The sequence below is a fragment of the Halosolutus sp. YCN4 genome (genome assembly GCF_059736495.1).
The window spans coordinates 56,660-145,237 of sequence record NZ_JCASSM010000008.1; the positions used below are offsets into that span (position 1 = coordinate 56,660).

At 59.7% G+C, this 88,578-nt stretch carries 100 protein-coding genes, 1 tRNA gene, 2 rRNA genes and 2 pseudogenes (1 of these 105 running past the window's edge); 63 read left to right on the forward strand and 42 right to left on the reverse strand.

Going from position 1 to position 88,578, the window contains the following annotated elements:
- The 5 genes from AC6I6X_RS21970 to AC6I6X_RS21990 form a co-directional block, all read right to left on the reverse strand.
- A protein-coding gene (locus tag AC6I6X_RS21970) for a DUF1214 domain-containing protein (protein WP_497932709.1) crosses the window boundary here: on the reverse strand, nucleotides 1-791 show its 5' portion. The gene continues 412 nt to the left of window position 1, outside the view; the window shows 791 of its 1,203 coding nt (coding positions 1-791); it begins with the start codon at nucleotides 789-791; its stop codon lies off the left edge, out of view.
- Nucleotides 792-1,041: 250 nt separating this feature from the next.
- Complete coding sequence (locus AC6I6X_RS21975) at nucleotides 1,042-2,904, reverse strand: DUF1254 domain-containing protein (RefSeq protein WP_497932710.1); 1,863 nt, start codon at nucleotides 2,902-2,904, stop codon at nucleotides 1,042-1,044.
- A 127-nt stretch (nucleotides 2,905-3,031) separates the two neighbouring features.
- A complete protein-coding gene (locus AC6I6X_RS21980) occupies nucleotides 3,032-4,609 on the reverse strand; it encodes a cryptochrome/photolyase family protein (RefSeq protein WP_497932711.1) in 1,578 nt (525 codons plus the stop codon).
- 486 nt (nucleotides 4,610-5,095) lie between these two features.
- On the reverse strand, nucleotides 5,096-5,338 hold the full coding sequence (locus AC6I6X_RS21985; protein ID WP_497932712.1) for a hypothetical protein: 243 nt from the start codon (nucleotides 5,336-5,338) through the stop codon (nucleotides 5,096-5,098).
- A 1,238-nt stretch (nucleotides 5,339-6,576) separates the two neighbouring features.
- Complete coding sequence (locus AC6I6X_RS21990) at nucleotides 6,577-7,335, reverse strand: Lrp/AsnC family transcriptional regulator (protein ID WP_497932713.1); 759 nt, start codon at nucleotides 7,333-7,335, stop codon at nucleotides 6,577-6,579.
- A 135-nt stretch (nucleotides 7,336-7,470) separates the two neighbouring features.
- Here AC6I6X_RS21990 and AC6I6X_RS21995 point away from each other — a divergent pair, with 135 nt between their 5' ends.
- Nucleotides 7,471-9,747: an amino acid permease gene (locus AC6I6X_RS21995; RefSeq protein ID WP_497932714.1), complete on the forward strand. Its 2,277-nt coding sequence runs from the start codon at nucleotides 7,471-7,473 to the stop codon at nucleotides 9,745-9,747.
- Nucleotides 9,748-9,776: 29 nt separating this feature from the next.
- On the opposite strand, the gene AC6I6X_RS22000 is transcribed toward AC6I6X_RS21995, so the two are convergent.
- Entirely contained in the window at nucleotides 9,777-10,217 is a 441-nt protein-coding gene (locus AC6I6X_RS22000) for a universal stress protein (protein ID WP_497932715.1), read from the reverse strand.
- A gap of 75 nt (nucleotides 10,218-10,292) precedes the next feature.
- A complete protein-coding gene (locus tag AC6I6X_RS22005) occupies nucleotides 10,293-10,640 on the reverse strand; it encodes a hypothetical protein (protein ID WP_497932716.1) in 348 nt (115 codons plus the stop codon).
- A gap of 296 nt (nucleotides 10,641-10,936) precedes the next feature.
- On the opposite strand from AC6I6X_RS22005, the gene AC6I6X_RS22010 reads away from it, so the two are divergent.
- Nucleotides 10,937-11,608, forward strand: a complete 672-nt coding sequence (locus tag AC6I6X_RS22010) for a potassium channel family protein (protein ID WP_497932717.1) — start codon at nucleotides 10,937-10,939, stop codon at nucleotides 11,606-11,608.
- A complete protein-coding gene (locus AC6I6X_RS22015) occupies nucleotides 11,605-13,152 on the forward strand; it encodes a TrkH family potassium uptake protein (protein WP_497932718.1) in 1,548 nt (515 codons plus the stop codon). Before AC6I6X_RS22010 ends, AC6I6X_RS22015 begins: the two co-directional genes overlap by 4 nt.
- 6 nt (nucleotides 13,153-13,158) lie before the next feature.
- Here AC6I6X_RS22015 and AC6I6X_RS22020 read toward each other — a convergent pair whose 3' ends face one another.
- The gene (locus AC6I6X_RS22020; protein WP_497932719.1) at nucleotides 13,159-14,697 is read right to left on the reverse strand and encodes a TrkH family potassium uptake protein; all 1,539 of its coding nucleotides are present in this window, start codon (nucleotides 14,695-14,697) and stop codon (nucleotides 13,159-13,161) included.
- A 178-nt stretch (nucleotides 14,698-14,875) separates the two neighbouring features.
- Between AC6I6X_RS22020 and AC6I6X_RS22025 the strand changes: the two genes are divergently transcribed.
- The 3 genes and pseudogenes from AC6I6X_RS22025 (at nucleotide 14,876) to AC6I6X_RS22035 (ending at nucleotide 16,210) form a co-directional block, all read left to right on the forward strand.
- Complete coding sequence (locus tag AC6I6X_RS22025; protein WP_497932720.1) at nucleotides 14,876-15,121, forward strand: hypothetical protein; 246 nt, start codon at nucleotides 14,876-14,878, stop codon at nucleotides 15,119-15,121.
- A 144-nt stretch (nucleotides 15,122-15,265) separates the two neighbouring features.
- A pseudogene (locus tag AC6I6X_RS22030) lies at nucleotides 15,266-15,435 on the forward strand (IS5/IS1182 family transposase); the annotation flags it as partial.
- A 181-nt stretch (nucleotides 15,436-15,616) separates the two neighbouring features.
- Nucleotides 15,617-16,210 (forward strand): hypothetical protein, encoded by a 594-nt coding sequence (locus AC6I6X_RS22035; protein WP_497932721.1) that lies wholly within the window; start codon nucleotides 15,617-15,619, stop codon nucleotides 16,208-16,210.
- Nucleotides 16,211-16,411: 201 nt separating this feature from the next.
- Here AC6I6X_RS22035 and AC6I6X_RS22040 read toward each other — a convergent pair whose 3' ends face one another.
- The 4 genes from AC6I6X_RS22040 to AC6I6X_RS22055 all read right to left on the reverse strand — a co-directional run bounded on the left by AC6I6X_RS22040 (nucleotide 16,412) and on the right by AC6I6X_RS22055 (nucleotide 19,202).
- Nucleotides 16,412-16,936, reverse strand: a complete 525-nt coding sequence (locus tag AC6I6X_RS22040; RefSeq protein ID WP_497932722.1) for a DUF6653 family protein — start codon at nucleotides 16,934-16,936, stop codon at nucleotides 16,412-16,414.
- Nucleotides 16,937-17,173: 237 nt separating this feature from the next.
- Nucleotides 17,174-17,515 (reverse strand): DUF7344 domain-containing protein, encoded by a 342-nt coding sequence (locus tag AC6I6X_RS22045; protein ID WP_497932723.1) that lies wholly within the window; start codon nucleotides 17,513-17,515, stop codon nucleotides 17,174-17,176.
- A gap of 82 nt (nucleotides 17,516-17,597) precedes the next feature.
- The gene (locus AC6I6X_RS22050) at nucleotides 17,598-18,275 is read right to left on the reverse strand and encodes a helix-turn-helix domain-containing protein (protein WP_497932724.1); all 678 of its coding nucleotides are present in this window, start codon (nucleotides 18,273-18,275) and stop codon (nucleotides 17,598-17,600) included.
- Nucleotides 18,276-18,545: 270 nt separating this feature from the next.
- Nucleotides 18,546-19,202 carry a TMEM175 family protein gene (locus tag AC6I6X_RS22055; RefSeq protein WP_497932725.1) on the reverse strand — a complete coding sequence of 219 codons (657 nt, stop codon included), beginning with the start codon at nucleotides 19,200-19,202 and terminating at the stop codon, nucleotides 18,546-18,548.
- 469 nt (nucleotides 19,203-19,671) lie between these two features.
- Between AC6I6X_RS22055 and AC6I6X_RS22060 the strand changes: the two genes are divergently transcribed.
- Nucleotides 19,672-19,863, forward strand: coding sequence for a hypothetical protein (locus AC6I6X_RS22060; protein WP_497932726.1), 192 nt, complete (start codon nucleotides 19,672-19,674; stop codon nucleotides 19,861-19,863).
- Here the strand turns inward: AC6I6X_RS22060 and AC6I6X_RS22065 are convergent.
- Nucleotides 19,836-20,723: a DUF4397 domain-containing protein gene (locus AC6I6X_RS22065; protein ID WP_497932727.1), complete on the reverse strand. Its 888-nt coding sequence runs from the start codon at nucleotides 20,721-20,723 to the stop codon at nucleotides 19,836-19,838. The genes AC6I6X_RS22060 and AC6I6X_RS22065 overlap by 28 nt on opposite strands.
- Before the next feature lie 141 nt (nucleotides 20,724-20,864).
- On the opposite strand from AC6I6X_RS22065, the gene AC6I6X_RS22070 reads away from it, so the two are divergent.
- Complete coding sequence (locus tag AC6I6X_RS22070) at nucleotides 20,865-21,140, forward strand: MBL fold metallo-hydrolase (protein ID WP_497932806.1); 276 nt, start codon at nucleotides 20,865-20,867, stop codon at nucleotides 21,138-21,140.
- An 826-nt stretch (nucleotides 21,141-21,966) separates the two neighbouring features.
- On the opposite strand, the gene AC6I6X_RS22075 is transcribed toward AC6I6X_RS22070, so the two are convergent.
- Together AC6I6X_RS22075 and AC6I6X_RS22080 are read right to left on the reverse strand one after the other, a co-directional pair.
- Complete coding sequence (locus tag AC6I6X_RS22075; RefSeq protein ID WP_497932728.1) at nucleotides 21,967-22,725, reverse strand: hypothetical protein; 759 nt, start codon at nucleotides 22,723-22,725, stop codon at nucleotides 21,967-21,969.
- 251 nt (nucleotides 22,726-22,976) lie between these two features.
- A complete protein-coding gene (locus tag AC6I6X_RS22080) occupies nucleotides 22,977-23,297 on the reverse strand; it encodes a hypothetical protein (RefSeq protein WP_497932729.1) in 321 nt (106 codons plus the stop codon).
- Nucleotides 23,298-23,395: 98 nt separating this feature from the next.
- Between AC6I6X_RS22080 and AC6I6X_RS22085 the strand changes: the two genes are divergently transcribed.
- Together AC6I6X_RS22085 and AC6I6X_RS22090 are read left to right on the forward strand one after the other, a co-directional pair.
- Entirely contained in the window at nucleotides 23,396-23,656 is a 261-nt protein-coding gene (locus AC6I6X_RS22085; protein ID WP_497932730.1) for a hypothetical protein, read from the forward strand.
- Nucleotides 23,657-23,959: 303 nt separating this feature from the next.
- Entirely contained in the window at nucleotides 23,960-24,211 is a 252-nt protein-coding gene (locus tag AC6I6X_RS22090) for a hypothetical protein (RefSeq protein ID WP_497932732.1), read from the forward strand.
- A 147-nt stretch (nucleotides 24,212-24,358) separates the two neighbouring features.
- On the opposite strand, the gene AC6I6X_RS22095 is transcribed toward AC6I6X_RS22090, so the two are convergent.
- Entirely contained in the window at nucleotides 24,359-25,471 is a 1,113-nt protein-coding gene (locus AC6I6X_RS22095; RefSeq protein WP_497932733.1) for a hypothetical protein, read from the reverse strand.
- 337 nt (nucleotides 25,472-25,808) lie between these two features.
- Between AC6I6X_RS22095 and AC6I6X_RS22100 the strand changes: the two genes are divergently transcribed.
- The 7 genes from AC6I6X_RS22100 to AC6I6X_RS22130 all read left to right on the forward strand — a co-directional run bounded on the left by AC6I6X_RS22100 (nucleotide 25,809) and on the right by AC6I6X_RS22130 (nucleotide 32,500).
- Nucleotides 25,809-26,318 carry a hypothetical protein gene (locus tag AC6I6X_RS22100; protein ID WP_497932734.1) on the forward strand — a complete coding sequence of 170 codons (510 nt, stop codon included), beginning with the start codon at nucleotides 25,809-25,811 and terminating at the stop codon, nucleotides 26,316-26,318.
- Nucleotides 26,319-26,675: 357 nt separating this feature from the next.
- Nucleotides 26,676-27,761: a PAS domain-containing sensor histidine kinase gene (locus tag AC6I6X_RS22105; RefSeq protein ID WP_497932735.1), complete on the forward strand. Its 1,086-nt coding sequence runs from the start codon at nucleotides 26,676-26,678 to the stop codon at nucleotides 27,759-27,761.
- Nucleotides 27,762-28,231: 470 nt separating this feature from the next.
- On the forward strand, nucleotides 28,232-28,468 hold the full coding sequence (locus tag AC6I6X_RS22110) for a hypothetical protein (RefSeq protein WP_497932736.1): 237 nt from the start codon (nucleotides 28,232-28,234) through the stop codon (nucleotides 28,466-28,468).
- A gap of 184 nt (nucleotides 28,469-28,652) precedes the next feature.
- Complete coding sequence (locus tag AC6I6X_RS22115; RefSeq protein WP_497932737.1) at nucleotides 28,653-29,159, forward strand: hypothetical protein; 507 nt, start codon at nucleotides 28,653-28,655, stop codon at nucleotides 29,157-29,159.
- Nucleotides 29,160-29,348: 189 nt separating this feature from the next.
- The gene (locus tag AC6I6X_RS22120; protein WP_497932738.1) at nucleotides 29,349-30,800 is read left to right on the forward strand and encodes a lamin tail domain-containing protein; all 1,452 of its coding nucleotides are present in this window, start codon (nucleotides 29,349-29,351) and stop codon (nucleotides 30,798-30,800) included.
- Nucleotides 30,801-30,805: 5 nt separating this feature from the next.
- On the forward strand, nucleotides 30,806-31,084 hold the full coding sequence (locus AC6I6X_RS22125) for a DUF3006 domain-containing protein (RefSeq protein WP_497932739.1): 279 nt from the start codon (nucleotides 30,806-30,808) through the stop codon (nucleotides 31,082-31,084).
- Between the two features lie 375 nt (nucleotides 31,085-31,459).
- Nucleotides 31,460-32,500: a matrixin family metalloprotease gene (locus AC6I6X_RS22130; RefSeq protein ID WP_497932807.1), complete on the forward strand. Its 1,041-nt coding sequence runs from the start codon at nucleotides 31,460-31,462 to the stop codon at nucleotides 32,498-32,500.
- 126 nt (nucleotides 32,501-32,626) lie between these two features.
- Here AC6I6X_RS22130 and AC6I6X_RS22135 read toward each other — a convergent pair whose 3' ends face one another.
- Nucleotides 32,627-32,809 carry a hypothetical protein gene (locus tag AC6I6X_RS22135; RefSeq protein WP_497932740.1) on the reverse strand — a complete coding sequence of 61 codons (183 nt, stop codon included), beginning with the start codon at nucleotides 32,807-32,809 and terminating at the stop codon, nucleotides 32,627-32,629.
- Between the two features lie 229 nt (nucleotides 32,810-33,038).
- Here AC6I6X_RS22135 and AC6I6X_RS22140 point away from each other — a divergent pair, with 229 nt between their 5' ends.
- Together AC6I6X_RS22140 and AC6I6X_RS22145 are read left to right on the forward strand one after the other, a co-directional pair.
- On the forward strand, nucleotides 33,039-33,371 hold the full coding sequence (locus tag AC6I6X_RS22140) for a hypothetical protein (protein WP_497932741.1): 333 nt from the start codon (nucleotides 33,039-33,041) through the stop codon (nucleotides 33,369-33,371).
- A gap of 90 nt (nucleotides 33,372-33,461) precedes the next feature.
- Nucleotides 33,462-33,929 (forward strand): hypothetical protein, encoded by a 468-nt coding sequence (locus AC6I6X_RS22145; protein ID WP_497932742.1) that lies wholly within the window; start codon nucleotides 33,462-33,464, stop codon nucleotides 33,927-33,929.
- A 234-nt stretch (nucleotides 33,930-34,163) separates the two neighbouring features.
- Here AC6I6X_RS22145 and AC6I6X_RS22150 read toward each other — a convergent pair whose 3' ends face one another.
- A complete protein-coding gene (locus AC6I6X_RS22150) occupies nucleotides 34,164-34,661 on the reverse strand; it encodes a hypothetical protein (protein WP_497932743.1) in 498 nt (165 codons plus the stop codon).
- 363 nt (nucleotides 34,662-35,024) lie between these two features.
- Here AC6I6X_RS22150 and AC6I6X_RS22155 point away from each other — a divergent pair, with 363 nt between their 5' ends.
- Nucleotides 35,025-35,810 carry a hypothetical protein gene (locus AC6I6X_RS22155; RefSeq protein ID WP_497932744.1) on the forward strand — a complete coding sequence of 262 codons (786 nt, stop codon included), beginning with the start codon at nucleotides 35,025-35,027 and terminating at the stop codon, nucleotides 35,808-35,810.
- Between the two features lie 556 nt (nucleotides 35,811-36,366).
- Here the strand turns inward: AC6I6X_RS22155 and AC6I6X_RS22160 are convergent.
- Nucleotides 36,367-36,648 carry a MarR family transcriptional regulator gene (locus AC6I6X_RS22160; RefSeq protein ID WP_497932745.1) on the reverse strand — a complete coding sequence of 94 codons (282 nt, stop codon included), beginning with the start codon at nucleotides 36,646-36,648 and terminating at the stop codon, nucleotides 36,367-36,369.
- A 185-nt stretch (nucleotides 36,649-36,833) separates the two neighbouring features.
- Here AC6I6X_RS22160 and AC6I6X_RS22165 point away from each other — a divergent pair, with 185 nt between their 5' ends.
- Genes AC6I6X_RS22165 through AC6I6X_RS22180 form a run of 4 tightly spaced genes read left to right on the forward strand, consistent with a single transcriptional unit; the run spans nucleotide 36,834 to nucleotide 38,307 of the window.
- The gene (locus AC6I6X_RS22165) at nucleotides 36,834-37,031 is read left to right on the forward strand and encodes a hypothetical protein (protein ID WP_497932746.1); all 198 of its coding nucleotides are present in this window, start codon (nucleotides 36,834-36,836) and stop codon (nucleotides 37,029-37,031) included.
- A gap of 1 nt (nucleotide 37,032) precedes the next feature.
- Nucleotides 37,033-37,512: a hypothetical protein gene (locus tag AC6I6X_RS22170; RefSeq protein WP_497932747.1), complete on the forward strand. Its 480-nt coding sequence runs from the start codon at nucleotides 37,033-37,035 to the stop codon at nucleotides 37,510-37,512.
- Nucleotides 37,509-38,111, forward strand: coding sequence for a hypothetical protein (locus AC6I6X_RS22175; RefSeq protein ID WP_497932748.1), 603 nt, complete (start codon nucleotides 37,509-37,511; stop codon nucleotides 38,109-38,111). The genes AC6I6X_RS22170 and AC6I6X_RS22175 overlap by 4 nt, the downstream gene beginning before the upstream one ends.
- Entirely contained in the window at nucleotides 38,104-38,307 is a 204-nt protein-coding gene (locus AC6I6X_RS22180) for a hypothetical protein (protein ID WP_497932749.1), read from the forward strand. Before AC6I6X_RS22175 ends, AC6I6X_RS22180 begins: the two co-directional genes overlap by 8 nt.
- A gap of 333 nt (nucleotides 38,308-38,640) precedes the next feature.
- Here AC6I6X_RS22180 and ddfA (AC6I6X_RS22185) read toward each other — a convergent pair whose 3' ends face one another.
- On the reverse strand, nucleotides 38,641-38,955 hold the full coding sequence (gene ddfA / locus AC6I6X_RS22185; protein ID WP_497932750.1) for a DdfA family disk-determining factor: 315 nt from the start codon (nucleotides 38,953-38,955) through the stop codon (nucleotides 38,641-38,643).
- Nucleotides 38,956-39,114: 159 nt separating this feature from the next.
- Between ddfA (AC6I6X_RS22185) and AC6I6X_RS22190 the strand changes: the two genes are divergently transcribed.
- Nucleotides 39,115-39,414: a DUF7344 domain-containing protein gene (locus tag AC6I6X_RS22190; protein WP_497932751.1), complete on the forward strand. Its 300-nt coding sequence runs from the start codon at nucleotides 39,115-39,117 to the stop codon at nucleotides 39,412-39,414.
- A gap of 282 nt (nucleotides 39,415-39,696) precedes the next feature.
- Here AC6I6X_RS22190 and AC6I6X_RS22195 read toward each other — a convergent pair whose 3' ends face one another.
- Nucleotides 39,697-40,287: an NAD(P)/FAD-dependent oxidoreductase gene (locus AC6I6X_RS22195; RefSeq protein WP_497932752.1), complete on the reverse strand. Its 591-nt coding sequence runs from the start codon at nucleotides 40,285-40,287 to the stop codon at nucleotides 39,697-39,699.
- Nucleotides 40,288-40,526: 239 nt separating this feature from the next.
- On the opposite strand from AC6I6X_RS22195, the gene AC6I6X_RS22200 reads away from it, so the two are divergent.
- Nucleotides 40,527-41,081 carry a DoxX family protein gene (locus AC6I6X_RS22200; RefSeq protein ID WP_497932753.1) on the forward strand — a complete coding sequence of 185 codons (555 nt, stop codon included), beginning with the start codon at nucleotides 40,527-40,529 and terminating at the stop codon, nucleotides 41,079-41,081.
- A 644-nt stretch (nucleotides 41,082-41,725) separates the two neighbouring features.
- On the opposite strand, the gene AC6I6X_RS22205 is transcribed toward AC6I6X_RS22200, so the two are convergent.
- The gene (locus tag AC6I6X_RS22205) at nucleotides 41,726-42,133 is read right to left on the reverse strand and encodes a hypothetical protein (RefSeq protein WP_497932754.1); all 408 of its coding nucleotides are present in this window, start codon (nucleotides 42,131-42,133) and stop codon (nucleotides 41,726-41,728) included.
- Between the two features lie 156 nt (nucleotides 42,134-42,289).
- On the opposite strand from AC6I6X_RS22205, the gene AC6I6X_RS22210 reads away from it, so the two are divergent.
- From AC6I6X_RS22210 to AC6I6X_RS22230, 5 genes are all read left to right on the forward strand, one after another.
- Nucleotides 42,290-42,949, forward strand: coding sequence for a helix-turn-helix domain-containing protein (locus tag AC6I6X_RS22210; protein WP_497932755.1), 660 nt, complete (start codon nucleotides 42,290-42,292; stop codon nucleotides 42,947-42,949).
- A 90-nt stretch (nucleotides 42,950-43,039) separates the two neighbouring features.
- A complete protein-coding gene (locus AC6I6X_RS22215) occupies nucleotides 43,040-43,429 on the forward strand; it encodes a DUF7344 domain-containing protein (RefSeq protein WP_497932756.1) in 390 nt (129 codons plus the stop codon).
- A 10-nt stretch (nucleotides 43,430-43,439) separates the two neighbouring features.
- On the forward strand, nucleotides 43,440-43,682 hold the full coding sequence (locus AC6I6X_RS22220) for a HalOD1 output domain-containing protein (protein ID WP_497932757.1): 243 nt from the start codon (nucleotides 43,440-43,442) through the stop codon (nucleotides 43,680-43,682).
- Nucleotides 43,683-43,893: 211 nt separating this feature from the next.
- Nucleotides 43,894-44,232, forward strand: a complete 339-nt coding sequence (locus AC6I6X_RS22225; RefSeq protein WP_497932758.1) for a DUF7344 domain-containing protein — start codon at nucleotides 43,894-43,896, stop codon at nucleotides 44,230-44,232.
- Between the two features lie 360 nt (nucleotides 44,233-44,592).
- Nucleotides 44,593-44,844 (forward strand): hypothetical protein, encoded by a 252-nt coding sequence (locus AC6I6X_RS22230; protein WP_497932759.1) that lies wholly within the window; start codon nucleotides 44,593-44,595, stop codon nucleotides 44,842-44,844.
- Nucleotides 44,845-45,017: 173 nt separating this feature from the next.
- On the opposite strand, the gene AC6I6X_RS22235 is transcribed toward AC6I6X_RS22230, so the two are convergent.
- Nucleotides 45,018-45,236, reverse strand: coding sequence for a HalOD1 output domain-containing protein (locus AC6I6X_RS22235; protein WP_497932760.1), 219 nt, complete (start codon nucleotides 45,234-45,236; stop codon nucleotides 45,018-45,020).
- A 235-nt stretch (nucleotides 45,237-45,471) separates the two neighbouring features.
- Here AC6I6X_RS22235 and AC6I6X_RS22240 point away from each other — a divergent pair, with 235 nt between their 5' ends.
- Complete coding sequence (locus AC6I6X_RS22240; protein WP_497932761.1) at nucleotides 45,472-46,542, forward strand: Cdc6/Cdc18 family protein; 1,071 nt, start codon at nucleotides 45,472-45,474, stop codon at nucleotides 46,540-46,542.
- On the opposite strand, the gene AC6I6X_RS22245 is transcribed toward AC6I6X_RS22240, so the two are convergent.
- A complete protein-coding gene (locus AC6I6X_RS22245; protein WP_497932762.1) occupies nucleotides 46,539-46,739 on the reverse strand; it encodes a CopG family ribbon-helix-helix protein in 201 nt (66 codons plus the stop codon). The genes AC6I6X_RS22240 and AC6I6X_RS22245 overlap by 4 nt on opposite strands.
- Nucleotides 46,740-46,870: 131 nt before the next feature.
- Between AC6I6X_RS22245 and AC6I6X_RS22250 the strand changes: the two genes are divergently transcribed.
- The 8 genes from AC6I6X_RS22250 (at nucleotide 46,871) to AC6I6X_RS22285 (ending at nucleotide 50,324) form a co-directional block, all read left to right on the forward strand.
- Nucleotides 46,871-47,038, forward strand: a complete 168-nt coding sequence (locus AC6I6X_RS22250; RefSeq protein ID WP_497932763.1) for a ribbon-helix-helix domain-containing protein — start codon at nucleotides 46,871-46,873, stop codon at nucleotides 47,036-47,038.
- 311 nt (nucleotides 47,039-47,349) lie between these two features.
- The gene (locus AC6I6X_RS22255) at nucleotides 47,350-47,646 is read left to right on the forward strand and encodes a hypothetical protein (RefSeq protein ID WP_497932764.1); all 297 of its coding nucleotides are present in this window, start codon (nucleotides 47,350-47,352) and stop codon (nucleotides 47,644-47,646) included.
- Nucleotides 47,643-48,386, forward strand: a complete 744-nt coding sequence (locus AC6I6X_RS22260; RefSeq protein ID WP_497932765.1) for a hypothetical protein — start codon at nucleotides 47,643-47,645, stop codon at nucleotides 48,384-48,386. Before AC6I6X_RS22255 ends, AC6I6X_RS22260 begins: the two co-directional genes overlap by 4 nt.
- Nucleotides 48,383-48,529 carry a hypothetical protein gene (locus AC6I6X_RS22265; RefSeq protein WP_497932766.1) on the forward strand — a complete coding sequence of 49 codons (147 nt, stop codon included), beginning with the start codon at nucleotides 48,383-48,385 and terminating at the stop codon, nucleotides 48,527-48,529. The genes AC6I6X_RS22260 and AC6I6X_RS22265 overlap by 4 nt, the downstream gene beginning before the upstream one ends.
- A 26-nt stretch (nucleotides 48,530-48,555) precedes the next feature.
- Entirely contained in the window at nucleotides 48,556-49,362 is an 807-nt protein-coding gene (locus tag AC6I6X_RS22270; protein ID WP_497932767.1) for a hypothetical protein, read from the forward strand.
- Nucleotides 49,355-49,867: a hypothetical protein gene (locus AC6I6X_RS22275; RefSeq protein WP_497932768.1), complete on the forward strand. Its 513-nt coding sequence runs from the start codon at nucleotides 49,355-49,357 to the stop codon at nucleotides 49,865-49,867. Before AC6I6X_RS22270 ends, AC6I6X_RS22275 begins: the two co-directional genes overlap by 8 nt.
- The gene (locus tag AC6I6X_RS22280; protein ID WP_497932769.1) at nucleotides 49,864-50,160 is read left to right on the forward strand and encodes a hypothetical protein; all 297 of its coding nucleotides are present in this window, start codon (nucleotides 49,864-49,866) and stop codon (nucleotides 50,158-50,160) included. Before AC6I6X_RS22275 ends, AC6I6X_RS22280 begins: the two co-directional genes overlap by 4 nt.
- A complete protein-coding gene (locus AC6I6X_RS22285; protein ID WP_497932770.1) occupies nucleotides 50,157-50,324 on the forward strand; it encodes a hypothetical protein in 168 nt (55 codons plus the stop codon). Before AC6I6X_RS22280 ends, AC6I6X_RS22285 begins: the two co-directional genes overlap by 4 nt.
- Nucleotides 50,325-50,344: 20 nt before the next feature.
- On the opposite strand, the gene AC6I6X_RS22290 is transcribed toward AC6I6X_RS22285, so the two are convergent.
- Nucleotides 50,345-51,559: a tyrosine-type recombinase/integrase gene (locus AC6I6X_RS22290; protein WP_497932771.1), complete on the reverse strand. Its 1,215-nt coding sequence runs from the start codon at nucleotides 51,557-51,559 to the stop codon at nucleotides 50,345-50,347.
- A 326-nt stretch (nucleotides 51,560-51,885) separates the two neighbouring features.
- On the opposite strand from AC6I6X_RS22290, the gene AC6I6X_RS22295 reads away from it, so the two are divergent.
- The 3 genes from AC6I6X_RS22295 to ddfA (AC6I6X_RS22305) all read left to right on the forward strand — a co-directional run bounded on the left by AC6I6X_RS22295 (nucleotide 51,886) and on the right by ddfA (AC6I6X_RS22305) (nucleotide 54,114).
- On the forward strand, nucleotides 51,886-52,188 hold the full coding sequence (locus AC6I6X_RS22295) for a DUF7344 domain-containing protein (RefSeq protein WP_497932772.1): 303 nt from the start codon (nucleotides 51,886-51,888) through the stop codon (nucleotides 52,186-52,188).
- A gap of 358 nt (nucleotides 52,189-52,546) precedes the next feature.
- Entirely contained in the window at nucleotides 52,547-53,359 is an 813-nt protein-coding gene (locus tag AC6I6X_RS22300) for a TrmB family transcriptional regulator (RefSeq protein ID WP_497932773.1), read from the forward strand.
- A 461-nt stretch (nucleotides 53,360-53,820) separates the two neighbouring features.
- Nucleotides 53,821-54,114, forward strand: coding sequence for a DdfA family disk-determining factor (ddfA, locus tag AC6I6X_RS22305; RefSeq protein ID WP_497932774.1), 294 nt, complete (start codon nucleotides 53,821-53,823; stop codon nucleotides 54,112-54,114).
- A 20-nt stretch (nucleotides 54,115-54,134) separates the two neighbouring features.
- Here ddfA (AC6I6X_RS22305) and AC6I6X_RS22310 read toward each other — a convergent pair whose 3' ends face one another.
- From AC6I6X_RS22310 to AC6I6X_RS22320, 3 genes are all read right to left on the reverse strand, one after another.
- On the reverse strand, nucleotides 54,135-54,533 hold the full coding sequence (locus AC6I6X_RS22310) for an acyl-CoA thioesterase (RefSeq protein WP_497932775.1): 399 nt from the start codon (nucleotides 54,531-54,533) through the stop codon (nucleotides 54,135-54,137).
- A 119-nt stretch (nucleotides 54,534-54,652) separates the two neighbouring features.
- The gene (locus tag AC6I6X_RS22315) at nucleotides 54,653-55,405 is read right to left on the reverse strand and encodes a ribonuclease H-like domain-containing protein (protein ID WP_497932776.1); all 753 of its coding nucleotides are present in this window, start codon (nucleotides 55,403-55,405) and stop codon (nucleotides 54,653-54,655) included.
- 459 nt (nucleotides 55,406-55,864) lie between these two features.
- A complete protein-coding gene (locus tag AC6I6X_RS22320; RefSeq protein WP_497932777.1) occupies nucleotides 55,865-56,530 on the reverse strand; it encodes a DUF7504 family protein in 666 nt (221 codons plus the stop codon).
- 128 nt (nucleotides 56,531-56,658) lie between these two features.
- Here AC6I6X_RS22320 and AC6I6X_RS22325 point away from each other — a divergent pair, with 128 nt between their 5' ends.
- Nucleotides 56,659-57,459, forward strand: coding sequence for a DUF7547 family protein (locus AC6I6X_RS22325; protein ID WP_497932778.1), 801 nt, complete (start codon nucleotides 56,659-56,661; stop codon nucleotides 57,457-57,459).
- Here AC6I6X_RS22325 and AC6I6X_RS22330 read toward each other — a convergent pair.
- The 3 genes from AC6I6X_RS22330 to hflX form a co-directional block, all read right to left on the reverse strand.
- Nucleotides 57,456-57,815: a nucleic acid-binding protein gene (locus AC6I6X_RS22330; protein WP_497932779.1), complete on the reverse strand. Its 360-nt coding sequence runs from the start codon at nucleotides 57,813-57,815 to the stop codon at nucleotides 57,456-57,458. The two genes, AC6I6X_RS22325 and AC6I6X_RS22330, sit on opposite strands and share 4 nt — an antisense overlap.
- Complete coding sequence (locus AC6I6X_RS22335; RefSeq protein ID WP_497932780.1) at nucleotides 57,812-58,972, reverse strand: thiolase family protein; 1,161 nt, start codon at nucleotides 58,970-58,972, stop codon at nucleotides 57,812-57,814. The genes AC6I6X_RS22330 and AC6I6X_RS22335 overlap by 4 nt, the downstream gene beginning before the upstream one ends.
- A 103-nt stretch (nucleotides 58,973-59,075) precedes the next feature.
- Complete coding sequence (gene hflX, locus AC6I6X_RS22340) at nucleotides 59,076-60,377, reverse strand: GTPase HflX (RefSeq protein WP_497932781.1); 1,302 nt, start codon at nucleotides 60,375-60,377, stop codon at nucleotides 59,076-59,078.
- A gap of 394 nt (nucleotides 60,378-60,771) precedes the next feature.
- On the opposite strand from hflX, the gene AC6I6X_RS22345 reads away from it, so the two are divergent.
- The gene (locus AC6I6X_RS22345) at nucleotides 60,772-61,086 is read left to right on the forward strand and encodes an FUN14 domain-containing protein (protein WP_497932782.1); all 315 of its coding nucleotides are present in this window, start codon (nucleotides 60,772-60,774) and stop codon (nucleotides 61,084-61,086) included.
- A 26-nt stretch (nucleotides 61,087-61,112) separates the two neighbouring features.
- On the opposite strand, the gene AC6I6X_RS22350 is transcribed toward AC6I6X_RS22345, so the two are convergent.
- The 7 genes from AC6I6X_RS22350 to AC6I6X_RS22380 form a co-directional block, all read right to left on the reverse strand.
- Nucleotides 61,113-61,838, reverse strand: a complete 726-nt coding sequence (locus tag AC6I6X_RS22350; protein WP_497932783.1) for a ribosome assembly factor SBDS — start codon at nucleotides 61,836-61,838, stop codon at nucleotides 61,113-61,115.
- 211 nt (nucleotides 61,839-62,049) lie between these two features.
- A complete protein-coding gene (gene psmA / locus AC6I6X_RS22355) occupies nucleotides 62,050-62,805 on the reverse strand; it encodes an archaeal proteasome endopeptidase complex subunit alpha (protein ID WP_497932784.1) in 756 nt (251 codons plus the stop codon).
- A gap of 4 nt (nucleotides 62,806-62,809) precedes the next feature.
- On the reverse strand, nucleotides 62,810-63,295 hold the full coding sequence (locus AC6I6X_RS22360; RefSeq protein ID WP_497932785.1) for an Rpp14/Pop5 family protein: 486 nt from the start codon (nucleotides 63,293-63,295) through the stop codon (nucleotides 62,810-62,812).
- Nucleotides 63,292-63,972 carry a class I SAM-dependent methyltransferase gene (locus AC6I6X_RS22365; protein WP_497932786.1) on the reverse strand — a complete coding sequence of 227 codons (681 nt, stop codon included), beginning with the start codon at nucleotides 63,970-63,972 and terminating at the stop codon, nucleotides 63,292-63,294. The genes AC6I6X_RS22360 and AC6I6X_RS22365 overlap by 4 nt, the downstream gene beginning before the upstream one ends.
- Nucleotides 63,956-64,660, reverse strand: a complete 705-nt coding sequence (locus tag AC6I6X_RS22370; RefSeq protein ID WP_497932787.1) for an RNase P subunit p30 family protein — start codon at nucleotides 64,658-64,660, stop codon at nucleotides 63,956-63,958. The genes AC6I6X_RS22365 and AC6I6X_RS22370 overlap by 17 nt, the downstream gene beginning before the upstream one ends.
- Nucleotides 64,661-65,073: 413 nt before the next feature.
- Complete coding sequence (gene tbsP / locus AC6I6X_RS22375; protein ID WP_497932788.1) at nucleotides 65,074-65,892, reverse strand: transcriptional regulator TbsP; 819 nt, start codon at nucleotides 65,890-65,892, stop codon at nucleotides 65,074-65,076.
- Nucleotides 65,893-66,361: 469 nt separating this feature from the next.
- A complete protein-coding gene (locus AC6I6X_RS22380; protein WP_497932789.1) occupies nucleotides 66,362-68,449 on the reverse strand; it encodes a hypothetical protein in 2,088 nt (695 codons plus the stop codon).
- Between the two features lie 170 nt (nucleotides 68,450-68,619).
- Between AC6I6X_RS22380 and glyA the strand changes: the two genes are divergently transcribed.
- The 3 genes from glyA (at nucleotide 68,620) to AC6I6X_RS22395 (ending at nucleotide 71,855) form a co-directional block, all read left to right on the forward strand.
- The gene (gene glyA, locus AC6I6X_RS22385) at nucleotides 68,620-69,867 is read left to right on the forward strand and encodes a serine hydroxymethyltransferase (RefSeq protein WP_497932790.1); all 1,248 of its coding nucleotides are present in this window, start codon (nucleotides 68,620-68,622) and stop codon (nucleotides 69,865-69,867) included.
- 162 nt (nucleotides 69,868-70,029) lie between these two features.
- A complete protein-coding gene (locus AC6I6X_RS22390; RefSeq protein ID WP_497932791.1) occupies nucleotides 70,030-70,857 on the forward strand; it encodes an alpha/beta fold hydrolase in 828 nt (275 codons plus the stop codon).
- Nucleotides 70,858-70,961: 104 nt separating this feature from the next.
- On the forward strand, nucleotides 70,962-71,855 hold the full coding sequence (locus tag AC6I6X_RS22395) for a bifunctional methylenetetrahydrofolate dehydrogenase/methenyltetrahydrofolate cyclohydrolase (RefSeq protein ID WP_497932792.1): 894 nt from the start codon (nucleotides 70,962-70,964) through the stop codon (nucleotides 71,853-71,855).
- A gap of 157 nt (nucleotides 71,856-72,012) precedes the next feature.
- Here the strand turns inward: AC6I6X_RS22395 and AC6I6X_RS22400 are convergent, their stop codons facing one another.
- Nucleotides 72,013-72,738: a DUF7117 family protein gene (locus tag AC6I6X_RS22400; RefSeq protein WP_497932793.1), complete on the reverse strand. Its 726-nt coding sequence runs from the start codon at nucleotides 72,736-72,738 to the stop codon at nucleotides 72,013-72,015.
- Nucleotides 72,739-72,948: 210 nt separating this feature from the next.
- On the opposite strand from AC6I6X_RS22400, the gene AC6I6X_RS22405 reads away from it, so the two are divergent.
- From AC6I6X_RS22405 to AC6I6X_RS22465, 13 genes are all read left to right on the forward strand, one after another.
- The gene (locus AC6I6X_RS22405; RefSeq protein WP_497932794.1) at nucleotides 72,949-73,590 is read left to right on the forward strand and encodes a hypothetical protein; all 642 of its coding nucleotides are present in this window, start codon (nucleotides 72,949-72,951) and stop codon (nucleotides 73,588-73,590) included.
- Between the two features lie 309 nt (nucleotides 73,591-73,899).
- Entirely contained in the window at nucleotides 73,900-74,046 is a 147-nt protein-coding gene (locus AC6I6X_RS22410; protein ID WP_497932795.1) for a DUF8555 family protein, read from the forward strand.
- Between the two features lie 457 nt (nucleotides 74,047-74,503).
- Nucleotides 74,504-74,779 (forward strand): PadR family transcriptional regulator, encoded by a 276-nt coding sequence (locus tag AC6I6X_RS22415; RefSeq protein ID WP_247000255.1) that lies wholly within the window; start codon nucleotides 74,504-74,506, stop codon nucleotides 74,777-74,779.
- Between the two features lie 201 nt (nucleotides 74,780-74,980).
- The gene (locus AC6I6X_RS22420) at nucleotides 74,981-76,114 is read left to right on the forward strand and encodes a YhjD/YihY/BrkB family envelope integrity protein (RefSeq protein WP_497932796.1); all 1,134 of its coding nucleotides are present in this window, start codon (nucleotides 74,981-74,983) and stop codon (nucleotides 76,112-76,114) included.
- Nucleotides 76,115-76,222: 108 nt separating this feature from the next.
- Nucleotides 76,223-76,633: a DUF7988 family protein gene (locus AC6I6X_RS22425; RefSeq protein ID WP_497932797.1), complete on the forward strand. Its 411-nt coding sequence runs from the start codon at nucleotides 76,223-76,225 to the stop codon at nucleotides 76,631-76,633.
- Nucleotides 76,634-76,729: 96 nt separating this feature from the next.
- On the forward strand, nucleotides 76,730-77,206 hold the full coding sequence (locus tag AC6I6X_RS22430; RefSeq protein WP_497932798.1) for a YbaK/EbsC family protein: 477 nt from the start codon (nucleotides 76,730-76,732) through the stop codon (nucleotides 77,204-77,206).
- Nucleotides 77,207-77,476: 270 nt separating this feature from the next.
- Complete coding sequence (locus tag AC6I6X_RS22435) at nucleotides 77,477-78,559, forward strand: metal ABC transporter substrate-binding protein (RefSeq protein WP_497932799.1); 1,083 nt, start codon at nucleotides 77,477-77,479, stop codon at nucleotides 78,557-78,559.
- Nucleotides 78,556-79,296 carry a metal ABC transporter ATP-binding protein gene (locus tag AC6I6X_RS22440; RefSeq protein ID WP_497932800.1) on the forward strand — a complete coding sequence of 247 codons (741 nt, stop codon included), beginning with the start codon at nucleotides 78,556-78,558 and terminating at the stop codon, nucleotides 79,294-79,296. The genes AC6I6X_RS22435 and AC6I6X_RS22440 overlap by 4 nt, the downstream gene beginning before the upstream one ends.
- Nucleotide 79,297: 1 nt before the next feature.
- Nucleotides 79,298-80,311 carry a metal ABC transporter permease gene (locus tag AC6I6X_RS22445; protein WP_497932801.1) on the forward strand — a complete coding sequence of 338 codons (1,014 nt, stop codon included), beginning with the start codon at nucleotides 79,298-79,300 and terminating at the stop codon, nucleotides 80,309-80,311.
- 72 nt (nucleotides 80,312-80,383) lie between these two features.
- Nucleotides 80,384-82,480, forward strand: coding sequence for an acetate--CoA ligase family protein (locus tag AC6I6X_RS22450; protein WP_497932802.1), 2,097 nt, complete (start codon nucleotides 80,384-80,386; stop codon nucleotides 82,478-82,480).
- Nucleotides 82,477-83,601 (forward strand): phosphotransacetylase family protein, encoded by a 1,125-nt coding sequence (locus AC6I6X_RS22455; RefSeq protein WP_497932803.1) that lies wholly within the window; start codon nucleotides 82,477-82,479, stop codon nucleotides 83,599-83,601. Before AC6I6X_RS22450 ends, AC6I6X_RS22455 begins: the two co-directional genes overlap by 4 nt.
- 503 nt (nucleotides 83,602-84,104) lie before the next feature.
- Entirely contained in the window at nucleotides 84,105-84,974 is an 870-nt protein-coding gene (locus AC6I6X_RS22460; RefSeq protein WP_497932804.1) for a helix-turn-helix transcriptional regulator, read from the forward strand.
- 83 nt (nucleotides 84,975-85,057) lie between these two features.
- A complete protein-coding gene (locus tag AC6I6X_RS22465) occupies nucleotides 85,058-85,351 on the forward strand; it encodes a PRC-barrel domain-containing protein (RefSeq protein ID WP_250138686.1) in 294 nt (97 codons plus the stop codon).
- On the opposite strand, the gene AC6I6X_RS22470 is transcribed toward AC6I6X_RS22465, so the two are convergent.
- Complete coding sequence (locus AC6I6X_RS22470; protein WP_497932805.1) at nucleotides 85,348-86,796, reverse strand: DHH family phosphoesterase; 1,449 nt, start codon at nucleotides 86,794-86,796, stop codon at nucleotides 85,348-85,350. The genes AC6I6X_RS22465 and AC6I6X_RS22470 overlap by 4 nt on opposite strands.
- Nucleotides 86,797-86,945: 149 nt before the next feature.
- Between AC6I6X_RS22470 and AC6I6X_RS22475 the strand changes: the two genes are divergently transcribed.
- Nucleotides 86,946-87,019 (forward strand) — tRNA-Lys (locus tag AC6I6X_RS22475).
- A 459-nt stretch (nucleotides 87,020-87,478) separates the two neighbouring features.
- Nucleotides 87,479-87,959, forward strand: a pseudogene (locus AC6I6X_RS22480) (macro domain-containing protein).
- A gap of 281 nt (nucleotides 87,960-88,240) precedes the next feature.
- On the opposite strand, the gene rrf (AC6I6X_RS22485) reads toward AC6I6X_RS22480, so the two are convergent.
- Nucleotides 88,241-88,362 (reverse strand): 5S ribosomal RNA (gene rrf / locus AC6I6X_RS22485).
- A 71-nt stretch (nucleotides 88,363-88,433) separates the two neighbouring features.
- Nucleotides 88,434-88,555, reverse strand: a 5S ribosomal RNA gene (gene rrf, locus AC6I6X_RS22490).
- Nucleotides 88,556-88,578: the final 23 nt, after the last annotated feature.

Sequence of the window (88,578 nt, forward strand, 5' to 3'; positions counted from 1 at the left end):
TCGCCAAACGCGCCCGAGTAGTCGTCAAATGTGAATCCGACTGGTATGAGCGCGTCCGTGAGTTGTTCGTATGATTGCTGATCCCAATTAGGGATCTCGAACGAGCCAGCCGACGATTGCTCCGCCTCGGTCTCGTCCTGGAGTTTCCGGGTTTGTTCCAGATCGTCTGGATCGGTCGGGTCGACGAACGCGCGAATCACGACGCCAGCATACCGGGTGCCGACGAGGTCTTGTGTTATCATGTACTCGCCGGGGTCGGTGGCGAACATCTTCACGTATTGGTCCTCGTTCTGGACGTTCATCGACCGGTATCGGTCACCGCTGTCTGGGAGCGTGATGGTGGCCGGCTCGGTTAGATCGAAGACTCCGAACGAGGCGAGCACGTCCCGGTCCTCCCCGATAGCAGCCTGATCCTCGATGGGGGTGACATTTCTGCGATGGTAGAACTGTCCGAACCCGCCCGCGTCGACGATCGACTGGAACACGACATGACAGTTGGCGCGCGGGTAGTTCTCCCACGTCACTGGGACTGTCTCGTCATTTTCTGACGGCTCGTTCTGGTCCTGTGAGGCATTAGACCTCGGGGAGTCCGTCTGGGCAGTGGCGCTGCCACCACCCAGCGTGAGCAGTCCCGCGAGACCCGTCCCACGAAGTGCGGTTCGGCGGGTTGCTTGAAGCGGTTTGGAGTCCAATTCTGGCGTCGTGTGGTGTGTTTCGTTGCTCATGACTCGTGTCTCTCTGAGTGGCCCACAGCAGTAGTGCGACCGACTCACACACTCGCACTCCAGCATTCCATATAATACAGTGACGATACTCGGGAATAATTTCATGATCTGATGATGGTGGTAGATGGATGTCTATCTCTGAATTCTCGATCGGCTATCTGTACCTGTAGTGAGCGATCATAAACATCAGCTCGTGCTGCATTCGCGCCTTTTATTCAGCAGACCCTGACCGAACTCCCGAGCCGCTGTCAAAAACGGCGTACTGGACACAGAAAATAAAAGCCAACTGTCTGGTTGGAGATGAAATGAGAAGGTATCACTCTTCCACAGGGACGACTTCGGGCATGTCGTAGGAGCCGTCGACCAGCGACCAGTGGGGACCATAGAACCGCGCTGCGAAGCGCATACCCCCGTCGGGGGCAGGCAGCCAGTTCGTCGCCTGCTCGGGATCGTCCGGTTCCTCGTTCTGCACGTAGATGACGAGTTCGTTGCCGTCGGTGTGCAACAGCCCTTCTTCGAGCATGTAGCTGTTAATGCTGTAGCGGTCGAGTTCGTTCTCGACGAAGTAGCCCTGCGCGTCGTAAATCGGGATCTCCCAGAACTCGGTGACTGGCGGGAGGTTATCGAGGTCGAACGTGATGGTGTACTGTGTCGACCCGTCCAGCGGGTCGCCGTTCGCGTCGGTGAATTTGAACCCAGCGACGTGAGATGCGGGCGAGTCGGGGCCCGCGAAGCCGAAGTCGGCCACGGCGGCCCGGGTCAACCAGTCGGTCCTGAAGTCCGCCGTGTTCTGAACGATGTTCCAGCCATTCATGTCTACCACGATGTCGCTGTTGCCCGCCAAGACGGTGGCTCTGACGCGCTCGAACCCGTTCTTGACCCCGGTGGTCAGGGCCTCCTGTACGTCGGTCTCGAGGGCGGACCACTCGAACTCCAGTCCCGGGCCGATCCCGACCTGCTCCAGCCGCTCGAGCATCGCAGCCTCTTTTCGGGAGTCGTCGATGAGCGACATGCTCGGGTCGTTCAGGACGAGGTTGAGGAGGGTGAAGAAGTCCGATGGGGTCTGGTTTTCGACCTGCTGCTCTGTGAGATCCGCCATTCGTGGGATCGTCTCGTAGTCGCCGGGGACGACTGACTGCTCCGCCCGTGGCACGCCCGAGCGGTCGTTTTCGAGCCACTCGCTGAGCGGGGTGATCGTCGTCTGCTCCTGCAGGTCGTTGACGTAGGCGATTTCGGATTCGTCCGTGGGATCGCGCAGCGCATACCGGACGATGATGAACAGAGTCTTCGTCTCTGCCTGGACGACATCGGTCGCGACGAAGTCGCCCGGAATTTCGCCCTCGTAGCCGTCCGGCAAGATCAGGTACGACCGCGCATCGGTGCCGTTGAACTGATTCCCGGCGTAGAGGGGGAAGATTCCGTACTGATTCATCAACTGCAGCGTGAAATAGCGGTCGGTAACCTCGGGCATCTCGATGACGACGGGGTCGTCCTGCAGATCGAGAAAGCCCATCCCGTACAGGGTGGTGGCGTTCGGGGTGACGATAGCCGTGAAATCGGCCGTTATCGGTCGGCCCTCGTTGGGATAATACAGCCGATTGACGCCAACGAAGACGTCACTGTCTTCCTCCTGCGTGTAGTTGAACCGCGTCACGTAGAAGATGACCTGCTGGAGTCCATAGCGGTACGCCTCTTCCGCGATCGATGCCACACTGGCATCCGTGTCGTTGTCCTGACTCGCTTCGGACTCTCGGTCGGCGGCGACTGTCCGCGTCACCGTCGATCCACCAAGTGTGAGTCCCCCTGCGACGAGTCCCCCCCTCTGGAGCGCCTCGCGGCGCGTCAGCGTTCGGGTACCGAACCGGAGCACTCCGTCAGCAGTCTTGTCTGAATCCTGGATTCCCTGGTGAGTACTCGTCCCGCGAAGCGCGGTCCGGCGCGTGACTCGCAGCGGTTCGAAGTCCGATTTCGCCGTCGTATGGTGTGGTTTGTTGCTCATGCCTTCTCTCTCTGAGTGGCCTACAGCAGCAGGTGGGACCAACTCACACGCATCCACTCCAGCGTTCCATATAATACAGTGGTGATATTTGTGAATCAATTCATGACATGATGACAGTGGTAGAGGGATAACTATCTCTGAATTCTCGATCGACGATATGAACCAGTGGTGAGCGATCACGGACCGCGCTATTCACCCGTCAGTTCGTGCCGCTCTCGCGCTGTGAGTTCAGCAGAGATAGTCCGAACCACAAACCAGCCCCACCGTGTCCTTGTGCTCCTGACGGCGCCGCTTCTCGCGTGCCCCGTCAGCCGTCGCCGCGCGCGTCCTCGAACGCCGCGATTGCGCGATCGCGGTACTCGCCGAGCTCGACGATGGGAGCGGGGTAGTCGGGCGCAATGGCGGCGCGTGTCTCGTCATCCAGCGTGGGCCACTCGTGGATGGCGTCGGTCGGCGCGTCCTGGAGTTCGGAGACGTGTTCCCTGACGTACTCGCCGTCCGGGTCGTACTTCTCGGCCTGGGTCGTGGGGTCGAGGACGCGGAAATCCGGCTGGGCGTTCGCTCCCGTCGAGGCAGCCCACTGCCAGCCGCCGGCGGCGTGGGCGGTGTCGTGGTCCGCAAGCTTTCGGCGGTACCAGTCGTACCCCTCGCGCCAGTCTATCAGCAGGTCCTTCGTGAGGAACGAGGCGGTCACCATCCGGACGCGATTGTGAACCCACGCGTCGGCGCGCAACTGCCGCATCCCGGCGTCGACGAGCGGATAACCCGTCTCGCCGTCCTTCCACGCCCGGAGCCCCTCAGGATCGTCGCGCCACTGGATTTCGTTCGGGTACTCGCGGTAGTTCTCGGTAACTACGTCGGGACGCGCGTCGAGGATGTGCGCGTAGAACTCCCGCCAGGCGAGCCGTCGCCGGAACACCTCGACCGATTCCCGGGCGTCCCCGTCGCTGGCGGCGGCCGCCGCGTCCTCAGCGGCTTCCCAGACCGTCCGGACGCCGACTGTCCCGAACTTCAGGTGCGGCGAGAGGCGCGAGGTCGACTCTCGGGCGGGGTATTCGCGGTCGTCCCCGTAGCGGTAGATCGTGTCCTCACGGAAGTCGGCGAGTAGGTCGTGGGCGGCGTCGGTGCCCGCTGGCTGCACGTCGGCTTCGGGATCGTCGAAGCCCAGGTCGGCGAGTGACGGGAGCGGGCCGGCAACATCGGAGGCCTCGCCGAACCACTCCTCGTCGAGGCTGTCGCGGGGGTCGACAACGTCACCGCGAACCGGCGCAGCGACGGGGGCGGCCTTCTCCTGGGTGCGCCACTCCCACCAGAAGTCCGAGAAGTCGGAGTGGTGGCTCCCGTCGTTCGTCGTGATGGTCTCTGGTTCGTGGAGGAGAGTGCCGCCGAACCGCTCGACGTCGACGCTGACGCCGGCGTCGGCGAGCGCCGCCGCGACCGCACGGTCGCGTTCGCCCGCCAGGCCGGAGTAGTCGCGGTTCCAGGTGACCGCATCGGCGTCGCAGGCAGCGGCGAGCTCGGGAAGCACCGCTCGTGGGTCGCCGCGGGCGAGGAGCAGTTCGCCGCCGCACTCGCGGTACTGTTCGCGCAATGAATCGAGCGCATCGAGCAGGAACGCCACCACGGGCGGCGCGCCGTAGGCGAGTATCGAGGGATCGTGGACGAACACCGGGAGTAGGCGGTCGCCGCCCGCTAGCGCCGGGTTGTCGGTCACACGAAGGTCGCGGCGGTGCCAGTGGAGTCGCATACCGGAGTCTTGGCGGGCGCTGGCGCCGCCCATCGCGAGCATTCCGGCGAGGCCCGCCCCGCGAAGTGCGGTTCGACGGGTTGCTCGCATCGGTTCGGATTCTGGTTCTGTTGTCGTGTGGTGTGGCTCGTTGCTCATGGCTCATGTCTTTCTGAGTGGTCCACAGCAGCACTGTTGAAGCCGGCTCACTCAACACACACCCACATTCTATATAAAATACTACCTGATTGATAACATAATTTATGGGTGTGATTACAGTATGGATTTGATGACGAACTCCCAATCCTCAATCTACTCTCTGCTTTCAAGTACTGAGCGCACCGATCGGTCTTTTGCCGGAGTGGGCCATACTGCATTCGCGCTCTGTATTCATCACGACTCTTCGAACAGATACGCTGATTGGTAGGAATTCCAGCGGTCAATAAGCACACTCTACTGAGCGGTTGGTTCGCCCGTCTCAACGTGACACAAACGATGTCGTCGTACTGAAATCATGCTCTATATCTCGAACACCGCTTCTGACAGCGACTCGGTAGTTCACTAAGTCTCTGTAAGAAGCCATGCACGAACGTAGCACGGACGGATGCTTAATCTGAAGGGGACCCAATTGCACAAACGTGTGAATTAGCGAGTTGCTTCGAGGAAGTCGTTGTACGACTCGGCGAGTTCATCGATCCAGGTCGCGTCCTCGCCAGGCACGAACTGGATGACGACTATACTCTCCTCGTCTGGATTCTGGACTGAGTGACGTTGCTGGGTTCGCTGCCAGATTCCAGTGACGGTGACGGTGCCGTGGGCTCGGTGGGCGTACGATTCACCCTCGATGATGGTACTGCCAGATTCAGACTCTGGTTGCTGTTCTTCCATTGGTGGCCGCTACCACTCTGTATTGCTTCCTCTAGTTGCTTGCAGTGTGCAAGCGCCCCACATACTGACCAATCCCTGGGCGTGTACGAGGGACGTAGCAGCACGTTGTTTTTGACAGCAACTCGTCGGTTCGATCAGGTTCTGCTGAATATCAAGCGCGAATGTCGCACGAGATATGGCTCGGTTTGCGAAGGTGGTGATCGCTAAGTGCAGGGAATAGACGTATTGGTCAGAACAACGAAAGGACTATCAGAATATTGTATATCTACTAAGTATGGAGCGCAGACTACTCAAGACAATTATCGGGGTAGCAATGGTGGGAATGGGGCTGGTGCAGGCGTCTCTCTTTGCTGTGCAAAGCGAATGGGTACCTACCGGTTTGGGTATATTCTTCTCGCTACTTGGGATCGTGTATCTTTGGGCCGAGGTCTACTCAACTGCACAGTAAGCAGATCTACTGAACGGCTGATTCATTGACTTCGGTGTGAAACAAACGAAGCTGTCGTGCTGGACTCATGCTCTGTATCTCGCAGACTGGTTCTGGCAGTTTCTGGAGAGGTTGATCCGGGACGTGCAAGATACAGAACGAACAGTTACCGAAGCAGCTGTCGATCTAACCTAACTATGCCAAAGCTGCCTGCTGAATATAGAGGATATACCGATCGCTAAGATCAGTCACTCTGTGAGCTGGTCTTTATAAGACTGCCAGGGGCTGTATGGGCACTGTTTGCTAACGTAGAACTATGTCTCTTCGGGAGGTTTTGGGGCCGGACTCCCTCAATCAAATTGTCTACGTTATTTTGTTTTGGGCTATTATCGTGTTCGCTTCTGCTTATATCCTTGACGACCAAATTGTACGGTTAGAATCCATCATCGGAACGGGGATTATCCTTGCTTGGATTATCTGGGGTGTTAATTACCGTCTTCAGCAGATACAACAGGAACGATACAAGAAGAAGAGAGAAGGGTTATCTGTGCTGCATTCGCGCTTTAGGGCTTGTTTAGACGCTTGTGAGAACGGCTCTCTGGTTTGCTTTCGGTCAGAATCTGCGCATCATCGTTGAGAGTTTTAACCACGGATCGAGACGGTGAGTTCCTACATCCACGATAGAACGGTTGAAACAACGAAGTGGTCGAGACGAGTCCCTGTACGTTAGCTCCATTTCTGAATCATCTGTAGCTACTCCCGTTTAATAAGGGCTGTACCCCTCGAATTATCGCGTATAAACACGGCTGTCCTACTCTTGAACTGCTTCGTCGGCGGTAAATGCCTCGAGGACATCATCAGTATTACCACTCCGAGACAGTACCGTCACGATGTCATCTGGTTGAATAACAGTTGTTCCATGCGGCGTCAATACGTAATCTCCTCGTTCGATCGCGATAACTAACGAGTCATCGTCGAGAACATTATTTTCAACGGCCTCTGCAAGTGTCCGATCGACGATCGGAGCATCGTTTGCTACAGTTACGTCGACGACATTCGCATCACCAGCGAGGTTAATAACGTCTGTCGCTCTGGGTGAGGAAATTTCCTCGTCGGGGCCGAACGCGGTGTAAGGACTATGTGTTTCGGATTCCACGAGTGTCTCGTCCTCGATCTCGATCCCCAGTCGTGAGAGCGCCCGCGCGATCCGCCTGAGGTGTTCCGTGTCTTCACCGATGGCCAAAATGTGCAGGTTTCGCCGACCGGTCATCAACTGGCGGACGTTGATGACTCCGGGGACGACACTGGCCTCCTGTGCGAGCGCGTTGCGTTCGGAGACCGGTACGTTGCAGACGTAGAGATTCGTCAGATGGCCCTCCGCCCGTTCGAAGTCGATCTCGGCGGTGTAGTTTCGGATAATGTCGTGCTCTTCGAGGTTGTTGATCCGATTGCGTATCGTTCCCGGGGAGACGTTGACCTGTTCGGCGATCGTCGGGGCGGACGTGTTTCGGGCATCCCGCATCAACTCGTAAATGATGCGTCGATCGATCTCGTCGAGCCGATAGTCCATACCACTCGTATCGGCGCGCGGTCCTTTATATTGTATCGGATCAATGAATGCCCAATACGTAATTATATGCCCTAATTGTTACTGATACAGTAATCCCATCGGTGTTCTTATATATGGTCTATCCGATTTCCGGGTATGAGCCACGGCGAGGGTGACGAGGAACTCGCGAAGGACCTCGGCCTCATCTCGGCGATGACGATCGGGATCGGGACGATGATCGGTGCCGGGATTTTCGTCTTGCCAGGCGTCGCCGCCAACGCGGCGGGACCGATCGTCGTCGTCTCGTTCGTCGTCGGCGGCCTGATCGCGATGGTCAACGCGTTGTCGGTCTCCGAACTCGGCACCGCGATGCCGAAAGCCGGCGGCGGCTACTACTACATCAACAAGTCGCTCGGGCCGATGTTCGGATCGATCGCCGGCATGGGCGACTGGATGGGGCTCGCCTTCGCCTCCGCGTTCTACTGCATCGGTTTCGGCCAGTATCTCGCGGTCTTCGTCCCGCTACCCGAGATCGTCTTCCTCAGCCCCATCCAGGTTGGAGCGCTCATCGCGGGTGCGATCTTCGTCGCCGTCAACTACATTGGCGCCAAGGAGACAGGGGGCGTTCAGACGGTCATCGTCTTCACGTTGCTCGCGATCCTCACCGCATTCGCGCTCGCCGGCTTCTCGTCGTTCGATTACGCGACGCTGGCCGACGAAGGTGGCCTCGCACCGTTCGGGGCCGGTGCGATACTTCCGGCGACCGCGCTCGTGTTCGTCTCGTTCCTCGGCTACGCGAAGATCGCGACCGTCGCCGAGGAGTTGAAGAATCCGGGCCGGAACCTCCCGATCGCTATCATTGGGAGCGTCGGAATCGTGACCGTCATCTACGCGATTCTCGTGACGACCATGCTCGGGGTCGTCTCGTGGCCCGAACTCAGCGAAGACGCGCCGGTGGCACAGGCCGCCGAGCTCGCGTTCCCGGCCTCGATCGGTCCCATCGGGGGCGTCGCGGCCGTCGCCGCAGCGCTGATGACCGTCGGCGCGCTGCTGGCGACGGCGTCGTCGGCGAACGCCTCGATTCTTGCCTCCGCGCGAATCAACTTCGCGATGGGACGGGACAAGATCGTTACTAACTGGCTCAACGAGATCCATCCGAACTTCGCGACGCCCTATCGATCGATTCTCGTCACCGGCGCGCTCATCATCGCGTTCATCGCGGCTCTGGGGAAGGAGATCGAGGTGCTCGCGAAAGCGGCGAGCGTCCTCCACCTTATCGTGTACGCACTGATGAACGTCGGCCTTATCGTATTCCGAGAAGCCGACGTCCCGGAGTACGATCCCGACTTCGAGGTCCCTTTCTATCCCGTCACGCCGATCCTCGGCGCGGTCCTCTCGCTCGGCCTCGTCGCGTTCATGGACGGAATCGAGATCGCACTCTCCGCAGTGTTCGTCGTCGGGGCAGTGCTCTGGTACTTCCTCTACGCCCGGGACAAGACAGTCCAGCAGGGCGTCCTCGCAGACTACATCCGCCACCGCGAGGGGGAGATGCCGGATCGCGTCGTCGAGGCCGCCGATGCAGTTGCACCGAGTGGCGAGGAGGGGCCGACAATCATGGTCGCGCTGGCCAACCCACGAACCGAACGCGCGCTCATCACGCTCGCCAGCGCGCTCGCCGAACACGAAGACGGGCGCGTCCTCGCGACGCATATCGTGACCGTCCCCGACCAGACATCGCTCGCCGCCGCCGCCAAAAACGGCGATCGAATTGACGCCGTCTCGGAGTCGCTTCTCGACGACGCCAAGGCGGATGCGGCGGCGTTCGACGTCCCGATCGAGACGAAGACGATCCTCTCCCATCGGGGTCTCGAAGAGGTCTACGACGCGGCCCGATCGAACGACGCCGACACGGTCGTGATGGGCTACGGCGGCGCGCGCTTTACCGGGGGTCGTGCCGAGAGTACGCTCGACGAACTGACCCACGATCTGCCGTGTGACTTCCTCGTCCTGGACGCAACGGAGTTCGATCCGACCGACATCGTCGTCCCCACGGCAGGCGGGGCGTCGTCCGACCTCTCCGCAGAGGTCGCCCGCGCGCTCCACGACACGATCGACGCCGAGGTGACGCTGTTACACGTCGCCGAGGAGGGGGAGGAAGCAGAGGGACGGGAGTTCCTGCGCGAGTGGGCGGACAGCCATCAGTTGACTGACGCCGCGTTACACGTCGAGACCGGAGACGTCGAGACGGCGATCGAACGCTCCGGCGCTGATCACGGGCTCGTGATAATCGGTGCTACCGAGCGCGGGCTCCTGTCGCGGATCGTCCGGGGATCGCTCGTGTTCGACGTGATCGAGGACCTCGACACGCCCGTCCTATTGACCGAACGGCCGTCGTCGCGGTCGCTTCGCGATCGACTCTTTGGCCGGCGCTGACCCGTCCAGCGTCCTCGACTGGGCCGTCGCTACTCGTTCCTCGCCTCCCGCGGCAGTGCGATGACGGGCCGATCGGCCTGAGTAACGAGTTTGAGCGATCGGTCACCCGACAGAAACTGCATGAGCCGGTTTCCACCGCGGGAACGGTACGCGATGGCGCTCGCGTCGACATCGTCGGCAGCCTCGAAGATCGCTCCAACGACGTCACGAGCGTAAGCAGTGTGATCGTCGGCGTCGGGAAACACCCGGCGGACAGCGGCGTACGACTCCGCGGCCAACTCCTCGGATTGCTCGACGGGTGTTTTGTCCGGCACTCCCTCCCCCTTTTCGACGACATGGAGTGCCGTCACGTGGTCGGGATCGTAGGGTTCGAGGGCCATCGCCGTCTTCAGGGCATCGTCCTCGTGTGCGACCGGAACGAGAACGTGAGCGAGAAGCTCACCCTGGGCAGGGCCGTGTGCATTGCTCATACGAGAATGGAGGAAATCCCACACTATAACGATTCGGTGGGATAGTCGAACCTCGTTCGATCGAGCGTTCCGACGTCACTCGTCGTCGGGGTGGACCTCCCCCAGGAATCTCCAGTACGGCGTTTCCGTGCCGTCCGGATGGCGTTCCGGGGTGACGTGGTAGAGGTACGGTCCGTGCGGGCAGTCATCACAGTCCTCGCTACAGTACACCTGTTTTACCACTTCGGTGTAGCCGTCGTGTTCGGTAACCCGGATGATGTCGTCCCCAGGCTCCGGCTCGATCGGTGCCGGTGACTCGTTCTGGAAGTTGAGGAGTTCCTGCGCGTGAATGATCGTTTTCCGGAGTTGCTCGGCGGAGAGCTGATTCAGATCCGAAACGAGTTGATCGGGTAATCCTTCCGGAGGGGTCGGAGCACAAGTCATAGGTGAGCGTTCACACCGGTCATACTTAATCACTGCACAGCGTTCTTGACGAACACAGTCGGGCGGTGGCCTCAGTATCATCTCCGCAGGCTCCGTCGATAGCTTTCATTGCCGTCGGACCGCGTCATAATCGGATATGCGAACTGTTTTGACTACCGAGAAAACACTTGCAGGCAGCAACTGTCAAGCGGTCCTGCACGTGTGTCTCGGTCGACCGGCGCGAACGAACCGAGACGGAAGCCACGACGGATTCGCAACTCACCCGCTCGTTCCGGGTTTCAAGTCGAGTGATACTAATGTACATGATCGTAATCGGTGCGGGAGACATCGGTTCGCACCTGATCGAGCGCGCAGTAACTGACGGAAACGACGTCGTCGTCATCGAACAGGACGAAGAGCGCGCGAACGCCGCGTCAGCGGAGTACGACTGTCTCGTCCTGCACGACGATGCGCGAAACCACGACACGCTCAAGGACGCGGAGATCGATCGCGCGGACGCCGTCATCTCGACGACGGACATCGACGCGACGAACATCATGGTGATGTTGCTTGCGGAAGAACACGACGTCCCGAACCTCGTGAGCGTGGTTCACGACCCCGAAAACCTCCCCGTCTTCGAGAAGATCGGGGCGACCCTGATCGAGAACCCGCAACACCTGATCGCCGACCACCTCTATCACTCCGTCCGGTATCCGAGCGTCACCGACTTTATCGAACTGGACGAGAGCACCGAACTCGTGGAACTAACCGTCAGCGAAGATGCGCCGATGAGTGATCAACGCCTCAATACAGCGCTGGAGTCCGGGAACCTTCCCGAGGGGGCTCTCGTCGTCGCACTCGAACGAGACGGGGAGATACGGGCGCCGAGGGGCGACACGAGAATATTGGCGGGCGATGAAGTGACAATTTTTACCGACGACGCCTCGCTGGCCGATGCGGTTGCAGCGTTTACCGGCAATCATAAATGAGGGTCCAGTATCCGACGGTGGGGCGGGATCTGGGTCGAATCCTGCAGATCCTCGCGTTGATGCTACTCGTCTCGATACTGATCGCTACGATCCATGGCGAGTTCTACGCGGTTCCCGCGTTCACCGTCTCTGCCGTGGTCGTGGGCGGCATCGGTATCGCACTCGCCCGGCGGTACCGGACGGCCCCGGACGCCAGGAAACTCGACGCGATGGTCACGGCGGCCACCGCGTGGGGGTCGGTCGGCGTCCTGGGCAGTCTCCCGTTCGTGCTCGTCGCGTGGACGATCGCGCTGGATCCGTATCCGGTCTGGATGAACACGCCGCCACCGAACGAGACAATCGGCGTCTTTCGGTATCCGCTGAACGGAGTCTTCGAGAGCATTAGCGGCTTTACCAGCACTGGGTTGACGATGGCCGTAATCGAGGAGGACCTGCCGCGATCGATCCAGTGGTGGCGGTCGTTCACCGAGTGGATCGGTGGGGTCGGCGTCATCGTGCTGACCGTCGCGATTCTCGCTCGTCCGGGCAGCGGATCCCTGACGCTCTACGAGAGCGAAGCGCGTTCCGAGAAGATCCACCCGAGCGTCGTCTCGACGGTCACCGAGATCTGGCGGATCTACCTCGGCATCACGGTCGCCGGGATTCTGCTCTTTCTCGCCGCTGGCATGCCGCTGTGGGGGGCGATCAATCACGCGATGACCGGGATTTCCACCGGTGGATTCTCGATTCACGCCAACTCGATCGGCCATTACGGCAGTCCGCTGATCGAGTACGCGGTTGTTCCGGTGATGGTCGCCGGGAGTATCGCGTTCCCGATCCACTACCTGATCCTCAAAGGCGAAGTGCGGAATTTCTACGCCGACATCCAGACCCGGTGGGTCTTCATCTGGTTCACCGCTGGTTCGATCGTTCTGACGGCCCTTCTCTGGGCGAACGGACAGTACGACACGATCGAGGAGACGTTCCGGATCGCGCTGTTCCAGTTCGTCTCCGCGACGTCGAACGCCGGGTTCGGGACGACGACGATCGGTGGCGGAACCGAACAGGTCTGGACGGCCGGGACGACGCTCTTGCTCTGCGTCGGCATGCTCACCGGTGCCGCAGCGGGGTCGACGGTCGGCGGTCTCAAACTCATCCGCGTTCTCATACTGCTCAAGGGGACCGTGTGGCAGATCAGAACCGTCTTCGTACCGAGTAGTGCGGTTCGACACCTGCGGCTCGGAAAACGGACGCTCGATCAGACCCAGGTCGAGCGCGAGTTCACGGAGGCAGCGGTCGTGTTCGTCCTCTGGATACTCGTTCTCATGGCCGGTGTCGCCGTACTGCTGTGGACTGTTTCACCGGCACATCCGGTAGAATACGTGATTTTCGAGGTGATGAGCGCACAGAGCACTGTCGGCCTCGACGCCGGTATCACCGGCCCCGACATGCCCGACGCAGCGAAGGCGATGTTGATCGTTAATATGTGGGTCGGCAGGTTGGAAATCATTCCAGTGGCTGTGCTGCTGGGTACTGTCTTCCAACGGCTCAACCTCTACACATGATTGATATTACCGTCTCCAGAAACTGCTTGTGAATAACACGAGCACAGGGATTATCTCAAGGCGGCCGATCCACATGAGAAAGACCATCAGCAGCTTCGAACTGTCCGGGAACGCCAGATAGCTCCCGAACGGACCGAGCGATCCAAATCCGGGCCCGATGTTGCCGATCGTTGCGAGACTGGCGCTGAACGCCTCAAGCGGCGTCAGCGCGTAGCCGATACGACGAGCATCGAGGGCGATGAGCAGCGTAGCGATGGCGAAGATAGAGAGATACATAAAAGTAAAGCCGAGCACGCCACGGATGGCGTCCTCATCGACAACGGTTCCGGCCAGACGGATCGGTCGAACGCTCTCGGGGTGAGAGGCCGTAAACAACTCTCGTCGGAGAACCTTGAAGATGATTAGCCACCGCACGACTTTGACGCCACCACCGGTCGAGCCGGCAGAACCGCCGACGAGCATGGCAAAGAGGAGGACGATCTTCCCCGTTGAGGACCACTCGGCGAAGTTGCTGGTCGCGTAGCCGGTTGAGGTCAAAAGCGACGCGATCTGGAATGTGCTCTGTCGCATCGAGTTCTCAAGGACACCCTCGGTCACGCCGCCCAGTTCCGCAAGTGCCGGCGCGGAACCGGTATAGAGCAATCCGATGAGGAGAATAGTCAGCCCGGCGATTGCAGCAACGTAAGTGCGAAACTCGGAGTTCTGAACAAAGCGGTCGGCTTCGCCACTGAAGATGTGCCAGAACAGCGCGAAGTTTGTCCCGGCAATGATCATGAAAGGGATCGCGGTCCACTGAACGATTGCGGAGAATGCCGCGACGCTATCTGCCTCGGGTGAGAACCCGCCAGTCGGAAGCGTCGTGAACCCATGGGCGATGGCGTTGTACAGTCCCATGTTAGGCGCCATCCCTGCGAGGTGAAAGCCGTAGAGTAACGCGATGTAGACGGCTGTAAAGGCGAAGTAGACGAGCCAGAGAATCCGGGCCGTTTCGGCGATACGCGGTGTAAGTTTCTGTAACTCCGGACCCGGCGCTTCCGACTTAATGAGTTGTGCGCCACTGACCGCGACCTCCGGTAAGATCGCGACCATCAACACGATGATCCCCATTCCGCCGAGCCACTGGGTGAGCTGTCGCCACATGAGAATCGCGTGGGAGTGCCGGTCGAACGAGATTTCCCCGAGGACGGTTGCCCCAGTCGTCGTAAAGCCGGACATTGACTCAAACAGCGCGTTAATAGGGTCGGCAAGCGTCGATTCGGTCCCCCAACCAGCGAGCACATACGGGACCGCCCCCACGGCGGCAACGGCAAGCCACGAAATTGCGACGAACAGCATCGCCTCTCGGATCTGGAGATCCGGAGTAGGGTTGAGGCGCTTGAGACCTTGGCCGACAGTAATCGTCAACGCAATCGTCGCGACGAACGGGAACACAGGGTCACTGTAGATGACCGCCACGATGATCGGAACCGTCAACGGAACTGATAGATACTTGAGAACGATACCGACCAGTGCGAAACTGGCACGCCAGTCAGTTCGGAGTCGCATAGAACACCCCACTTACGTAGCCGCGGTTGGACATAGTATCTAATGACATTTCGATAAGACCGTATCAATCCACCGTGACTGCCGTACTATCAGGCATCCATACCACATATCCCGTCCGACTTGAGTCGTGATCGGGTCGGGAATAGACTCTTTATAAGAATAGCGCGTACCTTCACTTATGGGCCTTCGCTTACCAAGCATTCGGCATCCCCATTCGTTTTACGACGTCTTCGGCGTCGTCACTGTTGCAGTAGCGATCATGACTCTCATCCTCTCCGTTTGGTACGGTTCGATCATTCGGATCGAGATGGTCATCTTCATGGCGATTGTCTTTCTATGGGTCGTATGGGCGATTGAGCAAATTCTGGCCGAATCTGAAGAACGGTCGAAGCGTCAAAGCCAGCGTCCTCCCTGGGACCAGTAACGATGGTGGACGTTGATCGAATGAGATCGGCCGACACAGTGAGAATGGAAACGGAATCGACAATCCCTATTCTCCCAGAAACATAACTAAGTGGTTTTATTGAAATCATTGAGGGGTTACACGTTTGGACAATAGTATAACCGAATGCAGACTCTCCCGAAGTTACGGTTGCTCCGGTTTGTCGAGGAAGCATTTCAGCTAACGCAATGTGCTGTGGCTCGGTACTCATCGAAGTTCTCGAGTGTCTCCACGTTCAGAAGGACACGACCTATCGAACACTCCTTGACGAACTCATTGAGATGCCCCGAATCCGACTCTGTTGAAACCCTCTATAACCGATATGCTTCAGCAGTCGTGCTGCATATAGGGCGCGACTCTTCCACGAGAGATGGATCGATTTGTGAAGGGTGAGGTGATGGCTCTGTGCAGGTGACACAGCTATCGAGACACTGTCCACCAGAAGACCCTTCGCGGATGCTGCTAAAGGTCGGTTGAATGAAGCGACGCGACGTGATCGCCATCGGTGGGCTCAGCGCACTTGGCAGCAGTGGTGCGATCGTCGGCGCGGCCCTGTATGGGTCATCCAGCCTCGATCTCGAACGAACAGACGATGGTACTGTCGTCCGCAAGGATGGTGAACAGATTGATTCCCTTAGCCCCGCTGTTACCCCCGTCGAGGACGATGACGCACTCCTCGGGGTCTCGATCCCCGAGCGAACGACGGAGCAAAAGGTGGCTGTCGAGGTCGTCTGGGCAATACAACGGAACGGGCTCTGGTCAGACGTTATCGTTGAACTCGTGGTGACTGGTGATGTTAGGGCAACGCTCAATCCCGGTATTGCGACCTCCTATAGTTCGACATGGGGTAGATCTCCCTCGGAAGCCGAGGAGTCGACGTCTTCCAAGCGCCGATACGCGTACCCGCGTGGAACGACAGCGGGGCGCGTCCACTTCCTGCTCACGGTTCTGGATAACACTGATTCTGAGGAGAGGGTGGTCGAACTTGAGGCCCGGCTATCGGCACGCTCACTCAGCGGCACTCGGGTCGAACTCACTGTACCGGCTGAATTGATCTCCAACCTCGGTTAGCAAGCATATCTACTGAAGGAATGGTTCATTGACTTCGGCGTGAAACAAACGAGGTTGACGTACTGCACTCATCCTCTGTATCTTGCACGCGCATTCCGTCAGCTACTGGATAGATTCAGCGAGGCGTGCAAGATACACAGCGCGAATGTGGCACGAAACCTGACTCGATGTTAACGCATGGAAGCATGCGTACCTCTGTAGTTAGTTCGAAGTTGTAGAATTTTGGTGGTCAGTTTCTTTCTCGTACAGTCTAACCATTCGACTGAAAAAGAGAAACATGAAAACCATCGAGACAACAGTTCCAACTACCGTCCTCACGGGGTTGCGTTTGATAGCCGCTCGAATCGTATACAGGTAAATCGGTGCACAGGCAGCCGTAAACAGTGTCTCCTTTGAGGACAAGATCCCCTGTTCGAGCCATACTTGTTCGCCCAACACAACGCGCGTTGCCCACGCGTCGTCATTCTCTGGTGGCGAGGCTACAAGAGGATTTATCCCGACAAATAAGAGTATCCCGGCCAAGAGCGGTCGGCTTCGCCGATAAATTGCCAAGACAAGTACCGGATACACAACTACGTACGTCCAGACACTCAGAGGATTAGCATGTCGCGACCAGAAAAACCGGTCTACGAGACTATCTGTTGAAACATTCTTACCAATCATAATACTCCGAATATCGTTGTCCACTACAATAAATCCCACTTCAACGGTGACTGATACAGTCATACTCTGTATCTTGCACGCACTTTCTGCCAACTACTGGATAGATTGAGCGAGGCGTACAAGATACACAGCGCGAATGGTGCACGGGCTGAGGAGGGATCAACGCGGAAGGTCGAACGGTCAGTACAGGGCAAGTACTGACCGTACTTTCGAACGGGATTGAGTGAAAAGTGCAGACTGATTGGCTCTGTTGAACGCAATAAAACCCGACACGTTACACGGTCAAACGCTCTCAACGGATTACGGCCAGTCTCCCGGGAGAGTATCTTGGTGATCGTCGATCACTACAAGCAGCGGTTCAATTTCACTGAAGCGAGGCCCTCTGGTAATCGTCTCAGTTTGCGAGTCCCAGTTGATGAAGCCTGCATCTACAAGGTTTGGCAGATGAACGTGGTTGAGTTCAGTTTCGGGCGAATCAGGGTTTCCTCCGTCAGCCGCGAATTCTTCGGCTTCGAACTCAGCTTCAGTCCGTGGATTGTGATCAGCCAATTCCACGAGGATCTGTCGCCGGGTACCGTGACTCAAGACATCGAACAGTGTGTTGAGCGAGTCCCTCTCCCCTGGGTGCTGGTCGTCTGGCATACACTCCCTGCTACTGATCAGGGATGGATAAGCGGCTCTCTTGACGGGTCAAGTCCCTTTTTTATCTCGTATGGGTTGTTGACTAGCCATCGACCGCCGAGGACAGCAACGTCGTTTCGAGGACTTTCTCGTTCCCACGTCGTATCCGGTCTGAAACCGCCTGTTTCGTTATGTCGAGTTCGTCCGCTAACTCGTCGAGACTCACCTCACTTGGTGAAGTGAAATACCCCCGCCGCAGGGCAAGAACCAACGCTTCTCGTTGCTCGGACGAAATCCCGAACTGGCGTCGTCGGTCAGTTTCCTCAGTGAAAGTGTAGATACGGTTGATGTGAACCATCACATCGTTCTCGATCAAGATGTTTTGAAACTGTGCCAAGTAGTCGTGATCTGGAAATCGAACGCGGAATTCCCACCGTGCCCCGCTCTGGGAGCGAGCTTCGAGGACAATTGCATCGGTCTGGGTGAGTCCATCGATGATATCTTTTTCAGGTGCTCTCCACGTGACTCGGTACAACGCGCCGTTTTCAATCCTATCAAGAGCCCGCACATCAGTGATATTGGGACGGTCGATGAGTTTCGTTTCGAACGCATCCAGCACGGTGTCGAGGTCGGCATCCGTTGTGAGCCAGATGAACGGGATAACGTGATTGCCCGTCGGGACGACCCGTTCGAGTTCAAAGGTCGTGTCTTGGAAGCCTGAGAGCGAGTCGCCGAGTTGGAACTGATCTGCGTCGATTGTGAACTCGAGGACGACACTCATAGTGCAGGTATGTGATCCAGCCCCAAAGCGTCGTTGCTGCACGGCGGTGACGAAGGGACGGAGTTGCTGGGAGACTCGCCGATAGATCAGTGTCCGTGAATATATCCTCTACATGTTGCACGTCACTTTTGACATCTCCTCGGTAGTTCGAACGGAGTCTGCTGAATCCATAGCGCGTATCGGTTACTGGCCAGTTGGCGTCTATCGGTGGTTGGAAGTGAGAGAGACAGGGTACGTCTCTACCAGTACGAACGCTGGGCGAACAGAGGGTTATTGAGGCTGGTCCTCTGACTCGGTCACCGACTCCTCGACGCTCGTGACAAGTCGTGACTCGAAAGCGCCGTTGAGGGGAACCAGCAATCCCCACGAGAGGACGGCCAGTAGCGGGTTATACTGGGCGAGGATTGCCGACCCCGCGAACACGATCGGAGAGACGAGAAACCGTGCCGCCTGAATCTCGACCGTTCGTGAGGTCAGTCCCGCTTCGAGGAGGCGTTTTCTGGAGACGTACCCCCACAACATTGCCAGCGAGAATCCAGTGAGTGCCAATATCCCTGCGTAGAACGCGATGCCGAACCCGGTCGGGTAGGCGACAAACACGCTCGTGGCGTACGGAACGAACGCGACCAGGAGTAAGAACAGAAGATTGAGCCAGACCACGCTGCGGTCGTGGCCCTCAACGTAGACGAACACGCGCCGATGTAATGTCCAGTAGAGGCCGATCACCAGAAAGCTCAGCACGTACCCGACGAACTCGGGCCATTGCTCAGCGGTGAGGTCAGGCACGACCGCAGTCGTGCTTCCGGCAGGAACCGTCGGAACGCTGATTTCCAGCACCAACAGTGTGATAGCAATTGCGATGACGCCGTCGCTGAGCGCAATCAGTCGGTCTGTTTCCTCGGACTCGCGGCGGAACGGAAGTGCCATACGTGATATAGACTGTTGATTGTCAATCCATTATTGCGTCTCTACCGAGTATTTCTGGCGGACCTGAAACTCACACCGCTGAACAGCAGCTGCCAATCTCGTTCGATGAACGGGACGCGCACGTTCCGTACTTTTCAACTTGAGTCGTTCCTACCACATGCCTAATCGGAAACAAATCCCCAGACCTATCTAACGACTCGCTCGTGGGCGATCGCGCTAATGAATCTATCCTCTGTATTCAGCACTGTACTGGCCAGCTGTGCCGGTTGCTCGGCCCTCTCCTCTCAGCCAGTCATGCTCGGCCTCGTCGTGTTCAACCACACTGACAGCCTGTACACCGTCCAGTTCGACCTGTTTCGGACCGACGGGGAAGTCGTCTCAACCGGAGGGGTCGGCTAATCCGAAAGCAAGGGTGTACAGCGAACGGATAGACATCGGGCCACGGGAGGACGGTGTGAACAGGCCGTCAATGACACGACGGGAAGACGTTGCCGAGACCAGACAGTACGTCGTCCGGTATGAAGTGTGGAAGAACAACAGCACTCCAACCGACGAGGGCCACGTCCACTTCTTTCCGACGGGTGACGACGGCTCCCAGATCGTCAGGAAGGACGTCTTTGGCAGCAGTCAGTGTCACTTATCTTTATCGTCCTTCTCGTAGTCTTTCTCGTCTTTTTCAGGTTCGTCTTCTTTCGGCTCCTCTTCAGGCTCTTTCTCCGGTTCGTCTTCTTCAGGCTTCTCTTCGTCCGGTTCGACGCCCTTCTCGTCCGGGTGGGCGTCCTCCGTGAGGAGTATCTCGAACGGTTCATCGGCGGGTGCATTCTCCGGTTCGAGGTAGCCAATCGCGAACGCGGAGTAGACGGTTCCTCCGGTAAGGGAAACGTCAATTTCGAAGACGCTGGTCTCCCGGTCACCCGCGGGATAGATGACGAGCGTATACTCGCCTTCCGGCACTTCGGTGTAGCCGAATTCACCGAACGCGACGTTCTCGAACAGCGCGTCCCCTGTTTCACCGGCAACGACGTCCACCGCAGGCGCATCGGGTGATGCGTGGAGGACGCGAACCCGAGCGGTACCCGGACCGACTGGGCTGTTGTCGTCGTCGAGGAACAGCGCCTCGAGGGGCTGGTTTTCGGCGGCCACTTCGCCGATCACTGCGAGGAGACCGTCGAGGGTGGAGTCCACGTCGCCGGCCTCGACGGTCTCCTCGAGCACTGCTTCGGCCGGGTCTTCACCGGCGGGAACGACCTGGACCGTGTACGTGCCAGGCGGGAGGTCGCGGTAGTCGGTGACCGTCCCGTACGGGATGCCCTCGCGGACCCGCTCTCCGTCAACGTAGATGTCGATGTTGGGTGCATCGGGTGAGAGGTGTGCAACTCGAGTCTGGAAGTCGGTATCGGTTGGCTGGTCGTTCGTTTCGTGGTCACTCGAGGCGGCCGTGGTACTTCCGACGCCACTAACTACCACGAGGCCGCCGCCGATCTGTAGAATTCGTCGTCGGCTCACGCAATCTTCAGTCATGTAAATTTCATGAACGGTGAGATAGGTAATGATGCTAACACTTGCAGGCACAGGCCGATGCAGTTCCGAGGCTCGATATCCAACGCTTTGGGCCGTCCGAGCGAACCACCCGATATGGAATAATCCGGATGCGCCCACGCCCTGCCCGTCGCCGTCGAGACGGAACGTGGCCTCGTTCTGGTTGACGTCGGACCCGAGGGGATTGCCGACGCCCTCGAGGTCCGCCTCTCGGATCTGGGCTATGGACTTGAGGACATCTGGCTAGTGTCCCTAACTCACCACGACGAGGACCACGTCGGCGGGATCGAAAAGGTCCGTGCACGCGCCGATCCAATCGTTGCTGCCCATCCGGAGGAGATGCTGAGCTTATCCTCTATATTTACCACGCCGTTCTTACCAACTACTCGTCAGTTCTGATCTCGTCTACTGAAGAGAGAGCACGAACCGAACAACCATATAACGATATTTTTACCGACGGAATGTAATTCATTAGTATGGTTGTCAGCTTAGCAGCCTATGTCTACGCTTCTGCCACCACGTCTGAACACAAGTTTAAACCGTGGTTTGCATCCCTGTTATTCGTTGCAGATGTATTCATTGCAGGCGCTATCGGCTCAGCAACACCTCTTGGTTGAACGCTATCTACTTGCCCTGGGCCTTGTTTAGACGCCCCTGAATGGACGAGTCAGGAGTCCCTTCGTCTAACCAGAATACGGTGGCGACAACCTCACGGTCCAGTTTCGTATGTAGAGAACAACGCGTGAGGGCCGATTGTTTCCGCATCTAAACACGGCCCTTGCCCTGTATTGAGCGATCATCACGTTCCCAGATCGAGTTGTATCTCGTGTTGTATGCGTACCTTGAGCCTTGTTTAGACGCTCCCGGATGAGCGGGTCAGGAGTTATTTTGACTGAAAAGAATCCGGTGGTAAGCACCTCACAGTACGGTTCCATACTTTGAGAACGAAGCGTTAGCGCCGATCTCGGTCGCGTCTAAACAAGGCCCGTACCTTGTATTCGTCACGGCCACGAAATGCTATCAACCCCTGCGTGTTTCAATAACGCCATCTAAATCAACTGCCTCGAAGGGCCATATTCGACACGAGGTCGACCGCGATGCCAGCCAAACGACGATCCGGCTGGTAGATCGGTAGTCCATGGGCATGGTCGTTCAGGAAATCTGTGATCGTACGTCACGAAACACTGGGAATCCAAGACATCGGGTGCCGGATAAGGCGTAATGATTACTCGACCTCAAGTGTCCACTCGCCGTCAGCCTCCACAGCAATCCATCCAACTCCGTCGTAGCTGAACGTATTCTCACCGTCGTACTCGCCAGCCTCGTTGAAGACAGTAGTACCATCGCCCTCCATCGGTAAAACCCGGACCTGAAAGTTCGATTCGCCGGAGTGCTTGCCACTGGCAGTGTGCATGCCATCGAACTGGATCGGACCGAACACGTGATTACCCTCGTCGTCGAACGATTGCGGCAGCGCGTCGCCGCTGGTTGCTCGAGGCTGGCGAATCTCGATTTGCCAGTTGCCATCGGCTATGATCTCTATCCAACCCCCCGAGACGATTTCTGCAGTCTCGCCCTCGTAGTCACCACTTGTTGTCACGAACTCGACGCCGGCGTCGTTCATTCCGCGGGCGATTCTAATCTTGAAGTCCGAATCACCGTCATGAGTGGCGTCAATAACGATCAGACCTCCCTCGATATCGATTTCACCGTCTGAGATGTTCTCGTTCCCAGATCCCTCGAACGACTGTGGATCTGGCTCGTTGACTTCGTCGTCTTCTCCGTTGGTTTCATCGTTGTCTGTCTGTTGATCGTTTTCTTCCGGGTCCGCTTCAGTATCGGTATCGTCGTTACTCTCAGAATCGGAATCGTCATCCACGTTTCCGGTCACATCCTCGCTGTCTTCCGAATCTCCACTCATACAGCCAGCAAGAACGACTGTCAATGCAGCTCCGCTTCCAAAGAGTATCTTCCGCCGATTCATAATATCTAAATTATATGTCTCGGAATAAGTGCTTTGTCTATACAGTCCATCGATCGGCAGTTCGTCGACGGTTTCAGCCAGCGAAACGTCGCGATCGATGCGGCGATCAGCGGTCACCGTCTCGCTCGTGGGTTCTTCAATGGTGGCCTCGTCGCGATCCGCGATTGTGATCCCGAGTTAAGCTTGTGGTTTCAGACGAACTCTTTAAGATTGAAGCTGAGTGGACGAGAGAGCCACCACGTCCCTCTCGCTCATCCTGATTTTTCGTCGACACCGTCCGGATATTCGATGACGTCCTGGTCGACGATCTCCCGCTGCTTGACCCGGACGACGTCGTGACCGAGATCGCCCTCCGGCCCTTTCATCAACCGATGCTTCACCTGGTGGCCATCCTCGAAGCCGGCGACGTGCTCGGCAATGATCTGCGCATCACCGTCTGCCCATCGGCGGATGGAGATCGTCCACTCGTCTCCCCATCGATCGGTGGCTTCCTCCTCCATTTTCTCGATGAGCTCGATGTCGTCGTCCTGGAGGACGGCGGAGGCCGGACTCCTGGGTGTAGAACCAGTCATATAGTTGTCGTGACGCAGACTCGACTCTTAAGGATTGTCCTCGTGGTTAACCGTAAATCACGACAAGGTTTTTAGATGACTTGTGAGAAGAATTCGGTATGACCACAGATCAAATGAAGGAAGACAAGTTACGGTTTAACGCCGGCCGGTTCGAGGACTCCCTCCTCGGCGCGATCATGGCTATCCAGTTCACCTTCGCGCTGCTGGCGGTGTTGATGGTACTGGGATGGATCGTGGCGATGGTCGAGCGTTGGTTTGATCCCGTAGAGCCGGCCCCGGCGTTCGCGCCCTACATTCTGCTTCCCATTGGGTTCGCACTGGCTGCCTATCTCCTCAACATTCTATATGACGTGGATTAGCTCCTCAATCCCGCCCTCGCCCTCGTCAGGAATCGAAAACTCTCCTTCTCTCGCCTTGTCGAATTTTCCAGGTTGAGATCGTTGACGTCGCTGATGGCCTCGTAACTGACCCGCAGTAGGGCCTCGTCCTCAATACGCACCTGTTTCGACGTCGGTTCGAATACGGTTTCGAGGCTCTAATGAAACCCCATTCTTCAGATGTGTTTTTTCGTGAAATACACGTTCACTACACGTGCGAACTGAACGTCACTAACAGTGCTTCTTGAAAAAACATATAGTGATCCATGTCGAAAATATAACAGTATGGCATCAAATCACACGCAAAACCGTCGCTCGCTGGCAATGACCAGTGTAATCTATTTCGGTTCCGCCTTCTTAATCGGTCTACCCGTTATGTTTTTCGTTTATGAGATTTTCACAGGGATGCTCATCCTCCTTCAACTCGACTGGTTTGTTACCTCTACTGTAGGACTCACAGTTGTTGCTGCTGCATTTTTAGTCGGGATGTGGGTCGCTGGAAAAGTCGCCGAACGGGTCGTCAAGAGACTCTCCTAAACAGTCCCAATGGTGTGTACACCTCCAGTACTGAGCGATCACCGTCTTCGCAGATTGAGCTAAATGTCGTGCATCATTCGCGTCCTGTATTCAGTACGGTTTCTAAAATCTATCACCGATCAAGGGTTTCAACAGAGCATTTTTTCCTCAGTTCGTTCTGTTCCGAAGTCGGTCAATCCGGTCCTGTAATGGGGGGCGACTCTTGAGTACTGTCATCAGCCCTCCCGATCGAATGTCGAGATTCTGTTCGGTCGCCATCCGTTCCAGTGCATTCGCAACCGTGTCAGAGCCCATCTGGGTGGCTGCGTAATCGTCGGCTCGACGAACTGCTCGTCGTGCAGCCCACAACACCGGAAGCGGCAGCAAAAGAGCGACCGCGATCAGAATCGCGTAGAGTAGTGGTGAACCCCACGCGAGTGTCGCCACACCGACGATGAGGAATCCGAACAACGGAGCGAGCTTGATCGCTCGATAATGGTGTCTGAGGGTCCCGGCATTCGCCGCCAGTAATGCGCCCAACGTCTCGTCGTCGAATCCCGTCAACGCGATCTCCGAAACGTACAAGTGGCGTCGCCCTGGCAGGCCACGGAGATAGATCTCTAGCGTCTCTTCGGCGTCTGTAAGGATCCAGACTTCCTCCACGTCGAGTCCGGCCTGCTCGCATACTGATGCAAGTCGGGCTCGTTCGGTCTGCTCGGGTGGACGGACTGAGCGAAGGGCGTGAACGAGGACCGGGGTCACAAACGGGACTACCAGCAAGAGAAGTGCGAGTGTTAGTGGGGCCAACCCTACCCCTTCGCCCGAGACGACCCGTTCGAACGGGACGAAAAAGACCGTCAGGAGGACCGTGAGGACTGCCACGTACCGGCCCATTCGGCGAATCACACTCCACGTAGATACGTCGATATCTCTCGCGCGTCGAATCGCGGGAACGACTACGGCGTACGCCGTAAGCATCACCACGGCTGTCGAGGCAAATAGCGCAAACTGTGTTGCGAGGGAAGTGAAAAACGGCAGCACGGACGAGGGTATGACTCCGGAGAGAAATCCCGTGACGAGACCACGGGCGAATTCTCCAATACCAACGACCGAAAACAGAAGATACGCACCACCAGCGGTCGGAAGAAGAGTAATCAACAATCGGCGAAGCCACACTGTGGGCGCAGATGTGCGGAGGGAAAGGCGAGAAAACACCCAGTATACGGGAAGCGTCACGACAAGGAACGCGAGCACGGAACCGAATTGGAGGGCGAGGGACATATGAGAGAATCACAAAACAGACACAATAAGATACTTGTTTTCGTGAATGTGGGGCGAATCGACATAGCTAGTCTGACGTTCAATCGGTTCCGCTGAGATGACTCTGTTGAAACCTTCCTCGCCTGTCAAGACGAGATTGCTGAATTCAGAGAATAAGTTCAGCAGGAACATTTCGTTCTTTCTGAGCAATCTACGCTGGATCACCCGATCAGTAAACCTGCGAATCTGTCAGGAGTATTATTTCATCCATGCCTGTGTGAATCCCACATGAAATTATAAGACTTTTTAATTATATACTGGAAGTGCGATGCAACGGAGAACATTCTTATCGGGATGTGTGACCGGGCTCTTGGCCGGTAGGCTGGCGATCCAGCCGGTTACAGCAAAGCAGAACGGCGAAGCTCCAAACGACAACGTCTCTCGGCAAGTCGTCTATCCGTGGGGCTCAGATCAGACAGTTGATGCCGGTGAGTGGATCAAACATCGAGTCGGCTGGGTTGACGTGCACGAGACGTCAAAAGAGGACATTGAGGAGTTCCTGGACGACTCGACTGTCAACGCATGGATCGACGGGGACGAAGTCGACGATGCCGACCAATACTGGTCCGATCCCTACTACAACGAACGGTACGAAGGACTCTCCGGCGTGAACGAGGGATGGTTCACGGAGTGGTCGTTCGTGACACCACCGAAGGAACCGGGCGAACACACGTTCAGTTTCGAACTGTCCTTCGAAGAGAGATTCACCGATGGCGAACACGTGTATCCGGAAGGCCTATCCATCCCTCTTGAGGCAACGTACACCGTGTTCAGTTCGAACCAACGGGGTAACACGAGAAGCAAGTGAAAACTGCATCGAGACGTTCTTTGATTAAGCAAGCCGCTTCTGACGGCCACTGGGTAGCCTGCTGACCAACGTGTTACATAGCATCTCTGTACTGAGCGATTATAGTAGCCACTGAAACGATTTACACACTAATCGCAAAGCTGTCCTGCGATCAGGTGTGCATTGACTTTCAGTGGCTACTATAGGCTGCCCTCTGAGTGGACGTCAATCCGTGCTGCATCCGCTCTATTTATTCAGTAGCAGTCGAACAAACTACCGAGAGCGTGTTAGAAAACACGTGTTGACTGCAGAGAACATCTCGTCGCCTGCAACCAGAACGGGAACAACCTTATCTTCGTCAGTCAACTGAAACCGGATATGAATGCCCGGGAGCCGGAGGCTCTTATTCCAGCGGCCGTGGACACACTCCCGATCAACTTTGCAATCCTCGATGACGAAGGGACGATCCTGTATACAAATCACGCATGGCAGGAGTTCGGTGAGGCCAACGATATCGAGCTTCAGCCAGATACGGTCGGTTCCAACTATCTTTCGATTACCAGACAAGCAGAGACAGAGACAGCACAAACTGCCGCTGCCGGGTTATCCGAGATTCTAACGGGCGACCGAGAACTTTTCGAGTTCGAATATCCGTGTCACTCTCCCGACAAACAACGGTGGTTTCTCATGCGGGCAGCAGCGTTCACCGACGGTGATCGGAGATACGTCGCCGTTGCCCATTTCGACATCACCGATCGATACACGTATCGGCGGCAGTTGGAGGAATCCAACGAGCGCCTCCAGCAGTTCGCCTACGTCGCCTCCCACGATCTCCAGGAGCCGTTGCGGATGGTCACGAGCTACTTGGACCTGCTCGAGAGTCGGTATAGCGACGACCTTGACGACGACGCCGAACAGTTCATTGAGTTCGCCGTTGACGGTGCCGAGCGGATGAAGGCAATGATCGAGGGGCTGCTTGCGTACTCCCGAGTCGAAACACAGGGGAAGTCCTTCGAGCCGGTCGATCTCGACGCAGTGGTGGACGATGTGTTGACGGATCTCAGCATCCGAATCGGCGAAACCGGTGCTGAAATCACTGCTGACCCGCTGCCGACTGTGAAGGGTGACGCCAGCCAACTCCGCCAACTCTTTCAGAATCTGTTGGACAACGCTCTCCAGTACAGTGGGGAGCAGGAACCTCGAGTGTCGATCTCCGCGATGCGTGAGGGGGACGAGTGGATCATTTCGGTCAGTGACGACGGGATCGGCATCGACCCCGATGAGGCGGACCGAGTGTTCGAGGTCTTCCAGCGACTCCACAGCCACGAGGAGTACGACGGGACAGGGATCGGCCTCGCAGTCTGCGAGCGAATCGTCGAACGACACGGCGGCGAAATTTGGATTGACTCAAACCGAGATGACGGATCGACCTTCTCGTTTACGCTTCCGTCAACCGATACGTGAACGCTTTTTCCCAGGATTCTCCGTACTGCATTCGCGCTGTGTATCTCGCACGCCTCGCACAACCCATTCAGAAACTGGTAGAAAGCGCGTGCAAGATACAGAGGATGGGCCTTGTTTAGACGCTAGTGAGAGCGGTGCTGTGGCTCAATTCTGATCTTCCAGACGAGACCTCGTCGAGAGTTTTGCCCCTCGACCGAGGTGATGGTCTTGCTCCAATCTCGATAAAACGGCTGCAGAACCGAAATTATAGAGTCCAGTTCCATGATGGCGATTCCATTTCCAACACCTATATATCTATTTTCGGTCTGTGGACCTTGTTTCCCTCGAATTTTCGCGTCTAAACACGGCCCGCGCCTTGTATTTAGCACGACTCCTGAAACCTATCACCGATTGAGGGTTCAACAAGGCCGTGCGAACTGCTCCCAGGACATTTCGAATATTTTTTGTAAACTCGCCACAACAAAGAATGCATGGTCCCTCTTCAGTTCGGAGTTCCCGGTGGTATTGAACTACTGGTCCTATTCGGATTTTTCCTGGTCGTTCCTGTCGTACTCGGTTTCGTTCTGGCCTACTGGGTGTACACCGATGCAGATGGACGCGGGGATGAAAACGCTGCACTGTGGTCACTCGCCGTTGGTGGATTAATGATAACGACGTTCTTTGGGGGGTTACTAGCGTTTGCAGTCTACATCTGGCAACGCGAGTGACACATAGACACGCTAATTTTCCCGGTGGTTTCGATTCTGGTACCTTCCGTTCAGACACTTCTATAGAGAATTGCCGCTTACTACGGATGCATAATTAGCGTTGAGGAGAGATACCACGACCGAACAATCGTCGCAAATCCTATCGGACATAATATATTTGTGAGTGACAATCAGTGTAGATTGCATGCTTCGCAGACAGTTCTTTACAACCGCAGGTACCGTCGCGTTCGGCACGACTGCACTCGCGACGGCGCCGGGCGCTGCCGAACCCGATCGAAGACTTCCACCGAACGAAAAGACGCCGAGCGCGTCTGTCCATCCTTTCCCGAACTCCGATCAAAAGGTGTCGACAGGTGAGTGGATCACCCACCGAGTCGGCTGGGTCTCCGAGATGAGGTCCGAAGTCGAAGAAGTTCTAAAGAAGTGTGAAATTCAGGCGTCGATCGCCGGCGAGCTCGTCGAGGACTACGATTCCTATCACGGCGACATCTTCGAAGATAACGGGAACTGGTACGTCTATTGGCGGTACACGACGCCACCGAAATCGCCTGGTAGCTACGAATTCAGGACTCGGTTCGAGTTCACCGATGATCTGGACAGCGGAAAGAATGACGCCGGGGATGTGATCGAGGTCGCCAGCACGTACGAGGTCGTACCCGGCCGCGACGAGGACAGAGGAAGAGGAAATTGACATATCCCTTCTCGACTATCTGTTCAAGAGTGTAGACGACAGACGGTACCAACTAATGGAACTTGTAGTACCAAACACAAGATTTCTTTTACGTTGAAGGTATCATAGAAGTCTTCACACGGTACTGATTACACTCACCTCTCTTCCCCGGACGGAACACTCAAGCGACTCCTTCGAAATGAACTGTGTATGAACCGAGCGATCCTCGTAGTCTTCGTGGCGCTCTTCGTCGTTCTTGCAGGATGTGCGAGCGACACTGAGGGCTCCGAGGACGCGATCGACGACCCGCAGGCGGTTGGCGACGCCCTCGAAGTCGTCGACCTGAACATCAAGGATGTTTCGCCTGAAGAGGAGTATATCGCCCTTGAGAACACTGCCGACGAGCCCGTTGATCTCTCTGGATTCGAACTCCGAGATCGGGAAGGAGGACAAGTCGATGGCGGCCTCTCACCGTTTTCCTTCCCAGATGAGTTCGTCCTCGAACCCGGTGAGACGGTACGGATAACGACCGGTGAAGGCGACGCAACCGAGACCGAGCTGTACTGGGGCTACAACGTGAACATCTGGCGGGGCGATGGCGACGTAGTTCGACTCGTCGACGCCAACGACCAGATCGTACTCGAGCACGCCTACGGCGATATCGATCTCGATGAGTCGGACGGCGATGTAGATGGCGGAGATGGTGACGAGAGCGATGTGGACGGTGCGAGTACTGTCGAGGGCGAGTTCGAGATTCACCACATCGACGTCGGGCAAGGCGATTCGACCCTCATCGTCACGCCAGCCAATGAGACGATCCTGATCGACAGTGGAGACTGGCGGCAGGACGGCAGTGAGGTAATCGCCTACCTCGAGGCTCAAGGAATCGATCGGATCGACCACCTGGTCGCGACACACGCCGATGCCGATCACATTGGCGGCCACGCCGCTGTGATCGAGCACTTCGAGACGAATGGTGAGGGTGTCGGGGCCGCGTACGATTCGGGAGTCCCATCGGATTCAGCGACCTACGGGAACTACCTCGATGCCGTCGACGAGTACGGTGTCGACCTTCTCATCGTCGAAAGCGGTGATGAACTGCCGATCGAGGGTGACGTCTCTGCCCAGGTGATGAACCCGCCCGCTGATCCCGGGAGCGATGTCAACGACAACAGTGTGGTGCTGGCGTTCGAGTTCGGCGACTTTCAGTATCTGGCCCCCGGTGATGTCGATACTGGCGTCGAACAGCAGCTGGTCGACGAGTGGGGAAGCGACCTCGAGAGCGACGTATACATGGCTGGACATCATGGCTCATCGACCTCCTCGAGTGAAGCCTTCGTAGACGCCATCGATCCGGAAACGGCCATCATCTCGAGTGCCTACGACTCACAGTACGGGCATCCGAACGACGAAGTGCTCGAACGGTTTGCCGATCGGGAGATCGAAACGTACTGGACGGGAGTCCACGGCGATATCGTGGTACGAACCGATGGCACGTCGATCGATGTTACGATGAGCGAGTCGTTCTCGACGGACGCCGAGGATATCCTCGCGGAAACGCCCGAATCCGACGACGAGACGACTGCGCTGGCATCACCTCCACGTGTCGCAGGTGGTGGGGCCAGTGGGGTTGATAAAGCTGTCGCGCCTGTTGTGGGATGAGAACCATGGAGGGGACCTACACCGGCGTAGTTGACCGGATCGAGGACGGCGAGATCGCCGTGATCTTGCTCGAGGAGGACGAGCAGGTGATCGAGCAAGTGGATGTCCCTGTCGATCGACTGCCCGACCCCGCTCAAACAGACGGTGGCGTGCTTTCGGTGACGTTCGAGGATGATGAGGTGGTGTCGATGGAGTACCGACCGGACGCAACGCGAGACCGTCGTGAGTCTGCTCGGGAGAAACTGGATCGATTGTCGGAGAAGTTGTCCGATCGCGAGGAGTGAGTCGCCTCTAGAGTTGGCGAAGGGGGACTTTCGAGGAAAGGATCAGTTGTATTGATCGTCGACGGACTCCTCAAGGCGCTCGACATCGATTCTGTGTGCTCTCAAGCCGTATTCCGTCGACCCCCAGGGGTTACTGCAGGCCGACGGAAATCTTGATATGATTTCCGTAAGAAGAAGCTTTATATCGCCCAATTCGGGCATGGGTTACAGACGAACCCTTGTTGGGTTGAAGCGAGGATAGAGTCAGGGCGATCGTTCGGGACGAACTGGACGTCGAGTAACCCACCGACGCTCGTTTTATCGATACTGTATCTACAAACAGAATTATATGTTAGCTGACTATATCCTTCGGGTATGGACAGAAGGGCTTTGCTCGTGCTCGTCTGCGTGGCGTTCGTCGCGATCGCGGGGTGTGCAGGCGGAGGTGGGACGGCCGACTCACCGTCGACGAACAACACGACCGACACTGAAGGTGAGACTAACACGGCCGACACTGAAGGTGAGACTAACACGACCGACGTCGAACCGAACGATGAAGCGACGAACTCGGAGCCGTCGGTCGATGTCGATCCGGCCAATCCCTATGAAAAGAAAGAGTTAGTTGTCGCGCTTGACCGATCGGGCGCGGATCGCGACGTAACGCCGCTCGTCAAGCAGGCGTTGGACTACTGGGAGAACAACAGCGAGGCCCACGCAGGGTATCCGATCGAGTACGATTTCCAGCCGTACGCGTCCGATCCGGATGTCCAGATTCGAATGGAAGAGAAGATATCGCTCTGTGGCACATCTTTCTCGACAACGACACTGGGCTGTGCTGATATCGTGACCGAGCCGCGCGACGAGCCTGTGCCGGTCGAAATCGAAGCTGGATACACGAACGCCAGCACACTAGAAATCATGAAACACGAACTCGGGCATACGCTCGGGCTTGATCATGATGACAATCCGCAGTCGGTCATGGCCGCGAATATGACTGCGATTCCCGACCCAATTGATGTGGGTCTCGTCTGGGAGACGTCGACGCACAATCGCGACGAAGTGCGCGACCAGATCAAACACGGTCTGGGCTATTACGAAGACTGGTCGGCCGAAAACATGAACTCTACCTTCGAGATCGGCGAGATTAACGAAACGGAGTCGCGTGATCAGGCTGACGAGGAGTTCGTCGTCGTCGTGACTGACGATGAAGACGACTGCAAGGAGAACTATGTTTCGTGTTCGAACTCGACCGAGGACCCGATCAACGGACTGGAGTTAGAGGTCATACTGGCTGATCCACGCGAGGACATAATTGGGTGGCTGTCAGCCGATTTCTTCGCGTACTACCTAGATTTAGAAGAGAGCGAAAAGCCGGCCGTCTTCGACGAGTTAGATGTGGATGTGGCGACGAGCGACTGGTGGAACGACGAGTACTGACGACCGATCGCGCGTTACAGACGATCACCCTTGTGGGGATGAAGCGCTTGACACACGAAATGCAAAATCCCTATCGGGAGTTTCAGACGAGCCCTCATGCGGTCAGGACTAGTACAATCTGCTTTTTCAGAACTCACCGATCGGCAGTTCGTCGACGGCCTCTTTCGGCGTGACGTCCCACGCAATGAGCCGATCGGCGGCCAACTGCCATGCGTAGTCAGCGAGTTCGGGATCAACGTCTTCGGTCTCGTAACTGAATTCGGCGAGTGCGATCGCGATCAGGAGGTCCTCTTGACGATCAGAGAGCATCGCCGATCTTGGCCGCGGTTTCCGATAAAAAGTCTCGGGAGAATCAAAGCGAGAGTGGTGTAATGGGGGTGTCTGTCCGGACTCCGGAGGACTACACCCTCTCGCCACTTCATCGAATACACCCATAGTAATTAATTCTAATTGATGACTGAGGGATATATTGGTGCTTTCGGAAGAATCGGAACCAACGCGGGTAGCGATAAGGGTGCTCGTCGGTATCCAGTCACCTATGCACGAACAGGAACGGAACCGCCGCGTCGTTAGATACGAACTCGGTTCGCGTCTCTTGGAACTTCGTGGTGGCGACGTCGAGGCGATGGTTGATCGACTCGCCCGCGGGTTTGTCGATGGCGATCTCGTCGCGAGCCGCGATCAGGGTCGCGAGGCGCTGGTGTACGACGACACCATGGCGGATCTCCTCGAGGGACGGCTCGACGTCTATCGAATCGATCGCGATGGAACAGTGTCGCGAAAAGAGACGGGCCACTGGCGAGGCGATTTCGAGGAGTGGCTCAAAGACCATCGCGACGAACTGGACTGGGTCCATCACGAGTGGCGATGACGCTACCTCGAATGGGTCGTCGGAAGGAAACCGATCGGTGGACTGGTTTGTCACCCTGAGTTTGAAGTTGCGAACACTCACAGTCAGCGTATGACACAGCTCTGGCTCGTCCCCGTCGACGAACCATCGTTCCAGGAGACGCTCACGAAACCTATTGAGCTCAGTGATCAGGACGAAAAGCCCGATGAGTTCCCTGACGAAGCGCGAGTGTGGGGTGTTCGGACTGACCCAGAGCAAGGAAGTTGGGAACGGAACAAGCGAAATCTCGAACAGATGGAGACTGGCGATCCGTTGCTGGTCTACCGGAACAGTACGAGTCGGTACCACGCGAAAGGGCGGGTCGGGGAATTCTGGCACACGGAGTATATCCGGGACGAGTTCTGGAACGGTGGGCCAGCGCTCGACATCTTTGCCGTCGAAGGGTACGAGGAGATCGACGTCGATCGAGAGCGGGTCAATGATAGCCTCGGCTACGAGGACCACTTCTGGCCGCAGGGGCTCTGGCGTGTTGCTGACGACCGGCCAACCGATCGGGTCGTTCGGAAGTTCGATATCTGAGGGTATGTTTGAGCTATAGTAGCCACTGAAAGTCAATGCACACCTGATCGCAGGATGGCTTTGCGATCAGTGTGTAAATCGTTTCAGTGGCTACTATAGTCGTGGCTCTCTACCGCATCCAGCACTCTGTGTCCCCAAGGGGACAAAAGCGAAAAAATACACTGTCCCCACCCCGCCTCCGTGCGCGGATCTCCAGGTGATCCACTCGAAAGGGAGGGGTTGAATTGGGTCCGGTTATAGTATATTTGTGGACACGACACTCCCAGTCGGGAAAAAGAGTTCCGCCGCAATCTGAAAGAGAAATCCAAGTGTCATCCAAACGAGGCCAATATTTGTAACAACTGTATTTCTGGCTAATTTCTCTGCTTTGCTCTTGTCGACAACCGCGCCATGGTATACGCCTGAAGTCACTTCTGATTCCATTGCAATTGAATACCTCCCTTGGATGTCTGCTTCTACAAGTAATATCCAAGTACCAACCATGCTGATTACTAGTCCATAGATCACAGCCGGCACTGGGACCAGTATATCAATTGATATGAGTGGTAGAAGGACTTTGAGAAAATTAATTGGAAATCCAGAGGCTTCTTCGAGATAAACCTCTGCAAGTATCCTCTCAATTGTTTCAAGGTCATCGTCATCTAACGAGAGGTCTTCCATCTGGCTAGGGTTAGTATCGATTAGCGGAACCAGATATTCTTGAGTGAGCTCTATTTTCGTTTCTTTCTGCATAGCTTAGTTCAGCACCATATTATTAGATGAGTGATTTGAATATTGCCCCAAGGGGGACAAACAATTGCGCACCGTGCGCTCTGTGTGCCGCGCTTGCCTCAAAACGAATCGGGCGGTACCAACCGGAAGAGATGGCTCTACGGTAGTATTGTGAATGGGGACAGCCTCGACAACCAGAATTGCCAAGTCGGCTTAGGAGGGAAATTGCGGCTAAGGCCAAGGTACCAAATCAATTGCCATGCCTCCGCACCGTCAGAGTCGAAACTAAAAACAGAGTTACCAAACCCGTCTGCGAGATCTATCGGTGAAGTCCTGAGTGACGTGTTAGTTATATTTGCTTGCAATAATATTGTTCAAATCCCTATGGGTACAGGAAGTGATAGTGAAGAACTGAGCTATGAAGAAATTGATCAAGCGAGTAGTGAGAAATTGGACATACTCTACGAAGAAGCTTACAGAAAAGTAGATAATCAGCTGGAAACTAATAGTCGGATTGAGGATCATGCCCGACAAAGACTTAGAACGATTTTTATCATATTTGGTTTGTTCCTTACCACACTGTCATTTTTGGCTCCGCTGATTGCGTCTGGGGAAATACAAATTGGTAGTCTCATATCAGAACAATTAGAGAGATTATTTAGATCCCTTTCTGAATCAAGGTATTTGGGACAAGTGAGTTCCTCTATATTAGTGTGGATGCTATCTCTGTTTACCTTAGGATATTTTTCCGTTTTCGTTGGAAATTTAGCAACATCTTTTTATTATAATCTGTCTCCTTCAAGAACATCTTTAATAAAGGTGTCAATGGAGAGCGCTCGTATACAGAGTCTTATTCATGATGTTTCAAAGTTAGGTGTTCCGAAAAAGTGTGTATTATATGATTATGCTGATTCAATTGCACTTAACAAAGAAATTATAAAAGGAAAATATATGGATAAGAAAATAGCAGATGATGCGTTCCTACGGGCTTTTTGGAATTTATTTTGGTGCTTGCTAGTGATTTATTTATCTTTTTTGACTGCCGTTCCTTTATTAGTTGTTTTCGTATTCTTACTTTCAGTCGCAAATGTATGTTATAGACTATTCCGAATGTTTGGGTATGTAGAAAGTGGTGCGATAATAGAGCTAATAGAAGAGAGAATGCGTTAGTGAAATTAAAATTATTTTTATAAATAATGTGGGCAATAGTTCAGTTCTAATGGATTCATGAACGAATCGTTCTTCCTACCCCCACCGGTTGCATACCGACGAAGTCGATTTTCCAGATATGAACACAAATTCGATCACAGCGTGTTCATGTCTCGTGGCTCGCGATCGCGTGCACTCCGCCAACCGTGCCGATCCCGCCGTCCTCTTACTCTCTTTATAGACTCACCTACATCGAAATACCCAAGAATTCTGCAAATATTGACTCGTGTTCACGACTCCGACTCGCGATGATAAAACTCCTAGCTCTGGGCCGACGACGGCAACGCTTGGCGCCTTGTCCACACAAAATACATCGCGAACTATTGCAACGTAACCGGCCGGCGTCGAGTGAGGCACCACGTTGAGGCCGGCGCTGCTCAAATTCGTCGACGACGCGCAAGAATGGTTCCCTCAATTTAACCGGGAGACCGCCCGGGTAGGAATCCCGTTCTTCAGGGCAGGTCAATGGAGGTGATTTAGCCAATCGACGGTTCTGCCGCCGTCGGTCTGCGGAATGCTACTCATCGTGTTCCCTATCCTTGCACTGAATAATTTGCTCGACGTAGCACTCGCCATTGTAGATGAGGCGATAGAGGCCACGTGTCTGCTTTTCGATCCACCCCGCGTTCTCGAGCGCATTCAGAGCATCGTTCACACGTTGACGTTCGAGTTGAGTAATATCCCGAATCCGACGCGGGTTAACCTGATACTCCTCACGGAAGACATCGAGAACCTGTCGTTGCTGCTTCGATGGGTCGAAGCTCTTGTTCGCCACGTTGAATCGTCTGAATCCTTCCATACCGATCCCCTCAAAAGTACCTATCAGTGTCTACACTGTTGTACCTTCTGATGTCCCCTCTATTGTCCGTTACAAAGTAACGCTTAATAGGCTGGCGAATAGAGTAGTAACTGAGCACGGGAGTCGGCCTCAGAAGGTGGCCGCGGGTGTTGGAGCACCCTCGACCGTGCTGGAATCACCAGCATATGAGCGTACACACGCAGACCCACGAAACGGTTTCGGATGAATCGGCAGAAACGGAAACCACCCAGATCGATCTAAGTACGATCGCGGCCCAGACGACATCGACGGTCGACGTGCTCCCGGACTGGGATGTCCACAACGCAGCGTGTCACGCAGTCCGCGATACGCTCGAGCGCGCCGTCGAAACGGAGGGGATCTGAAATGCAGGTCAACATACGCCCGAACCCGGATTGGGAGGCAGCCTATCAGCAGTACAGAGGGCCCGAACCATCGATCGACGAAGCCGACGCAGTCGCCGGTCCCGAAGGCGTCCTGACCGATGGCGGCGAGGATCGTCACGCCGAGCCTATCGAGACCCAACTGCGCATGGCCGATAGCACGGACGACGATCGCGATCCGTTGCACGTCGGCGACCACGTCCAGGACGTCACCGAGGACGACGACGAGAAGACGATGATCGTAGTCGAGACGACACCGTACACTGCCGAGGAGTACCGCCTCGAGGGAACGAACAAGACCGTCGCGGACGTCAACCCTGAGTTCGAACCAAAGGACGACGTCTACGAAGTCGTCTACCCCGATCGAACGACCAAGTCGATCGAGACACTGAAGACCTACGCGTTCCCCCGCGGCCGGCTCGAGCGCGTCGCAACTGTCCACGACGTCGGAGGTGAGGAATGATGGCGATCGAGGCCAGTAGCAACGACGTCGCGGGTGCGCTTGAGGGTGAGCAGGTGACGCCACTCCCACGATCGTTCCTCGTCGAGGCCACCGGACCGGCGACGATTATCCGCGAGCACGGCGACGTCACCGAACGAACCGCAGGCGAAATCGAAATCTCCTACCGGATCGAGACGCTCGAGGAGTTTGGTGAGTTCTGGGCGCTGCGGAACAAGCGCCATCCGAAGCAGGAGGCGATCCACAAGCTACTCGGACGGCAGGAAGACGACCAGGTTCGGTACGACGAACAGGCAGAGAAGTGGGACGTCCAGATCGATGGCCACGTCCAGGCCTACTTTGGCCTCGCTGAGACGATCGTCGAGTTCGACGGCGACCTCGACGTTTTCGACGCGCCGGATCGACGGTTTTTCCAGCGCATCGCGAACAACATCGGCAAGAACGTCGACGAGCTCGTCGCGGACTTCGCCCACGACCTGAAGCTGTCCCCGCTGTGGGGACCCGGCGCGCGGATCGCCGAACTCGCGGTCGAGCACGGCAACCGTGAGGATCTCGAGGGCTATACGGAGACTCTACTTGAGGAACTTGAGGACGATGACTGACCGTCGCGACGCGTTCGCCGTCCGCTGGACACCGCCACGCGGCCCCGCTCGAAAAATCGTCTTCGAGCCACGGGCGATCGGCGGCTATGATCGTGAAGAGTACGAACGGCGCAACGGCGAGTGGCGCTGCGTCGGTCGCGAGATCGTCGCCCACGTCGACCTCGAGTGTGCGGACGGCGTTGCGATCGGCGAGTAGATCACCGCCAGTATTTGACATTCACCTTCGATAGTTGGTACTGGCATGTTCCAGCCGAGTTCCTTTCGGGACAACGACTGTCCATCTCCATGGCCCCGACTACAATCAGCTCCTGTACTTCATAACCAAGTACACCAATGGGGCCACCGAAGGCGATCTCACCGGATCGCATCTTTTTTGAATCCAAGGCCAGTTAGAATTGTACCTGAGTCTACCAACAGTGCCACGATCGGCGAATAGGTATCTCGACCCTGTTGGTACCTTCTGTTGAAAGGAACTCTCTGGTCGTGCGTCGAATAACCGATCTATTTTGCGTACTGGGTAGACTGAGTCTTAGTCGTCTTGGACGGGATACACGTGAACATCCCCGCTCCCGTTGACTATGATCGTGAATCCAGCGTATTCGAAGCTGACCTGAGTCGTCGTAGTACTCGAGTGAGCCGTGAACAAGGTATTCAATGCGTCAGGATCGATCGTCTTGTTGAGCGGGGGTAATTCGAGCGGATCAGTATCTGTTACTTCTGCGACTGCAGAGACAACAGCATAGACCGGCGTATTCTCGGTATCTCGTTCCCATGTAGTACTGGTAATGCTTGTCGGGTTAGTTGATGAGTCTCCTTCACCGCCCCCCGTGTCACTCCCTGTCATACCTTTGAATCGGAGAACCATCATAAAAGGCTTATTAAAGCATTTAGTGATATTACCAATTAATAATCATAAAACAGGTCTCAAACTGATTTCCATACTTGAAACCGTATTTTGATGATAAGGGCGAGCATTTTTATGTTACATAAACAATATCTGATCATGGCCGATCACGTCTTATCAGTCTTGCCGAATAAACATCGCCAACGTCTTTTGATGGCCCTTCTGGAGCATAACCCTCAAGACGACGTTCATGTTCCCGAGGAAGTCCATGTTGGGGAGAAGGAATTAGAGGTCCTGAGAATCGAGATGTATCATATCCATCTCCCGATGTTAGAGGACACTGGATTGATCCAATGGGATCGCGATTCACATACTGTTTCGAAGGGGCCCCGGTTCGAGGAGATCAAGCCTCTACTCGGAGTAATAGATGAACATTTTGACGGGATTCCGGACGTCTGAACCTAAGGCCGGTGTTGGGCTTCTTTCTCGTGTAACTTCTTCAGGTACGAGACTAAACAGTGTAGTAGACAGATGCAATTGGCGAGCTGGGGAGGCGTGCAGAAGGACTGGAACGCTAAGTATAGGGGAACGATGTAACGTTGCGAATCGTAATCTATCAATTGTTTGTCAAGAACGGCGTACTCACTAAAGAGCACGAATTCTGCATGATAGTGTCGTGAGGTGGGTAGGATTACTCACTCGAAAAAGAGACGAACGCGCCGCTGTTCACTCGGTTTTCCGCTACTCTTCGGCTGCCATCGCGCCAAATACGCCGGTGGCGTCCGCAGGAACGTCGAAGTCGTGATAGTGCTCACCCTCCTCCTTCGAAAGGATATTCAACGCGGCAGCTGCACCGTCACCGGCGGAAATAATTGCTTGCCACTCTTCGGCTCGAACCATCGCTCCTGTCGCGTACGCGTTCGTGACGGTCGTCTCCATCGTGACATCAACGTCTACGACATCACCATCGAACGAGCAGCCGAGCGATTCTGCCAAGTCACGGTTTGCGCCGGTCGCAAGCACGATGTAGGTCGCCTCGTATTCGTCCGCTGGTGTTTCGACAACAAACCCGTCGTCCGAGGGAGTGACGGCTTCGACCGTCTCACCCTGCTTTCGTTCGACACCGAAACTGTCTACCTGCGTTCTCGCAGTCTCCATGAACGCCGACCCGTCTATCGAACCGATCCCGAGATAGTTGAACAGGTGGGCCTTGTGCATCCACGTCGAGTCCGTGTCGAAGAGAGTCGTTTCGAGCCCGTTCTTCTGCGTGTAGAGACTAGCGCTCAATCCAGCTGGCCCGCCACCAACGACGATGACATCTGTGTCACTCATGCACTGATCGGTTTGTGTCTCAGCAATAAGTACCTCCGAGTAACGTATACGTCACCCCCTGATACTCATGTCATAGCTGTCAATCTAATACTATTCTTACACCGTTGGAAAAATAAGTACTTTTGCTACCTTCGCGCGTTCCCTTCATGGAGATCTACCGCTTAGTCCCGTACAATTACGGTTCATTTGTACCGAATCGACAAAGCAATTTTATCGTTGGCTAGGATTCTATTTCGAGTATGTCCTCTCAAGAGGTGCAACTACGGAGTACAGTCGCGGGATTCACGGCAGAAGGGAGGCTTCACACGCTGAGTGTGTGGTTCATTCTTGCATTGCGGCTCATGATGGGGCTGGCCTTCTTCCAGAGCGGTGTCGACAAAGTGTTGTCGGGGGACTTCAGCGCAGCAGGATATCTGCAGAACGCGCCACCAGCCAACGGAAGTCCCGTGGCCGATCTGTTCGTTGCGATGGGCAACACTGCGTGGTTCGTAGACTTTGTAAATATCGCTGTCCCGTGGGGCGAGGTTCTTATTGGACTGGGTCTCTTGTTCGGTGCCCTGACGCGCCTCGCCGCGTTCTGGGGCGCTTTTATGATGTTGATGTTCTACCTCGGGAACTGGGACGTTGCGCACGGTTACATTAACGGTGACTTCGCGTACATGCTTGTCTTCCTCTCGGTCGCTGCCTTCGGCGCTGGCCGCATTCTCGGACTCGACGCCTACATCGAAAAGTATGAGATTAAGGGAGAGCCGCTCATTGAGCGCTATCCTTGGTCCCGGTATTTCCTCGGTTGAGCTACCCACGGCTAAAGCCGTGGGTTTTCTCCTGCATTCCGTATAACGTCTTCTGTCCGCTCCGGAACTAATTCCGCAGTAGCGTTCAGACCCCGTGGTTACGTGCCAGTTGTTTCTATCAGGGTGTCATAGATCGGTTAGCACTCCTATCTTCTGACCTCTCCAATCGCCCAGTACAGGTAGTAAACTGATCATCACAAAATTAATACTCATATCGTGATAGAATCAATTCATGAATGAGACATATTATTTTGGCTTGATTCTCCTTATCTCCGGTGGATTTCTTGCTCTCAACAGTACAGGAATATTTTCGTCCATTGGCATCGTAGCGTCGATTATTGGAATGCTGATCGCCATTTTTGGACTTCTCATCTAGTCTGCCGAAAAGAGTGGGTGAGACGATAGAATCAACAAGAAATCAGTACCCGAGGCAAGAGGTTGACCCCGATGGCGAGAGGGTTTCGTACGTACAAGGTTGGGGAGTGATAGGCGCGGTCTTCGGCGTCGTCATATTGGTATTGAGGTTCTGGTTCCTGTAACTGAGTGGGAGAAGATAGGGTGTCATAGAACTCCTCCCACGGTGTTGATTACACCTACTTCGATGGTGAATTGGCTGATAAGTAGGAATGCGAACTGATCAGTTATTAGTCTCCGAAACTCGTCTGTCGCTCCTGCTCAAGTCGTTGACAGCCGATCACTAACGAATCGGGAATATCGGTCGCAGTTGCATGTAACGCGTCGAGAACGACGGCGATCTCGTTGAACTGCGGGCCACGAGATGCAACGAACGGCTCTGTCTCCCAGTCAATGAACCCCTGCTCAGCCAACAGAGGAAGATGGCGGTGAATCAATTCCTGCCGAATTTTTTCGGGTTCGGCTGGAATATTTGGATTCGTTGCATGTTCTGGCAATGAAACCGATCGGCTCGGTGGTGCATCTAACAGGGAGACGATGAGTTGACGGCGAGGTTCTGCTGAAAGTGCCTTGAATACGCGATTCCATTTTTCGACGATACGGTGTCCATTCTCAATTCGCACATCCAGTTCTTCCATGCCAAGGTACCCGGACTCCTCCGATATAAGCTACCACCCAAACAACAAGAACTCCAACCAATCTCTGGGATTGATGCGTGAGTACGTAATTTTTGTCTGGATTTCAGACTCTGCATCAGGTGGTGGACCTAATATCAGTTGGTGCGTAGCTACCGTATGACTATCATCGCAGAGATCTCGATTCATGCCAATGAGTTTCTCCTCGGTCAGATCATCGCCGAACACTCGGGTCTCGTAATCGAACTCGAACGTGTCGTCCCCGCCGAGAAGCGAATCATGCCCTACATCTGGGGTTACGGTGACGATCTGAAGACGTTCGAGGCCACGATGAAGGAAACTCCGAACGTCAGATCGATCACGGTTCTTGACGAGTACGACGATCAAGCACTGTACAAAATCGAGTGGGAGGATCCAGCCGAACAACTTATATCTGGGATCGCCGACACGAATGCGACGATTCTCGAAGCGCATAGCGACGATGAATGGTTGTTTCGGATACGATTCGAAGACCATTCTGGGCTCTCACAGTTCAACCAGTACTGCGTCGAGCACGATATCTCGTATCGACTCAACCGTGTTTCCTCGCTCGGAGAGAAGCCGTCTACTGACCACAAGTACGAACTCACCACGGCCCAGCACGAAGCGCTCTCGCTTGCGGTCGAACGCGGTTACTTCAAAGTCCCCCGTGAAGTCGAGTACGAAGAACTGGCTGACGAACTCGACGTCTCGGTACAGGCGCTGTCCGAACGGGTGCGCCGTGGAACTGACAAAGTCCTCAGCGCCGCTTTGCTCAGGCCCGGAGGGAGTAACGGTTAATACCGATAGTCAGGGAGACCATTATTACCGGTATAAAGTCCATGAGTAGCACTGAGGTCAGCCTTTATTGCTCCACCACCAGCCCAATGCATGGTTGAACAACTCCATCTCGAGCAGATAGACACACCCGAGTTTCTCGACACGGTATTCGATCTGTTGGCCGATTCGAAGCGGCGATATACCCTTCATTATCTACTGATGACCCGTCAGCCAGTGTCGGTTAATCAGGTAGCGGCCGAGGTTGCTACAAGCGAATACGGCCTCCCGGCTGAAGACATTACACCCGACCAACTGGAAGACGTGCTGCTTCCTCTCAGGCATGTCCACCTTCCGTTACTCCAGGACACAGGAATCCTCGAGTGGGACCGTGAGACGGATCAGGTCACACCGACATCGTTTTTGGACCACCTCTCGGTGACGGTCTCGCACTCGGGTGGGCTACTCGACCTGTCGATAACAGCCCAATCGGAGACTCAGTGACGCCGATCCGATGGCAAACAATAGGGAGTTCCAGGAATCACCGAGTATTGCCGTCGTCGAGGCAGTTGCCGCCGAAAAAGGAGTCGAGCCAAGCGAACTCAAGTGCGTGTTAGCGGATTCGATCAATCCAGTCGCATTGGATCGATTGTTTAAGCAGACACCGAAACGGGAACGAAATGCAGGCGTTGTCAAATTCTCCTTCTGTGGGTTTGTTGTCACCGTTTCTGCTGAGGGGACCATTGCTGTTCGATAGAATCAACTGGACGCGGTGATTTGGAGGAACTACCTCGATATAAATAGTCGGCCCTGTTGAAATCCCATTCTTCAGATGTGTTTTGACTGAAACAACTGTTACGTAGATTTGCGAACTGAGCACAGACCCATTTAATGAAGCAGTTTGTTATAGCAAGGATACCGATACAATTAGATGAAGACACTTTCACTAAAGCACGTATCCTACGAGTATGGATCAATTGGAAGCAGTTCATATTCTTGCCAGTGCTGATCGGCAGATTGTACTCCAGGTACTATTTGACCAGGAAAGAGAAGCCTCTATAGAGGAAATTTCAAAACAGGTAGCCGCCGAAAGACATCAAACTTCTCCTGATAACATTAGCGATAATACGATTAAACGTGCCCAAATTCGGTTGGTTCATAACCACTTCCCACGGATGACTGAAGCGGACCTCATAAATAAAGATGGCAATATGGTATCGCTTATTGATGGAGAAAATATTGAAAAGGTATCAGAAGCCGCTGAGGAGTTAGAACCTTGGGTTTCTGATAATTTGCTGGAACATTAATCTCAGAACAACAAATCAGGGGTACTTCAACTATATCTTGCGCACCGAATTTAACAGATATTGGTAAATCTGATTGTGACTTCGTTACCTGCTTGACCTGTATTGAGCAATCTCTAACCTCGCAAATCGAGTCGAATCCCGTGGAACATTCGCGCTTTGTATCTCGCACGACTCGCACAACTCCTTCAGAAACTGATAGAAAGCGCGTGCAAGATACAGAGCATGATTTCAGCACGACGACATCGTTTGTGTCACGTCGAGACGGGCGAACCAACCGCTCAGTAGAGTGTACAAACTAAACGGTACTGCTATACTCCCTTGGTGAAAGAATATATGGCCGTCCCAAGAAGGTATAACAGTATGACCTCAAACCACGTAAAAAACAGTGACTCGCTGGTGATGCCCGGTATGATATATTTCGGTTCCGCCTTCTTAATCGGTTTGCCCGTGATGTATGTCGTTTACTGGATTTTTTCAGAGATACTTATCCTCCTTCGGCTCGATTGGGTCGTTACCTCTGTTGCAGGGCTCATAGTGGTTGCTGCAGCATTTTTAGTCGGCATGATGGTCGCTGGAAAAGTAGCAACTATCCTTATGAATAGACTTTCCTGAATGTGAAACGGTATCTGGTTTCTCTATACGTAACACGGCCACCGGGAACCTATCATGGCGGGAGGATTTCAACAGAGCCACAGAATACGCCAGTTCTGTTGAACCCCCTCAAGAGTGATGGGGTTGGCAACATCATCGGTCAGTACAGCGAATCTGATGGGCACTACTCGCGTTTACTGATCGATAGATATTCTTCCGTTCTCTACGGTTATTTCGTATCCAATATATTCAAAGGTGATTTTGCTTGATTCAGCAAGTTGGCCAAGTACATCAGGATTGACGCTATCGTAGAGAGGAGGCAGATCCAATGGATCTTGTTCTTCCATTTCAGACACTCTATCCACGATCTCGAGGAGTAACTGAGTCTGTGTACTTGTAGTTAAATCCCCCATAGAGACGCATTCGCTGGTTCTATTTATAAATGAATCGCGAATTAAAGTTGAATCCGCTGAAAATTCAACAGAGTTCTTCTAACAAGTATCAAAGTCTTCGGTGGTTGTTATGGCAACTCTTTGTCTTGTACCAGGGGCGATCGCTGAGTACCTGACAATAGAAGGGCCTCACAGAGTCGATGTTTCGAAACGGTGCCCATCAGACCTTTTATATCATACTTCGAAACAATCGGTAATGATTAGAAACCGATGGGTATTCGACGACGAGTACCCGACACAAATCCTCCATCGGAACGCCGAAATGGACTCGCTCTCTCGACTTCTCCAACCCGCACGCATTGGGCGGCCTGCCAAGAACGTCCTGATACACGGACCAAGCGGCGTCGGCAAAACAGCCTCGGTGCGGCGAATGCTACGAGATCTTCGCCAACAGGCTGACGTCAACTCCGCGCTCATAGAGTGCTCTAGTAAAACACGAAATGGCATCCTCCATGAGGCGATCGAAAAGTATCCTACGGGAACAGTCGTGCATCGAAACCAGCCCCGAGAAGAACTTCTGCGGACGTTCGAGCGGGTCGCTGACCAGCCGTTTATCATCGTCCTTGACGAGGCCGACGTCATTCCCGACTTGGACATCCTCGGCGATCTCTTCTCGATCGACCTCGTGTCTGTGATCGTGATCACGCATTCCAACACTGAATGGCTCAGTCGTGTCGATCGCAACGTTCAGCCGGCGTTTCATGGCGAATCGCAGATCGAGTATCGCAAGTACCACGTCCCCGAGTTAGTGGACATCCTCGAACCGCGTGTCGAACACGGCTTAGTAGGGTGGCCGATCTCGACAGAGCAGTTGGAGTGGATCGCTGACGAGACCGGTGGAGTCGCCCGATGGGCTATCAAATCCGTTCTGGCTGCGGCCGAGCTCGCCACTGAACGCGAGCACGAGGGCATCCAGGATGGCGACGTTCGAGATTCGTTCGATCGAGCGAGTCGAATGATTCGGAAGGACAACCTGCGTTCGCTTCCGGTACCGCATCTCCGACTGTACGAGTTGGTGCGGGCCATCGGACCTGCCTCTGGTGAGGAGATGAAACAAGCGTACCACGATCACAAGGAGGCGATCTTCGAGGGCCTGGAGAGAGATACCGTGACCTGGCGACGGGCGTGGGACTATCTGAGCAAGATGGCCGACTACGATCTGATCGAAATGCCTGGTGAGACAAACTCGAAGGTGTACAAGGCGATGGATCCGGAGTTAGAAGCGCCTGTGGAGTTCGATGTGACAGAGGCAACCGAACTGAATTAGTCAGCTGTTGCTGCCACGTTCGAACTCGACCTCGAGTTTCCCTTTGCCCATTCCTCCATCAGGTGACGGATAATCTCACTCCGAGAGGCGTCACGGTCAATCTCCCCCTCAGCTTTCATTTCCCAGACCTTGTCGTCGAATTCCTCGACAAGATCCTCTGGGGCATAGATGCTGACCGTTTTCATGTCCTCGCTCATATAACAGACTATTAGCCTAGCACAATAAAAATCTAGGTTCATTATTGGAAAAATTGGCACCACAATCTATTAGACAAATAGGCCATTAGTGTTGGGTGATGGCAGAGACGAGTATCTACATCGACGACTAAATGATCGGCGACGTCGACGAGATCGCCCACGCAAGAAGCTCGCCAGGCGACCATGTCAGCCGGTCAGAAGTCGTTCGTGACGCTATTCGGGAATACGTTGATCGCCATCAACCGGACGAGGAGATAGGTGAAGGAGACGATTCCGTCGGAGCACAGGCTACCAACTAAACTGCGATGAGCCGGGTGTCACCAGCACCCAACTCGCAAAACCACAGTACGCATGGTCACAATCGCGACGCGCGGAAACTGTTACGCGGCGGGTACAGCGGTCAGTACCGGCCGTAACCGCCGATTGCTGCCGACTAGCTGTTTCGAAACGACGCGGGTTACCTTAGTAGGATATCGTGACCAACAGCAGAACCAGACACTCGCGGTTACGCCCGGGGCGCTCTCCAGGTACCAACTCGATTGCGCCCCGGTACTCCGCGGGTCACAGACACCAATGCCGGGGCAGGAATCCGCCCCGGCTACCTGTAACCATGAACACAGACACCAACGATACCGATAATCCTGACGGATTGGACAGTACCGACTTAAGTTACATCGAGGCCGCCACAGACCGTCTCCAAAAAGACGCCGTCGACGCTGACCCTACGCAGGTTACGCACCTGCGTACGGTCCGAGAGTTCGACGATGAAGAGGTTGCTGAACAGAGAGAGATCGTCGATCGGCCTGTCGGAACTCTCACTCCTTCGGGTCGGTACCACGCCACCGGCAAAACGAGCGATGAGTGGCTCACCAGCCGTTGGGCGATCAACCTGGGTGAGTGGCGATGATCGCCGGCCAGTTAGCGCTCTTCCAGGACCCTGCAGCCGAGCCACTGGCGAACTACCACGACTCGGGCTACCGCGCCCTCCAGGTCGAGGAGACCCAGGCCTACCTCGATGACGAGCTCACAATCCAGTCGGGGATGATCGCCGGGCGCGTCCCGAGCCAGCGCGAGAAGGTGTTCACCGACGGCCACGAAATCGAGGTCGAGCAGGTCAATACGAGCGAGAAGGTCGCCACTGAGTTTGTCGCCGACGTCGACGGCGAGGGCTGGATCCTCGCCGAACGTACCCACTCCAGCGAAGAAGACCATGAACCGGACTGGCCGTTCAACGACCTCTCGACGCGCGTCGGGCAGGAGATTGTGCCGATGCAGCTCAAACCCTACGAGTTCGTCCGGAACCAGCGCAACGCCGATCGGGACTACACCGTCGAGATGGCTTCGCGCGAGTACAACATGGATGACGTCTCGATCGAGTGGGGCCAGGGCGCGCTCAAGAAGGACGCGATCAAGTCCGACGTCGGCGTCGCGCTGACGACCCACTGGCGCGACCAGTTCGTCCGCCTGGTCATCTACGGGTCGGGCTACCTCGCGATCTGGGAGCCCGCGGAAATGAAGCCCGAACTGCTCGGTCGGTTCATCCACGAGGAGATCGTCCCGATCGCACACTACGGTGAGGACGAAGTCGAGGAGGACACCGAGGAAACCGACCAGGAGACGCTCGACAACGAGCGGGTGACAGCATGAGCGCCGACGAGTTCCGTGATCGGCTCGATACTGCCCTCGAATCGGCGATCGCTGGCGATGCCGATCTGGACGAGGTGAATCAGGCACTCGAAGATGCCCGTACACGTGTCGATTCGATCCGACGGATTCGAGGTGAGGCCTGATGACCCGTACTTGCAAAAAGTGTGGGATGTCAACGTCCCCCTCCCGTCGCGTTTGTAAGTCCTGTGCGGTCGAGGATCGCTACGGGACGTCGACGTCGGATCAGCTCCGATCGGACGCCGATGGTGTCCGTTGCTGGATCCAGGACATCGACGAGACATGGCACGCATCGATGTACTTCGAGGGGTCACGCCATGTCGCGGCCTGCGGAGAGATCCTCGAGACGCCCGTCGCTGACCTCAAGGGAGATCCGCGGTTTTTCGACCAGACCCACGCCTGCGAGGACTGCAAGCGAGCCCTCGAGAACGACGAGTCCGAGACGACGGTCCCCGACGGGGGCGAGTTCGAACGGGCGAACCAACTCGCGACCGACGGCGGTGAGGTCGATGTCTACCAGTGGGTACTCGACAACGTTCACGAGTACCCAGCGAAGACCGACTCGAGGTGGGGCTGTCGAGGCAACCTCGTCCATCAGGGTCGCAAGCTCGATGGCGTCACGAAAGACGACGTCCAGGAGGCGATCGCCCGCGCGGTCGAGAACGAGGACCTCATCTCGTGGCACGGACTGCTGGCCCGGGCCGACATCGAGACGCTTCGTGAAATCGTCCGCGTCGAGACCGAGGAACACGACATCACTCGCCAGATTCTCGTCGGGAAGTGCAACAAGCTGATCGCGGCAAAGAAACAGGAGCAGGCTGGCGAGAACTCCGACCGAGAAGTCGCGGCAGACGGCGGCCTCGAGGAGGTGTTCCGTCGCGAGACGATCGTCGCGACGGACGATGGGATCGCGATCGGTGAGAACGCAACGCCGAGTGAGGTGGTCCCCGATGAGTGACAGCGCTCAGTCTATAGACGGTACTGACCTCCCTGGGTGCGGGTTCTGTGAGGAAGACACTGCGGACGACGGCCCCGAGGGATCCGGCGACGACATCCAGGAGGAAGTCGTCTCCGAAGAGATCACCGTTGACGGCGTCGACGACAGTGAGGAATTCGAGTGTGCCTGCGGCGAGACCTTCGAGACCAAGCGAGCGCTCCAGGGGCATGGTCCGAAGAGCTGTGAGGAAGGCGAAGGCGAGAGTATCGAACTTCCTGACGGGGTGACTCCCGAGGACGTCGACGACATCACCAGCGGTGGGATCGAGATTCGAGACCTCGCAGACGAACTCGGTGTCCACCGTAACAGGGCGCGTTCGATCGCCCACGATTTCGGCTACTACACGCGCGTGCGTGAGGTCTGGACCGATCGGGGTCACATCGATCCACGAGCGCTCGGTCTGCTCGTTCTCCTGCTCGGGATGATAGTCACCGCGGCGATCGCGATCGGGGTGACCACGACATGAGCACCGTCACGCAGTCACCGCGCTACGAGGACACGACGGTCTCGGATCACTGTCGTGAGCGCTGGGCCGAACGATCCGACCGGCCGAACCTCAACCCGCGCATTGCGTGGCTCGAGGCTGTCCCGATCGACTATCCCAGCATGAGCCCGCCGGCACGCCACGCGCGCTATCACGAGGTGACCGATCTCGTGCTGTTAGTCACCGACGATGGCACGATGACGACCTGCATTCCCCTGTCGAATCGGCCCGCGAACGAACAGCAGCACGTCCGCAACCAGGTGAGAAACGTATGAGCACGACAAGCCCGACGAAGCCCGATGATGATGACGATACCGACGCGTGGGAACGGCTCGCCGAGCACGAAGACACGCTCGAGATGCTGATCGAGGAGGAAGTCCCGATGGCACAGGACGCCGAGATCCTGCTCGAGGAACTCGAAGAGAGGGGATACCGATGATCGCGAAATCACATACTGATCTAGCGATCGAGCAGAGCGCTACGGATCTCAGGATCCTCGAAGGCCTCGGCCAAGTCGAGGACCTTCTTGGCCTTCTCGGGTGGGAGCTCGGCGAGCGATTCGGCTTCACGATCGTCGGCGTCGTCGAGTTCGGCGGCGGCCTGGGGATCCATCGCCTGGCCGCACCAGACGCACAGCGGTTCGTCTCTGGGCGTTTCCCGGCCACAACGGGTACACTGAAGCGGCGCGATCGGGTCGGGCTCGTCATCACTGACGTCGACTCCGTGGAGTTTCGCGAGCTCGCGATCGGAGTCCTCGCCGAAGACAGAGATGTAGCGGGCGGCGACGTCGCTCCCGCGAACCCAGCCGTGATGCTCCTCGATGTGGGCCTGGTTCAGGTTGCGCGAGGCGAGAAAGGCAGCGCTGGACTTCCGGAAGTTGGTCAACGTGACGGGCTTGTCGACGTCGGCTCGATCGGCGGCCTCGTCGAAGACCTTCGAGACCATCCGATCGGAGATCCCCTCGCACTTGGTGATCTTACTCCAGAGGGGAGCGTCGGGATCGTGCCGATCGGGATGGTCGTCGAGCCAGCGGTTGACGTGCGGGACCGACGGGATCAGCATGATTGTTCGGCGGCCCTGTTTGCCCTCGACTGTGACTTGCAGTCCGTGGTCGTGGTCCTGGACGTCGCCGACGGTGAGGTTCTTGAACTCTCCCCCACGGAGTCCGGCATCGAACTGCAGGGCGATCATGGCCGCATCGCGCGCGTTGAAACAGTGGTCGATCATTGGGAGAACATCTTCTTCCCACCTGAGCATCTCTCGGGGATCGGGACTCGGGTCGTAATTTCGGGAGGTGCCGGTTGGGACCCAGTCGACCGAGGGCGGACACTCATCGTCGTCGCCGGCGACGCGCTTTGCGAAGACGCGGATCGCGCTGCGGTAGTCCCGGTTGGTCTCCTCGTTGTCGTAGTTGCGGTTGATCCAGGCGACGATCGTCTCGGCGGCGTCGCGATCTTCGAGGGCAGCAGCGAGGATGTCGTCCTCGAGCTCTTCGGCCATGATGACGCAGTGCCGGAGGAGTTTCTCGTGACGGTAGTCAGAGTACTCCTGGGCGAGGAGATCGAGCGTGTCGCTGAATTCGATCAAGAGTTCTCGGTCGTCATCGCCGATGTCGTCGCCGGTTTCGGCGCGATCGCGAAGGTTGTCGATTCGATCGCGCGGTTTTCGTCCCATGAACCGCTAGAATTAGCAGACAATCATAAAACTATGGCTATGAACCTTGGGTTCCCGGCCCACCCCTGGCTTGGTGACGCGAGCAACTTTGCGAGCGTCAGCAACGCCAATTGGGATTTGTAGCAGGGACTGAAACGAGCGACGCGAGTGGAACGACCGTGGTTCAAATCTCACTCCTGGTCCGGTGACACGAACCGATCGTGGCTCCTCACTCCGTCCCGGTCAACCGGACGGCCCACTGTCACCCGATTAATCAAAACAATCGTCTTTGTGAAAATGTAGCATGGTTAAACGGTAGGAGCACGAAAGACCGGTGAGATTCTCCCATGGTCGACAAGGTATTTGACGCGCTCGCAGCTGTCCAACGTCGTCGACTGTTGATCGCCTTGGTAGACCACAATTCACAGGACGTCTCCGAACTGTCGGGCGTCCCGTGGAACATCGATGAGACGGAGGTCGAATTGGTCCAGAAACGCCACGTTCACCTGCCGAAACTGGCCGACTACGGCTTTATCGAGTGGCACCCGGACGACGAGGTCGCGGTAAAAGGCCCGCAGTTCGACGAAATCAAACCGGTACTGGAACTGCTGGTCGACCATCAGGACGAACTCCCCGACGGCTGGCTGTGACGGCGGCCGGGACTGGTTCTTTCTAGGAGCGTCCGATCGAATTGCGTCCCGTTCGACGGTGACTTCTCTGCGGCCGATTCGTCCAACGACGCCGAGCGGCTGCGCTCGCGTGGATGTAGAGACTGGCGGGCCCCGTCGTGGTTGGGCTGTAACGGGACTCGCCACTTACCCGTACCGACCGTAACGCCAAGAAGCTTGTGTGATTATCTGAGTGAACAGCAGGGGGAGACGTATCTGGACCCGCGAAAACGCGATCGCACTCGTCGGAAAGACCCACTGATAGGCCGAAGTACACGAATCCTTTTCCATGCACGGGGCCTAATCCGGGTGTTCGAATATCCGAATTCGTGGTTGGGCCATGACACAGGACGAAACTACAGCAGAGGCGATCAGTCTATTACAGGAGCTCGGGCTCCAGGAGTACGAGGCACGCTGTTTTATGGCGTTGAACAAGCTTCCCAGCGGAACGGCAAAGGAGATTCACGAAATCTCCGACGTTCCGCGCACCCGGGTGTACGACGCCATCCGCGTCCTCGAGTCACAGGGGCTGGTCGAGGTCCAGCACTCGAGTCCGCAGGTGTACCGCGCCGTCAGCGTCACCGAGGCGACACAGACGCTCCGCCGGAAGTACACCGATCGGATCGAAACGCTCGAGACGCATCTCGAAAATACGGACGTTCATGACGGCTCGGCGGACGACGATCGCGTGCAGGAAGTCTGGTCGTTGATCGGGAACGAGGCCATCGAAGCGCGAACGCGCGATCTCATCGACGAGGCGGACTCCGAAATCGCGCTCCTCGTCGTCGACAAGGAAATCCTCTCCGAATCGCTGTTCGACGGCCTGCAGGAGGCGGCGAACCGGAACATCTCGATTCTGCTCGGCGGACAGACGGAGACGATCACCGAGACGCTGGGGGCGCAACTCCCCAATCTTCGCATCTTCGAAACGGGCCTCGACTGGCTCACCAGCGACCACGACGACGTCGCGATCAGTCGGATCCTGCTCGTCGATCGCGAAACGCTCCTCGTCGGGTCGTACTATCCGGACGCCGACGACGCCAAGGCGAAAGAACAGGCGATCTTCGCGAGCGGACTCGAGAACGGGTTCGTGGTATTGCTCCGGCGGTTGGTGACGTCCGGACTGGCCGCGACGAAAGACCCCGGAAAGTGACCCCGTGAGCGGACGGGTGTCGAGTTTCGATGTCGCGCTCGGCAGGCAGGATGACAAACGGTGCGATCGGGTCGACTCGTTGCTCCGTCAGTGTCCATCGCGTCATCAAGGTCCACGTTCACGGTGCGGAACGTTCTTTCGCGCGAGGACAACGCGCTGGCCAGGGGGAGAGTCGTGTTCTCGGCTCCGGACGCGATCGACCTGCCAGCGTCCTCGATGCGAACCGTCGCCGTGTCACAGTTACCCACACGACGTCCGATCGAGGCCGTACAACCCCTGCCTGCGAACCGAATATTACCGCTTGAACTGTTCCGTAAGTAGATACAGTGATTACATTATAGTAAAGTTAGTCCCCAATATAGACATTGGTGTTGGATTGTGTTCATTGATGTGTAGGAAGGTACTACAAGCTCGGATTGGGGCCAGAGGATTTATATCCGGCGACGGAAAGAGTCCGGGCAATGCTACTCTCACTCGACCGTTCGGATGCGAACGAGGCTACGTCGCTCAGTTACGAAGTTATCGCCGCTGTCGCTGAACGGGAAGGGATCGATCCAGTAGAACTCGAACCGCCGGAGTACGATGCACTCTACGACGTCGTCAATCCCGAGGCTCTCGATTCACTGTTTGCCCCCCGACAGAACGGATCGGACCGATCTACCGGACGCGTCGAGTTCCCCTTCTGTGGATACGACGTCGTCGTCACGAGCGACGGCGAGGTCGAACTCTCGAAACAGACACACGCACAACAGTAAGCGGCGATCGGAGCCGCCGTTCAGTTGCGATCGCTCTCGATCCGATCCCGCCACGCAGTCGGGATCGGTGCCGATCGGCCCGTGTCCCGATCGACGACGACCTGGACCGTCCGGGCCGTCGCCGCAGTCTCGCCGTCGGCACGGATCTCGTACTCCATCGGGAGGCTCGAGTCGCCGAGTTCGGGAATCCGCATGGCGACGGTGACGTCGTGGTCGGCCTCGATCGGGCGGACGTAGTCGATTTCGAGGGACGCCAACACGGTGTCGGCCTCGACCAGCGAGACATCGACGACGTCCAGGAAGTACGCCTCTCGGGCCTGTTCGAGGTACGTCGCGTAGACCGCGTTGTTGACGTGACCCATGAAGTCGACGTCTCGAAGTCGGACGTCGACGGCCGTCTCGTAGGAGTAGTCGGTCATGTTCGCGGGGATAGGGGGTCGACCACCGTATATGTGGTGACGACGGCCGGGCCGCTCGCCGGCCGGACAAGTGTTGAACCCGTCGGACCGGGGACCACCCAGTCGCGATACGGACCCGATTAGGCGTCGGGCCGTGCGGCTTCGAAGACCGTTTCGTGGAGTCGATCCGAGACGATCTCCGTCAGCGGCTCCATGTTCACCGTGTCGGCCCGGTTGTACTCGACGAGCGTCTCGAGCGCCCCGTCGTCGCCCCGCTCGTACTCGTGCCAGAGTCGAACGGCGTCTCGGCCGCTGAGATCCGGCATGTCCCGATCGATCCCCAGTTCCTGCTCGATCGCTTTGAGGCCGCCGTCCAGCCCCAGCTTCTTGCACGGGTACATGAGGTCGAGGTGCGGGACCGTGACCTCGACGTCGAAACACGCCTCGAGGAACGGGACGTCGAACCGCTGGCCGTTGAACGTGACTAGCAAAGATGCCTCCGCCAGTTCGGTTGCGAGTCGCTGGGCCGTGAGGTCCCGGTCCTTCACGAAGGTGGTCGTCTCGCCGTCGCGGTGGCACGTGACCGTCGTGACGTCCTCGCAACTGGCGTCCAGTCCGGTCGTCTCGATGTCCAGGAAGCAGGTGTCGTCCCTGACGTTCTCGTAGAGTCGCCACCGACTCGCGGCCGGCAGCGCCTCCGCGAAGGGGGCGACGTCACCGCGCGCGAGGTGGTCCCGACCCTCGTCGATGAAGGCCTCGATTCGATCGGCGAGCGTCGGTCCGACGACGCTACCGTCGAACTCGTCCCAGTGAGTAACCCCGTGTTCCCACAGTCGACGTTCGGTAACCTCGCCGACGCCCTGGACGGGAATGAAACTGTTCTCGATTCGCACACCCGAATCGGTGTCCGGAACCGATAAAAACGCCTCGATCGCGCGGTTCGGAGCGCGCGGTTCGGAGCGCGCGGTTCGGAGCGAACGAAGTGAGCGAGAACCGCGAAACGCGACCGGGGAGCAGTGCGACCCGTGAGCCGCGACGCGAGCGAGAACCGCGGATGAGAACGGGGAACGATCGCCAGGCAAACGTGCCTCGACCTGTAAGCGGCGACCGTCGGGAGCCGAAAGCAACGACTGGTGAACCGCGTACCGACCGAAAGCCGTGCCGATCGACGACACCCCGCCTCCGAGAGGGGCGCCCGATCGCCGATACTCCGGCGACCTCGCCCAATCGCGGTGCCGTCCGACTCCGGAATCTCGATCTCGTGCCGCCGTTGCCCGATCGGCTATAGTAGCAACTGAAACGAGTCACACACTGATCGCACAGCTGTCCTGCGATCAGGTGTGCATTGACGTTCAGTTGCTACTAGAGAGCGTGAGCCAGTCCGTCGACGTTCCCTTGTCGCGGAGGTGCCACCGCTGTTCGTATCGATCGCCCCGTGTTCGAACTTCGACGACCGCGTCGAACAGCGGTTCCAGGAGGCAGACGGCATCGTGATCACGATCGAGGGACAGGTGATAGTGACCCATCCCGTCGACGGTATCGACGCGCGACGTGGCCAGGTGGAGCAACCGGAACACGTGTTCGGCGGTGTAGTCCTGCAAGAGCGCGACGAGAGAGTCGACACAGACGCGCAGTTCTGACGGAGCGAGTCCGTCGGCAGCGTCGTCCAGTTCGTCGACCGCCTCGACGAGTTCGATGCCGAGCGTGCCGAGGTTCAAGGACGCCGGAGCCGCCGGGTCGTCCACCGACGGACTCGACCCGGAGTGATCGATCGTCCAGGCCGACTCGACGGCCCGGTCGCTCCCGTGGGACGTGCTGCGCGTATCGCTGTTCGTCACGAACAATCGGTAGCGCGTGTCGGGACCAGTGTCACCCAGTAGACGGTTACAGATGGCGTCGTGAGCGTCCGCAGTGTCAGCCCCGACGACCAGTATGTTACTCCCCTCCCGTTTGAGCGTGGCAAGTTCGTTCGCGAACGTCGCGCTCTCCGGTGTGACTCCCCCTGGATCGCGTTCCATCCGTTTTTGACGAACAAACGGCACTGGAATAAATATTGCGGCCGACGCGACCGCGGAATTCGTCAGTACTGTCCGCTATCGGTTACCCCGATCGGCCGGCTTTTGGGACCGGGGTCCGTACGTGTAATATGGTCGACCAGGACGAGGACGAACTCGCCGAGGCGATGCGCGAGCTTACGCGGACGATCGACGACCTCCGATCGGAACTCGACGACTCGCGTCGACGCTCACCGTTTCGGCCGCCGACTCCCCGGCCACCGACGCCGGGCGACCTCTTGCGGCTGACGGACGAGGTCGCAGTGCCGGCCCTGCTCGCCGCGCTCGAGGCCAGCGTTCGGATCCTAGAGGCGTTCCAGCGCGGGCTCAAGATCGTCCGTACGGAACGGGAGGTCCGCGAGCGGGTCCGCGAGCGGTCCGAGATCGATGTTGCGAGCGATCGCGCGGACGAACTCCGCCGAACCACGCTCTCACAGCTCGATACCGTGCTGGGGGAACTCCAGCGTGCCGTCTCGGAGGGGGCGCTCCCCGCCGACGAGGAGGCCCGCGACCTCCTCTCGGAAGCACGCGAGTTGCGCGACGACGTCGACAGGCGACTGCGGGGTGCCGCCGCCGATCGTGGCAGTGAGAGCGAGACGATCGAGATCGACATCGATTCGAGCGGGGACGAGGCGGACGACGTGACAGTCGCGGACGACGAGAACGCGGCGGTGGACGTCGACGCCGAACTCGAGACGCTGAAGGACCAGTACTCGCCGTCCGAACCGGACGGTGAGGCGTCCGCGGACGACGGACCCGGCGCAACTGCGGACGACGGCTCCGACGGTGACGAGCACGACGTCGTCGACGGAGCGGACGACGATGCCGACTCGGACGATCATGAATCGCCCGGCGACGGCGACGATCGCGAAAACGACGGCGAAAGCCCCTAGATCGGTTCGAACCGGTAGCCGTCCCAGTCCTGGCTCTCGGGCTCTCTGATGCCCGCGCCGGGCTCGCGGAGCTCCTCCTCGTAGACCGGTCGTACCTCGTCGCCCGTCTCGACGTCGCCCGTCGTGAGCTGGACGATCGCGCGGACGGATTCACCTGCTATATCGAACTCGACGATCGCGAGATGGTTCGGCTCGCGGACGCCGGGCGGCGTCGCGGTCGAGGTCGTCCAGGTGACGACCTCGGCGGTGTACTCGCTGAGATCGATCGTTTCCACCGGTTCCGCGCCGTCGGGACCGCGCGGGTGGCCGGGGTAGCTGATCGAGCCGTCGTCGTACCGCGTCGCTTCCATCGTCATGCTGCCGCCTCCATGATGGTGGTGATCACGCAGTTCCCGAAGCCGCCGACGTTACAGCAGAGACCGACGTCCGCGTCGACCTGACGCGGTCCGGCTTCGCCGACGAGCTGTTCGTAGATTTCGACGCCCTGTGCGACGCCGCTCGCGCCGAGCGGGTGGCCCTTGGACTTGAGCCCGCCGGAGGTGTTGATCGGCAGTTCGCCGGTGTCGCGTTCGGTGTAGCCCTCCTCGACGAGTTTCCAGGCCTCGCCCTGCTCGGCGAAGCCGAGCCCCTCCATCTGGAGGAACTCGAGGATGGTGAACATGTCGTGGAGTTCGGCCACGTCGACGTCGTCGGGACCGTAGCCGCTCATCTCGTAGGCACCCTGTCCGCTCTCGACGACGCCGCCCATGACCGTGGGGTCCTCGCGCTCGTGGACGACGTGGGTGTCGGTCGCGCCGTCGATCCCCGAAATCACGGCGTACTCGTCGGTGTACTCCCGGGCGACGTCCTCGGGACAGAGCATCAGCGCCGCCGAACCGTCCGTGATCGGGCAGAAGTCGTACAGCCGCAAGGGATCGGCGACGATCGGCGACTCCAGCACCGTCTCGAGATCGACCTCCTTCCGGAACTGGGCCTTGGGATTGTCGACGCCGTTCTTGTGGTTCTTGACGGCGACCTTCCCGAGGCTCTCCCGGGGTGCGTCGAACCGCTCGAGGTAGTGGCGCGCGGTCAGACCCGCAAACGACGGGAGCGTGACGCCGGTCTTGTACTCGACAGGGTGGGTCAGCGACGCGATGACGTCCGTGGCCTCGCCGGTCGTCCGGTGAGTCATCTTCTCGCCGCCGACGAGCATCGTCATGTCGCTGGCCCCGCTGGCGACCGACTGCCAGGCGGCGTAGATCCCCGCCCCGCCGCTGGAACTCGTCTGGTCGATCCGCTGGGTGTACGCCGGCATCGCGCCCAGATCGTGTGCCAGCGCGTTCATTACCCCGGTCTGTCCCTCGAACTCGCCGCTCGCCATGTTCGAGACGTACAGGTGCTCGACGTCCGCGGCGTCGACACCCGCGTCCGCGAGACACTCGATCCCGGCTTCCGCGAGGAGGTCCGTGATCCACTCGTCCTCGCGTTGCCCGAACTGGGTCATCGAGGCTCCGATGATTGCAACCCGTTCCATAACTGACCAGACTCCGGTCAGTAGGTTAAAAGGCAGGGATCGAGGCAGTGGTAGCGGGATCCCGTACGGGAACGTGCCGTACTCGCCGGCGCCCCGTCTCGACTCAGGCGGACTCCGCGGCCGCCGTCTGCAACTCGCTCGCTCGCGATCGGGCCTGCGAGATCACCGCCGGACGGGCCTCGAACGAGATGAGGACGTCCTCGTCTCCGTAGGTGACGTCCTCGACGTTCGCGTTGTCGTGGATCCACGAGACGAGGCTCATCGTGTCGTCGGTCATCGGCAACACGAGTCGCTCTTCCTCCCAGTCCGGCAGTTCCCGATCGATCCGATCGAGGAGGGCGTCGACGTTCGTTCCCTCGCGGGCGCTGACCGCGACCGGGTTCGGGGCGAGCGCCGAGAGCGCCTCGCGCTTCTCGGCGAGTTCCTCGTCGTCGATCCTGTCGATCTTGTTCAGGACCGTCACGATCGGAGCCTCGTTGCGCTCGTAGAGGGTGTCGTGACTAGTGACGAGTTTCTCGTGGATCTCGTCGATGTCCTCGCCGACGTCGACCACGAGCAAGACGAGGTCCGCCCGGTAGACCGAATCGAGCGTGGACTTGAACGACTCGACGAGCCAGTGGGGCAGGTCGCTGATGAAGCCGACGGTGTCGGTCACGAGCACGTCGCGGGGGTCGATGTCGGCCCGGCGGGTCGTCGTCCCGAGCGTCGTGAACAGGTCGTCCTCCGACTCGGCCGTCGGGTCGAGGTCGGGGTGGAGGCCCTCGTTCTCCTCGACCGCGATATCGTCGGCCAGCTGGCGAAGCAGGGTGGACTTCCCTGCGTTCGTGTACCCTGCCAGCGCGACGAGGTCGAACCCGGAGTCGCGACGGCGCTCCCGGCGCTGTTCTTCCGTCTGCTCGATGCGCTCGAGTTCGTCCCGGATCCGGCTGATCTGGTTCTTGATGTCCTGCTCGCGGCTCTCGTCGTACTCACCCAGCCCCATGAACCCGGGGTGCTCCTCGCGCTTGGCCAGGCTCGTCTTGGCCTCCGCCCGCGGGAGTTCGTACCGGAGTTCGGCGAGTTCGACCTGAAGCTGCGCTTTCCGGGTCTGGGCGCGCTGGCCGAAGATCTCGAGGATCAGGGTGAACCGATCGATCACCTCCACGCCCTCGGGGAGCAGTTGCCCGAGGTTGTACGTCTGGTAGGGTCCGAGGCGGTTGTCGAAGATGACGGTGGTCGCTCCCGTCGCCGCGACCCGATCGGCGAGTTCCTCGGCTTTCCCCTCCCCGAGTTGGAGCGCGGGATCGGCCTTCCGCGACTGGGTCACCTCGCCCACGACGGTGTAGCCCGCCGCCTCAGCGAGGTCGTGGATCTCGCTCGTGTCCGGGTGGCCCGAATCGACGCGCTTCGCGACGATCGCCTTCACGCGCGCTCACCGGCGGGCGACCGGAACCGGAGTGTGACGCGTCGCTGGTCGATTCGATCTGTACTCCTCGTTGGCGCTGTACACACGGTGGCTGACACGCTAACGATGCCTGTCAGTCACCTCCGTTATTCGACTGTCGAACATACCTCCCGGTACGCGACCGATCGTCTTGAATCCAGTGCACGGCCGACGCCGGTCGCGAAGATGCGAGAACTGGGTGGTGCGGTCGACCCCGTCGCCCGCGATCAGCCCACTCCTCCGAGTCGTTCCGTGGTTCGACCTCACGGAACAACCTTCTCGTTTCCGTCCTGCGAGCACATACAGAACAGTCGTTCGATCGTGAGAGTCAGCTGATCGAAACAGTCATTACTGCCGTCGATAATCCAGCGTCGTGATGGTAGAGGTCGATCCGACGGCGCTGGGCGTCGAGTTTTTCGCCAGCGCGGTCGTCGGTGGCTGCATCGGGTTCGCGACGAAGAAGGTCGCCAAACTGCTCGCGATCATCGTCGGCGTCGAGTTGATGGCCGTCCGGTACCTCGAGTCCCAGGGGATCGTGACGATCGACTGGCACCGCCTCACGGCCGGACTCGTCGGCACGAGGAACCCGACGGCGAATGTTGACACCCACTGGATCGAATCCGCGCTCTCGACGCTCTCGATCGGCGCCGGGTTTACCAGCGGCTTCCTGATCGGCTACCACCGGGGATAGAGCCGTTCTCGATCCGCCGTCGCCGGTCACCGCGTCTTCAAATCGTCCTTGTCCTTGATGATCTCGGTCTCGGCCTCGCCGCTCGTGTGCTCGTTGACGGTGTCGTAGAAGTCGTTTTGCATCCCCGCGGGGAAGGTCAGAACGCCGATCCACGAGCCGTCGGGCTGCCACTCCTCGCGCTCGAGTTCGCCGAACCCGCGGATCTGTGCCTGCGCACTCCCGGCGTGTTCGGCCGGGATCTGGACCGCGATCGTCACCTCCTCGAACCGGATCGGGATCACCGGACGCAGGGCGTCGAGCGCGTCGTCGACCTGCTGTTCGACGGGTTCCATCGGATCGACCGTGAATCCGGCCTCCTCGAGGGCGTTCTCGATCCGCTCGGGCGGATGCGGGGCGTTGTCCATCTGCGGGTTGATCGCGTTCCGCGTGATCGTGTCGATCAACTGCTTGCGCTTCTGTTCTTGCATCTCGCGGCGCTGATCCGCCGTGATCTGGATTTCACCTCGTTTGATCACCTCGGGGATGATCTCGAGCGGGTCCGTGGTGTCGAAGACGTTCTCGAGGTCGGACTCCGCGGGCCGATCGCCGCGCGAGGCGTCCTCGAAGACGTCTTCGGCGGCGATCACGTCCTCGAGGTCGCCCTCGAACTCGTCGCGTTTGATCGCCAGGGCTGCATCCGGTTCGACCAGCACCTCGAAGCGCGCCCCGTGTGACTCGAGCCGCGCCGTCACCGCCTCGTCGAGCGATATCATGACTGATGGTTTCGCCGCCAGTGAAAAGAGTGTTTCCCGAACGCCGAGGGCTGTGCGACGCCCGTGATCCTCCCCCGGACGCGAATCGCGAGTCGATCGACTCTCGGATCGTGAGAACCGTCCCCTCGATCGAGAAATCGCGTCCGATCGAGGGTCGATTTCGGCTCGCGATCGCCACGTCGAGCGGCGGGTGGCGATCGATCGCGAACGATTACTCCTCGGGTTCGTCCTCGCCCGTGTCGAGGAGATCGTTCTCCTCGAGGTGGCTCTCGATGCGGTCGCGATCGAACTGTTCGAAGGACTCGGTCTCGACGTCGACGGTCGCGAGGCCGACCTCGTTGGGCAGGAGCGAGCCCTCGTTGACCGACGCGAGTGCGTCCAGCGCCAGCGCGATGCCGCCGTCGAGGTCGGCGGCGTCGTCGTAGTTCTCCTCGAGGTAGTCCTGGAGGTCGCCCCGTTCGGCACCGACGGCGAGGGCTTTCCACTCGTAGGGCGTCCCCGAGGGGTCGGTCTCGAACAGGCGCGGTTCGCCGTTGTCGATCCCACCGATGATCAGCGCGACGCCGAACGGCCTCGCGCCGCCGACCTGGGTGTACTGCTGGATGTGGTCGGTGACTTCCTTCGTCAGCGTCTCGACCCCGATCGGTTCGCCGTAGCGGAGGTGGTTGACCTGCGACTGCCGTCGGGCGAAGTCGATCAGCTGACGGGCGTCGGCCACGTGGCCGGCGCTCGCGATGCCGATGTGGTCGTCGGCCTTGTGAATCTTCTCGACGCTCGAGTCCTCGAGCAGCGGGGAGGGAACTCGCTTGTCGACCGCGAGAACGACCCCGTCGTTCGTTCGGACGCCGATGCTTGCTGTTCCTCGCTTGACCGCCTCGCGGGCGTACTCGACCTGGTAGAGTCGGCCGTCGGGCGAGAAGATCGTGATGCCACGGTCGTAGGCCTGCTGTTGTTGTTGTCCCTGCATAGTATCACGCTAAATCGTAATCGAGGTCTGTCGCGCCCGCGAACGCCTCATCGAGTCGCACGTCTGCAGATCCATCGCGCGTGACTGCGACTCGCTCCTCGTTCCGGAACACGACGTTTCTCTCGTCGTAATCTTGCCGGCGGCGTCCTAAATACTTTTCATTAGCGGCACGGATCGTCCCACTGATACCGCGGACCCGCAGGCCGACCGGAGCGCCGTCGATCGCGTCGACACAGGCGAGTGCCGCTCGCGCCGGGTCGGTCTCGCCGTGGCGGACCCTGACGATCGCTTCGCCGTCGCCGTCCGCGAACTCGAACCGGACGACGGTCAGGTCGGCGGCCGCGCTTCCCGGATCGCCCAGCAGGTTCTGGCCGGCGTACCACAGTTCGCGCTGGAACGCCCGGCGATCGATCGCGGCGTCGGGCCAGCTTTCGATCCCGACGGCGAGGTAGCGCCAGCGCGGCCGGAGGTGCTTCGGGAGGTGTTTCACGGTGACTCGCCCTCGATCGGTGCCGGGCCGCGCTCGGCGACCAGGACGCCGACCTGGTCGTGGACGCGCTCGACCGCGGTCAGCGAGAAGCCCGCGTCGGTGAAGGCGTCCGCGAGCACGCCGACGGTCGCCGGATCGTCGACCTCGGGAGAGTAGAACGGGTCCGACGGATCGGGCTCGCCGAAGAACATCACGTCCCCGAGGACGAACCGTCGGGGCTCGAGGTCGGCGATCACCGCGATCGCCTCCCGCTTTTCCTCGTCCGAGAGGTGGTGCATGGCGAAGTTCGACGTCACCACGTCGACCGGCCCGTCGTAGTCGGGATCGCGGAACGTTCCCTTCCCGAATTCGACGTTGTCGAGGCCCTGCTCGTCGGCCTTCGCTCGCGCCTCGTCCATCATCCCCTCGCTGATGTCCCGGCCGACGACCCGTCCCGCGTCGGGCGCGAGTGCGAGTGCGATCGCGCCGGTTCCGGTCCCGAGGTCGAGGACGACGTCCCCGCGATCGGAGCGAGTGCGGGCTCGAGACGACTCCGTCGACTCGGTGTCGTCGGCGTCGGGAGACGCGTGCTCGATGACGAGATTCGCGCACGCGCGATACTCATCGGAGTTCGACTCGTCGTACTCGCTGGCGATCTCGTCGAATCGGGCGGCGTGTTCCTCAATCTCTTTCTTCATACCGACCCCGTTCGACCCCCGGCTCAATGAAGGACTCGGACCTCACGTGGCGATTCCGCTCGGCCAGACTACCCCACTCCGCCAGGCCCTCCGCGACGAAGTCGGCGGAGAGGCCGATTTGCTCGCCCAGCGCCCGCAGCTCCCGCGGCGCGCGAAGTTCGAGATGCGAGGTCGGGACCCCGCTGACGACGTACGGCGCGTCGTAGTACTCGACGATCTCGTGGAGTTTCCGGAGCGACTGGATCGTTCGGACGCGGCGCCCGCCGCTCGTCCGGAGCACGCCGGAGAAATCGAACTCGAATCGGACGCCGTTCTCGGCGGCCGCCTTCGCGAGGACGTGATTGACGTCCCCCTCGCGGGCCATCGGGCCGGCGAGCACGTCGATCTTCTCGTTCTCGACGGCGAACCGGTTCAGGGCGTTCGTGCCGCCCTCGACAGCCACGATCGTCTCGTCGGTCCGATGGTTCCCGACCGCGCCGCTCGCTTCCTGTACGTCGTCGGCCTTGATCTCGATCCCCCTGACGACGTCGATCCCGTACTCCGCCGCGATCCGATCGGCATCGTACGCCGCCCGCGCGTCGGAGTGGTTGCGCACGACCACGCCCTCGAACCCGTAGTCGGCCGCCGTCTTCGCGAGCCTGGCGACCGTGCTTGCTCCGTCGGGAAAGGCGCGGGCGGCCTCGTACATACTCGAATGCACTCGCGGAATCGACTTGGGGTTTGCGTCACGCGACGGCACCGAATCCAGGTCCCGATTTCGCGAGGCCGGGAGTGCGTCTCGAGCCCTGCGAGAGGTGCACGACCCAACGGAAGAGCAAGCTTTTCCGAACATCGCGAACCCTCCGGTTTCGCTCAACGCGGACGGGCAGGCTGTGACATGATACCAACCGCGAGCGACCGTGAGGAGCGAGCGGGCCGACGACCGATGTGAACGAGCGATCGTGCGGCGCGAAGCGCCGCTACGGAGCGAGAGAACGGAGGGAGGAGTGCTTTTCATCGAAGCTAAGCGGGAGTGAAGCTCCCGCGAGGTCCGAGAGAGCTTCGCTCTCTCGAGATTTTGCCGAGGGCGCGCCTTCGGCGCGCCCGCAGAGCAAACGTTCGTTAGTTGAGAATCGACTGTGCGACCGTCGCGAGCTGGCCGTTGTTGGCCTCACGGAGCCGATCGTCGCCGATCTTGAGTCGGAGTCGCGGGCGGCCGACGTCGATCGGAACCTTCTCGGTGTCGATCAGACCCATGTCCTCGAGTTTGGTCTTGGTGCGGCTGAACGTCGCCTTAGAGGCGATCCCGACGTCCTCGCCCCACTTGCTGATGTCGTACAGCAGGGCCTCGTTCTTGGCGGCCACGAGCAGGGAGATGGTCACTTCGTCGAGGCCGTCGCCGTCGCCGCGTGCGGTCTCGAGCGAGTCGAGGATCGCCGTAAAGTCCTCCTCGGCGTCGGGGCTGATCTCCTCGGAGAGGGTGTCGCGCACGTCCGTGATCGGCGGCGTCCGGAGGTTGAACGTCTCGGCGTCCTCCCAGTGGGCTTCGTACGTTTCGTAGGTGTCGTCGACGAACCCGTCGTCGTCGGTGACGAGGCCGCCGACGCGATCGCCCGCGTGGACGATGGCGACGACGCGATCGTCGGTGACGAGCAGGGAGTTCTCCGGTGCTTCGTCGAGGGTACGGAGTGCGAGCGACCCCGCCGAGATGAGGTCGGCGGCGTTGGACGCGACGATAAAGTCGTCCATGACGTCTTTGAGCGTGCGTTCGTCGGCGAGCATGTGGACCGACGGGACGTCGCCGTCGAAGTCCGTGGCTACCGAGACGAACTCTTCGATCGCGTCCCGCGACGGGTTGACCATGTACACGTCTCCGGTTGCGTCCTCGAGAACCGACCCGAGGATATCGTCAATCTGGTGGTTGAGTAAATTCGAAGTCATGCCTATACAGAAGTAAACGCGACCGTCTTACTTATTTTTGGTGGCCGTTTGCACACGACAACTTCTCGTCCCGCGGTCAAACCGGTAATTTTTGTCCCAAAATCCATCAGATACCCAACCGTCGGGCCGGTACCTTGTGAACAGCCGTCACGACAGTACCAGTGGCGGTGATACTCTGCCAGGAATTAATTTCGCCAGGACAATGGTTTTTGAGATGATACGAATAGCTAAATACGGTCGATTTGTTAGTAGATGAGCGTATGGGTGCTAGACACAATCGACCGTGGTGGGTACTGCGCGAAGCCGTCGATCGGTTTGGTGCGGCTCGAGTACGAGCGTGTTCGGTACAAGCAAAGCGTGTCAGTACGTACGGCGGACCGTAGGTCTCAGACGGTCTGCTGTGACGAGTTATCGGCGTAACCGCGAGCCGTCCGTCGGTCGCGCCGAAAATGACTTCCAGCAGTCCGTATCAGCGTCCGAACGAGCGAGCGAGCTGTTTGGACCAGTAGACGTCGCCGTCGTAGATCACTGACACTTCCGATTCTTTGAGCAAGGTCGCGAGTTCCGATTCCGTGAGCCGGAAGTTCGACTCGGTCCCACAGAGATAGGCGTACTCGTTGTCCTCGGTGTGTGGGAAGTAGTACGAGCCGGTGACGCGCGTCGAGTAACAGTCGAACGTGACGAGATACTCTTCCTCGGCCGTCTCGATCGGGTCGATCCGGACGGTGGTCGGCGTCCGGAGTTCACCCTGCGTGAGCGAGTGCGTCCCGTCACCGACGACCGCGTAATCCTTCCCCATCATGATTCGCCTGCGCGCGAGTCGCATCGCGCGTTCGATACTGAACCCGTGGACGAGGAGCTTGGCGAACGTCGATCCGACCTTGATGGCGTGATCGTTGAGGACTTTCCTGAACGTCACCGCTCCCGCGACGCTGCCGTTCTCGATCAGGCTCATCCCCTCGTAGAACGAGCCACAGGCGTTCAGGAAGAACGTCTGGACGTTACACGTCGAGAGATTCGACGCCGAGAGGTAGCCGTCGGGACAGCGCAGTCCCCCGGTTTCGCAGTGGCCGATGTAGTGGACGAAGTCGTGCTCGTCCTCGAAGACCCGGGCGAGTTCGGCCGTCTCGAGCGACTCCGCGACGGTCACGTCCATCGTCAACTCTTCGGAGCGCCGCCGATAGATCTCGGCGACGTGGTCGTGCTCACCGGCCATCTCCGGATCGTTCAGCACGACGCAGATCGAAGTCGAGTCGCTCGATCGCTCCAGGTAGTCGAGTCGGTTCCGGTAGGCATCGGGCGCGGACTTGAAGACGTCGATCGGGACGCCGTCCGCGAGCCAGCCGTGGACGCGGCCGTGGCGGAGTTCGGGTTTGACGATGTCAACCGAGGCGACCTGGCCCGCGCTGGCGCGGTCCCCGGTGGTCGGTTCGGCTCCCCGGTAGAAGTCCTCGAGCGATCGCTCGACCAGTTCTTTGCCCGCCAGTTCGGACGTCCGCGGGAGATAGATCAGGCTCATCCGATCGAGCAGGAACGGGAGCGTCTCGACGCTGTCGGCGGCGGGTCTGACGTACGTCGAGCAGTGCCACACCGGCATCCGGTGGTCGATCGCCGCGAAGGGGACCTCGAGGTACGTCGCGAGTCGTTCCTGCGGCGACGCCTCGTACAGCGCCGCAGCGTCGAGGTCGAGGGCCTCGAGCAGGCGCAGTTCCGAGAGGGAGGTCCCGTACGGGCCCGCGTTCCGGATCAGGCAGTCGAGGAAGAACGTCTTCCGGAGCAGCCGTTCGACGTCGCGCTCGAGATCCGGCATCGGGGCCAGTTCCGTCTCGACCGCGACGTCGGGGAGTCGGAGTCGCGCCCCCTCGCAGTCGTCGGCGACCCGCACCCCGGCCTGGAGGTAGTACGCGAGCGGCGCGGTGACGTACAGCGACTCGTACTCGGGCGGGACGACGAGTTCGATCCCGGTATCGGGCGTGTCCGAGCGGATGCAGTCGCTGATCTCGAGATCCGTCCCCCGTTCGATCAACGGCGGATGGCCACGGAGCGTCGGATAGGTGCGGTCCGGGCCGTCGGTCTTGTGGGACGACGCGAGGTGAGTGATGGCGGTGGCCACGCCCTCGGGTGAGTCGGGGATCGTTATCGTCCCGGCGGGGAACTCGTGGTGACTGCGAAACCCGAGGACCGTCCGGGACCGATCGGGAAACGAGACGACGGTCGACTCGAAGTCGTCAGTCTTTTCGATCGTCGCCGCGCCGGAAAAGCGGAGGTATGTCTTGATCTCGGTGTCGACGTCGACCACGTACTGGCCGGGTGGGAGCGAGAGCGGTTCGCCGCCCGGATCGAGTTCGTACCGTTCGGACGATCCGAGGGCAAAGGCGTAGACGACGGCGTGTGGAAAGCGGAGTTCGTCCGTCGTGACGACCACCGTCTCGTCGACGGGACGAGGCATATCGGGGCCCTGCCCGGCGGCGACGAGATCGGCACCGCGAACCGACAGTTCGGCGTTGTCTGCGTCCGTCACGCGGAGGACATCGTCGCCGACCTCCCACTCTATCATTCGGTACGCTGAATGTAACTCCGACCAGTTAGATGTATCGGGTGGTAGTGGAAAAAACAGCTTACAACCCACTGAGCGTGGCTTCAGCGGTGTCTCGACGAGCGGGCGAGTTGTGGCTCGACTTGCCGAAGACAAGTACACTTATACAGTCGCCAGCCGCCACATCGGACATGGAACACGAGCACGTCCGGGACGTCGATCCCGCCGTCGCAGACGCTCTCGAGGGAGAGGTAGATCGCCAGCGAAACTCCTTGCAGATGATCGCCAGCGAGAACCACGCCAGCCGCGCCGTCATCGACGCCCAGGGGAGCGTCCTGACGAACAAGTACGCCGAGGGGTATCCCGGCTCGCGCTACTACGGCGGCTGCGAGTACGCCGACGAGGTCGAACAGCTCGCGATCGATCGCGCGACGGAACTGTTCGGTGCCGAGCACGTCAACGTCCAGCCCCACTCGGGCACCCAGGCCAACCAGGCCGTCTACTTCGCGATGCTCGAACCGGGCGACAGGATCCTCTCGCTCGACCTGACACACGGCGGCCACCTCAGTCACGGCCACCCCGCGAACTTCGTGGGTCAGCTGTACGACGTCGAGCAGTACGAGGTCGATCCCGAGACGGGCTACCTCGATTACGAGGGCCTCGCCGAGCACGCCGAGGAGTTCGAGCCCGACATCATCGTCTCGGGTTACTCCGCGTACCCGCGCGAAATCGAGTGGGAGCGCATCCAGGGCGCCGCCGACAGCGTCGGTGCGCTCCACCTCGCGGACATCGCCCACATCACGGGCCTGGTCGCCGCCGGCGTCCACCCCTCTCCCGTGGGCATCGCCGACTTCGTCACCGGCTCGACCCACAAGACGATCCGGGCCGGTCGCGGCGGCATCGTGATGACGAGCGAGGAGTACGCCGACGATATCGACTCGGCTGTCTTCCCCGGCGGGCAGGGCGGTCCGCTCATGCACAACGTCGCCGGCAAGGCCGTCGGCTTCAAGGAGGCCCTCGAACCCGAGTTCGCCGAGTACGCCGAACAGACCGTCGCGAACGCGAGGGCACTGGGCGAACGACTCTCGGAGAACGGCTTCTCGCTCGTTTCGGAGGGAACGGACAACCACCTCGTCCTCGTCGACCTGCGGGAGAGCCACCCCGACACCTCGGGCGGCGACGCCGAGGAGGCGCTCGAGGACGCCGGCATCGTCCTCAACGGGAACACGGTCCCCGGCGAGACGCGATCGGCCTTCGATCCCAGCGGCATCCGGGCCGGGACGCCCGCGCTCACGACCCGCGGCTTCGACGAGGACGACTGTCGAACCGTCGCCGACCTCATCACGCGCGTCGTCGACGCCCCCGAAGACGAGTCCGTCATCGAGGCGGTCCGCGAGGATGTCCAGGCGCTGTGTGACGAGAACCCGCTGTACGAGTAACGCAACGGTCGCTCTTCCGATCGCGGTCAGTCGCCGGCACGCGCCTCATTCGCCGATCCCCTGTACGATCGGTCATGTCCGGACGTTCGACCGGAACCACGACCGAACGTATCTGCTCCGCGTCGGTCAAGATATTTTATCAGTCGGACTGTAGACAAACCCATGACCAGTGATAGCACGACTGTCGACGACGCGGCCGACATGTACCGACACAGAACCGATGCGGTGTCGACCACCGTCGGCGAGGGGCCATCGATCGTCTTCGCGCACGGGACACTGATGGACCGGACGATGTTCGACCCGCAACTCGAGGCGCTCTCCGACGGCTACCGGGCGACGGCGTACGATCTTCGGGCCCGGACCGATCGGTACGCGCCGGGGTACGACCTCTGGGATCTCGCGGACGACTGCGCGGCGGTGCTCGACGGGCTCGGCCACGACAGTGCGGTCGTCGGCGGGATGTCGATGGGCGGCTTTCTGGCGCTTCGATTCGCGCTCGCGTACCCCGATCGGGTCGACGGCCTCGTGCTCATCGACTCGATGGCGGCGCCGCACGAACCGCAGGAACGGGAGACCTACGGCGCGCTGGTCGATCCGCTCGAGGGCTCCAGGACGGGCGTCTCCGAAGCGCTGGCCGAGGGCGTGACCCAGTACCTCTTCGGCGAGACGACCCACGAGGAGAACCCCGAACTCGTCGCGGAGTGGGTCCGACGCTGGCAGACGTATCCGGGCGATGCGGTCTACCACGAACTCCACTCCTGGCTCTCGCGGCCCGATATCAGCGATCGACTCGCCGAGATCGACGTCCCGGTCCTGATCGTCCACGGCGAGGAGGACCCGTCGATCGATCCCTCGCGGGCGGAACCGATGCTCGACGACCTCCCCGACGCCCGGATGGAAGTGATTCCCGAGGCGGGTCACACCTCGAACCTGGAACGACCGGCTCCCGTGAACGAGGCGATTCGCTCGTTCCTCGACGAACACCACTGACCCGCCCCGACAATAATCCACGATCGTGCATATTATCCGGCGTTCGTCGTCGGAAGTGAGCACGAATCCGAGAGTTAATTAGTCTCGCGGCCGCCGTCTCGAGTATGACCGAGATCATCGACGGCAACGCCGTCGCGAGCGAGATCCGTGACGACCTGACAGACGCGATCGAGACGCTCGCGGACGCGGGCGCACGGCCGGGGTTGGCGACGGTGCTGATGGGCGACGACCCCGCCAGCCAGACCTACGTGAACATGAAACAGCGCGACTGCGAAGAGGTAGGGATCGAGAGCCACCACGTCGACGTCGACGGGGATGCGCCGCCCGAGGACCTGTACGACGCGATCGCGGCCCTCAACGACGATCCCGCGGTCCACGGCTACATCGTCCAGGCCCCCGTCCCGGACCACGTCGACTACCGCGACGTGATCCGGCGCGTGGACCCGATCAAGGACGTCGACGGCTTCCACCCCGAGAACGTCGGCCGCCTCGTCGCCGGCGACGCCCGATTCCGTCCCTGTACGCCCCACGGCGTCCAGAAACTGCTCGCCGCCGCGGGCGTCGACACCGAGGGGAAAGACGTGACGATCGTCGGCCGATCGGACATCGTCGGCAAGCCGCTCGCGAACCTGCTGATCCAGAAGGCCGAGGACGGGAACGCGACCGTGACGGTCTGTCACTCCCGGACGGACGACCTCGCGGCGAAGACGCGCGCGGCAGACGTCGTCGTCGCCGCCGCGGGCGTCCCGGAACTGATCGACGGGTCGATGATTTCGGAGGGCACCGTCGTGATCGACGTCGGCGTCAACCGCGTCGAGGCCGACACCGAGAAGGGGTACGAACTCGTCGGCGACGTCGAGTTCGAGAGCGCGAAGGGGAAGGCGAGTGCGATCACCCCGGTCCCCGGCGGCGTCGGCCCGATGACCCGTGCGATGTTGCTCTACAACACGGTCAAGGCCGCGAGTCTGCAAGAGGACGTCGCCGTCGACCTGCCCTGAGTACTCGCGTCATCCCGCCTCTCGTCGCTCCACTCTCGGTTCGATCGCCGTGCTGTTTCGCTTCTCCCGTCGATTCATACGGTTTACTGTAAGTCATTTCCGGCGCAACCGCGATCCGGGCGGCGGTTGCGCCGGTACATCGGTACAGCAATCCGTATCACTCGAGGGGCCCGAATTCGAGGCCGTCCAGTCGATCCTGGGCCTGCGCGAACGCGAGTTCGTCCCCGCGAAGTCCGTTCGCGAGGTCCCGCGTCGCCTCGATCAGTCGCTCGGCCAACCGCGGATCGACGTCGCCGTCCAGCATCCGGATGCGCTTTGCGTGCTCGCCGAGCGTCTCGAGGGCCCCTCGTTCGGCGGTCGTGAGCGATCGGTCCTCGGCCCACGTTCGAACGTCGCTGCGATACTCCTGCACCGCGGTCGCGTACGCGAGCCCGCGCGGTGCACGAATCGTGGTCGGGACCTCCTGGTGTGGCGGCCGTTCGCCGTCGTCGGCGTCGCGCAACAGCGAGAGGAAGTACAGTTCCTCGCGTTCCTCGAGGCGGATGTCCCGTTCCAGCACGTCGGCGACGTGGAGCAGTTCGGACGCGGCGAGGTAGGTGTCGTCGAGGTCGCGAAGGGTGCCGGCGTTGACGAAGCCGCGACGGCGGACGTAGTCGCGACACACCTCGCGGGCGCGCTCCGCGAGGTCCGTAGTTGGGACGTCGTCGATGGCGTTTCGGACCGGCGTGAGGTCGAATTCGACCTGCAGGTCGGTGTGTTCGGTCCGATCGTCGATGCCGACGCTCCGGAGGCTGCCACAGGCCGGACAGCCGACGCTCCCGGTCTCGTAGTAGGACCATCGCGTGCCACACTCCTTGCACTCGCGCTCCCCCCGGATTTTCATGCGCGGGGCTACGTGCGGGACGGCAAAAGTCCCACCGGAGTTCGGCGACCGACGCCCGCTCTCGGGGCCGATCGCGACTCGTGCCTTCGATTTCGCAGGACGGATCGCAACCGATGACGCTCACGGCGGCACGAACGAATCGCAATAGGTGATTAACGGGTAGCAGGTGCAGGCCACAGTCCAACCAGCGAGACCGTACACTCAACGAATATGTCCCATCGAAAACTCGATCGACGGACGTTCGTCACTGCAGCAGGTACCGCGAGCGCGCTCGTACTCGCCGGTTGTGCGGACGACACGGAAGGAGACGGCGGCCCCGGAGAAGACGACGAGGAAGCGGGCGGAGACAACGAGACGGGAGACGACAACGAAACGGCGGACGGCGAGGACGAGACGTACACGCTGACGGTGACGGTCGAGGATAGCGAGGAGGAACCCGTCGAAGGGGCGACTGTCCGACTCGAGGAGAGCGGCATGATGACGGGTGACGAGGAGACGGACGGCAACGAGACCGAGAACGGGAACGAATCCGAGGACGCCGGAATGGACGACAACGAGTCGGATGACGGCGGCATGGATGACAACGAGTCGGACGACGGAATGGACGACAACGAGACGGACAGCGAAGATGACGAGATGGCCGCCGGCGAGATGGAGGACGAAACCGACGAAAACGGCGAAGTCGAGTTCGAGGAACTCGAAGACGGCGAGTACACCGTTACCGCCGAGAACGAGGGTGAGGAGGCCGAGGAGGACGTCGAGATCGACGGCGACGACGAGGAGGTCACGCTGACGTTCGGCGAAGCGGCCGACGGCGAGAACGGCAACGAGACGAACGAGAGCGATAGCTGAGCAGGTCGAGGCCGGCGAGATCGGACCGCGCCGTCACGATCGGAATTCGTTCGACGCCGATCGGTTCCGGTTTTGGTATGGGGTCGTCCCGATACAGAGCGCCGTGCCGTTTCGGGACCGCGGCCATCCGCTGACGGTGTAGGCGGACCGCGATGGTCTCGTTCGGCGAACTGTTGTCGTCGGGAAAACGTCGACTTACGACTGAAACGGACGCCGGCGGTCGCCGCGGCCTCTCGGCAGGCCAACCAATGAGCGACTACCGGGTCGTTCCGGCGACCGTTTTTTGCCCCGCGACCGATACGACCGGGTATGCGCGACGAAGACGAAATCCGCGAGCAGTACGAGTTTCTCAAGGAACAACTCGAGAGCGACGAGATGCGCCACGACGGCGTCGAACAGATGTTCACCTACTACAAGCGGGCGATCGGCTGGGTCCTCGAAGAGGAACACATCTGACGGCCGACGACCCCATCGCGGAGGCCGACCGAGGCATGTGTCGATACATTTAAGTACTGTCAGCAAAATCTATCACGTGACGCTTCGCTTGGAGGGCCGAAGCGTCAGCGGGGACCAATTCAGGGCGGCAAGCGATCGCGTGACACTTTTCCGTCACGCGATCTGCTTTCCTGTTTACTGCGCTATTGACTTCCCAGCTGGAGCCTCGTCTTCGTGACGCTCACGACCCGACGAGGCCGCCTGATACACGCGCTAATAAATAAAGATACCGAAGGGAAACCAACGTACTGTAAACATGACCACGGTGTTATGTGTATATGCAAGGGTGATTCGTCACGGCTGTTATCATTTGCACTCGGCCGAAACGACCCTTGTCGATAGTAATAACGCAGTTTCGATCGAAACAACCCGATAGCCTTATTAAAATTCGACAGTAAGTACGATTGGTACTTTCCCAATGTACGACCTGACAGGATTCCAGCGGGACTTGCTCTACGTCATCGCTGGCGAGGAGGAACCCCACGGACTGGCGATCAAGGAGGAACTCGAACAGTACTACGAGAAGGAGATCCACCACGGACGACTCTACCCCAACCTCGATACGCTCGTCGACAAGGGTCTCGTCGAGAAGGGACGACGCGATCGTCGAACGAACTTCTACACGCTCACCCGCCGCGGCCGACGCGAACTCGAGGCGCGTCGCGAGTGGGAATCACAGTACGTAGACCTGTAAGGCGTGATCGCGTCACGAACGCGGATCGTCCTCGTGGATCGGGCCGTCAAGGCGTCGTGAGCGGTGCGGTCAGGGTGTGCTCCGAGAGTAACTGCTGGTTCTGTGGTCCGCGGTGCGGCGAAGAAGGTCCGAATCAACTGACGATCTGCAGTGGAATCTGCAAGCCAGTCCGCTATCGGTCCGCCAGTCCTTCAACGTGACATGACGTCCGCGATTCGCGGCGCCGTCCCGTTCGTCCGAGAGGTCGTGGCCGGGATCCAGGAGAAGAACGTCCCGTTTATGGCCGCCAGCATCGCTTACCAGGCGTTCATCTCGCTGATCCCGTTGCTCGTGCTCGTGTTCTTTCTCGTCTCGATCGTCGGCGACGAGCAGTTCGCGACGGAAGTCGGGGCCGCGACCGAGGGCTTTCTCCCGGAGAGCGGCCAGTTACTGCTCGAAAACGCGATCGAGGACTCGCCCGCGACCGCTGGCTCGTCGATCATCGGGCTGGTCGTCGTCCTGTGGGGGTCGCTGAAGATCTTCCGCGGCCTCGACACCGCGTTCTCGGAGATCTACGGCTCGACGGCGGAGAACACGTTCGTCGATCAGCTCAGGGATGCGCTGGTCGCGTTCGGCGCGATCGGAATCGCACTGCTGGCCGCCGGCGCGGCGAGCGTCGTATTCGCGTTCTTTCCCGACAGTTTCTTCGTCGGCGTCCTGAACCCGCTCCTGCTCGTCGTCGGCCTCACGCTGGCGTTCCTGCCGATGTACTACCGCTTCCCCGACGTCGACCTCTCGGTCCGGGACGTGCTTCCCGGCGTCGTCGTCGCGGCCGTCGGCTGGGCGGTCCTCCAGTCGCTGTTCCAGGTGTACGTTTCCGTCGCGAGCGACTCGGAGTCGGCCGGCCCGGTCGGTGCGATCCTGCTGGTGCTGACGTGGCTGTACTTCGGGGGCTTGATCCTGCTCTCGGGAGCAGTCGTCAACGCGACGTACGCCGGCCGGATCGACCTCGACGGCGCCGATACCGGGACCGGCGCGATCGGATCCGCCGATCGGGAGCCGCCGGCCACGTCGATCGGACGGGAACGCGATCGACTCGACGAACGGGTCACGGACCTCGCGCGGGAACGGAACAAACTGCGGCAGGACCTGGCGGCCCAGCGCGACCGGCGGTACGAACTCGAGGACCGCGTCGATCGACTCGAGCGGACGACGCGCGACCTCGAACGAGAGAACGAGGACCTCCGCCGGCGACTCGCGACCCGTCACGATCCACCGTGGAAGCGATCGATCCGTGCGGTGCTGGATCGAATCGGGGTCCTTCGCGTCGGGACGATCGAGACGCGGTCCGAGTAGCGTGAAGCGTCGCTCCCGATGGGTCGGTCGACGTGCGCGTGGAGGCGCCGCGGCCCGGCGGGAGCGGAAGTCGGGACACCTTAGTAACTCGCCGTCACAGCCTGTACCGTGTCGTATCCGGTACGGGCCGCTCGCCAGCGGATCGAAGACGAGCACGCGGCGGTCGTCGCGGGGATCGATCACTGTGCGGACCAGGTCGCCGCTCCGTGGGATACTGCTCGAACGACCGATCCCAGCCGGGTCGCCGACTCGCTCGGTAGCGCCCTCGAGACGACCGGATTGTTCGATCGCCTCCCGGTCGTGCTCGCCGACGCGGTCGACGCGACCGGCCACGACCTCCAGGCACGACCCGTCCCGGGACCGCCGTACGTCGTCGTGACGAGTCGCGGACCCGTACTCCGGGCTCCGATCGATCCCGGCAGGCTGGTGATCCGGTTCGACGTCTTCGAGGTCGTGCGCGACCCGGGACCGGCCTATCACCGTCTGGACGGGGTTGTCGTGGACGTCGCCCTCGAATGACGGCCAGTTCGAGCGGCGTGCGGCGACGGGCGCCCGCGTCGGGCCCGTGTGACAGATCGGCATGGTTTTTTGTCGCGGGGCAACCACTGTGAGCCGATGCATCCACGCGCAGCCAGTTTCGCCGAGCGGGCACGCGAGGCGTACGGGTTCGATCCGGCGGTCGAGGAGTTCCCAGAGGGGACCAAAACGGCGGCGGACGCGGCCGACGCGATCGGTTGCGACGTCGGCCAGATCGCCAGTTCGCTGGCGTTCGACGTCGACGGCTCGCTCGTCGTCTCGGTGACCAGCGGCGCGAACCGGGTCAGCGAGGCCGCGCTCGGCGAGCACTTCGGGACGAGGGCGGATGCCGTCTCGATGGCCGATCCCGATCGGATCAGCGAGACGCTCGGCTGGTCGATCGGTGGCGTCCCGCCGTTCTGCCACGAGGAATCGGTGCCGGTGATCATGGACGAGACGCTACTCGGCTACGAAATCGTCTGGGCGGCCGCCGGGACGCCGGAGGCCGTGTTTCCGATCGATCCCGAGGAACTGCGGCGATACGCCGACGCGGATCCGGCGACCGTCACCGAGTGATCGCGACGTTCCGGTTCGAACGATCCTGCGAGGAGGACCTGTGAGAAACCCCTGCTGACCGACCGATCCGACCGGACCGTCGCGCGACCGTCGATCGGGCCGCACCGAACCTCGATCGGACATCTCGGCCGACCGCTTTCGTGGGGCTAGTAACTGCTCGCCGCTATGCGGCCACATGTTGTTAACCCAGACGACCTCGACGGCTACGAGTTAATAAAAATAGAGGGGGGGGATAATAACACTTTTAGTCGATCGAGGGTAAGAACAGGTATGAAACTAACACGGCGATCGGTGCTCCAGGGGAGCGCCGGGGCGCTCGCCCTCGGTGGGTTCGCTGGCTGTCTCGACGACGTCGCGCAGGGAGCCGACGGCGTCGAATCGGGGTACGCGGCCTTCTTCACGCTCTGGGACTGGACCCAACAGGTGAGCGGCGACGTGGCCGACGTCGAGAACCCGGTTCCGGTAGGGACCATGGGCCACGGCTGGGAGCCGGAGGGGGACCTCGTCACGGACATCGCCGCGTCCGACGCGTTCGTCTATCCCGACTCGCCGGAGTTCGCCTGGGCCCAGGACGTGGCAGCGACGCTCGAAGCCGATTACGACACCGTCGCGGTGATCGACGTGCTCGATGGACTCGAGGGCGAGATGCTCGAGTGGGATCACGATCCGACCCACGACGACCACGAAGAGGACGACGGTCACGACGACCACGAAGAAGACGACCACGAAGAGGACGACGGTCACGACGACCACGAAGAAGACGACCACGAAGAGGACGACGATCACGACCACGGGGGCGACCACGACCCGCACGTCTGGGTCGATCCGGTCCTCGCCCAGGATATCGTGGCGAACATCGCGAACGGACTGGCCGAGGCAGATCCCGACAGCGCCGACGCGTTCGAGGACAACGCGGCCGCCTACACCGATCGGCTCGCGGACGTCGACGAGCAGTTCCGGTCCATCGTCGACGACGCCGACCGGGACGTCGCCGTCCTCGCGGGTCACGACTCCTACACGTATCTCGAGGAGCGCTACGGATTCGAACTGCACTCGCCGAAAGGTGTCTCGCCGCAGGACGAACCGACGCCCGCCGAAATCTCCGAGACGATCGACCTCATCGATGCCGAGGGGATCGATACGATCCTCTACGACCCCTTCGAGTCGTCCGGCGCGGACGAGCTTCCGACCCTCGCGGCGACCATCCTCGAGGACAGCGAGGCGACCGACGCGATGCCGGTCTCGCCCGCTTCGGGGACGCTCGCGGAGTGGGCCGACGCCGACTGGGGGTACGTCGAACAAATGCAAGAAATAAACGTCCCGGCGTTCAGAGTAGCACTTGGAGCACAGTGACCGCAGTCGTATCCATCGATGACGTGACGTTCGCCTACGGCGAGCAGCCTGCAGTCCGGGACGTCTCGCTGACCGTCGAGGAAGGCGACTTCCTCGGCCTCATCGGCCCCAACGGGTCGGGCAAGACGACCCTCCTGCACCTCATGCTCGGCCTGCAACGCCCCGACAGCGGGTCGATCGAACTGTTCGGCGAGCCGGTCGCCGAGTTCGACGAGGGCGAGCGGATCGGCTACGTCTCACAGCAGGCGACCAGCCGCGGCGGCACGATGCCGGTGACCGTCCGCGAAGTCGTCACCATGGGCCGGTTCGCCCACGCGGGTCACGGACGGCTGACCGACGAGGACCGCGCGATCGTCGACGACGCGCTCGAGACCGTCGGGATCACGGACCTGGCCGATCGTCGGGTCAACCAGCTCTCGGGCGGTCAGCGCCAGCGGGCGTACATCGCCCGGGCGCTCGCCTCCGAGGCGGACCTGCTCGCGCTCGACGAACCGACCGTCGGGGTCGACGCCGAGTCGCGGGACGCCTTCTACCAGTTGCTGGAGTCGCTCAACGAGTCCGGGATCACGATCATCCTGATCGAACACGACATCGGCGTCGTCACCGATCGCGCCAACCGGATCGCCTGTATCAACACCGAACTGTACCACCACGGCGACACCGAATCGTTCGTCGAGAGCGACGCGCTGGCCGAGGCCTACGGCTCGACCGGACAGGTCGTCCACCACCACCACTGACATGCGACGGAACACGAAACGCCGGATCGAACTCGTCGGCATCGGCCTGACCGGGCTGCTTGCAGCCCTGATGCTCGCCTTCCTCGTCCTTGACTACCTGCGGGCGTATCCGTACGCGTCGGCGCTGTACGAACAGTTCCGTCTCGCCGGCCTGGTGCTTGATTCGACGTTCGGGACGAACGTCTTCTACCACCCCTTCATGTGGCGCTCGATGGCGACCGGCGTGCTCGTCGGCATCGTCGCGCCGCTGGTCGGCACCTACCTCGTCCACCGCGAGATGGCGCTCATCGGCGAGACGCTCGCCCACACGGCCTTCGCCGGCGTCGCGATCGGCCTCCTGTTCAGTTCGACGACCGGCTGGGGCGGCTCCCTGCTGCTCTCCGCGCTCGTGGTCGGGATCCTCGGCGCGCTCGGCGTCCAGTGGCTCGCCGAGCGGACCGACACCTACGGCGACGTGCCGATCGCGATCATGCTCACCGGGAGCTTCGCCGTCGGAACGCTCATCATCAGCTACGGCCGCGGGCTGACGGGGATCAACATCAGGGGCTTCCTCTTCGGGAACCTCTCCGTCGTCACGCCGGCCGGCGCGCGGATGATGGCCGTTCTCAGCGTCCTGGTCGTCGCCGTCGTCCTCGCGACCTACAAGCAACTCCTGTTCATCACGTTCGACGAGCAGGCCGCCCGCGTGGCCCGACTCGACGTCACCTGGTACAACACGCTGTTGATCGTCATGACGGCCGTCGTCGTCGTCGGCGCGATGCAGATCCTCGGCGTCATCCTCGTCGCCGCGATGCTCGTCGTGCCCGTCGCCGCCGCGACCCAGGTCGCCGGGAGCTTCCGCGAGACGCTGTTGCTCTCGATCCTGTTCGGCCAGCTCTCGATCATCGGCGGCTTCGCCGTCGCGATCTCCCAGGGGCTTCCCGCCGGCGGTTCGATCGTCGTCGTCGCGATCGGGCTCTACCTGCTCTCGATCCTGGCGTCCGGCCGCTCGGCGGCGGCGATCTCGACGCACTAGCCCGGGTCGATCGTCCCCAGTCGGTAGGAACAGGGCGCACGTTTAACACCTTTCTCGGCCAATTTCCCCACGATGGGACGGTTATCCGAACTCTTTGCACCCGAGACCGTCGCCGTAGTCGGGGCGACCGATCGCGAGGGCGCCGTCGGCCGAGCGATCCTGGAGAACCTGCAGGACGACTTCGGTGGCGAGGTCATCCCGGTCAACCCCGCCCGCGACGAGGTGCTCGGTCTCGAGTGTTATTCGGACGTGACGAGTGCACCGCCGATCGACCTCGCGGTGGTCGTGGTACCACCCGACGTCGTGATCGAGACACTGCGCGAACTCGGCGAGACCGGCACCGAGAACGCCGTCGTGATCACCGCCGGCTTCTCCGAGACGGGCGGCGAAGGGGCCGAACGCGAGCGCCGACTCCGCGAGGTAGCCGCCGAGTACGACCTCAACGTGGTCGGCCCCAACAGCCTGGGAATCATGTCGACCCCCGCCGACATGAACGCGACCTTCGGCCCCGAGAACGCCCTGGACGGGTCGATCTCCTTTATGAGCCAGTCGGGCGCGTTCATCACGGCGGTCCTCGACTGGGCCAACGAGCAGGGAATCGGCTTCCAGGACGTCGTCTCGCTGGGCAACAAGACGGTCCTGGACGAGACCGACTTCGTCCGCGAGTGGGGCGACGACCCCGAGACGGACGTCATCATCGGCTACCTCGAGGGGATCGACGACGGCCACGAATTCGTCCGGGCCGCCCGCGAGGTCACGGACGACACGCCGATCGTCCTCGTCAAGTCCGGCCGGACGGACGCGGGCGCGCAGGCGGCCTCCTCGCACACCGGTGCGATCGCTGGCAGCGAGCGCGCTTACGAGACCGGCCTCGAACAGGCCGGCGTGATCCGGGCCCGATCGGTCCAGGAACTGTTCGACTACGCGCGGGCGCTCTCGGGGCTCCCCCGACCGGATTCGGACGGCGTCGCCGTCGTCACCAACGCGGGCGGACCCGGGGTCCTGACCACCGACGCGATCGGCGACTCCTCGCTCTCGATGGCCGACTTCACCGACGAGACGATCGACGCGCTCGCGGAGGCGATGCCCGACGAGGCCAACGTCTACAACCCGATCGACGCGATCGGCGACGCGGACGTAGAGCGGTTCGGCGAGGCGCTGGACGTCGCGCTCGCCGATCCCAACGTCGGCAGCGCCGTCGTCGTCAGCGCGCCGACAGCGGTGCTCGAGTACGACGACCTCGCCGAAACCGTCATCGAGAAACGCGAGGCCCACGGGAAACCCGTCGTCACCTGCCTCATGGGCGGCCAGCGCGCCCGCGCCGCCGAGGAGGTGCTTCGGGACGGCGGCATTCCGAACTACTTCGACCCCGCGCGTGCGGTGGCCGGACTGGACGCGCTGGCCCGGTACCGCGACGTGCGAGAGCGGACGCTCGACGACCCCACCGAGTTCGACGTCGATCGGGAGCGGGCCCGCGAGATCCTCGGCCGGGCGGCCGAGCGCGATACGAACCGCCTCGGCGTGGAATCGATGGATCTCCTCGACGCCTACGGCATCCCGACGCCCGAGGGCGAGATCGTCGCCGATCCCGATCGCGCCCGCGAGGTGGCCGAGGGAATCGACGGCGACGTCGTCATGAAGATCGTCAGCCCGGACATCTCCCACAAGTCCGACATCGGCGGCGTAAAGGTCGGCGTCTCGGAGGAAGACGTGTACGACGCCTACGAGGACCTCGTCTCGCGGGCGCGTAACTACCAGCCCGACGCGACGATCCTCGGCGTCCAGGTCCAGGAACTGCTCGACCTCGAGGCGTCGACCGAGACGATCGTCGGCATGAACCGCGACCCGCAGTTCGGGCCGCTACTGTTGTTCGGTCTCGGCGGCATCTTCGTCGAAATCCTGGAGGACACGTCCGTTCGCGTCGCCCCGATCGGCGAGGACGAGGCGCGGGCGATGGTCGACGAGATCAAGTCGGCGCCGCTGTTGCGCGGTGCCCGGGGCCGCGAACCGGCCGACGTCGACGCGATCGTCGAGACGGTCCAGCGGCTCTCGCAGCTGGTGACCGACTTCCCCGCGATCCTCGAGATGGACATCAACCCGCTCGTCGCGGGGCCGGACGGCGTACAGGCGATCGACCTCAGACTCACTGTCGACACGGAGGAACTATGACCGACCCAGACACCACTGACGACGCCCAGACCGACGGACAGCACGACGACAGCCCCGACGCCATCATGGTCAGTTCGCTCGAGGAGAGCACCGGCAAGACCGCGATCACGCTGGCCCTGGCTCGCCTCGCCGCGGCCGACGGCGACAGCGTCGGCTACATGAAGCCGAAGGGGACGCGACTGGAGAGCAACGTCGGCAAGACGCTGGACGAGGACCCCCTGCTCGCCCGCGACCTCCTCGACCTCGACGCCGAGATGCACGACCTCGAACCCGTCGTCTACTCGCCGACGTTCGTCGAACAGGCGATCCGCGGCCGCGAGGACCCCGACGACCTGCGCGATCGAGTGAAAGAGGCCTTCGAGACCGTCGCCGCGGGCCACGATCGAGTCTTCGTCGAAGGGGGCGGCCGGTACGACATCGGCGGCATCGTCGACCTCACCGACGCGGACGTCGCGGTGGCGCTCGACGCCCGCGTCCTGCTCGTCGCGCCGTACGAGGTCCCCGGCGACGTCGACGACGTCCTCGCCGCCGTGCGGACGTTCGGCGATCGACTCGACGGCGTGATCTTCAACGACGTCCCCGACGCGGCCTATGATCAACTCGAGACTGACGTCGTCCCCTTCCTCGAGGGGCGCGGCGTCTCGGTGTACGGCGTGCTCCCGAACGAGCGGGCGCTATCGGGCGTCACGGTCGCCGAACTCGCGGACGAACTCGGTGCCAGACGGCTCGTCGAGGCCGGCGACGACGCCTACGTCGAACGGTTCTCCGTCGGTGCGATGGGCGCGGACAGCGCCCTGCGTCACTTCCGCCGGACGAAGGATGCGGCCGTCATCACCGGCGGCGACCGCGCGGAGATCCACGCGGCCGCGCTCGAAGCGCCCGGCGTCCGCTGTCTCATCCTGACCGGTGGACACCGGCCGTCCGGCGCGATCGTCGGCCAGGCGACCGAGAAGGGCGTCCCGATCCTGTCCGTCCAGACGGACACGCTCACGACCGTCGAACGGGCCGAAGACGTCGTCCGCAGCGGCCGTACCCGGGACGAAGAGACGGTCGATCGGATGGAACAGTTGCTGACCGATCACGCCGCGGTGGACTCGATTCTCGAGCGCGATCGATCGTAACCACTGCACGCGGTCCAGATCGGACGCGATGCGTCGGCCGGTGTTGTCCGGGAGGCCCGGACGGGATCGCGCCGGCGACGGGTCGACGCAGTGCCGCTCGACGCGGCGATCGATCGGCGGTCGAGAACGCCGACTCGTGGTCGTAGCGATACGACTGGCGTAGCGGTACTGGATATCGAACGGCATCAAATAGCTCCCCCGGAACGTCCGATCCGGGCAAATCGGCCGTCCGGGGTCGCGCCGGTTGTCAGAGGCACCCCGGCACTCGATCCGTTCACCCCCCAGTCGTATACCCTCATTCGTCGAAACGATTTCAACCGGATGAGTAACTACATATAAATCTATCCCATTTTTAAGTATTCCACCGCCGAATGGGGCAGGACGCCGACGCTCCTCCGGCCGGTCCGGACGGCGAGTGGCGAGTTCGCACGATCGGCCGGTCGCGAGTCGGGACGACATTCTGGCCAAGAATTATTTACATCTCCGTTACATGAGTGCCAACAATGGGTAGCGAGGGGGATGAGGAGGCGGTACTCGAGACGCTTCATCGGCGGCACGCGCTGTTGCAGCGACTCGCTTCCGAACCGGCGCGCCCGCCCAGGCTCGCCGACGACCTCGAATCGGCACGATCGACGATCGAACGGGGGCTGGCGGAACTCGAGGCGATCGACCTGATCGAGCGCGTCGACGGCCAGTACCGGACGACGCTGGCCGGCGAACTCGCGCTCGCGGAGTTCGACCGCCTCGTCGATCGGGTCGGGGACGTCGCCGGAACGCGGTCGCTCCTCGGATCGTTGCCGGCCGACGCGACGATCGACCCACAGTTTATCGACGGTGCGACCCTCGCGCTGGCGGATCGAGACGACGGGGACTCGATCGCCGACGGGAGGGGAAAGGTCGACACCCTCCAGGTCGACCCGGTAACGGCGCTCGATCGGGTTCTCGGGGACGGGGCCCACTATCGCGTCTACGTGCCGTCCCTCGACAGCGCGCTCGTGCAGACCTGCGCCGAGTCGATCCGTTCGGGGTCGACGGCCACGGTGATGGTCCCGAGCGATGCCGTCGAGAGTCTGCTCGCCGATACCCCGGACGCGACCGCAGACGCGATCGCGACCGGGCGACTGCGGCTCTTCGAGACGACGACTGAACTGCCCTACGCGCTCGTCGTCGTCGAGTTCGGGGGCGGCGCGGTACAGCTCCCGTTCGACCACGACCGCGATACCGACGCCATCGCGATGCTCGTCGTCTGCGAGAACGGGTCGCTCTGTGGATTCGTCGCGAACGACGACGCGGCCGCGCTCGAGTGGGCCACCAGGAAACTCGCGTCCATCCGGGCGACCGCACGGGAACTGTCACTCACGGACCGCACCTGACGGTCCCCGGACCGATACTGTTCGATCGGCGTGACTGTCACGTCTGACCAAGAACTAAGAGTCAGGCGCGCGTGGGTCCTGACATGGACGACACACCCCAGGAAATCACCTCCCTCGTCGGTCGTGAGGTCTACTCGAACAACGGCGTCTTCGTCGGCGAAGTCGAGGATCTTCGCCTGAACGTCGACGGTCGAACGGTCACGGGGCTCGCACTCGGCAGCCTCAACACGGAACTGTTCTCGGACGAAGCACGGAGCGGACAGGGCGTCATCGTGCCCTACCGCTGGGTCCGATCGGTCGGTGACGTCATCCTGATCAACGACGTCGTCGAACGCGTCCGCGAACCGGACGAGGAAGAGAGCGAACTCGTCGCCTAACTGCCGTTCGCCCCTTCCGTCCCCTCGACGCCCATCGCGTCGAACAGCGTCCGCTTGACGGCTTCTTCGGTCAACTCGAGCAACGTATCCCGCGTGTCCTCCGAAATCTCGATTCCGGTAAAGATCCCCAGCGGGATCTCTGCGCTGGCCTGGGTCGAGTGGCCCGCGGTCTCGCCGATCTCGCCATAGGCGTCGTCGAGCACTTTCCCGATGTTGATGCGGATGTCCTTCGATCGGCCGGCGAGGAAGATCGTCTCGTCGGCGATGCCGAACACCGCCGTCGTCGTGACGCCCTCGAGATTGAGCAGGTGGCTCGCGGCCTGTGTCAACGCCTCGCGATCGCGGACGAAGCCCGCGTTGGAGACGAGGTGGCTCCCCTGGACGTCCCGGTTGGCGATCGCTTCGGCGAGCACGTCCAGCGTCTCGGGGGACATCGACGGCGACTCGACCTGCTCTAGCGTGTCGTGGTTCGCGAACGGGTAGAGATACGCCGCGGCGGTGAGGTCGGCGGGGGTGGTGTCGCGTTTGAAATCCAGCGTCTCCGCGCGGATGCCGTACAGCAAGGCGGTAGCGACCTCCTCGGAGACGTTCATGTCGAACTCCTGGATGTACTTCGTCATAATCGTCGACGTCGAGGACATGTTCGGCCGGATGTCGACGAACTCGGACTCGTACTCCTCGTCGGGTTCGTGGTGATCGATGACGATGTCGATCGGGAGGTCCATCTCGGTCGACGTCGCGTGATCGACGAGCGCGACGGTGTCGTAGATCGATCGATCCTCGACTTCGTCCCACTGGACCAGGTCGATCCCAAGGAGGTTGACGAACGCGCGATTCTCCTGGTGGCCGACGTCGCCGAGGTAGATGATGTCCGATTCGATCCCGAGGTGGTCGGCGACCGCCTGCAACGCCGCGGCGCTGGCGATCGAGTCCGGATCCGGACTGTCCTGGGTGACGATCGCCAGTCGCGTCCCCGTCTCCTCTAGCAACTGGGCGAGTTTCCCCGCGTTGTACTCGAGTTCCCCCGATTCGAGCGCCCGCAGGGCCGACTCGGCGATGACCGACGACGGGTTGATGACGATATCAGCGCCGAGTTCCTCGAGTTCGTCCCCCGAGACGGGATCGCTCGCGCGCGCGACGACGAACTGGGTCCCGTTCTGCGTCCGGATGTTCTCGACCGCGTGTTTGTTGGCCTCGACGTCGGAAGCGAGGATCAGGACGACGTCGCGATCGGCGACGAGGTCTGCGGCCTCGGGTTCCATGATGTCCGCCGTCCGCGCGTCCAGATCCTGGTCCCGGAGCGATTCCACGCGGCTCTCGTCCCGATCGACGATCAGGACGTCTTTCCCCTGTTCGACGAGTTCCTCCGCGACGGCGTAGCCGACGCTCCCACAGCCCAGAATAGCGTAGTCAGAGATCGACGAGATCGTAACCCCCGTACTCATTGACAGAGTGGTCGGACCGGCCGCACTTAACGCTCCCGAAGATTGGTACGTTTCGAGACCGATCGCCGATCCTGGGGGTTTGTCCCGCCCTGTCACGCCGTCTGCCAAGGGAAACGTATTTCAATCCTCATGCGAAAGTCGGAGGTACAGGGCCGGTAGCTCAGTCCGGCAGAGCGTCTGACTCTTAATCAGACGGTCGCGTGTTCAAATCGCGCCCGGCCCGTGCAACGAACCGATGAGCGCAGCGAATCGGTGAGTGAACCGGCAGGCACGATTTGAAGTAGACGAGTCGCAGCCCGCACAGCCGAGCGAGGCGAGCAGGAACGTCTCGGCGTAGTTCAAATCGCGCCCGGCCCGCTTTTGCCACTCACGAACTCGCAAGTGGCAAAACGGCCACGAGCGATTTGAAGGAGACCAGAAAGGTACAGCGTAGCGAGCATTTCTGGGCGTAGCTCACGGTCGCGCCCGCCCCGTTTTTCGGACGAGCACTCCCGTGAATTCCTCAGGGGTCGTCACACCACGTACACGCGCGAAAAGTGCAACGGTGTCTACCGGATTTGTTCCCCTCCCTCGCGGATGTAAACTCCACCATTTCCCCCCACAGACCGGTACGCTACGGGAGAACAGTCACCGATCGGTCGATCGATCCGCGACTTGATTTTCGGAACCAGATAGCAAACTACTGGCTACGGACTTCAGCGTCATCCAGGGTGATATCGCGACCCGGGAGGCCGACGCACTCGTGAACGCGGCGGGACCCGGTCGTCGCACGGGAGGCGGCGTCGCCCGCTCGTTGCGTCGAAACGCGAACGGGCCGAGCAACCGGGAAGCGACGGACGAGGGCCCACTCGATCTCGGCGTCGTCGCCGTGATCGACGCCTACGATCTCGACGCCGAATACGTCATTCACGCAGCCGCAATGCCGTATTACCACGTTGGCAGTGCGACCAGCGAGAGCATTCGAACCGCGACGCGACGGTCGAAAAAGCGGACGAGTTAGGCTGTGAATCGATCGTGATACGGATCCTCGGCACCGGTATCGCCGGATCGACTTTCGCGACGGCGCGCAACTCGTCTGTGAAACGATCTGAAACTACGAGCCGTCGTCGATAACCGACGCTCGGACGATCGCGTCCACCCAGCGAGAGCGCGACACACTCTAATCGATTGCCAACGAGATACTATTGGCGTAAAACGGGGTTACCACGTCGGCAGGCATCCCGTCCCGCTCGCTCCGGATTCGTCGAACGGGACGATCAGGGAACGAGCGGGCAGTCTCGAGTTCGCCTGCAGGGACGCAATTCGCCACTCGCGAGCGCGATCGATCGCGAATTGCAACAGCGTGTGCCGTGGACCGACGACTTCGTCATCTGACCGTGCGCTCTCGAGAACCCCTGCTGCGGCTATCGGTTTCACCAGTCGCTACGGAACGGTAGAGTATGAATAGGAGCGGCGAACCGGGTTTCCCAGAGGGTCTCCCACTCCAGTACTCGCCGGAACGCAGGCGGGCTTATCTTCCGTGTTCGGGATGGGTACGGGAGGAACCCCGCCGCTGTGGCCGCTGTAATGCCGATCGGCGGAATCGAACCGCCGTCAGACCACGATCGGTTGCGTTCGGCTGTTGAATGACGTATGAGTGGTGGCGGCGAATCGAGTTTCCCAGAGGGTCTCCCACTCCAGTACTCACCGAAACGCAGGCGGGCTTATCTTCCGTGTTCGGGATGGGTACGGGAGGAACCCCGCCGCTGTGGCCGCCTTAACGCCGACTCACGGAATCGAACC

Bases quoted from the DNA above. Each gene is read 5' to 3' on its own strand.
- AC6I6X_RS21980 (WP_497932711.1), bottom strand. From the start codon at position 4,609: ATGAGCAACGAGCCACACCACACGACAACAGAACCAGAATCCGAACCG.
- AC6I6X_RS21985 (WP_497932712.1), bottom strand. From the start codon at position 5,338: ATGGAAGAACAGCAACCAGAGTCTGAATCTGGCAGTACCATCATCGAG.
- AC6I6X_RS21990 (WP_497932713.1), bottom strand. From the start codon at position 7,335: ATGGACTATCGGCTCGACGAGATCGATCGACGCATCATTTACGAGTTG.
- AC6I6X_RS21995 (WP_497932714.1), top strand. From the start codon at position 7,471: ATGAGCCACGGCGAGGGTGACGAGGAACTCGCGAAGGACCTCGGCCTC.
- AC6I6X_RS22000 (WP_497932715.1), bottom strand. From the start codon at position 10,217: ATGAGCAATGCACACGGCCCTGCCCAGGGTGAGCTTCTCGCTCACGTT.
- AC6I6X_RS22005 (WP_497932716.1), bottom strand. From the start codon at position 10,640: ATGACTTGTGCTCCGACCCCTCCGGAAGGATTACCCGATCAACTCGTT.
- AC6I6X_RS22010 (WP_497932717.1), top strand. From the start codon at position 10,937: ATGTACATGATCGTAATCGGTGCGGGAGACATCGGTTCGCACCTGATC.
- AC6I6X_RS22015 (WP_497932718.1), top strand. From the start codon at position 11,605: ATGAGGGTCCAGTATCCGACGGTGGGGCGGGATCTGGGTCGAATCCTG.
- AC6I6X_RS22020 (WP_497932719.1), bottom strand. From the start codon at position 14,697: ATGCGACTCCGAACTGACTGGCGTGCCAGTTTCGCACTGGTCGGTATC.
- AC6I6X_RS22025 (WP_497932720.1), top strand. From the start codon at position 14,876: ATGGGCCTTCGCTTACCAAGCATTCGGCATCCCCATTCGTTTTACGAC.
- AC6I6X_RS22035 (WP_497932721.1), top strand. From the start codon at position 15,617: ATGAAGCGACGCGACGTGATCGCCATCGGTGGGCTCAGCGCACTTGGC.
- AC6I6X_RS22040 (WP_497932722.1), bottom strand. From the start codon at position 16,936: ATGACTGTATCAGTCACCGTTGAAGTGGGATTTATTGTAGTGGACAAC.
- AC6I6X_RS22045 (WP_497932723.1), bottom strand. From the start codon at position 17,515: ATGCCAGACGACCAGCACCCAGGGGAGAGGGACTCGCTCAACACACTG.
- AC6I6X_RS22050 (WP_497932724.1), bottom strand. From the start codon at position 18,275: ATGAGTGTCGTCCTCGAGTTCACAATCGACGCAGATCAGTTCCAACTC.
- AC6I6X_RS22055 (WP_497932725.1), bottom strand. From the start codon at position 19,202: ATGGCACTTCCGTTCCGCCGCGAGTCCGAGGAAACAGACCGACTGATT.
- AC6I6X_RS22060 (WP_497932726.1), top strand. From the start codon at position 19,672: ATGACACGACGGGAAGACGTTGCCGAGACCAGACAGTACGTCGTCCGG.
- AC6I6X_RS22065 (WP_497932727.1), bottom strand. From the start codon at position 20,723: ATGACTGAAGATTGCGTGAGCCGACGACGAATTCTACAGATCGGCGGC.
- AC6I6X_RS22075 (WP_497932728.1), bottom strand. From the start codon at position 22,725: ATGAATCGGCGGAAGATACTCTTTGGAAGCGGAGCTGCATTGACAGTC.
- AC6I6X_RS22080 (WP_497932729.1), bottom strand. From the start codon at position 23,297: ATGACTGGTTCTACACCCAGGAGTCCGGCCTCCGCCGTCCTCCAGGAC.
- AC6I6X_RS22085 (WP_497932730.1), top strand. From the start codon at position 23,396: ATGACCACAGATCAAATGAAGGAAGACAAGTTACGGTTTAACGCCGGC.
- AC6I6X_RS22090 (WP_497932732.1), top strand. From the start codon at position 23,960: ATGGCATCAAATCACACGCAAAACCGTCGCTCGCTGGCAATGACCAGT.
- AC6I6X_RS22095 (WP_497932733.1), bottom strand. From the start codon at position 25,471: ATGTCCCTCGCCCTCCAATTCGGTTCCGTGCTCGCGTTCCTTGTCGTG.
- AC6I6X_RS22105 (WP_497932735.1), top strand. From the start codon at position 26,676: ATGAATGCCCGGGAGCCGGAGGCTCTTATTCCAGCGGCCGTGGACACA.
- AC6I6X_RS22110 (WP_497932736.1), top strand. From the start codon at position 28,232: ATGGTCCCTCTTCAGTTCGGAGTTCCCGGTGGTATTGAACTACTGGTC.
- AC6I6X_RS22115 (WP_497932737.1), top strand. From the start codon at position 28,653: ATGCTTCGCAGACAGTTCTTTACAACCGCAGGTACCGTCGCGTTCGGC.
- AC6I6X_RS22120 (WP_497932738.1), top strand. From the start codon at position 29,349: ATGAACCGAGCGATCCTCGTAGTCTTCGTGGCGCTCTTCGTCGTTCTT.
- AC6I6X_RS22125 (WP_497932739.1), top strand. From the start codon at position 30,806: ATGGAGGGGACCTACACCGGCGTAGTTGACCGGATCGAGGACGGCGAG.
- AC6I6X_RS22135 (WP_497932740.1), bottom strand. From the start codon at position 32,809: ATGCTCTCTGATCGTCAAGAGGACCTCCTGATCGCGATCGCACTCGCC.
- AC6I6X_RS22140 (WP_497932741.1), top strand. From the start codon at position 33,039: ATGCACGAACAGGAACGGAACCGCCGCGTCGTTAGATACGAACTCGGT.
- AC6I6X_RS22145 (WP_497932742.1), top strand. From the start codon at position 33,462: ATGACACAGCTCTGGCTCGTCCCCGTCGACGAACCATCGTTCCAGGAG.
- AC6I6X_RS22150 (WP_497932743.1), bottom strand. From the start codon at position 34,661: ATGCAGAAAGAAACGAAAATAGAGCTCACTCAAGAATATCTGGTTCCG.
- AC6I6X_RS22155 (WP_497932744.1), top strand. From the start codon at position 35,025: ATGGGTACAGGAAGTGATAGTGAAGAACTGAGCTATGAAGAAATTGAT.
- AC6I6X_RS22160 (WP_497932745.1), bottom strand. From the start codon at position 36,648: ATGGAAGGATTCAGACGATTCAACGTGGCGAACAAGAGCTTCGACCCA.
- AC6I6X_RS22165 (WP_497932746.1), top strand. From the start codon at position 36,834: ATGAGCGTACACACGCAGACCCACGAAACGGTTTCGGATGAATCGGCA.
- AC6I6X_RS22170 (WP_497932747.1), top strand. From the start codon at position 37,033: ATGCAGGTCAACATACGCCCGAACCCGGATTGGGAGGCAGCCTATCAG.
- AC6I6X_RS22175 (WP_497932748.1), top strand. From the start codon at position 37,509: ATGATGGCGATCGAGGCCAGTAGCAACGACGTCGCGGGTGCGCTTGAG.
- AC6I6X_RS22180 (WP_497932749.1), top strand. From the start codon at position 38,104: ATGACTGACCGTCGCGACGCGTTCGCCGTCCGCTGGACACCGCCACGC.
- ddfA (WP_497932750.1), bottom strand. From the start codon at position 38,955: ATGACAGGGAGTGACACGGGGGGCGGTGAAGGAGACTCATCAACTAAC.
- AC6I6X_RS22190 (WP_497932751.1), top strand. From the start codon at position 39,115: ATGGCCGATCACGTCTTATCAGTCTTGCCGAATAAACATCGCCAACGT.
- AC6I6X_RS22195 (WP_497932752.1), bottom strand. From the start codon at position 40,287: ATGAGTGACACAGATGTCATCGTCGTTGGTGGCGGGCCAGCTGGATTG.
- AC6I6X_RS22200 (WP_497932753.1), top strand. From the start codon at position 40,527: ATGTCCTCTCAAGAGGTGCAACTACGGAGTACAGTCGCGGGATTCACG.
- AC6I6X_RS22205 (WP_497932754.1), bottom strand. From the start codon at position 42,133: ATGGAAGAACTGGATGTGCGAATTGAGAATGGACACCGTATCGTCGAA.
- AC6I6X_RS22210 (WP_497932755.1), top strand. From the start codon at position 42,290: ATGACTATCATCGCAGAGATCTCGATTCATGCCAATGAGTTTCTCCTC.
- AC6I6X_RS22215 (WP_497932756.1), top strand. From the start codon at position 43,040: ATGGTTGAACAACTCCATCTCGAGCAGATAGACACACCCGAGTTTCTC.
- AC6I6X_RS22220 (WP_497932757.1), top strand. From the start codon at position 43,440: ATGGCAAACAATAGGGAGTTCCAGGAATCACCGAGTATTGCCGTCGTC.
- AC6I6X_RS22225 (WP_497932758.1), top strand. From the start codon at position 43,894: ATGGATCAATTGGAAGCAGTTCATATTCTTGCCAGTGCTGATCGGCAG.
- AC6I6X_RS22230 (WP_497932759.1), top strand. From the start codon at position 44,593: ATGACCTCAAACCACGTAAAAAACAGTGACTCGCTGGTGATGCCCGGT.
- AC6I6X_RS22235 (WP_497932760.1), bottom strand. From the start codon at position 45,236: ATGGGGGATTTAACTACAAGTACACAGACTCAGTTACTCCTCGAGATC.
- AC6I6X_RS22240 (WP_497932761.1), top strand. From the start codon at position 45,472: ATGATTAGAAACCGATGGGTATTCGACGACGAGTACCCGACACAAATC.
- AC6I6X_RS22245 (WP_497932762.1), bottom strand. From the start codon at position 46,739: ATGAGCGAGGACATGAAAACGGTCAGCATCTATGCCCCAGAGGATCTT.
- AC6I6X_RS22250 (WP_497932763.1), top strand. From the start codon at position 46,871: ATGATCGGCGACGTCGACGAGATCGCCCACGCAAGAAGCTCGCCAGGC.
- AC6I6X_RS22255 (WP_497932764.1), top strand. From the start codon at position 47,350: ATGAACACAGACACCAACGATACCGATAATCCTGACGGATTGGACAGT.
- AC6I6X_RS22260 (WP_497932765.1), top strand. From the start codon at position 47,643: ATGATCGCCGGCCAGTTAGCGCTCTTCCAGGACCCTGCAGCCGAGCCA.
- AC6I6X_RS22265 (WP_497932766.1), top strand. From the start codon at position 48,383: ATGAGCGCCGACGAGTTCCGTGATCGGCTCGATACTGCCCTCGAATCG.
- AC6I6X_RS22270 (WP_497932767.1), top strand. From the start codon at position 48,556: ATGTCAACGTCCCCCTCCCGTCGCGTTTGTAAGTCCTGTGCGGTCGAG.
- AC6I6X_RS22275 (WP_497932768.1), top strand. From the start codon at position 49,355: ATGAGTGACAGCGCTCAGTCTATAGACGGTACTGACCTCCCTGGGTGC.
- AC6I6X_RS22280 (WP_497932769.1), top strand. From the start codon at position 49,864: ATGAGCACCGTCACGCAGTCACCGCGCTACGAGGACACGACGGTCTCG.
- AC6I6X_RS22285 (WP_497932770.1), top strand. From the start codon at position 50,157: ATGAGCACGACAAGCCCGACGAAGCCCGATGATGATGACGATACCGAC.
- AC6I6X_RS22290 (WP_497932771.1), bottom strand. From the start codon at position 51,559: ATGGGACGAAAACCGCGCGATCGAATCGACAACCTTCGCGATCGCGCC.
- AC6I6X_RS22295 (WP_497932772.1), top strand. From the start codon at position 51,886: ATGGTCGACAAGGTATTTGACGCGCTCGCAGCTGTCCAACGTCGTCGA.
- AC6I6X_RS22300 (WP_497932773.1), top strand. From the start codon at position 52,547: ATGACACAGGACGAAACTACAGCAGAGGCGATCAGTCTATTACAGGAG.
- ddfA (WP_497932774.1), top strand. From the start codon at position 53,821: ATGCTACTCTCACTCGACCGTTCGGATGCGAACGAGGCTACGTCGCTC.
- AC6I6X_RS22310 (WP_497932775.1), bottom strand. From the start codon at position 54,533: ATGACCGACTACTCCTACGAGACGGCCGTCGACGTCCGACTTCGAGAC.
- AC6I6X_RS22320 (WP_497932777.1), bottom strand. From the start codon at position 56,530: ATGGAACGCGATCCAGGGGGAGTCACACCGGAGAGCGCGACGTTCGCG.
- AC6I6X_RS22325 (WP_497932778.1), top strand. From the start codon at position 56,659: ATGGTCGACCAGGACGAGGACGAACTCGCCGAGGCGATGCGCGAGCTT.
- AC6I6X_RS22330 (WP_497932779.1), bottom strand. From the start codon at position 57,815: ATGACGATGGAAGCGACGCGGTACGACGACGGCTCGATCAGCTACCCC.
- AC6I6X_RS22335 (WP_497932780.1), bottom strand. From the start codon at position 58,972: ATGGAACGGGTTGCAATCATCGGAGCCTCGATGACCCAGTTCGGGCAA.
- AC6I6X_RS22345 (WP_497932782.1), top strand. From the start codon at position 60,772: ATGGTAGAGGTCGATCCGACGGCGCTGGGCGTCGAGTTTTTCGCCAGC.
- AC6I6X_RS22350 (WP_497932783.1), bottom strand. From the start codon at position 61,838: ATGATATCGCTCGACGAGGCGGTGACGGCGCGGCTCGAGTCACACGGG.
- psmA (WP_497932784.1), bottom strand. From the start codon at position 62,805: ATGCAGGGACAACAACAACAGCAGGCCTACGACCGTGGCATCACGATC.
- AC6I6X_RS22365 (WP_497932786.1), bottom strand. From the start codon at position 63,972: ATGAAGAAAGAGATTGAGGAACACGCCGCCCGATTCGACGAGATCGCC.
- AC6I6X_RS22370 (WP_497932787.1), bottom strand. From the start codon at position 64,660: ATGTACGAGGCCGCCCGCGCCTTTCCCGACGGAGCAAGCACGGTCGCC.
- tbsP (WP_497932788.1), bottom strand. From the start codon at position 65,892: ATGACTTCGAATTTACTCAACCACCAGATTGACGATATCCTCGGGTCG.
- AC6I6X_RS22380 (WP_497932789.1), bottom strand. From the start codon at position 68,449: ATGATAGAGTGGGAGGTCGGCGACGATGTCCTCCGCGTGACGGACGCA.
- glyA (WP_497932790.1), top strand. From the start codon at position 68,620: ATGGAACACGAGCACGTCCGGGACGTCGATCCCGCCGTCGCAGACGCT.
- AC6I6X_RS22390 (WP_497932791.1), top strand. From the start codon at position 70,030: ATGACCAGTGATAGCACGACTGTCGACGACGCGGCCGACATGTACCGA.
- AC6I6X_RS22395 (WP_497932792.1), top strand. From the start codon at position 70,962: ATGACCGAGATCATCGACGGCAACGCCGTCGCGAGCGAGATCCGTGAC.
- AC6I6X_RS22400 (WP_497932793.1), bottom strand. From the start codon at position 72,738: ATGAAAATCCGGGGGGAGCGCGAGTGCAAGGAGTGTGGCACGCGATGG.
- AC6I6X_RS22405 (WP_497932794.1), top strand. From the start codon at position 72,949: ATGTCCCATCGAAAACTCGATCGACGGACGTTCGTCACTGCAGCAGGT.
- AC6I6X_RS22410 (WP_497932795.1), top strand. From the start codon at position 73,900: ATGCGCGACGAAGACGAAATCCGCGAGCAGTACGAGTTTCTCAAGGAA.
- AC6I6X_RS22415 (WP_247000255.1), top strand. From the start codon at position 74,504: ATGTACGACCTGACAGGATTCCAGCGGGACTTGCTCTACGTCATCGCT.
- AC6I6X_RS22420 (WP_497932796.1), top strand. From the start codon at position 74,981: ATGACGTCCGCGATTCGCGGCGCCGTCCCGTTCGTCCGAGAGGTCGTG.
- AC6I6X_RS22430 (WP_497932798.1), top strand. From the start codon at position 76,730: ATGCATCCACGCGCAGCCAGTTTCGCCGAGCGGGCACGCGAGGCGTAC.
- AC6I6X_RS22435 (WP_497932799.1), top strand. From the start codon at position 77,477: ATGAAACTAACACGGCGATCGGTGCTCCAGGGGAGCGCCGGGGCGCTC.
- AC6I6X_RS22445 (WP_497932801.1), top strand. From the start codon at position 79,298: ATGCGACGGAACACGAAACGCCGGATCGAACTCGTCGGCATCGGCCTG.
- AC6I6X_RS22450 (WP_497932802.1), top strand. From the start codon at position 80,384: ATGGGACGGTTATCCGAACTCTTTGCACCCGAGACCGTCGCCGTAGTC.
- AC6I6X_RS22455 (WP_497932803.1), top strand. From the start codon at position 82,477: ATGACCGACCCAGACACCACTGACGACGCCCAGACCGACGGACAGCAC.
- AC6I6X_RS22460 (WP_497932804.1), top strand. From the start codon at position 84,105: ATGGGTAGCGAGGGGGATGAGGAGGCGGTACTCGAGACGCTTCATCGG.
- AC6I6X_RS22465 (WP_250138686.1), top strand. From the start codon at position 85,058: ATGGACGACACACCCCAGGAAATCACCTCCCTCGTCGGTCGTGAGGTC.
- AC6I6X_RS22470 (WP_497932805.1), bottom strand. From the start codon at position 86,796: ATGAGTACGGGGGTTACGATCTCGTCGATCTCTGACTACGCTATTCTG.